Here is a 114,164-nt window from a genome sequence, read left to right on the forward strand (position 1 = left end):
TCCACCCGGCAACGGTCCCAAAACCGGTCGCCGACACCGACGACGCAGGCCTCCATCAGGGCCCTGCGGGAGACGGCGGCACGGATCCCGGACTCACCGGGAGCCGGAAGGTGACGCCCTCCGCACGGGGGTCTCTCCACCGGCCGGAGCGCCCCCGGTGTCCTCCCCTGTCAGTTCCCGGGCCAGCAGCGTCGCCCCCGCCACCGCCCCCGGCATCAGGAACACGGCGGCGAACGGCACCAGGAAGGCGAGCCCGAGGGGCGTGCCGAAGCCCCAGACGAGGGTCTTGCGGGAGCGGAGCAGGGCGAGCCGGTCGCACAGTTCGACGCCCCGGCGCTGCAGGGCCACCGCGGTCAGTTCCTCGGTGAGGAAGAAGCCGGTGACGAAGAAGCCGACCACGGGGACCACGGTCTGGCCGACGAGGGGCAGCAGGCCCAGGCCGAACAGCAGCACGCCCCACAGGCCGGCCCGCACCAGCACGCGCAGGCTGTCGCGGGCCGATGTCCACAGCTCGCGCCAGAGGGGCAGCTCCGAGCGCGGGGCGGTGCCGTCGGGTGAGACGTCGGCGTCGACCCGTTCCGACAGGCTCTCGTAGAAGGGCTGGCCGACCAGCAGGGTGACGGCCGTGAAGGTGAGCACGGCCAACAGCAGGCCGAGGGCGAACAGGACGGCGGTCAGCAAGCCGCGGAACAGGCCCTGCCAGGGGTCGGCCCAGCCGTCCGCGAACGGCGTCGCCCAGGTGACCGCGTCCTCGCCCCACACGGCGAGCGCGACCAGCGCCGCCCCGTACAGCACCAGGGTGATCAGTGCGGGCAGCAGCCCGAAGCCGTACTGCCTGCCGTGCCGGCTCACCCAGCGCTGGCCCTTCAGCAGATGACCGAACCCCACCCCGAGATCACGCATGGCGAAGACCTTACCGACGGCCGACCGGCCGATGCTCAGCCGGCCAGCATGCTGCGCAGCAGATCGCGCAGCGCCCGGCGTTCGTCCGCCGAGAGGCCGGCGAGGGGTTCGCGGGCGAAGTGGAGGCCCTCGCGCAGGTCACGGGCGACGCGCAGGCCGTCCTCGGTGGCGGCGGCCACCTTCACCCTGCGGTCGTCCGGGTCGGGGCGCCGCTCGACCAGCCCCCGGGACTCCAGCCGGTCCACGATCCCGGTCACGTTGGACGGCTCGCACTTCAGCTTCTGCGCGAGCTTGCGCATCGGCAGCGGCTCCACCGAGAGCAGGCTGAGGAGCCGGGCCTGGGGTCCGGTCAGGGCGTGCTCCCCCGCCGCCTTCTCGTAGTCCGCGTAGAAGCGGGCCACGACGTCCCCGATGAGTTCGACGACCTCCATCGTGAGGGCATCGGGGCGGTGGGTCTTCGGTGGTGTGGCCATACACGCCAGGATACCCCTTTACTTGACATACTGAAATATTCAGGCGCATGGTTGTTTCAGGTACTGAAGTAAAAGCGGAAAGGCCCTGTCATGATCAACCGCGAGTGGCACCTGCTCAGCCGTCCCGTCGGATGGCCCAAGCCCGAGGACTTCGCCCTGGTCGAGACCGAGGTCCCGACCCCCGGCGAGGGCCAGGTACTGGTGCGGAACAAGTACCTCTCGGTGGACCCGTACATGCGGGGCCGGATGAGTGCCGCCAAGTCCTACGCCGCCCCCTTCGAGCTGGGCAAGGTCATGCAGGGCGGCGCGGTCGGCGAGGTGATCGAGTCGCACGCCGAGGGCATCGAGGCCGGCGACCACGTCCTGCACTTCTTCGGCTGGCGCGAGTACGCGGTGGTGGACGCGAAGAACGCGGTCAAGGTCGGCCCGGCGGCCGTCCCGGCCGTCAAGGTCGACGACACGGCCCACCAGGTGCCGCTGTCGGCGTACCTCGGCGTGCTCGGCATGACCGGCCTGACCGCCTACGCCGGCCTGCTGCGCACCGCCGCCTTCAAGGAGGGCGACATCGTCTTCGTCTCCGGCGCCGCGGGAGCCGTGGGCAGCGAGGTCGGCCAGCTCGCCAAGCTGCTGGGCGCCTCGCGGGTCATCGGCTCGGCCGGCTCCGACGAGAAGGTCAAGCTGCTGGTCGAGGAGTACGGCTTCGACGCCGCGTTCAACTACAGGAACGGCCCGGTGGGCGAGCAGCTGCGCGAGGCGGCGCCCGACGGCATCGACGTGTACTTCGACAACGTCGGCGGGGACCACCTGGAGGCCGCCATCGGCTCGCTGCGCCAGGGCGGGCGCATCGCCGTCTGCGGCATGATCTCGGTCTACAACAACACCGAGCCCGCGCCCGGCCCGAAGAACCTCGCCCGGCTGATCCAGACCCGCGGCCGCATCGAGGGCTTCCTGGTCGGCGACCACTACGACCTCCAGCCGGAGTTCGTCCAGAAGGTCGGGCCGTGGGTGGCCTCGGGCGCGCTGAAGTACCGCGAGACGGTCGTCGAGGGCATCGAGAACAACCTGGAGGCGTTCCTCGGGGTCCTGCGCGGCGACAACATCGGCAAGATGATCGTCAAGCTCTGAGGTTCCGGCCAGCCCTTCCCCGGCGTTTCCGGCATGCGGTAACTTCATTCCGAAATCCGTCGTCGATCGTGGGCGCGAGTCGCGGCGGACCGAGGAGGAAGACAACCGCATGCCCATCACGCAGTCCGACGTCCTGTACACCGCCGTCGCCACCGCCGAGAACGGCCGTGACGGCCGGGTCGCCACGGACGACGGCCGACTCGACGTCGTCGTCAACCCGCCGAAGGAGATGGGCGGCAACGGCGCCGGCACCAATCCGGAGCAGCTGTTCGCCGCCGGTTACAGCGCCTGCTTCCAGGGCGCGCTCGGCGTCGTGGCCCGGCAGGAGGGCGCCGACGTCTCCGGCTCGACCGTCACCGCGAAGGTCGGCATCGGAAAGAACGACGAGGGGTTCGGGATCATCGTGGAGATCTCGGCGAACATCCCGAACGTGTCCGCCGAGGAGGCCCGGGCACTGGTCGAGAAGGCGCACCAGGTGTGTCCGTACTCGAAGGCGACGCGCGGGAACATCACCGTGACGCTCGTCTGACCACCGTCGTTCTCCCGGTGGCAGCCGCATCCTTGGACGTGGGGTGCGGCTGTCCCGGTCCGGCCTCAGCAGGCCAGCGCCGCCCGGTGCACGGCGCGCACCAGCGCCTCGTTCTCCGGTGCCGCCCCGCCCGGGAACACCATTCTGCGGCGCGCGTACCCGTACGCCAGCCCGCTGCGCGGGTCCGCGAAGGCCTGCGAGCCGCCCGCGCCGCTGTGGCCGAAGGCGCCCGCGCCCAGGACCGGGTGCCACATGTCCGCCGTGGCCTGGAAGCCGAGGCCGTACGACTTGTGCGCGCGGGCCACCAGGTCGTAGCCGACGGAGTGGATCTGGCCCACTTCGGCGACCGTGTCCGGCTTCAGCAGCGGCGGGCGGTCCCCCAGCTCGCTGATGGCCGCCGCGTACATCGTCGCGAGCCCGCGCGCGGAGGCGACCCCGCCCGCCGACGCCGGCCCCTTGGCGCGTACCAGGCGGGAGTTGACGTACTCCTCCAGCGTCTGCGGCCGCGGCACATGGCGGTTGAAGGCGATCGCGGTCAGCGTGTGCGGGCCGACCGGCTCGGCGTCGATCAGTGCCTGCTGCTGCGGGGTCGGCAGCATCGGCTGCACCGTGCGGTAGCGGGGCTCCTCGGAGGCGGGCAGGCCCAGGAAGAAGTCCGTGCCGTACGGGGCGCGCACCCGCTCCTCGTACACCTCCTGGAGCGTGTGCCCCGTGGCCCGGCGCACCACCTCGCCGGTGAGCGCGCCGATCACCAGCGCGTGGTAGCCGAAGGCCGTGCCCGGGCGCCAGAACGGCTTCTGGTCCGCGAGCCGTTCGGCGATCGCCCGGTCGTCCGCCATCTCCTCGACCGAGAACCCGGCGTCGATCCCGACCAGCCCCGCCCGGTGCGCCATCAGCTCCCGGAGCGTCAGCGCGCCCTTGCCCTCGGCGCCGAACTCGGGCCAGTAGTACGTCACTTTGCGGTCCAGCTCCAGCGTGCCCTCCTGCACCAGGAGCGCCACCACCAGGTGCGCCGCGCCCTTGGTGGACGAGAACACGCCGTACAGGGAGTCGGCCTCGCCGCCCGCCCACAGGTCGACGACCCGCCTTCCGTGCACGTACGCGCACAACTGACCCTCGTAGTCGTCCCGTTCCCCGGCGACGAACGCGGTGAACTCCTCGCGCACCGCCTCGAAGCCCTCGGCGACGGTGCCGTGGACGGTGATCTCCTGTCGCATCCGCTCTCCTCCTGAGCCGCTCTCGCTGCCCCTCGCACAACGCCCGTTCCCGCTCCGGACGTTCCCGAGACCGGTACGGGGAGATGTACCCGTTCGACTCAACCGCCGCAGGCGCCCGTGGGTGTCTTCGATGCCCCGGATGGCGGATGGCAGGGGTGGCGCGCGCGGGCGCGACTGGGCTCAGGTGCTCAGGCGCACCACCACAGGAAGCGGTTGCAGGTGTTGCTCGGCGACGGCGCCGGGGTCGGGTGGGACTTCGTCGGGGCGCCGGTCGGGGTGGTCGGGGCGTGCGAGGTGGCCGTGGGCGCCGGTGCGGTGGGGCTCGGGCCGGGACCCGTCGCGCCCGACGGGACCGCGGCGCCGGTGTCCTCGGCCTTCGGGGACGTGGAGGCCTTGCCCTTCGGCGGCTTGCTCGCGTGCGAGGCCGAGGCGCCCCGGGAGGCGGCGCCGCCCGCGCCGGGTGTGGCCCCGGAGGTGCCGCTCGCCGGATCGGCCGTGCCGCCGGGCGACGCGGAGGCCGTACCGCCCTCCGCCGCGGTGTCCCCGGAGGCGGCCGGGGTGCCGCCCGAGAACGGCGAGAAGGGCGCGTCCGTGCCCAGTTCGGCGAGGCTGAGGCCGCCCGCGGCGATGACGAAACCCGCGGCGACGAGCAGCGTACGGCGCCGTCGGCGCCGGTGGACGGCGGCCTTGCGATCGCGCCGGCTGGCGTCCGGCCCGGCCGGACCGCCACCCTTGCGCCGGGCGGCCCGCCCCCCGGCACCGGCCGCCGGCTCGTCTTCGCCGCCCTGCCGGGACTCTGCTTCGGGGTCACGCCCGGAACCGGCCTCGGGTTCGCCCCCGGGACCGGCTTCGGGGTCCACACCGGGCTCGCCCGCGGGGCCGTGTCCGGACTCGCCTGCGGGGTTGTGTCCGGGCATCGCGCCGGGCCGGAGTGAGGAGTCGGCCTTCGGGTCGTGCCCGCGCACGGTGCCGGGGTTGTGTCCGGACGCGGCGCCCGTGTTGCTTCCGGGCATGGCGCCGGGACCATACCCGGACTCGGCATCCGGGCTACGCCCGGGCAACCCGCCCGGACCATACCCGGACTCGGCATCCGGACTGCGCCCGGGCAACCCGCCCGGACCGTACCCGGACTCGGCGCCCGGGCTGTGCCCGGGCACGGTGCCGGGGAGGTATCCGGACGCGGCCCCGGATCCATGCCCGGGCCCCGCTTCGAGGTCGTGCCCGCGCCCGGCTCCGGAGCCATGCCCAAGCCCGCCTTCCGGGTGGTACCCACGCCCGGCTCCTGGGCCATGCCCAAGCCCGCCTTCCGGGTAGTGCCCGCGCCCGGCTGCGGGGCCGTGCCCAGGCCCCGGCGCGGACGCAGCGCGCGCTGTGGGCTGGGGCTCGGGAAACGGCCCCGGCCCCGGTCCCGCCGGCTCCCCCGCCCCGGCAGCCGGGTACGCCGAGGATCCGCCGTACCCGTACTCCTCCGGCACACCGCCCGCGTACCCCTGCGGTACGCCGTGGGTGTGTTCCTGGGGTGCCCCGTGTCCCTGTGCCGGGACCCGGGCGGCGTACTCCGCGCCGGGGGTGGCCGGGGGGCGACCACCGCCGTGCCCCGGTGTCTCCCCCGCGCCCGCGTACGCGTAGGCGGCGGCGTGCGCCGGTGTTCCGCACCCGGGGCAGGCCAGGGCGCCGTTGAGGTGCCGTTGGCACGGGTAGCAGTAGTCCATGACGCGGGAAGACTAGATTCCCCGCCGGTGACGTTCCTAGGGGTGCCTGTGAAGGTTTCGTAGATCAGCGAAAGAATTCTCGAAAGCCTTGCCGAAACCGTTACCTGTTCGACCCATTGACACCTCCGCCGCCCCGTCCTTACTGTCACGCCAGCATTTCGAACGTGTGACGAAATCTCGAACAGCTGAGGGGCAACTGCCGTGCGCATCACCGGAATCAGCACGCACGTGGTCGGCACGCCGTGGCGCAACCTGACCTACGTCCAGGTGCACACCGACGAGGGGATCACGGGAGTCGGCGAGACCCGGATGCTCGGTCACACCGACGCGCTGATCGGCTATCTACGCGAGGCCGAGGCCAATCACATTCTCGGCTCGGATCCGTTCGCCGTCGAGGACCTGGTACGCCGGATGAAGTACGGCGACTACGGGCGGGCCGGCGAGATCGTGATGTCCGGCATCGCCGTGATCGAGATGGCGTGCTGGGACATCAAGGGCAAGGCGCTGGGCGTGCCGGTGTGGCAGCTGCTCGGCGGCAAGGTGACCGACAAGGTCAAGGCGTACGCCAACGGGTGGTACACGACCGAGCGAACGCCGGAGGCGTACCACAAGGCCGCCCAGGGGGTGATGGAGCGCGGGTACAAGGCGCTGAAGATCGACCCCTTCGGCACCGGCCACTTCGAGCTGGACCACGAGCAGACCCTGTACGCGGTCTCGCTCATCGAGGCCGTGCGGGACGCGATCGGGCCCGACGCCGAGCTGATGCTGGAGATGCACGGCCGCTTCTCCCCCGCGACCGCCGTCCGGCTGGCGAAGGAGATGGCGCCGTACCGGCCGGCCTGGCTGGAGGAGCCGGTGCCGCCGGAGAACCTGAAGGCGCTTCAGAAGGTGGCCGACAAGGTGGACGTCCCGGTGGCCACCGGTGAGCGGATCCACGACCGCATCGAGTTCCGGGAGCTGTTCGACAGCCAGGCCGTGGACATCATCCAGCCGGACGTCGGCCACATCGGCGGCATCTGGGAGACCCGCAAGCTCGCCGCCACCGCCGAGACGCACTACATGCTCGTCGCGCCGCACAACGTCGGCGGGTCGGTGCTCACCGCCGCCTCCCTGCAGGTCGGCTTCACCGCGCCGAACTTCAAGATCCTTGAGCACTTCAACGACTTCGCGGACGCGGAGATCAAGAAGGTGGTCAAGGGCGCGCCGCAGGTCGTGGACGGGTACTTCCACCTCTCCGACGCGCCCGGGCTCGGGGTCGAGCTGGACGTCGACGCCGCGGCCGAGTTCCCGCAGCAGCGCGCCCACTTCGACCTGTGGGCCGAGGGCTGGGAGAAGCGCAGCCCGAAGGACGACCAGTGAGTTCGCAGGTCGTCGTCGAGGCGCCGGGCACCCACCGGGTCGAGGAGCACACGCCCCGCGAGCCCGGCCCCGGCGAGGCCCTGGTCGCCGTGCACGCCGTCGGGATCTGCGGCAGCGACCGGGAGGTGTACCAGGGCAACCGGCCCGAGGGGTATGTCCGTTACCCCCTGACGCCGGGGCACGAGTGGTCGGGGACGGTGGCGAGGGTGGGGCCGGGAGTGCCCGGCTCGCTCACCGGCCGCAAGGTCGTCGGTGAAGGCTTTCGCAACTGCCAGGTGTGCGACCGCTGCCACGCGGGCGAGACCACGCTGTGCACCGACGGCTACGAGGAGACCGGCTTCACCCAGCCGGGCGCCATGGCCGCGACGCTCACCCTGCCCGCCCGGCTGCTGCACGCCCTGCCGGACGACGCCGACCTCACCGCCGCCGCGCTGCTGGAGCCGGCCGCCTGCATCGCGGCGGCCGCGCTCAAGGCGGCGGCCCAGCCCGGTGAGCGGGTCGCGGTGGTCGGCACCGGGACGCTCGGGATGTTCGCCGTGCAGTTCCTGAAGGCGGTCTCGCCGGCCGAGCTGCTCGTCGTCGGCACCCGCGACGACCGCGAGGAGCTGTCCCGCCGGTTCGGGGCGAGCGACTTCCGCACCCGGGACCAGGCCCTCCCCGACGACTTCGACGTCGTGATCGAGACGGCCGGGTCCGCGTCCGCCGCGCGCACCGCCGCCGCGCTGCTGCGGCGCGGCGGGCGCCTGGTCCTGACCGGGATCCCGGCGCCGGGCGCGGACGGGCTCGACCCGACCGACCTGGTCGTACGGCAGCTGGAGGTGCACACCGTCTTCGGGGCACCCCCGGACGCCTGGGCGCACACCGTGCGCGTCTTCGGTGCCGGGCTGCTGGACCCGCTGCCGCTGGTCACGCACCAGCTGCCGCTGACCGAGTTCGCCCAGGCCATCGATCTCGTGGGCGCCGGCGACCCCAAGGTGGGCAAGGTGCTGCTCCGCCCCTGATGACGTACGCCGGCCGGGGCGTGACCTGACGGCGCCCTGGCCGGCGTACCCCATGAAGGCCGCGATCCAGGCCTTCTCCTACCCAGAGCCGCGGACCTTGTCCGATATCTCGAACGTCTCGACCGCGAAGGAACAGCTCGTGACCGACGCTTCCGCCCCGGCAGCCCGCAGGCCCGGCGAGCAGATGCTCGCCGCTCTCGGCCTGGGCGCGCCCGCACTCGACCCCGCCGACGCCTCGCCCCACACCTTCCCGGGCGGCGGCCGCTGGCGCACCGAGATCCCCTCGTGCGAGGGGCCGGAGGCGCTCGCGGTCGTGCTCAAGGAGGCCTCCCGCCTGGACGTGCCGATCCACCGGATCAGCCAGGGCAGCGGTGTGTGGATGCTCACCGACGCCGAGATCACCGAGATGGTCGAGGCGACCGCCGAACGCGACATCGAACTCTGCCTGTTCACCGGCCCGCGCGGCACCTGGGACACCGGCGCCTCGGTGCGCTCCGACTCGCGGGGGGCCGGACTGCGCGCACGCGGCCACGACGCCGTCGCCGGATGCGTCGAAGACGCCGTCCGGGCCACGGAGCTGGGCGTCAAGTGCCTGCTCGTCGCCGACGAGGGCGTGCTGTGGACCCTGCACCGGGCCCGCGAGGCCGGCCTCGTCCCGGCCGACACGACGCTGAAGGTCTCGGCGCTCATCGGCCCCGTGAACCCGGCCTCGTACGCCGTCTACGAGCGGCTCGGCGCCGACTCCGTCAACGTGCCCAGCGACCTGACGCTGGATCACCTCACCGAGATCCGCCGGGTGTCGGCGGCTCCCATGGACATGTACATCGAGGCCCCCGACGACCTCGGCGGCTATGTGCGGATGTACGAGGTCGCCGAGCTGATCCGGCGCGGCGCACCGCTCTACCTGAAGTTCGGGCTGTCCAAGAGCCCCGGCATCTACCCGTACGGACACCAGCTGCGGGACCTCACGCTCGCCACCGCCCGGGAACGGGTGCGGCGCGGCCGACTGGCCCTGGACCTGCTCGCGCGGCACGGAGCCGACGGCGACATGGCGCCCCTCGGTTCACGGCTGCCCGGGACGCTCGAGCGGTTCGACATCTCCGCATAACGTTCCGGACAATCCGCTTCACAAAAGAAGACGCAGTCAAACACAATCCCACACATCTCTCGGTCTCCCGCACCGCCTCGGAGCGTCCTTCCGCACGCCAGGCCGAGCCCCGCACCGCCCCACACACATCAAGGATGATGACCATGCGCAACCGCAGAACGGCACTCGCCGCGATAGCCGGAGCCGCCTCGCTCGCCCTCACCCTGACCGCCTGTGGCCAGAGCGGTTCGGGCGGCAGCAAGGAGAAGACGGGCGACGTCAAGGGCGCCACGATCGGCATCGCGATGCCGACGAAGTCCTCCGAGCGGTGGATCAACGACGGCAACGACATGGTCAAGAACCTCCAGGCCAAGGGGTACAAGACCAAGCTGGTCTACGGCGAGGACGACCCGAGCACCCAGGTCTCGCAGATCGAGAACATGATCACGCAGGGCGTCAAGGGCCTGATCATCGCGGCCATCGACAACAAGTCCCTGAACAACGTGCTCCAGGAGGCCAAGCAGGCCAACATCCCGGTCATCGCCTACGACCGGCTCATCCTCGGCACCAAGAACGTCGACTACTACGCCTCGTTCGACAACGAGAAGGTCGGCACCCTCCAGGGCACCTACATCGTGCACAAGCTCGGCCTGGACGCCGGCAAGAAGGGCCCGTTCAACATCGAGCTGTTCGCCGGTTCGAACGACGACAACAACACCCAGTACTTCTTCGACGGCGCGATGAAGGTGTTCCAGCCGTACATCGACAAGAAGGAACTGGTCGTCAAGTCCGGGCAGACCAAGCTCAACCAGGTCACCACGCTGCGCTGGGACGGCGCCACCGCGCAGAAGCGCATGGAGGACATCCTCACCTCCACCTACTCGAGCGCCAAGGTCGACGCGGTGCTCTCGCCGTACGACGGCATCTCGATCGGCATCATCGCCGCGCTGAAGTCGGACGGTTACGGCTCCGCGAGCAAGCCGCTGCCGGTCATCACCGGCCAGGACGCCGAGCTGGCCTCGGTGAAGTCGATCATCGCGGGCCAGCAGACCCAGACCGTCTTCAAGGACAGCCGCAAGGAGACCTCCGTCGCGGTGTCCATGGTCGACGACGTCCTGCACGGCAAGAAGCCGCAGGTCAACGACACCACGACCTACACCAACGGCGCCAAGGTCGTCCCCGCCTTCCTGCTCCAGCCGGTGAGCGTGGACAAGACCAACTACGAGAGCGTCCTGGTCGGGGGCGGCTACTACACCGACTCCCAGCTCAAGTGATCCCGCCCATCTGCCCTGGGCCGAACTGACCCCACATTGATTGGAAGGCACGACCATGGCGGGACCCGTCCTGGAAATGCGCTCGATCGTCAAGACCTTTCCCGGTGTCAAAGCGCTGTCGGACGTCACTCTGACCGTCCGCCAGGGCGAGGTCCACGCCATCTGCGGGGAGAACGGCGCCGGGAAGTCGACCCTGATGAAGGTGCTCTCCGGTGTCCATCCGCACGGCACCTACGAGGGCGAGATCCTCTTCGAGTCAGAGGTCTGCCGGTTCAAGGACATCCGGGCGAGCGAGCAGCACGGCATCGTCATCATCCACCAAGAGCTGGCGCTGGTGCCGTACCTCTCCATCGCGGAGAACATCTTCCTCGGCAACGAGCACGCCACGCGCGGGCTGATCAACTGGCGCGAGACCCTGCGCCACGCCAGCGAGCTGCTGCGCCGGGTCGGTCTCGACGAGCACCCGGAGACCCGCGTCGCCGACATCGGCGTGGGCAAGCAGCAGCTCGTGGAGATCGCCAAGGCGCTGTCGAAGGAGGTGAAGCTGCTCATCCTCGACGAGCCGACGGCGGCGCTGAACGACGAGGACAGCGGCAAGCTCCTCGATCTCATCCTGGAGTTGAAGAACCAGGGCATCACCTCGATCATCATCTCCCACAAGCTCAACGAGATCCGCAAGGTCGCCGACTCGGTGACGATCATCCGGGACGGCCGGTCGATCGAGACGCTGGACGTCAAGGCGCCGGAGACGACCGAGGACCGGATCATCAGCGGCATGGTGGGCCGCGACCTCGACAACCGCTTCCCCGAGCGCACCCCGCACCAGCCGGAGGAGGGGGCGGCCCCGGCGCTGGAGATCCGCAACTGGACCGTCCACCACCCCATCGACCAGCAGCGCAAGGTCGTGGACGACGTGTCGCTGAGCGTCCGCCGGGGCGAGATCGTCGGCATCGCGGGCCTGATGGGCGCCGGCCGCACCGAACTCGCGATGAGCGTCTTCGGCCGCACCTACGGCCGTTACGCGGGCGGTACGGTCCTGAAGGACGGCGTCGAGATCCGTACGAAGAGCGTCGCGGAGGCGGTGGAGCACGGCATCGCGTACGTCACCGAGGACCGCAAGCACTACGGCCTGAACCTCATCGACACCATCAACCGCAACATCTCGCTGACCGCCCTGAAGAAGGTCGCCAGGCGGGGCGTGGTGGACGAGCAGGCGGAGCGGCAGGTCTCCGAGGGCTTCCGCAAGTCGATGAACATCAAGGCGCCGACCGTCTTCGAGCCGGTGGGCAAGCTGTCCGGCGGCAACCAGCAGAAGGTCGTCCTCAGCAAGTGGATCTTCGCCGGTCCGGACGTGCTGATCCTGGACGAGCCCACGCGCGGCATCGACGTGGGCGCCAAGTACGAGATCTACACGGTCATCGACCAGCTGGCCGCCCAGGGCAAGGCGGTCGTCTTCATCTCCTCCGAACTGCCGGAACTGCTCGGCATGTGCGACCGCATCTACACGATGGCCGCCGGGCGGCTGACCGGTGAGGTGCCACGGTCCGAGGCCACGCAGGAAGTACTGATGCGCCAGATGACGAAAGACAAGGCGCCGACTGACAACGCGAAGGACGAAGAGGTAACGCGATGAGCACGGACGTCACCGACAAGACCCCGGCGGCCGCGCCGCCGGGCAAGGGCGGATCGGCCGCCGGCGAGGGTCTGTTGCAGCTGGTGCTCGGCGGCCTGCGCCGCAACATGCGCCAGTACGGCATGCTGATCGCGCTCGGTCTGATCGTCGTCCTCTTCCAGATCTGGACCGGCGGCGACCTGCTGCTGCCGCGCAACGTCTCCAACCTGGTGCTGCAGAACAGCTACATCCTGATCCTCGCGATCGGCATGATGCTGGTGATCATCGCCGGGCACATCGACCTGTCGGTCGGCTCGATCACGGCGTTCGTGGGCGCCTTCGCGGCCGTGCTGACCGTGCAGCACCACATGGCCTGGCCCCTCGCCCTGGTGCTGTGCCTGCTGGTGGGCGCGGTGGCGGGCTCCGTACAGGGCTTCCTGATCGCGTACTTCGGCATACCGTCGTTCATCGTCACCCTCGCCGGGATGCTGCTCTTCCGCGGCCTGACGGAGATCCTCCTCAAGGGCCAGACCCTCGGCCCCTTCCCGAACGGCCTGCAGAAGATCGGCAACGGCTTCCTGCCCGAGGTCGGCCCGAACACCAACTACCACAACCTCACCCTGCTCCTCGGCATCGTCCTGATCGCCAGCGTGGTGTGGCAGGAGATGCGCGACCGGCGCCGCCAGCAGGAGTTCTCGCTCGACGTGGTGCCGGTGAAGCTGTTCCTGCTCAAGCTCGTCGCGCTGGTCGCCGCGATCCTCGCCCTCACCATGCTGCTCGCCAGCTACGACGGCGCGCCGATCATCCTGATCATCCTCGGCGTCCTGGTGGGCGGCTACGGATACGTCATGCGCAACTCGGTCTTCGGCCGCCACATCTACGCCATCGGCGGCAACCTGCCGGCGGCGAAGCTGTCCGGTGTGAAGGACAAGCGCATCACCTTCCAGGTGTTCCTGAACATGGGCGTGCTCGCGGCCCTGGCGGGTCTGGTGGTCGCCGCCCGCCTGAACGCGGCCTCGCCGAAGGCGGGCGACGGCTTCGAACTGGAGGCCATCGCCTCCTCGTTCATCGGCGGCGCCTCCATGAGCGGCGGTGTCGGCACCGTCCTCGGCGCCATCATCGGCGGTCTCGTCCTCGGCGTGCTGAACAACGGCATGAACCTCCTCAGCGTCGGCACCGACTGGCAGCAGGTCATCAAGGGCCTGGCCCTGTTGGCGGCGGTCGGCTTCGACGTGTGGAACAAGCGCAAGTCCGGTTCGTAAGTCAGACCGGGCCCCGCCGGAGAGCCGGCGGGGCCCCTCCTTTGTGCAGGAGCCGCACATGGAACTGAACAGACGCACGGTCATCGCGGGAGCAGCGGCGGCGGGCATCACCGCCACCACCCTCGGCGCGACGGCGACATCAGCCGCCGCCGCGCCGGGGGCACAGCAGGCGCGGGAGGGCGGGAAGCCGGTGAAGGAGTACTTCGGCACGCTCGCCGACGGCACGAAGGTCCACCGCTGGTCGCTGGCGAACGGCGGCACCCGGCTGAAGGTGCTGTCGTACGGCGGCATCATCCAGTCCCTGGAGATACCGGACCGCCACGGCCGGTACGCGAACGTCTCGCTCGGCTACGACAACCTCGACGCCTATGTGAAGGGCACCACCTTCTTCGGCGCCACCATCGGCCGCTACGGCAACCGCATCGCCAAGGGCCGGTTCACGCTCGACGGCAAGAAGTACCAGCTGTCCGTCAACGACGGCGTGAACAGCCTGCACGGCGGCGCCAAGGGCTTCAACACCAAGGTGTGGGACATCGAGCCCTTCGTCTCCGGCTCCGATGTCGGCCTGCACCTGCACTACACGAGCGTCGACGGCGAGATGGGCTACCCCGGCACGCTGAAGACGAAGGTCACCTTCACCCTCACCCGGCACGGCGACTGGCGGATCGACTACGAGGCGACCACCGACAAGCCGACGGTCGTGAACCTCACCAACCACACCTACTACAACCTCGCGGGCGAGGGCAGCGGCAGCATCTACGACCACGAACTCTGGCTCGCCGCAGGCCGGTTCACCCCGACCGACTCGGGCCTGATCCCGACCGGCGAGCTGGCCAAGGTCAAGGGCACCCCCTTCGACTTCACCCACCCCAAGCCGATCGGCCGGGACATCCGCGTCGGCCACCCGCAGCTGGTCACCGCCAAGGGCTACGACCACAACTTCGTGCTCGACAAGGGCGTGACCGCGCGTCCCGAGCACGTGGTGACGCTGCGCGACCCGGAGTCCGGTCGCACCCTGAAGATCTTCACCGACCAGCCCGGAGTGCAGTTCTACTCGGGCAACTTCCTCGACGGCACCCTCGTCGGCCCCTCCGGCCACACCTACCGGCAGGGCGACGGCCTGGCCCTGGAGACCCAGCACTTCCCGGACTCCCCGAACGAGCCGAAGTTCCCGTCCACGGTGCTGCGGCCCGGCCAGACCTACCGGACGACGACGATCCACAAGTTCAGCGCCTGAAACCACCTGATCCTCGGGTGAGTTGAACACCGGGACCGCCGTCTGCGTACTCATGGGCGGCCCGTGCTCCCCCGCACGGGCCGCCTTGAACGGAGGTCCCCTTGGCCGGCAACGTCACCTCGCTGTTCCGCGGCACCGCCGCGCACAGCCCCTCGATGGCGGCGCTGACCCGGGAGGGCGGGGACGGGACGGGCCCGGTGGACTTCTGCGTCCCGTGCAACCCGTACTTCCCCACCGCGGCCATGTTCGACGAGCTGGCAGCCCGGCTGCGCGAGATCGTCACGTACTACCCGAGCGGTGCCGACACCATCACCGGTGAGCTGTGCTCCCTGCTGCAACTGCCGCCCCAGTGCGTGGCGATGGGCAACGGCTCGACGGAGCTGATCTCCTGGATCGACCACCTGCTGGTCCGCGCGTCGCTGGCGGTGCCGGTGCCCACCTTCGGCCGCTGGACCGACCAGCCGATGGAGACCGGCAAGCGGGTCGACATGTTTCCGCTGCAGGAGGCGAGCGGCTTCGCGCTGGACCTCGCCCAGTACGCGGACTTCATCCGGGCCCGCGGCACGCGCGTCGCGGTCGTCTGCAACCCGAACAACCCCGACGGCGGCTACCTGCGCAAGCAGCAGGTGGTGCAGTTCATGGACGCGATGGCGGACCTGGACCTGGTCGTCGTGGACGAGTCGTTCCTGGAGTTCGCCGACGCCGAGACGGACCCGAGCGTCGTGCAGGAGGCGATCCTGCGCCCGAACGTCATCGTCCTGCGCAGCCTCGGCAAGAACTTCGGCCTGCACGGCGTCCGCTTCGGCTATCTGGTGGCGAACCCGGCCCTCGCGGCCAGGGTCCGCTCGATGCTGCCGAAGTGGAACCTCAACTCCTTCGCCGAGCACGTGGTGTTCATGCTGCGCGACCACGGGCCCGAGTACGCGCAGAGCCTCACGCAGATCCGCCGCGACCGCCTGGAGATGGCCAGCCATCTGTCGGCGCTGCCGGGACTGACGGTGTACCCCTCGCAGGGGAACTTCCTCTTCGTACGACTGCCTGTCGGAGCCGAGGGCACGGTGGTCCGGGACCGGATGCTCGACCAGCACCGGATCCTGGTCCGCGAGTGCGGCAACAAGATCGGCTCCTCCAGCCGCTTCCTGAGACTCGTGGTGCGCCCCCAGGTCGACGTGCGTCGCCTGGTGTCCGGCCTGGAGCAGGTGCTCTACGGGTCCGGGAGGGGTGCCGCCGTACCCGAGCTGGGCACCGGGACCAGCTACAGCTCGGGTACGGCGGCCGTGGACCGGCTGGTCAGCGAGACCAACGGAGGCGGCGTACGGGGCCTGGCCGCGCAGGCCCAGGCCATGGCCGCCGGTGCGGCGTCCGCCGCGCGAGCCGGTGCCGTCCCTTCGCCCGCCCCCGCTCCGGCCGCCGGCACCGGCATGCCGCTCCCCGCCGCCGTACCCCCGCCCGGCGCCGGGATGCCGATGCCGGCGGCGCCCCAGCCACTGCCGATGCCCGCGGCGCCCCAGCCGGCCCCGATGCCCCTGCCGACCGCACCGCAGCAGCCCCCCGCACCGGTCGCACCCGCTCCCACCCCGATGCCGGCGCCGGTACCGGTAGCGCCACCGGCGCAGCCGCCCCTGGCCCCCGTGCAGCAGCCGATGGCCCCGATGCCCGCGGCCGCCGTCGCCCCCACCCCGCCCGGCGTCCCGGCGCGCGGCGGCCTCACGGCGGCCCAGGTACGCGGCATGACGGCCCCGCCGGCCGGCCTGACCCCGGCGCCGGCGACGGGGTGGCCGAACGCGCAGAGCTGGCCGAACGCGGCGGGGGCCTGACCGCACCGTCCGCCGGGGCCGGTCATGCCGGGCACCGGAGACAGGCGCGGACCTCCCGGCCGCTGCGCGTCTGGCGGATCTCGGTCGACTGCGCGAGGTACCTGACGATGCCCGTGCCGCGGCCGTGTTCGTCCGGGGCGACATCGTGCGCACCGCGCTCCACCGCGGTTCCCGAGTCACTGACCACGATGTACAGGGCGCCATGGTCGAGGACGAGGACCAGCGTCATGCTCGCGCGGCCGTACTGGGCGGCGTTGGCAGTGAGTTCGTCGACGATGAGAACGGCGGAGTCACGCTCGCGCTCGGGAACGCTCCAGCAGTCCAGCAGGTCCGCCGTGAAGTGACGCGCGGCGGACACATGGGCCTCCTGCGCGGGCAGGGTCAGCGTCGCCCGATGGAAGCAGGGCCGTGAGCTGATGCACTCGGAATCGGTCACAAACATGGTCTTCTGGCTCTTCTGTGTGGGTGCGGAACCTGCGTGTGAGCGCTCATCTGGTACTACGAACGGCGAGTGGCATATGGTTCGAGTTATTCGTACCTTTTTGCCGGGTTGACGACTTTCGGTGGATCTCACGCCCGGATCGTGACCAGCTTCCGGCCGTTCGCCGCGTCGATGATCTCGAAGCGCTCGACGGCTCCCGGACGCATGGGGATCGCCCCTGGGACCTTCGTACCGGTCGGGTACGCCCCGGCCCGCCAGGTAGCCGCGTCCGCCCTGGTCCCACCGGGACCGACGGCCCGCAGTCGGCAGACCATACCGGCCGGCGCACCATGGGCCGAGACCTCCAGGACACTGCCCCAGGCCGAGGGGAAGACCTTCACGGAGGCGGTGACGCCGGTGGTGGAGTCGGTTCCGGAGAAGGTGCGCGACGGAGTCGGCGCGGCAGGTCCGGGCTGCTTGCCCGCACTGGTCACGGAGGTGCCGATCGCCAGCAGGGTTCCGCCGACCGCCCCCGCGGCGACCAGCATCACGGAGGCGGCCGCGCCGGCCAGTTGCCACCGCCAGGTCCTGCGGCGCCTGGCCGCGGCCTGCTGGAGCATCCTCTCCACCAGCCCCGCCCCGGGAGCCCGAGGCGTCGCGGACATGCCGGACGGTGCCCGCGCGGCGCCCTGCGCGCTCTCGGCCGCCCGCCGCACCAGGCCGTCGGCCAGCTCGTCGTTGCCGGCGGGTACCGTCCGACCTGCCGCTTCGGCCGCTGTGACCATCGCGAGCAGCGCCGGCAGTCCGGCCAGCTGCTCGTGCTCCGCCCGGCATGCGTCGCATGTCTCCAGGTGAGCGCGCACCTGTTCCGTCTCGGCCGGGGACAGCGCGCCGAGGACGTACGCCCCCAGCGCCATCCGCAGGGCGTCATGGTCCGTGTTCATGGCCGGCACCTCCTCCGCGCCTCGGTCATGGCTCGATGCCTCGCTCCTGCAGGGCGAGCCGGAGGGCGTGCAGGGCGTAGTACGTCCGCGACTTGACCGTGCCCAGCGGGATGCCCAGCTCGCCCGCGGCCTGCGCCATGGTGCGGCCCCGGTAGTACGTCTCGATCAGCACGGCGCGGTGGTCCGGGGACAGCGTCCGCAGGGCGTCGGCCACGGCCCAGCTCTGCAGCGCCTGCTCGATCTGGTCCTCGCCCACCGCGTGCTCGGCGGCCCGCTCCAGGGCCTCGCCGCCGGTCTCCGCCGGCCTGGCCAGCCGGGCCCGGTGGGCGTCGATGACCAGGTGCCGGGCGACCGTGAACAGCCACGCCCTGGCGGGACCGCGTCGGGGCTCGAACGCGGTCGGGTGCTGCCACGCCCGCAGCAGCGTCTCCTGTACGACATCCTCGGCCCACTGCCGGTCTCCTGACGTCAGACGCAGCACGTAGTGGAACAGGGGGCCCGCGTGCTCGGCGTACAGGGCGCGGATCAGCTCCTCGTCCGTGGCCGACACGGTCCCCTCACCAGAGACACGGCGCGCGGAGCGATCCGTATCGGCTGTTTGGCCACGTTTACGGGCACTCCATGGCATAAGACGATCATTACCCATGAACGCGCTTTTGTCGTATCCGTCGATATGCCGAGAAAAAGGGTGTATCCGCCGAACCGGACGGCAGCGTCGCCCGTGGAGTCGGGCAAGAGCTTCGACACACGAGGAACGAACACCATGTACCCGAACCTTGGTCACGCCGGCCGGCGATCACGCGTCGCGGCCGGGCTCACAGCCACGACGGCAGCCGCCCTGGGGTTCCTGAGCGCGTGCGGCCAGTCCCCGCACTCCCCCACGGCCGGTGCCATCACAGCCGGCCCCGGCCAGCACCAGGTGGCCGGAATGCCCGGCGCCTCGCGGATGCCGGGCATGAACATGTCCCCGAGCTCGCCGAAGCCGGGCGCAGCCGATGCGCCGGTGGCCGCAGAAGCCGTGGCGATCAAGAACTTCGCCTTCTCCCCGGAAACGCTGAAGGTCACCGCGGGCACGACGGTGACCTGGACCAACCAGGACACCGACGCCCACACCGTCACCAGCGCCGGACCGGGCGGACCGCTGCACTCGCCCGCCCTGGCCACCCACGCCACCTACAGCTACCGGTTCACCACGCCGGGCACCTACGCCTACCTCTGCACCATCCATCCCTTCATGACGGCCAAGGTGGTGGTGACCCGATGACCGGGGAACACGACATGACGCGACGCCAACTGCTGCGGCACGCCGGGTGGTTCGGCGGGGCCGTCGTACTGACCGTGGCGGGCGGGGAGGTGACCAGCCACATCGCCGGCCCCCGGGGCACCGTCGCCGAGGCCGCCGCCGCGGGAGCCAGCGGCGCCCTGCGGTTCGTGCAGGTCTCCGACAGCCACATCGGCTTCCACGGGCCGGCGAACCTGGACGTGGCCGGCTCGTTCACCGAAGCGATCGGCCAGGTCAACTCGCTCGGCTTCCGGCCGGACTTCGTCATGCACAGCGGCGACCTGACGCACCTGTCCACGGCGGCCCAGTTCGACCAGGTCAGACAGATGATGACCAGGCTGCAGACGGACCGCGTCTTCACCGTGCCCGGCGAGCACGACGCCATCGGCGACGCGGGCCGCGCCTACCGGCAGATCTTCGGCCGGGGCACGCTCGGCGACGGCTGGTACAGCTTCGACACCCACGGCGTGCACTTCCTCGCCCTGGTCAACACCCTGCACCTGGAGAAGCTGGGCCACCTCGGCACCGAGCAGATCGACTTCGTACGCAAGGACCTGGCGGGACTGTCGGCGGACACCCCGATCGTGGTCTTCAGCCACATCCCGCTGTTCGCCATGTACCCCCGGTGGGGCTGGAGCACGGACGACGCGTTGAAGGTGATCGCGCTCCTGCGCCGGTTCTCCTCGGTGACCTGCCTCAACGGACACGTCCACCAGCTGTTCACCAAGACGGAGGGCAACATCACCTTCCACTCCGCCACCACCACGGCCTACCCACTGCCGAAGCCGGGACGGGCCCCCGCCCCCACTCCCCAGGTCGTGCCCGCCCGGCAGCTCAAGTCCGCGCTGGGCATCCGCACCGTGGACTACCGGCAGGGCGACCGGGAGCTGGCGGTCAAGGACACGAGGCTGGCATGAGCGAGGGGCCCCATGGGCGGCGGGGGCTCAACAGGCGACGGGCCAACCGGTCGACCGGTTCAGCAGGTTGACGCCGAGCTTCGGGGTGCCGTTGTCGCTGCCGTCGTAGTAGTGGTACACGATCAGGTCACCGTCGGTGTCGTGCATGACGGACTGCCCGCCGGAGCCGGTGACGCTGCCGTGCGACTCCAGCACCGGGGTGCCGCCGCTGTTCGTCATCGCGACGCCGCTCTTGTCGTAGTACGGCCCGGTGACGGAGGTGGCGTGCGGATCATCGTCGGATCGTGGACGACGACGTCCCCGGTGACCGTGCCGGGGTTGGGGTACGCGGACGCGGTGCCCGGGACGAGGGCGGGCAGGATCGCGGCGGGTACGGCGAGAAGTGCGGTGCGGGTGCGCTTCGTTGCAGCTCCGTTCGACACAACGAACATCGATCGCCGACTCGAACGGACCGTGGAATCGAATGGTTTGCGAGTCAACGGTTCCCACAGCAACTCGTACGCCTCACATCGTCGGGCCGGCTGGCACGGGCGCCGTGAGCGAGGGGCGCAGCCGGCCCGACGCCGGTCAGCTAGCCGGGCACTGCTTCCACGCCAGGTGGTACACCGTGCTGATGTCGCCGTCCGTCGAGTCCATGGTCATGAAGCTGACCTTGTCCGGGTTCTGGGTGCCGGCGCTCACCCTCAGCTCGGTGTTGATGTTGAAGTTGCGCAGCACTCCGCAGGGCGCCCAGACCAGCTGGGCCCAGTCCGTGCTGTCGGTGGCCTGCCAGTCGTCGTTGTAGGCGCCGGTGAAGGGGTGGGTCCTCGGGACGGTCTGGGAGGAGCCCTGGAAGTAGTACGAGGCTTTCTGGGTGGCCGTCGCGCCGGGCTGGAGGGAGAGGAAGCCCCGGTAGTCCGCGCTGGCTACGGCGTAGGTGAAGCCCTGCGGGACGTGGACGATCAGGTTGAGCTGGCAGTTCTTGCGGAAGGCCGTGGGGTCGGAGGTGCCGCCGGCCTGGGCGAGGTAGGAGCTGTAGGTGACCGTGAAGGCCGTGTTGTCCGGCGAGACGGCGACGGCGGCCGTGCCTTCCGGGCAACCGGAGCCGTTCACCGTCGCCACGTCGATGACGATCTTGTCGGGGGGCGGGTTGTCCAGCACGCCCGAGGCGGGTGTGCTGGCGGGCAGTGCGGTGGTGAGCAGAGCGGCTACGGCGCCGCTCAGGAGGAGTGCACCAGCCATGGTTTCTCCTTGAAGAAACTGTGGGTGCCCTGTGAAGGGCGGGAGGCGTGGGCATCGTAGGGACGGACCGCACCGGCCCGGGAGGGTGAACTCCGGCCATTCACTTCCGGTCTTTCACGCGTCGTCCGGGACCCCGCTCAGCCCACTGCGTGCCCCACCCGCTCGTCCACCAGCTCCCGCAGCCCCCGCAGCAACGCCGCCGCCTCGGCCCGGTCCGCCCCGACGCACACCGCGCCGAACTTCCCGGACCCGGCGGCGGCGCTCATCATGTGCAGCACCACGCCCGTCGCGCGCCCGGGGTCGTAGCCGAGGGGGGAGCCGGCGACCGCGCGGATCAGCTGGGCCGGCCGCAGGCCCACGTAGCGCGGGTCCACGATGCTGTCGGAGGCCTCGTAGACGCGCTCGGGGCCGCCGGGCCCGCCGGCGACCAGGCGGCCGTCCGGCGTCGCCCGCGTGCCCAGGAGCGCCGAGACGATGCCGAAGGCGTGCTTGGTCCCGGTGCCCCGCAGATTGATCTCGCACCCGAGGACCTGCCAGCCCCCGGCGGCGGGCCGGGCGAGGAAGTCGACCCCGTAGTCACCCCGGTCCACCCCTCGCTCCCGCAACGCCCTGCCGACCCGCAGCCCGTAGTCGATGAGCGTGTGCCGGTACGCGGCGTCCGCCGGGAACCGGCAGCCGACGTAGCTCTGGCGGTGGCCGGCGAGCACCTGGTCATGGGTGGAGACCGCCTCGACCGCGCCGCCGTCGGTGATCCTGCCCTGGAAGCTGGGGCTGCGCAGCGCGTCGTCCTTGATCCACTCTTCCACGAGGGCACCGGACCTCTCCATCGTCCGGACGTAGTCGTCCCAGGTGATCCCGGGGTCCACCAGAGTGGCGCGGGGCAACGCGGCGAGCACGCGGTCGGTCAGCGCGCCGTCGTCCGTCCCCGGTGTCGGTCCCAGGCCGCCGAGGTCCAGCAGCGCGTTGCCGAGCCCGGCCCCGGAGGCTGCGTCGTCGAGCTTGACGACCACCGCGCGGTGCCCCGACCGCGCCATCCGCGCCACGTCCGCGGCGAGGCCGGCGAGGGTGTGGCGCAGTTCCGCGGAGCCTTCGGGGACCGGGATGCCCGCCTCGGCGAACAGCCGGCGGCCGGCGTGCTTGGTGCCCAGCGGGATGCAGGACGAGGGCGGCTGGTTGCCGGGCACCCCCAGTTCGCGGGCGAAGCGCTCCAGCGGGGCGGACGGTTCGAAGTAGTCCAGCCGGACGTCGGCGCCGGCCCGCCGCTGGTCGTCCACGAAGGCGCGGACGGCCGCACGGACCCGCGCGGCCCCCGGGTCGTCCGGATCGAGGACCTTCTCGCTCAGCCAGCGGGCACCGGCGTCGTCCACGCCCGCGAGGCGCACCCGGTCCCGCGCGTCCTCGTACCCGGCGCCCAGCAGCCCGAGGTAGTAGTCGACCTGCTCGTCGGCGTCCAGCGGCGGTGGGGCGGTGACGTACAGCAGGCGGCCGCCGGCCCGGCACACCGTGTCGACGATCGCCCAGCCGAGCAGCCGTTCCGGGAAGAACGTCGCGCCGGCGAACCGCGCCAGGATCTCCCGGTCGCACTCCCGGCTCTGGATGTGGACCTGGGCCGGGCGCAGGGTCTCCACCGGTTACCTCCTCCTCGGGCGCCCGCATCCAGCGGGACAACAACGGATGAAAGCGGCTAAACGTGCGCAACCGAAGGTATCCGGTACCGTGCGGCGCGGCCACCGTCACGCTGCCCGCGCTACGGGTTCTCCCAGGCCGCCGGCTCCGCCGCCAGCGCGCGCACCGCTTCCGGCAGCGCGTCCTCGGCGAGGTCGGCGACCGTCACGCCCTCCAGGATGCGGCGGACGCCCGCACGCAGGGCGATCCAGAGAGGGAGCAGCGGCTGGGCCGTGCCGGTGTAGGACAGGCCGGTCGGGCGTTCGCCGCGTACGGAGACGATCGGGCCGTCGACCGCCCGGATGACGTCGGCCACGGTGATCGCCGCCGCGTCCCCGGCGAGCCGGTAGCCACCGCCTCCGCCCCGCCTGCTCTCCACGATCCCGGCACGCCGGCAGTCGCCCAGAATGCCCTCCAGGAACTTGTGGGGGATGTCCTGGACGGCGGCGATTTCCTCTGCTTTCACAGGGCCGTTACCCTGCCGTACGGCCAGTTCCAGAACCGCACGTACCGCGTAGTCCGCCCGCGCCGAGATCCTCATGGGTCCATTGTGGGGCGTCGCTCCGGTGAGAACGGCCGGACCCGCGCCCCGTAAGATCGCCGCCCGGGAGGATCCACCTTGGGCTTCAGCAGACGTACTTTCAGTGCCCTGGCCGGCTCGGCCGCGCTCGGGCTCGCCCTGGGCGGCAGCGGCGGCTCCGGGGCGCCCTCGGCGTTCGCGGCGCGCGGCGACGGCAGCCTGCCCACCGGGCCCGCGCCGCTGCCGCCGCGCGTGGACGGCGCGCAGCACACCATCGGCTACGACCGGTACTCGCTGCTCGTGGACGGCAGGCGGGTGGTCGTCTGGTCCGGGGAGTTCCACCCCTTCCGGCTGCCGAGTCCGGCACTGTGGCGGGACGTCCTGCAGAAGATGCGGGCGCACGGGTACAACGCGGTCAGCATCTACGTCGCCTGGAACTACCACTCCCCGGCACCGGGCACGTACGACTTCACCGGCGTGCGGGACCTCGGCCTGTTCCTGCGCATGGCCGCCGAGACCGGGCTGTACGTCATCCTGCGTCCGGGGCCGTACATCAACGCCGAGGTCGACGGCGGCGGCTTCCCCGGCTGGCTGACCGTGACCGAGGGCACCGCGCGGACCGACGACCCCGGCTACCTCGCGCACGCCGACGAGTGGCTGACGCGGGTCAACGGCATCGCCCGCGAGCACCTCTACACGCAGGGCAGGGGCACGGTCCTGCTGTACCAGATCGAGAACGAGTACGACGCCCACGCCGGGGACGCGACCGGCCGCCGGTACATGTCCCACCTGTACAAGAAGGTGCGGGCCGACGGCATCGACGTACCGCTGTTCCACAACGACAAGGGCAGGAACGGGTACTGGGTGCCCGGGTCGTTCGACACCGGCGGTGAGGAGGGCGGCTGGCTCTACGGGTTCGACGGGTACCCGTCGCCGTCCAGCACCCCGCCGGACTGGGGGCGGTACGGGCCCGGCGGCGCGAAGGGCGGGGCCAGTGCCTCGCCGTCAACGCCCGGCTTCATGCCGGAGTTCGGGGGCGGCTGGTTCGATCCGTGGGGCGGGGCCACGTTCGGCGGCAAGGGCTACGCCGAGGCGCGGCGGACGCGGGACGCCGCCTACGAGCGCCGGTTCCACCTCACCAACCTCGCCAACGGGCTCACCCTCCACAACGTGTACATGACCTTCGGCGGGACCTCGTGGGGCTGGCTGCCCGCGCCCGTCGTCTACACGTCGTACGACTACGGGGCGGCGATCGACGAGGCCCGCAACGTCACGGCGAAGATCGCGCCGATGCACCAGCTGGGCCATCTCTTCCAGCGCGTGCCCGACTTCGCGAAGCTGGACCGGGCGGAGGCGGTCGAGGCCAGGGGGCTGAAGGTCTACCACCTGGCCAATCCGGACACCGGCGCCCACGTCTACGTCGCCCGCAACGACGGCACCGCGCCGGTGACCACCTACCTGCCCACCGACGCCGGCGAGCTGCGCGTCACCGTGCCCGCCGAGGACGCCCGGCTGCTAGTGACCGGGCTGCGGCTCGGTGAGCGGACGCTGAAGTACGCCACCGCCCAGCCGGTCTTCCTCGTGACGGCCGGGCGGCAGGACGTCGTCCTGTTCACGGGGCGCACGAACGACATGGCCGAGCTGGTGCTCACGTCACCGGAGGAGCCGTCGGTGATGCGCCTGGACCCGGAGGCCGCCTGGGTCTACGACGACGCCGACGAGCTGCGCGTGACCAGTCCCCTCGGCGAGGGCGGGCTGACCCGCGTGCTGGTGCAGAAGGGCGGCAGTGACACCCCGCTGGTGCTGCTCTTCGGCGACGACGCCACCGCCACGCGCCTGTTCCCCTACGACACCCCGTCCGGGACCGTGCTCGTCTACGGTCCGGCACTGCTGCGCCACGCGGAGGTGCGCGGCTCGGCCGTCCATCTGACCGGTGACGTCACCGACACCACGGCCATGGAGGTCTGGGCTCCGCGCGGGGTCGACACCGTGGTGTGGAACGGGCGCGAGCTGCCCACCCGGGTGACCCTGTCCGGCAGCCTGATGAGCAGCGGCATGCTACCGGGCGTGCCCGAGGTGCGGCTGCCGGTCCTGGACGGCTGGCGGATGCGCCGGGAGAACCCGGAGGCGGGGCCGAGCTTCGACGACTCCGGGTGGCGGACCGCCGACAGGAAGACGTCCCGTTCGACGACGCCGGTCCCCGCCGGGCAGCCGGTGCTGTTCGCCGACGACTACGGCTTCCACTACGGGGACGTCTGGTACCGGGGCACCTTCTCCGACTCGAGCGGCCTTCAGGAGCTGTCCCTCGACTACGCCGCCGGCACCCAGGGGCTGCTGATGGCCTGGCTGGACGGGGAGCCGCTGGGCACCCACCGGATGCCCGTGCCGGACGTCTCCTCCGTGCGGCGGGGAAGTTGGCAGGCGACGGCCGTCCTCCCGGTGCGCCAGGCGCTGCGCTCGCCCGGCCGGCACGTGCTGTCCGTGCTCGTGCGCCGGATGCAGCACGACCAGGACGGCGCGGCGCGCGACACGCACAAGGCGGCCAGGGGGCTGACGGCCGCCCGCTTCGGCGGCGCCTCCCCGGAGGTGACGTGGCGGATCCAGGGCGAGGCGGCCCCGGACCCGGTGCGCGGGCCGATGAACAACGGCGGCCTGTACGGCGAGCGGCACGGCTGGCATCTGCCGGACTTCCGGGAGGACCACGACTGGGAGCCGGTGGCCTTCCCCCGGACCGCCCGGTACCAGGGCGTGACCTGGTACCGGACCGCCTTCCGGCTGTCCGTGCCGGCCGACGTCGACGCGTCGGTGGGCCTGACCCTGGAGGACGACCCGTACCGCGCCTACCGCGCGCAGATCTTCCTCAACGGCTGGAACCTGGGCCAGTACATCAACGACGTCGGCCCCCAGCACACCTTCGTCCTGCCGAACGGCGTCCTGCGCACCCGGGGCACCAACACCCTCGCGCTGGCGGTCCTCTCGGAGTTCACCACGCTGTCGGGCCCCGGGTCCGTACGCCTCACCCTGCTCGGCAGCGCGCAGGGGGGCCTGCCGGTCACGCCAGTCTGATCACGTTCCAGGACAGCGGTTCCAGTACGGCGGTGAGGGTGCCGTCCGTGACGGCGGTGCCCTCGACCGGGTGCGGGGCGACCCGCTCGGGGTCGTCCAGGGTGTTGCGGGCGTCGGGGTCGGCGTCCGCGAGGGCGCTGTGCTCGGTGACGGCTCTCAACTCCAGCCCGTTGAGGGCGACTTCGAGGGGCAGGGCGTCCGTGCGGCTGCGGTTGACGGCGAACACCGTGACCGTGCCGTCGGCGGCGCGGACCGCCGTGGCGTGCAGCAGGTCGGCCTCGCCGTACTTCTTCGTCTCGTACGTCGGGGAGTCCACGCGCACGTCGAGCACCTCGCCGCGGCCGTACTTCGAGGCCTGCGCGAAGGGGAAGAAGGTCGTCTGCCGCCAGGCCGGGCCGCCCGGCTCGGTCATGATCGGCGCGATCACGTTGACCAGCTGGGCCAGGCAGGCGACCGTGACGCGGTCGGCGTGGCGCAGCAGCGCGATGAGGAGCGAGCCGAGGACGACGGCGTCGGTGACGCTGTAGTTGTCCTCCAGCAGGCGGGGCGCCTGGGGCCAGTCGGACTGGTCGATGGTCCGCGCGTGCTCCTCCCAGCGGGAGAGGTACCAGACGTTCCACTCGTCGAAGGAGAGGTTGATCCTCTTCTTCGACTTCAGCCGCGCGCCCACGTGGTCGGCCGTCGCGACCACGTTCTCGATGAAGGACTCCATGTCCACGGCCGAGGCCAGGAAGGAGTCGATGTCGCCGTCCACGGGCTCGTAGTAGGCGTGCAGGGAGATGTAGTCGACCAGGTCGTACGCCTCCTGCAGGACGGTCGCCTCCCACTCGGCGAAGGTGGGCATGGCCTGGCTGGAGGAGCCGCAGGCGACCAGTTCGACGGCGGGGTCCTGCTGGCGCATGGCCCGTGCGGTCTCGGCGGCGAGCCGGCCGTACTCGGCGGCCGTCTTGTGCCCGGTCTGCCAGGGGCCGTCCATCTCGTTGCCCAGGCACCACAGGCGGATGCCGAAGGGATCCTTGTCGCCGTGGGCCGCGCGCAGGTCGGACAGGGCGGTGCCGGAGGGGTGGTTGGCGTACTCCTGGAGTTCGAGGGCCTCGGCCACGCCTCGGGTGCCGAGGTTCACGGCCATCATGGGCTCGGCCTGGGGGCCGACCTTCTTCAGGAAGGCGATGTATTCGGACAGGCCGAAGCGGTTGGTCTCGGTGGAGTGCCAGGCGAGGTCCAGTCGGCGGGGGCGGTCCTCGGCCGGTCCGACGCTGTCCTCCCACTTGTAGCCGGAGACGAAGTTGCCGCCGGGGTAGCGGATCGCCGTCGCGCCGAGTTCGCGGACCAGCTCCAGGACGTCGGTGCGCAGTCCGGCCTCGTCGGCCAAGGGGTGTTCCGGCTCGTAGATGCCGGTGTAGACGCAGCGGCCGAGGTGTTCGACGAAGGAGCCGAAGAGACGGGGGCTGACCTCGCCGACGGTGAAGGCGGGGTCGAGGGTGAAGCGGGCGGTGGTGCTCTTGCTCATGAGGTCCTTCCGGGTCACTTCAGAACAGGCCATCCGGCACGCCAGCCCAGCTCGTTCAGGCCCAGCTTCGGGGTGCCGTTGTCGTTCGCGTCGTAGTAGTGGTAGGCCAGCCAGGTCGTGCCGTGGGTGCGGAACGTCGACTCGCCGCCGGGGCCGGTGTACCGGCCGTGGGAGGCCAGGAAGAGGTCGCCGCCGCCGTCCAGCATCGGTGTGCCCGTGCTGTCGGTGTACGGGCCGGTCACCGAGGTCGAGCGGCCGACACGGATCTTGTAGGTGGAGTTCACGCCCTGGCAGCAGGCGTCGTAGGAGGCGAAGAGGTAGTAGTACCGGCCGTGGTGGAGGATCGAGGCGCCCTCGACCGCGTAGGGGGCGTCGGGGCGGGTGGCCAGGTGGCGGACCTCGGCGCCCGGGACGGCCTTGCCGGTCCTCGGGTCCAGTTCGACCATGCGGATGCCGGTCCAGTAGGAGCCGAACGCCATCCACAGCCTGCCGTCGGCGCGGATGACGGCCGGGTCGATGGCGTTCCAGGCGTCGGACTTCTGCGAGGTGAACGCCGGGCCGTGGTCCGTCCAGGTGCCGGGCAGGCCGGACGGGGAGGTGGCGACCCCGATCGCGGAGTGGTTGGTGCCCCAGGAGGAGACGGCGTAGTACAGCCAGTACTGTCAATGTTGTAGCCGTCGCCGCCGCTGAAGAGGTTCCAGTAGCGCACCCGGGTGCGCACGGTGGAGGCGAGCGCGTCGGCTCCGGTGCCGAGCGCGGCGAAGCCGAAGCTCGCGGCCACCGCCAACCCGCCGGCGGCTCCCAGCAGTTGTCTGCGATTCAGGCCAGGTTGTCCCATACCTTGCCCCCACCGTCCCCTGTCGTTCGGCATATCGAATAATGCTCGTAACTTCGAACGGGACCGTAGATTCCCGGCGCTTCCGCCGTCAATGGGTGGGGCGCAAGCTCATCGCCGGTTTTCTCGTCGCCCCTGACGGGGACACAACCAGACGCGTACGCTCTGTCCAGCGGAAGGGAGAGCCGATGGTCATGGCGGGCGCGCGAGAGCGGCTGGCACGCCTGGCCGGACGACTGCGACCCTCCCGACGTCTCTCATCCCGCCCGGGGGCGACGATGCGCGTGCTGGCCCGCGACCTCGCGGACGCCGTTCGCGCCCGCCCCCGAACGCCGGACGGGGTAAGGGAGTTGTGCCGGGCGTTGTGCGAGGAGATGAGCGCGCGGCGCGGCGGGCGGCCCGTGGACTTGCGCTTCGAGCGCTTCCCCGACGAACTCGCCGTCACCGGGCTGTGCGTGGAGTTCGCCGACTTCGACCTGGTGATCGTGGAGGACCGGGCCGCGCCCGTGCAGCAACTGGTGATCCTGGGCCATGAGCTGTGGCATCTGCACGCCGGGCACCGGCACCACCACCTGAGCGGTGACGTGGCGGCGCGCGCGTTCGCCGAGGCGCCGGGCGGGCTGCGGGACGCGCTCACGGTGGCCGCCCGCAACGGTTCACGGGAGGCCGACGAGGCCGAGGCGGACGACTTCGGGCACCGGCTGGCCACCCTCTTCCGCGACGGTCTGCACGGCGGCCCGCGCCCCGCCCCGCCCGACGCGGTCCAGCGGGTCCTCGGCTTCACCGGACGGGGCGGAGCCGCCCGGTGAGACAGCTGGCGCTGGACCCCCCGGAGTTCCTCGGCCGGTTCTACATCTCCTTCTGGGTCCCCACGGCCCTGCTCACCGCCGCGCTGGTGCTCAAACTGCCCGCCATCGTCCGGCTGTGGCGGGACCCGCTGCTGCGCGCGGTCGGCGGCCTGCTGCTGCTCGCCTGCGCGGTGTTCGTGTTCTGCTCCCCGTCCATGATCCACCGGGTCAACCGGCTGACGGGGGTGCCCAACCTCGCGGCGCCCTGGTGCTATTCGCTCATCACCGCGATGTCCGCCTCCGGCCTGCTGCTCATCGTGACCTGGCGCGACGGCCTGTCCGGCCGCCCGGTGGCGACCCGGCGCACGGTGCGCCGGGTGGTCTCGGCGTACTCCGGGGTGATCGTCGCGCTGTGGGCGCTGTACCTGTGGGCGGACGCGCCCCTGGAGCGCGTGCAGGACCTCGACACCTACTACGCGAACACGCCGTTCATGCGCGAGGAGATCCTGCTGTACCTCGGCGCGCACGCCGTGGCCTGTACGGTCGCCTCCTGGCTCATCCGGAACTGGGCGCACACCGAGGGGCTGGACGCCTGGCTGCGCTGGGGGCTGAGGCTGCTGGGCGCCGGGTACGCGCTCAACCTGGTATTCGACGCGGCCAAGCTGACGGCCGTGGGCGCGCGGTGGTCCGGGCACGATCTGGACTGGCTCAGCACGAACCTCGCACCGCCGGTCGCCTCGCTCTCCGCGATCCTGGTCGCGGCCGGCTTCATCCTCCCGCACGCCGGCCAGTACCTCCACGACCGCTGGCGGATCCACCTCGCCCACCATGAACTGGGGCCGCTGTACCGGCTGATGCGCACGGTGAGCGGCGAGGGCGTGCCGTTCACGCTCCGCGCCACACCCGAACTGCGCCTCATCCGCCGGGAGACCTTCGTCCGGGACGTCCTGCTGCCGCTGACCCGCCGCCTCGACACCGACCTGGCGGCCCGCTCGTACGACGCCGCGCTCGCCCTCGGCCACCCGGCCGACCGCGCCCGCGCGCTGGCGGCGGCCGTCGCCGTCCTGGACGCGATCGAGCACCGGCACCGCACACCGGCACCGGCCGGCCCCGACCCGGCGAGCCTGCTCAGCGACATCGCCCCGGTCTCCCGCGCCCTGCGCGGGTGGCAGGAGATCGAGGCGGTACGGGCCCGGGCGGCGGCGAGGGTGCCGGTGCCGGAGTGAGGGCCGGCGCGGCCCGGCCCCTCGGCGGTGTCAGCCCTGGAACGCCGGCTGCGCCAGCCCCTCCCCCGCTCCGGGAATCACCAGCAGCGAACCCGCCAGCGGATCCGGCGGCTCCAGCCCGACCCGCGCAGTCGTGACGTACAGGTCCCTCAGCCCCGCACCACCGAACGCACAGGCCGTCGTCCGCGCCGTCGGCAGCCCGATCACGCGGTCCAGCCGGCCGTCCGGCGTGTAGCGCCGCACCGCTCCGCCGTCCCACAGGGCCACCCACACACAGCCCTCCGCGTCGACCGTCAGGCCGTCCGGGAAGCCGGCGCCCTCCTCGATCTCCACCAGCGGGCGGCGGCCGGTCACCCGCTCGCCGTCGTGGTCGAAGACGTCCACCCGGCGGGTCGGGCTGTCGACGTAGTACATCAGGCGGCCGTCCGGGCTCCAGCCCGTGCCGTTGCTGACCGCGACGTCGGGCAGGACCGTCTGCGTCGTACCGTCGCCCGTCAGCCGGGTCAGCGTGCCGCCGCCCGGCGCCTCGTCGTAGCGCATCGTGCCCGCCCACAGGGACCCGTCGGGCGCCACGGCGGCGTCGTTCGCGCGGCGCCCCGGCACCGGCTCGTGGTGCAGCCAGCGGAAGCCGCCGTCGGGGTCCAGCAGGCCCACGCCGTCGCGGAGGTTGAGCACCAGGCCGCCGCCGGCGCGGGGCTTGGCCGCGCCCACGTGCTGCTCCGTCGTGCGCACCGTGCGCCGGCCCGTCGCCGGGTCGTACGTGTGCAGGCGCATGCCCAGGATGTCCAGCCAGAGCAGCCGCCCCGCCGCCGGATCCCACGTCGGGCCCTCGCCGAGGGTCGCCTCCGCCCGCACCGCGACCTCATGCGCCACCGTCCCGCGCCCGCTCACTCCGCGCTCCGGTGGCCGAGCCGCTCGGACAGGTCCGCCGCGCCCTTCACGGCCAGCTGCTCCAGCTCCGTGCGGCGCTCGTCGCTCCAGCGGATCATCGGCACCGAGATGGACAGGGCCGCGACCACCTGGCCGGTGCGGTCACGGACCGGCGCGGCCACACAGCTCACGTCCGGGTTGGACTCGCGGCTCTCCACCGCGATCCCCCGCTGCCGGATCTCCGCGAGCGCCTCGCGCAGCGCGGCCGGTTCGGTGATGCTGTTCGGCGTCATCGCGGCCAGTTCGGCGTCGTCCGGGACGCGCGCCGTCAGCTCCTGCTGCGGCAGCGAGGCCAGCAGCATCTTGCCGACGGAGGTGCAGTGGGCCGGGAGCCGGCGCCCGGCGGCCGAGACCATGCGCACCGCGTGCGTGGAGTCGACCTTGGCGATGTAGATGACGTCGGTGCCCTCCAGGATCGCCACGTGCACCGTCTCGTCACAGGTCTCCGCGACCGAGCGGGCCACCTGCTGCCCCTCGGCGGCGAGGTCGAGCTGCTCGGCGTAGCGGCTGCCGAGCTGGTACGGGCGCACCCCGAGCCGGTAACGTCCGGGCTGTCCCGGAACGGGCACGATGTACGACCGTGCGGCGAGCGTGGTGACCAGCTCGTGCACGGTGGTGCGCGGCAGTTGCAGCTTGCGCACGATGTCGGGGGCGGAGAGCGTCCCGTCCCCGTCGAGGAACAGCTCAAGAATGTCGAGAGCCCGGGTCACGGCAGGCACGAGGCGTCCCACGTCGGCCCCCTCCCTTGGGTCTGGCGCCCGTTCGACAGCTCGCCGCAGGACGTTCGAGATATCAACAGGCGATCGGCATGACGAACACAGGCTAATCACGGGGAGGGGTACGGGCAATGGGCGGGAGCACCCCGGACGCCGGGAAGGGCGCGCCGGGCACCATGAAGGGCATGGACGTCGACTTCCAGCTGGTGCTTCTGCGGCGCATGGCCGACCACAACCCGGGCCTGGTCGAGGACGCCCGGCGCTCCCTGGGCGCGTCGGTCGCGGACATGCGGGAGGCGAACAAGCGGTGGCAGGCGATGGTCCGCTCACCCCGCTCCCGCTCCGCCGCCGCCCGGTACCGCTCGGTCCTCGGCCCGCCCGAGTCGGTCCTGCCCCGCCGCCTCGGCGACGTCGGCTGCGAGGCCCGCCGCTGGGCCCTGCCCCTCTGGCCCGACCTGCGCTTCGAGGCGCTGGTCGGGCCGGACGGGGCGGTGTGGAACGAGTGGCTGGTGCGCGCGCCCGGGGCCCCGGCACCGCGGCTGGAGACCCTGGAGGACCTGGCCCCCTGGTCCTGCACGGTGGAGGAGGCCGCCCGCGCCTTCGCCCCGGCCCGCCCCCTGGAGGGCACCGCACCGACCCGGTGGGGCCTCGCTTTCACGGCGCCGGACCGGGCGGGCGTACGGCACGAGGTGGTCGCCGAGTTCACCTGGGGGCTGCTGCAGCGGACGGCCGTCGTCGGCGGCTGAGCGCTGCGCCCCGCGCGGTCACGGCATCGGTCGGGCGCGGGAAGGCGTGCGGGGGCGGTGGTGCTCGCCTGCTGGAAGATGACCGAGGTGCGGAAGCAGGTGATCTCACCGCGCTTGCGGAGCCGGTCGGTCAGGAAGGCGCGCAGGTGGTCGAGGTCCAGCACGACGGCGTGCAGGAGGAAGTCGTCGCCGCCGGAGAGCACGTGGACACCAGCCGCAGCCTGCCCGACGAACTCGTCGCGCACGCCCGGGGTGCCGGCGTGGTGCGGCCGGTGCACGGCGGCATCCGGGCCGTGCTGCCCGAGGCAGCCGGGCCGGGCACGGTCGCGGCCGTCGTCCGCATGGGCGACACCCTTGCCCACCTGCCGTCCAAGGCGGACGTCCCCGTGCTGCCCGGCCGCATCGCCCGTTCCCTCGCCCCGGGCGGCCACCTCGTCGTGACCTGCCGCGACCTCACAGCGGAGCTGCGTGGCACCGACCGCTTCATCCCCGTACGCGGCAGCGACGACCGGCTCCTCACCTGCTTCCTGGAATACCGCGACGAGGACACCGTGATCGTCCACGGCCTGCTCCACACGCGGACGGACGGCTCGCGGAACCAACAGGCGGGCAGCTACCCCGAGTTGCGGATCCCGTCCCCCTGGCCGGTCGAGCAGTGCCGGGCGGCGGGCCTGGAGGTGCGCCGCGACCGCGCGGACTTAAAGGGGGATGCGGATCGTGCGCGCCGTGCCGCCGTGAGGAGCACCGGCTCAGACGTCCAAGCCCGTCGCCCGGGTCCGCTTCTCCCAGGCCAGGACGTCCTCGCGGGTCCGGTCGAGGTGGGCGAGGACCGCGCTCACCCCGTCGTCGCCGAGCGGCAGCCGCAGCGGGGTGTGCTCGGCGTCCAGCGCGGCCAGGATGAGGGCGGCCGCCTTGGCGGGATCGCCGGGCTGGCCGCCGTGGCCGCCGGCGACGGCACCGCGGGTCTCGCCGACCCGCGCGTACACCCCGCTGTCGGAGCTGACGCCGGCCCGGTCAGCCTCGAACAGCGAGGTCCTGAACGCGCCCGGCTCCACGATCAGCACCTTGATCCCGAACTCGGCGACCTCGTCCGCGAGCGCCTCGGAGATGCCCTCCAGCGCGAACTTCGTCCCGCTGTACGCGCCGAAGCCCGCGAAGGACATCTGCCCGCCCATGCTGCTCATCTGCACGATCGCTCCCGAGCGCCGCTCCCGCAGGTGCGGCAGCACCGCCCGCACGAGCGCCGTGGGTCCGAAGACATGCAGGTCGAACAGGTCCCGCAGCTCCTGCTCGGTCGTCTCCTCGACGGCACCGACGTGCGTGCGGCCCGCGTTGTTGACCAGCACGTCGATCCGCCCGTGCCGGGCCAGGACGTCCCGCACTGCCGTCTCGATCGCGGCGGTGTCGGTGACGTCCAGCCGCACCGCGTGAACCGCGCCGGGATGGGCGGCCACCAGATCGTCCAGGGCCTCAGGGCGCCGGACCGCGCCGACCACCGTGTCGCCGGCGGCGACGGCCGCCTCGGTGATCGCCCGCCCGAACCCGCTGCTCGCCCCGGTGACCAGCCACACCTTGTTCATCTCGACTCCCCGCTGTTCCCTGTCCGTTGTCGGGCACCAGGCTGCCGTGCCAAGCCCTTCCCGGTCCAATACCCGGGTCGATGGCCGACGGCCGGACCGCGGCGCAGGCACGCGGCTCGCGGCCGGCCCGAGCACGGTGGTGGTGAGCAGGCCCGTGGGGTAGGAAGGGTGCCGACGGTCCAGCGAAGTAGCAGCGGTTACGGTCTACGGCAGTGCCGGCGGTGCCGGCAGTAAGGAGTGCGCCGCGTGTCCTCCCTCTTTCCCGCTCTGGCGGACGACCCGGGCGAGCGCAGCGAGCTGGGGGTCCCCCCGGGCGACGTGCGGGGGAAGGTCGCCCTGCGGTTCGGTGAGCGGTCCCTGACCTACGGCGAGCTGGCGGCGGCCGCGGGTGCGCTCGCCGGGCGGCTGCGCGGGGCCGGCCGGGTCGCCGTGTGGGCCACCCCGGAGCTGGAGACCGCCGTCGCCGTGACGGGCGTACTGCTCGCCGGCGCGGCCGCCGTACCGCTGAACCCCAAGTCGGGCGACAAGGAACTCGCGCACATCGTCTCCGACAGCGCGCCCACCCTGCTGCTGGCCGCACCGGGCGCCCGACTCCCGTCCGCGCTCGGCGATCTGACGCGGCTGGACGTCGACGCGACCGCCACCGGGCCCGTCGGCGTCCGCGACGGCGACGTCCGCGACGGCGACGTCGGTGACGCGGCCCCCGCGCTCGTCGTCTACACCTCCGGCACCACCGGCCCGCCCAAGGGGGCCGTCCTGCCCCGCCGCGCCCTCGCCACCACCCTCGACGCCCTCGCCGACGCCTGGCAGTGGACCGGCGACGACGTGCTCGTGCACGGGCTGCCCCTGTTCCACGTGCACGGGCTCGTGCTCGGCGTCCTCGGCCCGCTGCGGCGCGGCGGCAGCGTCCGGCACCTGGGGCGGTTCAGCACCGAGGGCGTCGCGCGGGAGCTGTCCGCCGGCGCGACCATGCTGTTCGGGGTGCCGACGATGTACCACCGCATCGCCGAGGCCCTGCCGGACGACCCGGAGCTGGCCGAGGCACTCGGCCGGGCCCGGCTGCTGGTGTCGGGTTCGGCCGCGCTGCCCGTGCACGACCACGAGCGGATCGCGGCGGCCACCGGGCGCCGGGTCATCGAGCGCTACGGCATGACCGAGACCCTGATGAACACGAGCGTCCGGGCCGACGGCGAGGCCCGGCCCGGAACCGTCGGGGTGCCGCTGCCGGGCGTGGAGCTGCGGCTGGTGGAGGAGGACGGCACCGAGATCGACGCGTACGACGGGGAGAGCGTCGGCGAGATCCAGGTGCGCGGGGCGAACCTGTTCAGCGAGTACCTCAACCGTCCCGACGCCACGGCCGCCGCCTTCACCGCCGACGGCTGGTTCCGCACCGGGGACATGGCGGTGCGCGAGCCGGACGGGTACGTCCGGATCGTGGGGCGCAAGGCCACCGACCTGATCAAGAGCGGCGGCTACAAGATCGGGGCGGGCGAGATCGAGAACGCGTTGCTGGAGCACCCGGGGGTGCGCGAGGCGGCCGTCACCGGCGAGCCGGACGCGGACCTGGGCGAGCGGATCGTGGCCTGGATCGTCCCGGCGGACGCGCAGAGACCGCCCGGCGCCGAGGAGTTGGCCGATCACGTGGCCCGGCGGCTCGCCCCGCACAAGCGGCCCCGCGTCGTCCACCACCTGGCCGCCCTGCCCCGCAACGACATGGGCAAGATCATGAAGCGCGCGCTGGTGGCCGATGCCTGAGCGCCACCGCGCCCGGGAGTTCCTGACCCTGGTCACGGACCCCGGCAGCTTCACCGAACTCCCCGGCCCCGCACGGTGGTCGAAGCCGGACGGCCCCCTCGGCTGGCAGGGCTACGACGCCTCGCGCGCCCGCGCCCGGGAGCGGACCGGCGAGGAGGAGTCGGTCGTCTGCGGCACCGGCCGTGTGGACGGCACCCCGGCCGTGCTGGTCGCCTTCGAGTTCGGCTTCCTCGGCGGCTCGCTCGGCGAGCGCACCGGGGACCGGCTGGAGGTGGCGTACGGCCACGCCCGTGCGCACCGACTGCCGGTCGTGCCGCTGGTGGCGACCGGGGGCAGCCGGATGCAGGAGGGCATGCTCGCGCTCACCCAACTCCAGCGCGTGGCACGGCAGTCGGTGCTCACCCGCGAGGCGGGTCTGCCGCAGGTCGCGGTGCTGCGGGACCCGACGACCGGCGGCGGCTGGGCCACCCTCGGCGCGGGCGCGGACGTCGTCCTGGCCCTGCCCGGCGTCCAGGTGGGCTTCGCCGGCTCGCGGGTACGGCCGGCGGACGCCGACCCGGCCGCGTACACGGCGGAGTCCCAGCTGGCGACGGGCGCGGTCGACGCGGTCGTGGCGACGGCGGAGCTGAAGCGGACCCTGGGGCTGTGGCTGCGCCTGCTCACCAGCCCGGCCGCGCGGGCCGAGGTGCCCCCGGCGCTGGGGCGGGCGGACCTGCCCGGCACCGGGTGGGACGCCGTCCGCCGCGCCCGCTCCCCCCAGCGCCCGCGCGCCCAGGCCTATCTGGACGAGTACTTCACCCGCCGGGTCGCGCTCGGCGGCGACCGGTGCGGCGGTGCGGACCCCGACGGCGTGCTCTGCGGGTTCGGCGAGCGGGACGGCCGGACCGTGGCCTACGCGGCGCAGACCGGGACGGCGACCCGGCCCGCGGGCTACCGCACCGCCGCCCGGCTGATCCGGCTCGCGGACCGGCTGGGCATCCCGGCGCTGACGCTGGTGGACACCCCGGGCGCCGCGAACGACGCGGAGGCCGAGCGGCAGGGGGCCGGGCCGGCGATCGCGGAGGTGTTCGGCGCCGTGGCCGCCGCCCGCGTCCCCCTGACCACCCTGGTGATCGGCGAGGGCGGCTCCGGCGGCGCCCTCGCCCTGGCCGCGCCCGGCAACACCTGGGCCACCCCGGACAGTTACTTCTCGGTGATCGCCCCGGAACTCGCGGCGGCCATCCTCAAACGCCCGCCGGAGGAGGTCGAGGCGACCGCCGGGCACCTGCGGATCAGACCGCAGGACCTGGTGGACCTGGGCGTGGTCCGGGGAATCACGTACCCGGCCTCCCGGTCCTGACCACCTCGACGGGCCCCGGTCGCCGGGCGCCTCGCCGACCGCGAGGACAGCGTCGGGCGCGGCCCGGGGTGGCCGGGGACGCGGCTGCCGGCGGAAAGAAACGGGACGGGCGGGAGGAGGGCGCGCTGGACCGTACGGCCCGCTCCTTCGGGGGCGCCCTGGACGGCGTGCGCGCCGCCGCCCGGTCGGCGCTGCGGGTCTTCCGCGACGGCGCCCCGCGTCCCGGCACGGTCGAGCCGGAGTTCGACGTGAAGCTGACCGCCGAGGCCGGGGGCGTCATCGCCAAGGGCCGGGTCGAGGGGCAGCTGGTGGTGCGGCTGGGATGGACGGCACGCACTCCCGGCGGGTGCGCCGCGTGGGGAACCGAGTGGGGAGTTGAGTGGGAGATCGGGCCCGCCGTCCACCACCGAGCGGTGAGCCGCGCCCGAAACCCCCCATTCAGCGGCACCCCACCCGGCCCCCTCCAGGAGGCGACCGCCCCCGCGCTCCGCGCAGGATGCAGTCAGAAGCGATGAGGCCCGCCGACCGGACGGGCGCCCCAAGGCCCGTGCACCCGGGAGGAACGCCGTGACCGTCAGTCTGGAGCAGTTGCGCCGCTGCCATTTCGCCGTCGACCTGGGCGCGGCCCGCACCCGGGTGTATGTGAAGGGCGCCGGTCTCGTCGTGGACCAGCCCTCCGCGGCCGCCGTCAACAGCCGTACCGGCGCGCTGATCGCCGTCGGGGAGTTCGCGGAGCAGATGACGGGACGGACGCCGGACTACATCCGGGTCGTCCGGCCCATCTCCGGCGGCACGGTGGTGGACATCGAGATGGCCCAGCGCATGCTGCGCCAGCTCCTCGGCGACAAGATGCGCCGCGCCCTGCGCCGCAACCTGCGGCTGCGCGCGGCGGCCTGCACCCCGCACGACGCCGATCCGCTGGCCCAGCGGGCGACCATCGAGACGCTGGTCGGGCTGGGGGCGCGCCGGGTCGAGCTGGTGGACACGCTGATCGCCGCCGCCGTGGGGTGCGGGCTGCCGGTCGAACGCCCCGAGGCCACCATGATCATGGTGTGCGGGGCGGCGGCGACCCAGGTGGCCGTCCTCTCCCTCGGCTCCATCGTGACCGCCGAGCGGATCCCGGTGGGCGGCGAGGCCGTGGACCACGCGATCGTGCAGCACCTGCGGCACGCGCACGAGCTGATACTGCCCAGCCAGTCGGTACGGCCGCTGCAACTGGCCCTGTCCGGCAACGGCCTCACCCCCGAGGGCCCGGCGCAGACCGAGATCCACGGGCGGGACGTGGCGACCGGGCTCGCACGCAGCGTGCGGGTCGACACCGCCGCCGTACGGGACGCGATCCAGACCCCGCTGACCGCCGTCCTGGACGGCATCGGCCAGGTGCTGCGGGACTGCCCGCCGGACCTGGTGGCCGACCTCGCCGACCGGGGGATCACGATGGTGGGCGGTTCGGCCCTGCTGCCGGGCTTCGACACGATGCTGCGGGAGGCCACCGGCATGCCGGTGCACATCGCCGAGCGGCCGGACATCTGCGCGGCCCAGGGCCTCGGCGAGATGCTGGAGGGCCGCATCGAGCCGCTGGTGCTGAACCCGCTCGCCGCCTGAACCGCGCGCACCGGCCCCCAACCGGAGCCGCCCACCACGCTCCACCGCGCCCCGGACGAAACCACCTGAGCTGACCGACGCCATCACCGGAATCCGCACGGCGACACACCCGCTCGCCGCCTGAACCGCGCGCACCGGCCCCCAACCGGAGCCGCCCACCACGCTCCACCGCGCCCCGGACGAAACCACCTGAGCTGACCGACGCCCCGTACCCGGCGCCCACCACCACCGCCCCCACCCCGGAACACGTCACCGGAACCCGCACGGCGGCGCGCTCGCGCCGGCCCCGGCCGCGCCGGTGGCCTGGACGTGCCGGGCTTGGTCGGCGACGGCCTCCGCGGCCTGCCGCGCCTGGTGGACGAGCGCGGCGGCGGCCCGTTCACCGCCCGGGGACGACCGGATGACCCCGCACGCGCCGCCGTGACGCGCGCGGGCTCAGTCACCGGTACGCGCCACCCACAGCACGGCGGCCACCCCGACCCCGGCCAGCAGACACCCGGCCCCGCCGAGCGACCCCAGCGTCCCGAGCACCGCGACCCCGAGCGCCGAGCCCGCCTGCCGTATGCCGTTGAGCGCACCCTGGCTCGTCGCGGCGTACTCGGCGGGCGCCGCGACGGCCACCGCCGCGGCGGCACCGGGGATGGACAGCGTGCCGGCGGCGGCGAGCGCCAGCTCGGCGGCGAGGACCAGCGCCAGCGGCGGACGGTGGCCGCCCGCGCAGGCCAGCAAGGCGCCGGCGACGGCGGTGGCCGTCATTCCGGTCAGCAGCACGGGACGGGGGCCGTAGCGGGCCACGAGCCGCCCGGTGAAGAACGGCATCACGCACACCGGGAACGCCATCGGCAGCGAGGCCAGTCCGGCGCGCAGGGGGCTCAGGTGGTAGGTGTGCTGGAGCCACACGGAGAGCAGGTACATCCCGCCGAAGTAGGCGAAGCAGGACACCGCGGCGGCGACCATCGCCGCCCGCACCCGGGGCAGGGCGAGCAGCGCGGGCGGCAGCACCGGGGCGGCGGCCCGGCGCTCCACGACGGCGACGGCGGCGAAGCAGCCGAGCGCCGCGGCGAGCGGCAGCAGGGCGCGGGCCGCGCCCCAGCCCTCGATCCCGGCCTCGACCAGCCCGAAGGTGAGCAGTCCGAGCCCGGCGGTGGACAGCGCCAGTCCCGGCCGGTCCAGGGCGCGGGCGGCCCGTACGGGTGGCGCGGGCAGCCGGCGGGCGAGGAGGAGCGCGGCGAGGGCGAGCGGCGGGTTGACGAGGAACACCAGCCGCCAGCCGCCGAGTTCGACCAGGGCGCCGCCGAGCACGGGTCCGGCGGCCGCGCCGAGCCCGCTGAGCGCGGCCCAGGCGCCGATGGCGCGGGTCCGGCGGCCGGGGTCGGGGTACAGGTGGACGAGCAGGGCCAGGGAGGCGGGCACCAGCCCGGCCCCGGCGGCCCCGAGCAGCGCCCGCCCGGCGATCAGCGCGGCCGCCCCGGGCGCGAGGGCGCAGGCCGCGGACAGCGCGGCGAACAGCCCGAGGGCCACGGCGTAGACCCGGCGGGCGCCCCAGCGGTCGGCGAAGACACCGCCGGCCGGCAGGAGTCCGGCGAAGACGACGGTGTAGGCGTCGACGGTCCAGGGCAGCGCGGCGGCACCCGGCCGCAGCGAGGCCTGGATGTCGGGTACGGCGACATTGAGGATGGTGGTGTCGAGCAGGACGAGCAGGTTCCCGGTGGCGATCCCGGCGAAGGCGAGCCGGGAGGTGCGGCGGGGGGCGGGGTCGGTCCGTGCGGCGGCGGGTCTGGCGGTCGGTTCGGCTGTGGTCATGCGTGCAGCGTGGCGCGGCGGCGGGCGGGCCCGCGACGCCGTGATTCCGATGGGTCCATCGGACAGTCCGATGGGCCGCTCCGCCCGTGACGCCGCTTACCCTTCCCTGCGTGGACACCCGCTATCTCCGCGCCTTCGTCGCCGTCGCCGACAACGGCGGCATCTCCGCCGCCGCGCACGCCCTGGGGTACGCCCAGTCCAGCGTGAGTGCCCAACTCAAGCGCCTGGAGGCGGACGTGGGGGTGAGCGTGCTGGTGCGGGCGGGCACGGGGGCGGTGCTCACCGAGGCCGGTGCGCGGCTGCTGCCCTACGCGCGCGAGGCGTTGGAGCTGGAGGAGCGGATGCGCCGCGCGGCCCGCGGCGAGCGGACCCGGCTCCGGATAGGGGCGCAGGAGTCACTGGCCCACGCGTGGATGCCCGAGGTGCTGGCCGCGTTGCAGTACGGCGCGGGCGGCACGGACAGCGGCGCGGACGTCACCTTGACGGTGGCGCCCCGCGAGGCGCTGGAACGGGCCTTCGGCGCGGGCGAGTTGGACCTGGTCTTCGAGTACGACAACGGCGTCCGCTCGGTCCGCCCGCACGCGGTCGTGGGGCACGACCGTACGCTCCTGGTGGCGGCGGCGCACCATCCGCTGGCCCGGCAGGAGGCGGTGACGCCGGACCAGCTGCTGGGCTGCGACTTCCTGGTGTCCGAACCGGGCTGCACCTCGGAGATGCTGGTGGACCGCTTCGGCAGGGATCTGCTGGCCGGTGCCCAGCAGACCCTGCTGCAGGGCTCGATGGCGGCTCTGCTGCGCCTTCTCGGCCATGGGCGCGGTGTCACGCTGCTGCCGGAGCTGACGGTGGCGCGGGAACTGCGCGAGGGCGAGCTGGTCGCGCTGCGGCTGAGCGAGCCGCCCCGTCCGGTCAGCATCATCGCCCAGTGGCACCCCCGCCTGGGCCCCGCCGAGCGCACCGTGCACACCCTGCTCGACCTGGCGCGCCGCGCGGACCCCCTGCCCGAGGTGACACGGACGGCCCGCGCCTCCTGAGCCGCCGCCGGGCCGGCGCGGTCAGTACGGCAGGATCCGCCCGGACGGGGTCCTGCGGTCGATCTCCTGCTCGCGACGCGGGGCGGCGGGACGCCGGCTGACACGCACCCGGATACGACGGTCCATGGCGCCCTCCTCGGTTCACACGACACGGCAGCGGATGCCGGTACGAGGTGCGTGCCCATGTCACAGCCGTTTCAAGCGCGAACCGGCCGACTACCTCGCTGCCGCGGGTTTCCGCGGCGGCCTGTCAGTTCGGGCGGGCCAGGAGATGGGCCGGTGTGACGTGGTGAAGGTGGAAGAGGAGGTCGTAGAACGCTGTCGGGGCGATGTCGTGGCGGCGTTCCGGGTAGGACGTGCCGATGCTGCGGGTGGGGCGGGGGGGGTGGTCGGCCAGGCGCGGGCCGCGGCCGGGGAAGTGCGCAGGTCCAGGAAGAAGTCGCCGGGGCTGACCCGGTCGAGGAAGCGCTCGGTGCTGTCGCGCGGTGAGGCCCCCACGGTGTGGACGCGGGCCGTGCCGTCGGGGTCCGTCGCGTTGAAGGATCCGGCACCGAAGGTCACGGCGACGCTCACGTAGTCCGCACCCAGCCGTTCCCGCAGGAACGCGCCCTGCATCCGGGGGGTAGCGCGGGTCGGAGGTGCGGTAGGAGACATGGCTGTCGTGCGCGGACAGCAGCACCTTGCGGCCCGTCCGGGCCACCCACCAGGCGACGTTGTCCGCCATGACGTGGTCGCGATAGCCCATGGACGCCCTGAGCTGCTTCGGGTCGTCGAAGTCGAAGGCGTAGCCGCGCGCGGTCTGCGCCAGGGCCCGTGCGTGCTGCAGGGCCCAGGCGTGGGCGTCATTCGTCGCGCCGGCGGGAACCGGCTGCCGGGCGAGCAGGGTCAGCGCCGCCTGCGCGCGGGCGGCCATCGCCTTGCGCTCGGCCAGGGGCCGGGTCAGGTACGCCTTCATGTAGGGGCCTGTCGCCGTGGTGGGCCGCAGCCCCCGGTACAGCGCGGTCAGGCGCGGCAGCAGGTCCGGCAGGTACCGGCCCGCGTACCGGAGCACCCTGTCGTACGGTTCCGGCCCCGCGTACGCGAAGTCGTCGCCCATGAAGCGCACCGGGTCCCCCGGGTGCCTGGCGTCGTAGGCGCGCATCCACTCGACGAGGGACAGGTACTCCTCGGTGTTCCACCACGCGTAGGTGTCCTGGAACTCCTCCCGCATGATGCGCCGCGGGTCGCCCTTGCCGGTCCGCACGTACGCGTCCAGCCGCAGCCCGCTGCTCCAGCTCGTCTCCAGCGCGAAGGTGCGAGAGCCCTTGTGTTCCACGAGGTAGCGCAGGACCCGGTGCTTCAGGGTGAAGAATTCGTGGGAGCTGTGCGTCGCCTCGCCGAGCCCCACCACCTTCGCGCCGCCCACCATGCGGCCCAGGGGCCGCAGGTCGCCCGGGTCGCCGTACGGTCCGGTGGTGCGCAGGGGGTGGGCGGCGTGTCGCGCGGCCCGCAGGGCGCGGGTCTCGGGTGGCGGGAGCGTGCCGGAGCCGACGATGGCCGCGCCGAGCAGCAGAACCAGGATCAGGACGAGGACGGACCGGTTTCGCGTCATACGACAAGGCTCCGGTCCGGGCGCCCCGGCGGACATCCGGCGCGCCCCCGGCTTCCCCGCGGGCGATCCCGAGGACGGGCATGCCGCTAAACCGGAAGAGTCCCTGCCGGTTGCAGGGCGATGCGGGCCACCCGCTCGGTCGCCGGCACCAGGTGGAAGTGGTCGCCCGGCAGCACGGTGAGGGTGAAGGAGCCCGAGGTCAGCGCGCCCCACCCCGCCGCCGCCTCGGGGGGAGCCTGCGGGTCGCGGTCGCCCGTCAGGGCGTGGACGTCGGCGCGCAGCGCGGGTGCGCGTCCACTTGAGGGAACAGGCGGCGGCGAGTACCAGCCCGGCGGCCACCGGCCGCCGCCGCGCCGCATGGACCAGGGCGAGGAACAGCAGTCCCGTCAGCGGCAGGTCCACGCCGCTGACGCACAGCGGCAGCGCCACGACCGGCGAGGCGACGAACGCCCCGGCGGCGTCCCGGCTCACAGCGCTGCCGAAGGCCGCCGGCGGACGGCCGCCCCCGCGCCGGGCAGCGCCCCGCGCCGCCCACAGACAGCCGAGGAACGCCGCAGCGCACCACAGCCGGGCGTCGCCCAGCAGCCTGGGCAGCGGGCCGCTGTCGCCCAGCAGCGCACGCGGCAGCCCGAAGACGGCCAGGCCCGGCAGGTACGGGGTCACCTCCGCCACCGTGCGGGGGTCCGCCAGGTACGGCGTGGCCTGCCGCAGCGTCAGCAGGCCGGCGCGCTCGACCACGCCGACCTCGCTTTGCGCCGTACCGGTCAGCAGGAACATCGTGAGGGGAACGACAACGGCACCGCCGATGGCCAACCAGACCGGCAGCGCACGGCCGTACGGCCGCGACGACAGCGCGGCGACCGCCGCGCAGAGGTAGCCCAGGCAGGCACTCATGCCCCACAGACGGTGTGGCTCGGGCGCCGTGATCAGCGGAAAGACGCCCGCCCACACAGCGGCCACGAGCCAGCCGCCGCACCACAGTTTCCGGCTGTTCAAACGGAGTTGGGCCTGTCGAGTCAGCACTCGTCCATTGCAGCGGGAGCGACGCGGCAGGTCATGACAGCCAAGTCGAGACCTGAAGGTCGGGTTTCCCCGACCACCACCCACCCGGCACGGGCGGCCAAGGACTGGTCCAGCGGGCAGACACCCCGGTGCGCAAAGGCCCTCGCGGCGGCCGGACACCGGCAGGAACGCGCCGACTCGGAAGGCGCCGCACTCCGCGCGCGAAGGTCCGGGGCCGACGCTCCCGAAGGCACGGCGCCGAGCCCCGTGCTGCCTGCGCGATCCGGCCTCTGATCGTGGCCGTCCGGCTCAGCGGCCGGCCGGCCCGGGGTGACCGCTTGGGGGAAGGTGAACAGCTGCCCCGGACCAACGGCGGCCTCGACGCGCTGCATCCTGGGGTAGTTCTCGCCGTGGTGAGCCGCTGCCCAGTCGGCGAGTTCGGGGTCCATGCCGTTGGTGTAGCCGCCGGTCCCCAGGTGGGGCTGCATGGTGGCGTGGACGTCGCGTAGCCAGGTGAGTCGGCGGTCGATGTGCGTGCGGTCGGTGAACTGGTGCCAGTAGGAGTGGTACTGCACGACGCCGACGGCCGATCGGTGCGGGAAGGCGGTGGCATGGGAGGGCCGGTCGTCGACCGCGCCACCGAGGGCGTCGATGAGCAGGCCACCGGCCCCGCCCCCGCCGGTGAACCGGTGCAGTTGCTCAAGAGCTGCGGCCATCTCGGTCGCTGATGCCGGGCTGAGCGGTTCGCGCACGATGTGTGACTGGGCCGCGAAGGCGACCCGGGGTCCCCAGGTGCCGCCGCCCCAGCGGTCCCCTTCGCAGGCGGCCCGTGCGTAGTCGCAGGGGACGATCACCCGGTCGGTCTCGGGCCGGCCCACCGCCGCGGCCAGCCGGTCCACTACCGGCCCGAGGTCGGCGGGTGTGCCGATGAACGTCCCGGTCACGGTGGGCAGCGAGGGCATGCCGGAGTCGCTGAGCTGCTCGAAGGCGCTGCACACCGCACGCGGTGTCGTCGGGTCGGCGTTGAAGACCGTCCAGCCATGGATCACGGCCGCGGTCGCGGCGGCGGGCCAGGTGACCAGGAACCTGGTGTAGCCGAGGTCGCAGATGTCCTCGGTGGCGAACCGAAGTGCGGTGACCGCGCCGAAGTTGCCGCCGCCTCCCCCGCACAGTGCCCGGATCAGGTCGTCGTCCGGGGGCGGCGAGTCGGGGCGCACGCGGCGGATGCGGCCGTCGGCGGTGACGATCTCGATTTCGCGCAGGTGGTCGCAGGCCGGCCCCCACGCCCTGGTGAACGCGCTCAGTCCGCCGCCGAGGGTGACTCCGGCCAGACCGATGGTGGGGCACCGGCCGAGCGGCAGCCCGGCACCAGCCGCGGCCAGCGCCAGGTGGGCCTGCCCGCCCGTGACGCCGGCCCCGAACAGCGCCCGCCCGCCGCCCACATCGGTGGAGTTGAGGGAGCTGACGTCGAGCACGAGTCCGGGGCCGGTGGAGTATCCGGCGTAGCTGTGCCCGCCGGAGCGCAGCGCCAGCGGGACCGGCACGAACAGCCGAGGTGAAGGACCGGCCGTTCACCTTTGGCCAAGGGGCGGACGGCGGTTTCCTCGATGCCGGCGATGCCGCCGGTGGCGGTGCGCAGGGCGACGGCGATGGGGGCCGGGCGCCGCCCGCGTCGAGAGCGGCCGGACCGTGTGATGGACTCGCGAGAACGGTGGGGAGATTCACCCCGACGGGATGTTCCGGTGCGTCAAGCGGCTCGTTGAGCTGTCCGCTCTGCCGCGGGTACGCCTCGACGATCTGCGCCGCCGACGATCTGGAGCCGGCCCGGGTCGAGGACTTCGACGACCGCTACGCGGAGCAGCAGCGGGCCGCGTTCTCGCTCACCCGGTTCACGATCGCCCGTTCCGAGTCCGCGGGCCTGGACGGCTGGGCGCCGCCGACGGGGTCGCCGACCGCAACGGACCGGCCCGCCCACCCTTCATCGAACAGGCGCCGGAAGGCGGCATGAGGCCCCTCTGCCGACTCGGTCGTCCTCGCGTCCCCTACGCGTCCACTGGATCTTGGTCTGAGCGAGTGAAGGAGGGTGGCCACGCCCAGCGCGGCGGCCCTCCCTCTTCGCCGCCGCAGGTAGAAACGGTTCTGCACCTACGGGTGCTGGTGGGGCGGGTGGGACTCGAACCCACGGCCGACGGATTATGAGTCCGCTGCTCTAACCGGCTGAGCTACCGCCCCATAGCGGCGTGTCGCGTACAAGTGTGCGCGTCGTCTGCCGCAGCATAGCCGCTCATACGATCTCCCGCTTCGGATGGTCGGCTTCTGCGCTGCTCACGACCGTGAGGACACCGCCGTGGCCGCGGCGGTTCCCGCGAGCATGAAAAAGGACCCCGGAGGGGTCCTCGTTCCACGCGCTCCCCCGACTGGACTCGAACCAGTAACCTGCCGGTTAACAGCCGGCTGCTCTGCCAATTGAGCTACGGAGGACCGAAGCTCCCCCGACTGGACTCGAACCAGTAACCTGCCGGTTAACAGCCGGCTGCTCTGCCAATTGAGCTACGGAGGATCGCCTCGATTGCATCGAACGTACCTCCCTGGGTATTCGCCAGGGGGCGGGCGCTCGCTGCGACACATACATTAGCGCAAGCAGGGGGGTGCTCCGCCAATCGGTACCCCCGGCGCCCACGTCGCACCAGCAGAGCAGGCAAGGGAAGGGTGGCAGCCATGCGCTACCGGCTCACGTTCGTCGCCGGACTGGCCCTCGGTTACGTACTCGGCACGAGGGCCGGACGCGAGCGCTACGAACAGCTGAAGAAGTGCGCCGAGCGGATCGCTCGGAACCCGGCCGTGCGGAACACCGCCGAGACGGCCGCCCAGCAGGGCCGCCAGTACGCGGGCAAGGCGTTCCACACGGTCAGCGACAAGGTCGGCGACCGGGTGCCGGAAACGGTGGCCCAGCGGGTGCGGTCCCTGCGGGAGCGGAACGTGGACGGCACGCCCGAGGACGACTGGGGCACGAGCAACACGTAGGGGCGCCTGCGCGCGACCCGCCGCCCTCCGCCGCGTCCCACCCCTTTGGGCGCCCTCGGTCCGAGTACCCGCGGGAATGCTGCAAAATTCGGTGCATGGGGATAGTCGCCGGCTTGGACAGCTCACCGGACTTCACACGCATCGTGGTCTGCGACACGGACACCGGTGCCGTGCTCAGGCAGGGGTACGCCCCGCACCCGGTGGAGGGCCGCCCCAGCGACATAGATCCGCAGGCGTGGCTGCTCTCCCTCGGCGAGGCCGCCGGCGGCGGTCTGCTGGAGGGCGTGCAGGCCATCGGGGTCTCGGCCCAGCAGAACTCGCTCGTCCCGCTGGACGCCCAGGGCAACACCGTGCGCCCGGCCCTGGTCGGCGGTGACAAGCGGGCGCAGGTCGCGGCGGCCGATCTCATCGACGCGCTCGGCGGGCGGGGGGCCTGGGCCCAGGCGGTGGGATGCGTGCCGTCGGCCGGCCAGCCCGTCACCAAGCTGCGCTGGCTGGCGAAGAACGAGCCCGAGAACGCCCGCCGGACGGCGGTGCTGCTGCAGGCGCACGACTGGCTGGTGTGGCAGTTGCTGGGGCGTCCGGTGCGCAGGACCACCGACCGCGGCGGGGCCTCCTCGACCGGGTACTGGTCGGCCGCCACCGGCGCCTACCGGCCCGATCTGGTCGAGCTGGCGCTCGGGCACCAGGCGATGCTGCCGGAGGTGATCGGCCCGTCCGACGCGGCCGGTACGACCCCGGAGGGGCTGCTGATCTCGGCGGGGACCGGGGAGACCATGGCCGCCGCGTTCGGGCTCGGGATCGGAGTCGGGGACGCGGTCGTCTCGCTGGGCGCGTCCGGGTCCGTGATGGCCGTGCACCCCGAGGCGCTCGCCGACCAGTCCGGGATGATCACCTCCCTCGCCGACGCCACCGGCATGCATCTGCCGGTCGTCACCACCCTGAACGCCGTACGGACCCTGCGCGGTGCCGCCGAGCTGCTCGGGCTGCCGGATCTGGAGAGCCTGTCCGAGCTGGCGACGAAGTCGACGCCGGGGGCACACGGGCTGGTGCTGCTGCCCTATCTGGAGGGTGAGCGGACGCCGAACCTGCCGCACACCGCCGGGACGCTCGCCGGGCTGCGGCGCGAGTCGATGAAGCCCGAGCACCTGGCGCGGGCGGCGTTCGAGGGCATGCTGTGCGGGCTCGGCGACGCGCTGGACGTGCTGCGCGGGCGGGGCGTGGAGGTCCGGCGGATCTTCCTGCTCGGCGCGGCGGCGGAGCTGCCCGCGGTGCAGGCCTCGGCGCCCCCGCTGTTCGGCGCGCAGGTCGTCGTACCGCAGCCCGCCGACTATGCGGCGATCGGCGCGGCCCGGCAGGCCGCGTGGGCGCTCGGCGTGTCGCAGGGGACGCTCGACCCGCGGACCCCGCCGGCCTGGCAGGGCGCGGCGGCCCAGGTGCTGGAGCCGGGCGACGAACTGGCCGTCGGGCAGGCGGTGCGGCAGCAGTTCACGGCCGTGCGGGAGCAGACCCACCCCGGCGCATTCCAGTCATAAACCTCGCAACCCCGCAAATCCCTATGGTCGTACGAGCTTCCGCACGCGTGGCCGAACGCACGTGTCCGCCCGGGTTAATCGCTTGAGGTAACGCGGGTGGAGTGTCGGACGATAGGGGCCAAGGGCAACCGACCAGCCCCGTCGCCGACTCCGAGAGACGTAGCGTGCTCATACGACTTCTACGGACCTATCTCAGGCCCTACAAAAAACCCATCACCCTGCTGGTGCTCTTCCAGTTCCTGCAGACCTGCGCCACCCTCTACCTGCCGACCCTGAACGCGCACATCATCGACAACGGTGTCGTGAAGGGTGACACGGGTTACATCCTGTCCTTCGGTGCCCTGATGATCGCCATCTCGCTGGCGCAGGTCGTCTGCAACGTCGGCGCCGTGTACTTCGGCGCCCGCACCGCCTCCGCGCTCGGCCGGGACGTGCGCGGTGCCGTCTTCGACCGGGTGCAGTCCTTCTCGGCGCGCGAGGTGGGCCACTTCGGCGCACCCTCGCTCATCACCCGTACGACGAACGACGTACAGCAGGTCCAGATGCTGGTCCTGATGACGTTCACGCTGATGGTGTCGGCGCCCATCATGTGCGTCGGTGGCATCGTCATGGCCCTCGGGCTGGACGTGCCGCTGTCCGGGGTACTGGTGGCCGTGGTGCCGGTGCTCGCGATCTGCGTCACCCTCATCGTGCGCCGGCTGCGGCCGCTGTTCCGGTCGATGCAGGTGCGCCTCGACACGGTGAACCGGGTGCTGCGCGAGCAGATCAGCGGCAACCGCGTCATCCGCGCCTTCGTACGGGACCAGTACGAGCAGGAGCGGTTCGGGAAGGCGAACTCCGACCTCACCGACATGCAGCTGGCCACCGGCCGGATGCTCGCCCTGATGTTCCCGATCGTCATGACCGTGGTGAACGTGTCGTCGATAGCGGTCGTGTGGTTCGGCGCGCACCGCATCGACAGCGGCGGCATGCGCATCGGCGACCTGACCGCGTTCCTCGCCTATCTGATGCAGATCGTCATGTCCGTGATGATGGCCACCTTCATGTTCATGATGGTGCCGCGCGCGGAGGTCTGCGCCGAGCGCATCGAGGAGGTCCTCGGCACCGACTCCAGCGTGGTGCCGCCGAAGGCGCCCGTCACCGAGCTGCGCACGCACGGGAGTCTGGAGATCCGGGCGGCCGGCTTCCGCTATCCGGGGGCCGAGGAGCCGGTGCTGAAGTCCGTCGACCTGGTGGCCCGGCCGGGCGAGACGACGGCCGTGATCGGCTCGACCGGCAGCGGCAAGTCCACGCTGCTCGGACTCGTCCCGCGGCTCTTCGACGCCACCGAGGGCGAGGTCCTGGTCAACGGCGTGGACGTCCAGCAGGTCGAGCCGAGGCTGCTGGCGAGGACGGTCGGCCTGGTGCCGCAGAAGCCGTACCTGTTCGCGGGCACGGTCGCCACCAACCTGCGCTACGGCAACCCGGACGCCACCGACGAGGAGCTGTGGCACGCGCTGGAGGTGGCGCAGGCCAAGGACTTCGTGAGCAAGCTGGAGGGCGGGCTCGACGCGCCCATCGCACAGGGCGGTACGAACGTCTCCGGCGGCCAGCGCCAGCGGCTCGCCATCGCCCGTACGCTCGTGCAGCGCCCGGAGATCTACCTCTTCGACGACTCCTTCTCCGCGCTCGACTACGCCACCGACGCGGCGCTGCGCGCGGCGCTCGGCCGGGAGACGGCCGAGGCGACCGTCGTCATCGTCGCCCAGCGGGTGGCGACCATCCGGGACGCCGACCGGATCATCGTGCTGGACGAGGGCCGGGTGGTCGGCACCGGCCGGCACCAGGAGCTGATGGCGGCCAACGAGACCTACCGGGAGATCGTGCTCTCCCAGCTGACGGAAGCGGAGGCTGCCTGATGGCGGGCGCCATGCGCATGATGGCCGGGCGCGATCCCAACCAGCGCTCGATGGACTTCAAGGGGTCGGGCAAACGGCTCGTCGCCCAGTTCCGGCCCGAACGGGCCACGATCTACGGCCTGTTGCTGTGCGTGGTCGGCAGCGTCAGCCTCAACGTGGTCGGCCCGAAGATCCTCGGCAAGGCGACCGACCTGGTCTTCTCCGGCATCATCGGCCGGCAGATGCCCGCCGGCGCCACCAAGCAGCAGGTCCTCGACCAGATGCGGGCCCATGGCCAGGGCACGGTCGCGGACATGCTCAGGAGCACCGACTTCACCCCCGGCAAGGGCATCGACTTCGGCGCCGTCGGCGACGTCCTGCTGCTCGCGCTCGCCACGTTCATGGTCGCCGGCCTGCTGAGCGCGGTGGCGAGCCGGCTGGTCAACCGGTCCGTGAACCGCACCATGTACCGGCTGCGCGAGCAGGTGCAGGGCAAGCTGGCGCGGCTGCCGCTGTCGTACTTCGACAAGCGTCAGCGCGGTGAGGTGCTCTCGCGCGCGACCAACGACATCGACAACATCGGCCAGACGCTCCAGCAGTCGATGGGCCAGCTGATCAACTCCCTGCTGACCATCATCGGCGTACTGGCGATGATGTTCTGGGTCTCCTGGATCCTGGCCCTGGTCGCCCTCGTCACCGTGCCGCTGTCGGCGCTGGTGGCGACGCGGGTCGGCAAGCGGTCCCAGCCGCAGTTCGTGCAGCAGTGGCGCTCCACCGGCAAGCTGAACGCCCACATCGAGGAGATGTACACCGGGCACACCCTGGTGAAGGTGTTCGGCCGGCAGGAGGAGTCGGCGCGCGCGTTCGCCGAGCAGAACCAGGCGCTGTACGAGGCGGGGTTCAGGGCGCAGTTCAACAGCGGGGTGATGCAGCCGCTGATGATGTTCGTCTCCAACCTGAACTACGTGCTGGTGGCGGTGGTCGGCGGCCTGCGGGTGGCGTCCGGCGCCCTGTCCATCGGTGACGTCCAGGCCTTCGTCCAGTACTCGCGGCAGTTCTCGATGCCGCTGACGCAGGTCGCCTCGATGGCGAACCTGGTGCAGTCCGGCGTCGCCTCGGCCGAGCGGGTCTTCGAACTCCTCGACGCCGAGGAGCAGTCGGCCGACCCGGTGCCGGGCGAGCGCCCGGCCGAACTGCGCGGGCGGGTGCGCCTGGAGCGCGTGTCCTTCCGGTACGACCCGGAGAAGCCGCTGATCGAGGACCTCTCGCTCACGGTGGAGCCCGGTCACACGGTCGCGATCGTCGGCCCGACCGGCGCGGGCAAGACCACGCTGGTCAACCTGCTGATGCGGTTCTACGACGTGTCGGGCGGCCGGATCACCCTGGACGGGGTCGACATCCAGCGGATGAGCCGGGACGAACTGCGCGCCGGGATCGGCATGGTGCTGCAGGACACCTGGCTGTTCGGCGGCACGATCGCGGAGAACATCGCGTACGGCGCGGCCAGGGAGGTCACGCGCGGGGAGATCGAGGAGGCGGCGCGGGCGGCCCACGCCGACCGCTTCATCCGTACGCTCCCCGACGGCTACGACACGGTGATCGATGACGAGGGCACGGGGGTCAGCGCGGGTGAGAAGCAGCTCATCACCATCGCGCGGGCGTTCCTGTCCGACCCGGTGATCCTGGTGCTGGACGAGGCGACGAGTTCGGTCGACACCCGCACCGAGGTCCTGATCCAGAAGGCGATGGCCAAACTGGCGCACGGCCGCACGTCGTTCGTCATCGCCCACCGGCTCTCCACGATCCGGGACGCCGACACCATCCTCGTGATGGAGAACGGCTCGATCGTGGAACAGGGCGCGCACGCCGAGCTGCTGGCGGCGGACGGGGCGTACGCGCGGCTGTACAAGGCGCAGTTCGCGCAGGCGGTGGCCGAGGTCGACTGACGGCGCGGGGGCCGCCCACCCGGGCGGCCCCTGCTTCGGGTCTCCTGCTCCAGGTTCCCTGCCTCAGTCCAGATAGCCCCGGAGCTGGTCCGCGAACGCGTGGTCGCGGAGCTTGTTGAGGGTCTTGGACTCGATCTGCCGTATCCGCTCCCTGGTGACGCCGAAGATGCGCCCTATCTCCTCCAGGGTGCGGGGCCGGCCGTCGGCGAGGCCGTAGCGGAGCTGGACGACCTTGCGCTCCCGCTCCCCCAGGGTGGACAGGACGGCCTCCAGATGCTCCTTGAGCAGCAGGAACGCGGCGGACTCCACGGGGCTCGCGGCGTCGCCGTCCTCGATGAGGTCACCGAGGGCCACGTCCTCCTCCTCGCCGACCGGGGCGTGCAGGGAGACCGGCTCCTGGGCGAGCCGCAGCACCTCGCTGACCCGCTCGGGCGGCAGGTCGAGGTGCGCGGCCACCTCGTCCGGTGTCGGCTCGTACCCCCGCTCCTGCAGCATGCGGCGCTGGACGCGCACGACGCGGTTGATCAGCTCGACCACGTGGACCGGGACGCGGATGGTGCGGGCCTGGTCGGCGAGGGCGCGGGACATGGCCTGGCGGATCCACCAGGTGGCGTACGTCGAGAACTTGTAGCCGCGGGCGTAGTCGAACTTCTCCACCGCGCGGATCAGCCCGAGGTTGCCCTCCTGGACCAGGTCGAGCATGGTCAGCCCGCGCCCGACGTACCGCTTGGCGACCGACACGACGAGCCGCAGGTTGGCCTCGATGAGCCGCCGCTTGGCCACCCGGCCCATGACGACGAGCCGGTCCAGGTCGAGCGCCAGCTCGCTGTCCAGGTCGGGGGTGCTGCCCAGCTTCTCCTCGGCGAACAGGCCGGCCTCGACCCGGCGGGCGAGTTCGACCTCCTCGGCGGCGGTGAGCAGCGGGATGCGCCCGATCTCGCGCAGGTACTGGCGGAACAGGTCGGCGGAGGGCCCGCCGGTGTCGGCCCGGGCGGCGACCGCGCCGCCGGCGGGTTCGTCGGGCTCCTCGGGTTCCCCGGCCTCGGGCTCGTCCGTGAGCGCGTCCGCCGGCGGTTCGGGAGGTTCGGCGGGCGTGCCCTCCGGGTGCAGGGCGCCGCGGCTCTGCGGGGGCACGGCCACGAGGATGTCCGGCTCCGCGTCCGGGTCGTCCGCCGTGAGGCCGGTGGTCGCGCCGGCGGTGCGGGGGGCGCTGGTGGCACGGGTGGCGCTGTCGGTCTGGGTGAGGGTCTGGGTCTGCACGGGGGCGACCTCCAGGATGATCGCTGCCGTCGCCTGCGGCAGCGGTACTTCGGGAGCGGAGAGTCGACGGCCTGCGCTCCGCGGACTCGGGCACCGCACCCAGTGTGGGGTACGACGCAACCTCGCCACGAGGGGCGTGCGGTGACTTTTTGCGTTCGGCTCGTGACGGAAGGGTGACCCGGCCCCCCCGGGGCGCTCCCGGCCGGCCCGCGCCCCGTGCCGTGCGGCGCCTCAGGCCGGGTCCGTCACCTGGCGCCGGGTGGCGAGCACCACCAGAGCGCCGATGACCGCCAGTCCCAGCAGGGCGGCGCCGAAGACGGTGGCGCCGTTGGTCAGGCCCACCGCGTCGCCGAGGTAGCCGGCGGAGACGGGCAGGACGCCGGTGACCGTGCTCGGCGCGCTCAGCGACCCGCTCCGGCTGACGATCGTCCGAAAACTCCTGCTGGAGTCCCAGGACTTCGACCACACGTGCGGCTGGTTCGGGCTCGACCGGCCCAGGTCGTCACTGACGCACCACTTCAAGGCGCTGCGCGAGGCGGGCATCACCCGACAGCGCCGGTACGGGCTGGAACGCCGCAGCCATGTCCGCGTCGCTGACCTCAACGCCCGGTTCCCCGGCCTTCTCGACCTGGTGGCGGCCTGGACGCGCGGCCGGGCCGACACCCCTAGGGGGTGCCGTTCGGATCAGGCCGGCCGGGCCGACACCCCCCCCCGGCCGGACCGCCGGCGGCCGGCCCGGTCCAGCCGCCGGGACCGCTCAGAGCGCCTCGGCGCCCCGGGTCTTCAGGGACTGGTCGTACTGCTGGAGGACCCACAACTCGTTGTGTACGGCGGCCAGTTGGGCCGGGTCGCCGCCGGCCTCCAGGCGGCGGGCGGTCATCTGCAGCTCCTGGACGCGGCGGGCCACGGCGCGGCGGCGGACGGTGACGAGCTGCTCGCCCGCGTACGCCTCGTCCACCGTGCGGCGCATGATCGCCTCCACGGCCAGCTCCGTGACCATGGCGCGGACCGTGTCGTCGGGTGCGGCCTCGCGCACCCGGACCAGGTACTCCTGCGGGTCCTGCGCGCCGAACTCGGCGCCGCCCGCGTCCATGACGGCCTGGCGTACGGCGGCGTAGGGGGCGGCCGTGAACTCGTCCACGCCGTAGGCGTCGAAGGCCGGGGAGACCAGTTCCGGGCGCTGGAGGGCGAGCTTGAGCAGTTCGCGCTCGGTGGCGTAGATCGGGTTGCGCAGTTGCAGGGCGGGGCCCTGGGTCGCGGGCCGGGCGGCGGCCTCGTACGGACGCGGGCCCGCCGGGGCCGGGGCCTTGCCGCCGCGCTCGCGCGCCCAGCGGGCCAGCTGGGCCACCCGCTTGACCACGAACTGGGTGTCGAGGATGCCGAGCATTCCGGCCAGTTCGACCGCGACCTCGTGCTGCGCGCCGCTGTTCTTGATCCGGGCGACGATCGGCGCCGCCTCGTCCAGCGCCCCCGCGCGGCCCGCCGGGGTGTCCAGGTCGTAGCGGCTGACGATCTGGCGCAGCGCGAACTCGAAGAGCGGGGTGCGCGGTTCGACCAGGTCGGCGACCGCCTCGTCGCCCTTGGCCAGGCGCAGTTCGCAGGGGTCCATGCCGTCCGGCGCGATCGCGATGTACGTCTCGGCGGCGAACTTCTGGTCGTCCTCGAAGGCGCGCAGGGCGGCCTTCTGGCCCGCCGCGTCACCGTCGAACGTGAAGATCACGCGGGCTGATCCGTTGTCCATCAGCAGCCGGCGCAGGATCTTGATGTGTTCGCCGCCGAAGGCGGTGCCGCAGGTCGCGATGGCGGTCGTCACCCCGGCCAGATGGCAGGCCATGACGTCCGTGTAGCCCTCGACCACGACGGCGCGGCTCGACTTCGCGATCTCCTTCTTCGCCAGGTCGATGCCGTACAGCACCTGGCTCTTGCGGTAGATCGCCGTCTCGGGCGTGTTCAGGTACTTCGGGCCGTTGTCCGCCTCGTACAGCTTGCGGGCGCCGAAGCCGACGACCTCGCCGCCGATGTCGCGGATGGGCCACATCAGCCGGCCACGGAAGCGGTCGATGGGCCCGCGGCGGCCCTCCTGGGAGAGGCCGGAGAGGACCAGCTCCTTGTCGGTGAAGCCCTTGCCGCGCAGATAGCGGGTGAGGTGGTCCCAGCCCTGGGGGCTGTAACCGACGCCGAAGTGGACGGCGGCGGCCTGGTCGAAGCCGCGCTCGGCGAGGAAGAGCCGGCCGGTCTCGGCCTCGGGGCTGGTGGCCAGCTGCTCGGCGTACCACTGCGCGGCGACCTTGTGCGCCTCGACCAGGCGGATCCGCTCGCCACGCTGGTGGGCCGGGTTGTACCCGCCCTCCTCGTAGCGCAGCGTGATGCCCGCCTGGGCGGCCAGGCGCTCCACCGCCTCGGAGAAGGAGAGGTGGTCCACCTTCATCACGAAGGTGATGGTGTCGCCGCCCTCCTGGCAGCCGAAGCAGTGGAAGAGCCCCTTGCTCGGGCTCACCTGGAAGGAGGGCGACTTCTCGTCATGGAACGGGCACAGGCCCTTGAGGTTGCCGCCGCCCGCGTTACGCAGCTGGAGGTACTCGGAGACCACGGCGTCGATCGGGACCGCGTCCCGTACCGCCTTCACGTCCTCGTCGTTGATCCGTCCTGCCACGGGTGAATTCTACGGGGCGGCAGCGACACCTCCGGGGCGCGCCGACGGCCCCCGGGGTCAGGGGGCGAGGCGCTCCAGCGGTACGTGCGGATCGGCCAGGGCCTCCGGATCCACCGGCGCGCCGGCCCGGATCAGCTTCTGGATCTGCTCTGTGACATCCCACACGTTCACGTTCATCCCGGCCAGGACGCGGCCCTCCTTCACCCAGAACGCGATGAACTCCCGCTTGCCGGCGTCGCCCCGGATCACCACCTCGTCGTACGACCCCGGCGGCGCCCAGCCGCTGTACTCCATCCCCAGGTCGTACTGGTCGGTGAAGAAGTACGGCACCCGGTCGTACACGACCTCCTGGCCCAGCATCGCGCGCGCGGCGGCCGGTCCGCCGTTCAGGGCGTTCGCCCAGTGCTCGACCCGCAGCCGCGTGCCGAAGAGGCCGAGCGGGAAGGCGGCGACGTCACCGGCCGCGTGGATGTCGGGGTCGGAGGTGCGCAGCCGTTCGTCCACCACGACCCCGCCTCCCTGGGCGCGGTCGGCCAGCTCCAGCCCCGCCGCCTCGGCCAGGCCCGTGCGGGGCGAGGCGCCGATCGCCGCGAGGACGTCGTGCGCCGGGTGTTCCTCGCCGTCGTCGGTGCGGACCGCGAGGACCATGCCGTCCTGGCCGACGATCTCGGTGAGCCGGCGACCGAAGTGGAAGCGGACGCCGTGCTCGCGGTGCAGCTCGGCGAAGACGCCGCCCAGCTCGGGGCCGAGGACGCCGTGCAGCGGGGTCGGCGACGACTCGATCACCGTGACCTCCGCCCCGTACTCGCGGGCCGCCGCCGCGACCTCCAGGCCGATCCATCCGGCGCCCGCGATCACCAGGTGCCCGTTGTCGCGGCCGAGGGAGGCCAGCACGCCCTTGAGCCGCTCGGCGTGCGCGAGCCGGCGCAGATGGTGCACGCCGGCGAGGTCCGTGCCGGGGATGTCGAGGCGGCGCGGCTCGGCGCCGGTGGCCAGCAGCAGCTTGTCGTAGCCGACGACGGTGCCGTCGTCGCCGAAGCGGACCGTCTTCGCCGTGCGGTCGACGCGGTCGACGAACTGGCCGAGGTGCAGCTCGATGTCGCTGCGCGCGTACCAGGCGGGCTCGTGCACGAAGACGCTGTCGCGCTCCTCCTTGCCGAGCAGGTAGCCCTTGGACAGCGGCGGGCGCTCGTAGGGGTGGTCGCGCTCGTCACTGATCAGTATCACCCGGCCGCTGAAGCCCTCGGCCCGGAGCGTCTCGGCCGCCTTCGCGCCGGCGAGACCGCCCCCGACGATGACGAATGTCTGATCCGCGTCGACCACTTGTTGCCTCCTCGTAAGGGTGCCGCCATAGGGGAGCCTCCCGCACGCGGCGGGCTGCGGGAAGAGGGGGTGGCCCGATCAGGCCACGACGGGGCACGTTCCTCCCACATATGCCCGGTCGGATCATGTCTGCCCGGTCAGTCTCGCGTGCAGGGACAGCGCGGAGGCGTCCGTGAGGGAGGCGATCTGGTCGACGATCACCCGCTTGCGCGCATGGTCGTCGCCTGCCCTGTCGAACAGGGCCCGAAACTGCGGATCGAGACCGTCCGGCGCGCGGGCCGTGAGCGCCTGCGCCAGCTCCGCCACGATCACCCGCTGGTCCGCGCGCAGCCGCTCCTGCTCGGCGCGCTGCATCACATAGCGGTCCGCGACCGCCTTGAGCACCGCGCACTCGTCGCGGGTCTCGCGGGGTACGACGAGTTCGGCGCCGTAGCGGGTGAGCCTGCCGGAGCCGTACGCGGCGCGCGTGGCGCCCTCCGCGGCCAGACAGAACCGGCCGATGAGCTGGCTGGTGGCGTCCTTCAGCCGGGCCTGGGCGACCGCCGTGCCGTCGTAGCCGTGCGGCCACCACTCCTCGTCCTGGAGGCGGTCGAGGGCGGCGGAGAGTTCGGCGGGGTCGGTGCCGGCGGGGACGTACCGGCCGATGGCGACCTCGAACACCGCCTGCCGCTCGGGTTCGGCGTGCAGGCAGTTCGGGTCGATGTGCCCGGCGTGCAGGCCGTCCTCGACGTCGTGCACCGAGTACGCCACGTCGTCCGACCAGTCCATGACCTGCGCCTCGAAGCAGGTGCGGGTGCCGGGGGCCGGGGCCCTGGCCCAGTCGAACACCGGGCGGTCGTCCTCGTACACGCCGAACTTCCTCGACGCCGGGTCGGTGGGGTGGGCACCGCGCGGCCAGGGGTACTTGGTGGCGGCGTCGAGGGTGGCGCGGGTGAGGTTGAGGCCGACGGAGCCCTCGGGGGTGAACCGCTTGGGCTCGATGCGGGTGAGCAGCCTCAGGGACTGGGCGTTGCCCTCGAAGCCGCCGCAGTCGTCCGCGAAGTCGTTCAGCGCCTGTTCGCCGTTGTGGCCGAAGGGCGGGTGGCCGAGGTCGTGGGCCAGGCAGGCGGCTTCCACGAGGTCGGGGTCGCAGCCGAGGGCGGCGCCCAGCTCGCGGCCGACCTGGGCGCATTCGAGGGAGTGGGTGAGGCGGGTGCGGGGGCTGGCGTCCCACGCCCGGCTGCGGGTCCCCGGGGTGACGACCTGGGTCTTGCCGGCGAGGCGGCGCAGGGCGGCGGAGTGGAGGATGCGGGCGCGGTCGCGCTGGAAGGCGGTGCGGCCGGGGCGTTTGTCGGGTTCGGGGGCGTAGCGTTCCGTCGCGGTGGAGTCGTAGGTGCCGTTCGGTGCGGTGCCTTCCATGGGTCGACAGTAAGCCCACGCCTACGGCCCCGCGCCGCTCGGACGACCCGCGCCCACCGTGTCACCGCGCCCTGCCCCCACCGGCACGGGACCGGACACGCCACCGCCGGACGGATCCCCGACGACCCCGCACTCCTCAAGCCACCCGCGCCCACGGTGTCGCCATGCTCTGCTCGTACCGGTGCAGGACCAGGCGTGCCATGGCCGGGTGGTCCCCCAGCGGGGCCGCGGCGATCCACGGTGCCGCCTGGGCGCACTGGGTGGCGAAGCGGCCCGGCGCGGCGAAGTACGACGCGATCGCCACCCGGTGCCGGCCGCGTGCCGCCAGTGCCCGCACGGCCGTCGGGATCGTCGGGGCCGCCGCCGAGGCGTAGGCGGGGAGGACGGGGACGCCCAGGCGGGCGGCGAGGAGGCGGGCGGTGCGGCGGGTGTCCGCGGCCGAGTCGGGGTCGCGGGAGCCCGCCGCGGCCAGGACCACCGCGCTCCCCCGGCGCACGGACCCGTCCGGCGCCGCCGGCCAGCCGGCCTCCAGCAGACGGTCGTACAGCGCCTCCGCCAGCAGGGGGTGCGGGCCCAGCGGGGCTGCCACGCGTGCGCGCACCCCGGCCTCCGCCGCCATCCCGGGGATGTCGTGCTTGACGTGGTAGCCCCGGCCGAACAGGAGCGGGACGAGGACGGCGGGGGCGTCACCGAGGGCCGCGAGGGTGTCCGGGAGCAGGGGCTCGTTGAGTTCGACGTGGCCCAGGCGGACGCGCAGGCCGGGGCGCAGCTCGCGTATGCGCTCCAGGAGCAGGGTCACGGTGGCGAGGGCGCGCGGGTCCCGGCTGCCGTGGGCGACCAGGACGAGGGCGGGCCGGTCCGGACGCCGGCTGGGCGGCGGGAGCAGCCGGAGCCGGTCCGACTCGGAGCGGGGAGGGAGGGACGCCGTCATGGAAGGATCCTGACGGGGCCACGTTGCGTGGCCGTTGCCTGGCCGTCACGGGTATTTTCCGCGGCTTCACCTCGTACAGGCGCATCGTGTGAGGCGAAACCGGATCCGGGCCGCCGGCGTCCTCCATGATCGGAACCGATCACTGGGGGGCGTGAGGCGTCATGAGGATCCGTCGACCGCGGTGGCCGCGCACCCGCGGGGGGCAGCGGCGGCTGGTGCAGGCCGTGATGGCCGTGTGCGTGCTGGCCCTGCTGCCGGTGACCTGGCTGTACGTGTCCACGGCGGACCGGCTGCGGACGGTGGCGGACGCGCCGTCGGCGAAGGTCGCCGTGGTGTTCGGCGCCGGGCTGTGGAACGGCAGGCCCTCGCCGTACCTCGCGAACCGGCTGGACGCGGCGGCGGCGCTGTACCGGGCGGGCCGGGTGAAGGTCGTCCTGGTCACGGGTGACAACAGCCGCGAGGACTACGACGAACCCGACGCCATGCGCACCTACCTGAGCGGGCACGGCGTACCGGCCGACCGGATCGTGCGTGACTACGCCGGGTTCGACACCTGGGACTCCTGCGTGCGGGCCCGGCGGATCTTCGGCGTGGACCGGGCCGTCCTGATCAGCCAGGGCTTCCACATCCGGCGCGCGGTGGCCCTGTGCGAGGCGGCGGGGGTGGACGCCTACGGGGTAGGGGTCGACGAGAAACACGACGTGACCTGGTACTACGGCGGCACGCGCGAGGTCTTCGCGGCCGGCAAGGCGGTGCTGGACACGGTCTTCCACCCGGACCCCGGGTTCCTGGGCCCCAAGGAGTCGGGCGTCACCCGGGCCCTGGCCGCCGGACACTGACCGCGCGCCGGGCGACGCACGGGGGTCACCTGGCCCCGCGGCCCCCAGCGGTCCGCGGGCCCCGCTCCGCGCCTCACGGTGGGCCGGGCGGCGTGGGGAGGCGGCCGTGTCGGGGGTGTAACCGGCGGTGGACCCGGGCCGTAACACGTTCGACGCACGCTGGCGCCATGCAGACGATCGCCTCGACGCCCACCCACTGCCCGTACTGCGCCCTGCAGTGCGGGATGAGTCTGGTCCCCGCAGGGGAGGGCCGCGTCGAGGTGGCCGAGCGGGCGGACTTCCCCGTCAACCGGGGCGCCCTGTGCGGCAAGGGGCGTACGGCGGCCGAGGTGCTGGCGCCGGGCGTGCGGCTGACCTCGCCGCTGATCCGCAGGGACGGCGAGCTGGCCGAGGCCGGCTGGGACGAGGCGCTCGACCTGGTCGCCGAGCGGCTCGGGGGCGTACGGGCGCGGTACGGCGCCGACGCGCTGGGCGTCTTCGGCGGGGGCGGACTGACGAACGAGAAGGCGTACGCGCTCGGCAAGTTCGCGCGCGTGGTGCTCGGCACCTCGCAGATCGACTACAACGGCCGCTTCTGCATGTCGTCGGCCGCGGCGGCCGGTACGAGGGCGTTCGGGCTGGACCGGGGACTGCCGTTCCCGCTCGCGGACATCCCGCGGACCGGGTGCGTGATCCTGGTCGGCTCCAATCTCGCCGAGACCATGCCGCCGTCGCTGCGCTTCTTCCGCGAACTGCGCGAGAACGGCGGCACGTTGATCGTCGTCGACCCGCGCCGCACCCGCACCGCCGAGCAGGCCGACCTGCACCTGGCACCCCGTCCGGGCACCGATCTCGCCCTGGCCCTCGGCCTGCTGCACCTGGTGGTGGCCGAGGGGCGGACGGACGAGGCGTACATACGGGAGCGGACCACCGGCTGGCCCGAGGCGCGGGCGGCGGCGATGGCGCACTGGCCGGAGTACGTGGAGCGGATCACCGGGGTGCCCGTGCCGCAACTCCGCGAGGCGGTACGGCTGTTCTGCGAGCCTGAGGCGGCGATGGTGCTCACCGCGCGCGGGCCCGAGCAGCAGTCCAAGGGGACCGACACGGTCGGCGCCTGGATCAACCTGTGCCTGGCGACCGGGCGGGCGGGGCGGCCGCTGTCCGGGTACGGCTGTCTGACCGGGCAGGGCAACGGGCAGGGCGGGCGCGAACACGGCCAGAAGGCCGATCAGCTGCCCGGCTATCGCAAGCTGGACGACCCGGCGGCCCGGCGGCACGTGGCCGAGGTGTGGGGCGTCGACCCGGACAGCCTGCCGGGGCCCGGCCGCAGCGCGTACGAGCTGCTGGACGCGCTCGGCACGGACATCAGGGCGCTGCTGCTGATGGGCTCCAACCCGGTGGTGTCGGCGCCGCGCGCGGCGCACATCGAGGCCCGCGTCAGGTCCCTGGACTTCCTCGCCGTGTGCGATGTGGTGCTGTCGGAGACGGCCGCGCTGGCGGACGTCGTCCTGCCGGTGACGCAGTGGGCGGAGGAGACGGGGACGACGACCAGCCTGGAGGGCCGGGTGCTGCTGCGCCGGAAGGCGGTCGCCGCGCCGCCCGGCGTCCGCAGCGACCTGCACGTCCTGCACGAGCTGGCCGCGCGGCTCGGCGTGGAGAAGGGCTTCCCGGCCGACCCCGAGGAGGTCTTCGCCGAACTGCGCCGGGCCGCCGCGGGCGGACCCGCGGACTACTCGGGGATCACCTACGAGCGGCTCGCGGCCGAGAACGGGGTGTTCTGGCCGTGCCCGGAGACCGGGGAGTCCGGTACCGGCGCGCCCCATCCCGGTACTCCCCGGCTCTTCCTCGACCGGTTCGCCACCGAGGACGGCCGCGCCCGGTTCGCGCCCGTGACCCACCGCCCCACTGCGGAGGAGCCGGACGCCGAGTACCCGCTGCTGCTGACCACCGGCCGGGTGGTCGCGCAGTACCAGTCGGGCGCCCAGACCCGGCGCGTCGCCGAGCTGAACGCCGCCGCACCGGGCCCGTTCGTGGAACTGCACCCCCGGCTCGCGGCGCGGATCGGCGCGGCCGAGGGCGACCCGGTGACCGTGGTCTCCCGCCGGGGCCGCGCCACCGCGCCCGCCCGGATCACCTCCGCCATCCGCCCGGACACCGTGTTCATGCCCTTCCACTGGCCGGGCGAGGGCCGCGCCAACACCCTGACCAACCCGGCGCTCGACCCGACGTCCCGGATGCCGGAGTTCAAGTCGTGCGCGGTGCGGGTCACCCGGGCGGGCTGACGTAGATTGCCGGTATGGCTGACATCGAGCGGTTCGACCTCGACGCCTACCTCGGGCGGATCGGGTGGCGGGGCGGCCGGCGGCCCGATGCGCGGACGCTGCGGGGTGTGCATCTGGCCCACGCGCTGTCCCTGCCGTTCGAGAACCTGGACCCGCTGAGCGGCCGTGCGCCCTCGCTGGAGCCCGGTGATCTCATGGCCAAGATGATCCACGGGTCGCGCGGCGGTTACTGCTACGAGCACAACACACTGCTGTGGCTCGCCCTGGAGGCGCTCGGCTTCGAGGTGGGCGGGCTGGCCGCGCGGGTGGTGCTGGGCGCCCCGACGCCGTGGAGCCGGCCGCGCTCGCACATGATGCTGCGGGTGGCCGTGCCGGGGGAACCGGAGCCGTATCTGGCGGACGTGGGCTTCGGTGCCGCCGGTGCGCTGCTGGCGCCGCTCCCGCTGGTCGCCGGCGTCGAGCACGAGGGCGGCGGCCGTCGGCACCGGCTGGCGGCGCTGCCGTCCGAAGGGCCGCTGGAGCAGCTGGAGTTGCAGGTGTACGACGGCCGGAGCCGGGAGTGGGCCGGGCAGTACGCCTTCACGCGGGAGCCCTTCGCCGCCCCCGACTACGCGATGTTCAACTGGTACGTCGGGACCAGCCCCCGCTCCCCCTTCACCCGGCGCCCGTACCTCCAGCGGACCACCGCCGGACGCCACCTGGCCCTGGACGGCGACCGGTTGACCGAGACCCTCGCCGACGGCACGGTCACCGAGCGCAAGCTCGCGGGCGAGGCGGAGGCACGGCGCGTGATCGCCGAGGAGTTCGGGATCGCCGTGCCCGAGGGGCTGACCCTGCCGGGCTGACTCAGCGGCGGGACCGCCAGTCGCCGCCCTCGATGCGGGCGCCGGTGGCACGCAGCCGGGCGGCGACGGGCGGGGCGGCGAGGTAGACCCAGGCGCGGACGGCGGTGCCGTCGGCCCGTACGACGTACCGGGCGACGCGTTCGTAGAGGTTGCGGGGATCACCCGGCCGGAACTCCTCCAGCCGGTCCAGGGCGGCGAGCAGGTCCGCGTACGACCGCGGCAGCGCGGTGATCAACTCGCCGTGTATCGCGGTGCCTTGCCGCTCGACGGCGTAGGGGTGTCCGGGGCCGTCGTAGAGGGCGGCGCCCGGGAGGCGGGCCGGTTCCTCGGCGGCGGTCCGGCCGCGCAGGAAGAGGTCGTGGTTGACCTCGCCGGGGCGCAGGGTGCCGTAGACGAAGAAGGGCAGCGGGGCGCCCGGTTCCGGAGGGATCACGGAGACGATTGTGGACCCCGGGCACACCGGCGTGCGGGGCGTGACCGTGGACGTCGGTCGAGCGCGCCGGCGGCCATGACGTGCCGTCACCCGTTCAAACGGCACGCGTCGCTCCATTCGTGTTCTCTTCGCGTCGATGTCTCGCGTGCGCCCCCGCACGTCTGTGACCTGCCGGAACCCGCTGCGGGTTAGGCCGTGTGGGGGCCGGGGGGCGACACCCGTTCACCGCATTTCTGACAGGACATCAGGAGGCGGGAGTCCCGGACTGCGACTTACCTCGAAAGGGCAGGGGCCAGCCCCTGACGAAGCCGAGAAGCCAAGCTCTGGGGAGCACCATGCGCCGTATCGCCCGTCTGCTGACCGGTGTCGCGCTCGTCGGGGCGGGCGCGGCCCCCGCCTTCGCCGGTGCCAGCGGCAGCCTGGACGTCTACCCCCGCACCGTGGTGCCTGGCACCCACGTCACGGTGAACACCGCCGCCTGCGCGGACCAGGGCAGGGCCGCGACCGGGGACGCGGGCGCGGTCGGCGGCGGCACCTTCATGCTGGCGCCCAGCGCGCACGAGGGCGACGCGGTCGGCCGGTTCGAGGTGCCGGAGAGCGCGCAGCCCGGGACGTACGAGATCCTCGCGAAGTGCGCCGAGGGCGGTCGGCAGGTCACGGGCGACCTCGTGGTGGCCCTGAGCGCGGCGCACGAACAGCTGCAGCCGCGGGGAAGTCTCAAGACGGGGGTCGGCGGCTCACCAGGCGCCGGCCCCGCGCAGACCGCGGCGGGTGTGGCGGCGCTGGCCGTCGCCGCCGCGGGCGGTACCTGGCTCCTGCATCGCCGGGCGAGAGGCGACAGGATCTGACGGACACCCTCCGCTGTCCGTCCGCCGGTACCGCTCACCCCGCCCCCTCCGGGTCCGATGCCCCTCGCGGCCCGGAGGGGGAGGAGGTCCGGCCCGGGAAACACCCAGCCCGCCCTCGGGACGTACGGGGGCCCGCCTCCGGAAGAGGGGTTCGCATGCGCGGGAACAGCAGGACCACCAGGCACGCCGGGGGCGGCGGGCGCGGCCGGGCCGCCCGGCTCGGCGACACCGCGATAGCCGCGGCCACCGTCGTGGCCCTCGGTTCCGGGGTGTGGCTGCTCGACGGCACCGGCCCGCACACCCCGCCGCAGCCGGCCGCCGCGGAAGGGCGCCCGGACCCGGGCGGCGAGCGGCCCGCGGTCCCCGCCCTGGCCCCGTCCCCGCCCACCCGCATCCGCATCCCCGCGATCCGCGTGGACGCCCCGCTGATGGGGCTGGCCCTGACCGCCTCGGGCAGCCTGGCCGTGCCGCCGCCGCAGGACAGGAACCTGGCCGGCTACTACGAGGCCGGCACGCTGCCCGGCGAGACGGGCACCGCGATCGTCGCCGGGCACGTCGACAACGCCGAGGGCCCGGCCGTCTTCTACGGCCTCGGCGCGCTCAGGCGGGGCGCCCGTGTCGAGGTGGACCGCCGGGACGGCTCCGTCGCCGTGTTCACCGTGGACGCGGTGGAGGTGTACGCGGCGCGCGACTTCCCCGACGAGAAGGTCTACGGCGCCGCCCGCCGCCCCGAGCTGCGCGTCATCACCTGCGGGGGCGGCTACTCGCGGACGACCGGGTACCAGGGCAACGTGGTGGTGTTCGCCCATCTGACGGACAGCCGCTGAGCCGGGACGTCTTCGGGGAGCCGGCTCGCCGAAACGGTACGGGCGTTCGGCGAGCGCTCCGGGGACGGGCACCTTCCGCCAGCCGCCGACGACGTCCGTCGCCGCGTCGATCCCGCAGACGTACGCCCCGGGCCGCCGACCCACCGGCATGCCTGGGCCGAGCGGCGCGGCGCGCGCCTGCTGGACGGCGGCATCATGGCCGCACCGCCGGTGATCGCCGCGCCCGGCGCCCTCGTCTTCCGCAGCGGCCGCCCGGAACTGTGCGAGGAGCACCGGGCCACCCTCGCCGTACCGGCCCGCCGCCTAGGCGAACCACTGCTCGTAGGCCAGATCCGCCACGAGCGCGAGGACCACCGTCAGCAGCACCACGCGCACGAAGCCGGTGCCCTGTTTGAGGGCGGTGCGGGCGCCGAGCGTGCCGCCCGCGAGGTTGAAGACGGCCAGCAGGGCCGCCAGTGCCCACAGGACCGTGCCCTGCCAGGCGAACATGGCGAGGGCGCCCGCGTTGGTGCAGCAGTTGACGATCTTCGCGGTGGCGGAGGCGGTGACGAGGTCCAGGCGCAGCAGGGCGGTCAGCGCGAGGACCAGGAAGGTGCCGGTGCCGGGGCCGACGAGGCCGTCGTAGAACCCGATGCCCAGGCCGGCCAGACCGATCGCGGCGAGCTTCTGGCGCCGGGTGGCCGGGCCGGCCGCCGGGGCCCTGCCGAAGGCCGGGCGCAGGATCACGAACGCGGCGACACCGAGCAGCACCACCATGATCACCGGCTTGAGGACGGCCGTGCTCATCCCGGCCGCGAAGAAGGCGCCCGCCGAGGACCCGGCGAGCGCGGCGAGTCCGATCCGTACGGCAGTCCCGACGTCCACCGGCGCCTTGCGGGCGTAGGTCACCGCCGCGCCCGTGGTGCCAACGATGGCGGTCGCCTTGTTGGTACCGAGAGCCCATGCGGCCGGTGTCGACGACGGCAGCCCCAGCAGCAGGGCGGGCAGGAGCAGCAGACCGCCCCCGCCGACCACGGCGTCGATCCAGCCGGCCGCGAGCGAGGCCGTGCACAGCAGGACTACGGTCGTCATGGGTATGTCGGGCATGATCGCGACCTTAGCCCGAGCGCGCCCGCCCAGGCCCCCGGATCTCACACGCCGAGGCGCCGCAGGCTGAGGTGAGCGTTCCGCGCGGGAAACAGACGTGATGCGGCCGGGTAACGTCCGCGCCGCACGCTCAGGGGCATGACCTCGAATACGCGTGTGGTGGTGATCGGCGCCGGCCTCGCGGGCGTACGGCTCGCCCGGCGGCTCGGCGAGCTGGGCGTGCCCGCGCTGCTCGTCGGCGAGGAGGAGCACCCGCCGTACAACCGGGTCCTGCTCGCGGAGGTCCTGGCCGGCCGGTACGCCCCGGAGGTGATCACGCTTCCGGCGCCGGAGCGCCTGCTGCGCACCCGGATCACCGGTATCGACCGCGCCGCCCGGACGGTCGGCCGTGCCGACGGGCCGCCGATCGGCTACGACACGCTCGTGCTGGCCACCGGCGCCAATCCCGTCCTGCCGCCGCTGCGCGCGCTGTTCACCCCCGATCACCGGCTCCCGCAGGGCGTGCACGCGTTCCGCACCATGGACGACTGCCTGGCGCTGTCCGGGGCCGTGCGGCCGGGGGTGCGCGCGGTGGTCGTCGGCGGCGGGCTGCTCGGGGTCTCCGCCGCGCGGGCGCTCGCCGTGCGCGGTGCGCGCGTGGTCCTCGCCCAGCAGGCGGAGCGGCTCATGGAGCGCCGGCTCGACCCTGACGCCTCCGACCTGGTGCGCCGGCACCTGACCGGCCTGGGCGTGGAGGTGCACACCGAGTGCCGGGTGCGGGACATGCGGTGCGTCGACGGCGCGGTCCGCTCGGTGGAACTGGCCGACGGCTACGTCCTCGACGCCGATCTCGTCGTCCTCGCCTGCGGGGTGCGCCCACGCACCGGTCTGGCCGAGGAGGCCGGGCTCGCGGTGCGCGACGGCGTCCTGGTCGACGACGAACTGCGCACCTCCGACCCGCGCATCCGTGCCGTCGGCGACTGCGCCCGGCACGACGGGACCGTCTACGGACTGGCCGCTCCGGCCCTCGAACAGGCCGACCTCCTCGCCGAGTCGCTCGCGGGCGACGGCAACGCCCGCTACACCGGCACCCGTTCGCTGACCCGGCTGACCCTGACCGGTCCCGACTCGCCCTTCGGCCCCTTCGACCTGGCCGCGTTCGGCGAGACCGAGGCACTGCCCGGCGACGACGTCGTACGCCTCGCCGACGCCACGCGCGGCACGTACCGCAAGGTCGTCGTCCGCGACGACCGGCTGGTCGGCGGGGTCCTCGTCGGCGAACTCGGCACCGTCGGCGCGCTCGCCCGCGCCTGGGAGGGAGCAGAGCCGCTCCCCTCCGACGGCGGCCCCCTGCTCCACCTGCTCACCAACGATGGAGGCTCCTGATGACCACCGCCCTGGGGGCCACCCCCACGATCGTGCTCGTCGGCCACGGCATGGTCGGCCAGCGCTTCCTGGAGGCGCTCGCCGAGCGCGGTCTGACCGCCACGCACCGCGTGGTCGTGCTGTGCGAGGAGCCGCGTCCGGCGTACGACCGCGTCGCCCTCACCTCGTACTTCTCGGGCAGGACGCCCGAGGAACTCTCCGTGACCGACATGGAGTTCATCGCCACACACGGCATCGAGCTGTACGTCGGCGACCCGGCCGAGACGATCGACCGCGGCGCGCGGAAGGTGACGGCCCGGTCCGGGCAGGTCTTCGGGTACGACACCCTGGTCCTCGCCACCGGTTCCTACCCCTTCGTGCCGCCCGTGCCGAACAAGGACGCCGAGGGCTGCTTCGTCTACCGCACGATCGAGGACCTGCTCGCGATCGAGGAGTACGCGAAGGGCGCCCGGGTCGGTGCCGTGGTCGGCGGCGGGCTGCTCGGTCTGGAGGCGGCCGGCGCGCTCAAGGGCCTCGGACTCGACACGCACATCGTGGAGTTCGCGCCGCGCCTGATGCCGGTACAGGTCGACGACGGCGGCGGCGCGGCGCTGCTGCGCACCATCGAGGACATGGGTCTGACCGTGCACACGGGCGTGGGCACGCAGGAGATCGTCACCGGTGCCGAGGGCGCCGTCAGCGGCATGAAGCTGTCCGACGGCTCCGAACTGGGCGTCGACATGGTGGTGTTCAGCGCCGGTGTCCGCCCCCGCGACCAGCTGGCCCGGGCCTGCGGCCTCGCGGTCGGCGAGCGCGGCGGCATCACCGTGGACGAGCAGTGCCGTACGGTCGGCGACCCGCACGTGTTCGCGATCGGCGAGTGCGCGCTGGCCGCGGACGGCCGGGTGTACGGCCTGGTCGCGCCGGGCTACGAGCAGGCGGAGACGGCCGCCGCCACCATCGCCGCCGACGAGGCGTCCTTCACGGGCGCCGACCTGTCAACCAAGCTGAAGCTGCTCGGCGTGGACGTGGCCTCCTTCGGCGACGCGCACGGCACCACCGAGGACTGCCTGGACGTCGTCTACTCCGACTCCCGCGCGGGTCTGTACAAGAAGCTGGTCATCGGCCGGGACGGGACGCTGCTCGGCGGCATCCTGGTCGGCGACGCGGAGGCGTACGGCACCCTGCGCGCGCTGACCGGTTCGGTGCCGCCCGTCTCCCCCGAGTCCCTCGTCCTGCCCGCCGGAGCGGACCCGGGGGCCTCGCTCGGCCCGGCGGCCCTGCCGGACGAGGCGATCATCTGCTCCTGCAACAACGTCACCAAGGGCACGATCCGCGGCGCGGTCACCGAGCACCGCTGCACCACCGTGCCCGAGGTCAAGAAGTGCACCAAGGCCGGTACGACGTGCGGGAGCTGCGTCAAGGTGCTCGGCCAGCTGGTGGACGCCGAGCTGGAGGCGTCCGGGATCGAGGTCGACAAGGGGCTGTGCGGCTGCTTCGCGCAGAGCCGCGAGGAGCTGTACGAGATCGTCCGGACCCTGCGCATCACGTCGTACCGGGAGCTGCTGGACCGCTTCGGCCGGGAGGGCGCCCGCGGCGGCGAGGGCTGTGAGACCTGCAAGCCGGCGGTGGCCTCGGTCATCGCCTCCCTCGCCCCGGCGATCGGCGCGAGCGGCTACGTCCTCGACGGTGAGCAGGCGGCCCTGCAGGACACCAACGACCACCACCTGGCCAACCTGCAGAAGAACGGCTCGTACTCGGTCGTGCCGCGCATCCCCGGCGGCGAGATCGCGCCCGAGAAGCTGATCGTGATCGGTGAGATCGCCCGGGACTTCGGCCTCTACACGAAGATCACCGGCGGTCAGCGGATCGACATGTTCGGCGCGCGGGCCGAGCAACTTCCGCTCATCTGGGCGCGGTTGGTGGACGCGGGCTTCGAGTCCGGGCACGCCTACGGCAAGGCGCTGCGGACCGTGAAGTCCTGTGTGGGCTCGACCTGGTGCCGCTACGGCGTGCAGGACTCGGTCCGCATGGCGATCGACCTGGAGCTGCGCTACCGGGGCCTGCGCTCCCCGCACAAGCTCAAGTCGGCGGTCTCCGGCTGCGCCCGGGAGTGCGCCGAGGCCCAGTCGAAGGACTTCGGCGTGATCGCCACCGCGGGCGGCTGGAACCTGTACGTCGGCGGCAACGGCGGTGCCACCCCGCGCCACGCCGACCTGCTGGCCCAGGACCTGTCCGACGCGGAACTGGTCCGGCTGATCGACCGGTTCCTGATGTTCTACATCCGCACCGCCGACCGGCTGGAGCGCACGTCGGTGTGGCTGGAGCGGATCCCGGGCGGCCTGGACCACGTCCGCGACGTGGTGGTGCACGACAAGCTCGGCATCTGCGACGAGCTGGAGGCACTGATGCGGGCGCACGTCGCGAACTACCGCGACGAGTGGGCCGAGACCATCAACGACCCCGAGAAGCTCTCCCGCTTCGTGTCCTTCGTGAACGCCCCCGACACCCCCGACCCGGTCGTCGCCTTCGTCCCCGAGCGCGACCAGATCAAGCCCGACCTGCCGCTGCTGAACATCGGCCTGCGGCCCGCCGACGACGTCCTGGAAGGAAGCACCCAGCGATGACCCTGGCTGTCGAGACCACGACCCTGAAGGTTCAACTGCAGCTCGGCGACGGCTGGTTCACGGCCTGCGACCTGCACGCGCTGCTGCCGGGCCGCGGGGCCGCCGCCCTGCTGCCGGACGGCCGCCAGGTGGCCCTGTTCCGCGACCGCGCCGACCGCCTCTACGCCATCGACAACCGCGACCCCTTCACCGGCGCGGCCGTCCTCTCCCGCGGCCTGACCGGCACCCACGAGGGGCGCCCCTTCGTCGCCTCCCCCCTGTTGAAGCAGCGCTTCGACCTGGTCAGCGGCCAGTGCCTGGACGACGAGACGGTCCGGGTGCGGGCGTACGAGGTCCGGGCGGCCTGACCTTTCTTGACCGCTCGTTCCCGAAAAGCCTAGGCTGCCTCCCGTGGCCAGGACCAAGGAATTCGACCCGGACGCCGCGCTGCAGGCAGCCCTGGAGCTGTTCTGGTGGCGCGGCTACGAGGCGACGTCGATGGCCGACCTGGTCGAGCGCCTCGGGATCGGCCGGGCCAGCCTGTACGCGACGTTCGGCAGCAAGCGCGAGCTGTACCTGAGGGCGCTGGAGCGCTACGAGCAGGCCGGCATGGCGCGGATCGTGCGCGAACTGTCCCAGCCGGGCCCCGCCCTGCCGGCCGTGCGGGCGGTCGTACGGCGCTATGCGACGGAGGCGGCCGACGACCGGCTGCGGCTGCCCGGCTGCCTGATCACGAACACGGCCGCCGAACTGGCGCCGCACGACGCGGACGCCGCCCGGCGCGTCGAGCGCAACTGGGACCACCTGGAGACGCTGCTGCACTCCGCGCTCGTCCGCGCCCGGGGCCAGGGCGAGCTGCCGGACGGCCGCGACCCGCTCACCCTGGCCCGCACCCTGCTGGTGCTGCTGCAGGGCCTGCGGGTGGTCGGCAAGGCGTCGGCGGACCCGGCGCGCGTCCGGGACGCGGCGGAGCAGGCCCTGGCGCTGCTCGACTGAGACAGGCACTCGGTCGGCAGCGCCTTCTTTTCGCACCTCATACTGAACCGATCGGTCCAAAAACGGCCGGTCAAGAAAACGGGAGACCTCATGACGCACCGCTTCTCCGGCCGCACGGCCCTCGTCACCGGCGCCGGCTCCGGCATCGGACGGGCCGTGGCCCTCGCCCTGGCCGCCGAGGGCGCCCGGGTCGTCGCCGCCGGACGCCGGCCCGGGCCCCTTCAGGAGACGGTCCGCCTGATCGAGGAGCAGGGCGGCAAGGCGGTGGCGGTGAGCGCCGACGTCTCCCGCGCGGCCGACGCCGAGGCCCTGGTCCGCGCCGCCGTCGACACCTTCGGCTCGCTCGACGTGGCGGTCAACAACGCCGGTGTCTTCCGCGGCGGGCAGCCCCTCGCCGACCTGGCGGAGGAGGACTGGCACGCCCAGCTGGCGACCAACGTCACCGGCCTCTTCCTCGCCCTGCGCGCCCAGGTGCGCCGGATGCGCGACCAGCCGGCGGGCGGCGCGATCGTGAACATCTCCTCCACCTTCGGCGTGCACGCCGCCTCCGCGGGGGCCGCCGCCTACTCCGCGAGCAAGGCCGCCGTGACCGCGCTCAGCCGGAACGCCGCCCTGGACCACGTCCGGGACGGCGTCCGGATCAACGTCGTGAGCCCCGGCGCCACGGAGACCTCCATGTCCCTGCGCCCCGGCGAGACGGAGGCGGACCGCACGGCACGCGCCCGCGCCACCCTCCCCCTCGGCCGGATCGCCACCACCCGGGAGGTCGCCGCCGCCGTCCTCTACCTGGCCTCGGACGACGCGGCCTCGGTCGTCGGCACCGACCTCGTCGTGGACAGCGGCGCCACGCTCTGAGGGCGCTCAGTCGATCCCCGACCGCTCCACCCCCGCCACGATCCACCGCTGGAAGCACAGGAACACCAGCAGCAGCGGCAGGACGGAGACCACGGCGGCGACGAACAGCTCGTGCAGCCGGACGACCTGGGACGTGGTGAACGACGACAACGCGACCTGCACCGTCCAGGCGCTCTGGTCCTGCCCGATGACCAGCGGCCACAGGAAGGAGTTCCACGCGCCGAGGAACACGATCGTCCCGACGGCGGCGAACACCGGCCGCGCGTTCGGTACCACCACCCGCCAGTACGTACGCCAGTAGCCGAGCCCGTCGACCTGCGCCGCGTCCTCCAGCTCCCGGGGGAAGCCCAGGAAGTACTGCCGGAAGACGAAGCAGGCGAACGCCGAGAACAGGGTGGGGACGATCAGCCCGCGCAGCGTGGAGATCCAGCCCAGCGACGACACCAGCACGAAGCTCGGCACGAAGGTCACGGCGGCCGGGACCAGGAGGGTGCCGAGGATGCCGTAGAAGACCTTGTTCGCGTGCCGGTAGGGGATGCGGGCGAGGCCGTACCCGGCGAGGGAGGCCAGGACGAGCGTGCCCGCGGTGGTGGCGAGGGCGATGAGCGCGGAGTTGAGCAGCGACCGGGCGAAGGGAACGGACGGGTCGTCGAACAGCTCCCGGACGTTCCCCCACCTCAACTCGCCCGGAAAGAACGTCCACCGGGGCGAGGTGATGTCCTGCTCGCTGGACAGCCCGTTGCGCACCAGCAGGTAGAAGGGGATGAGGAAGAGCAGGGCGAGCGCGATCAGCAGCACCAGCCGCAGCGCCCGCCCGGCCCGCACCAGGGCGTCATCCATCGGCGTCCGTCCTTCCCAGCCGCAGCCACCGCGCCTGCCCCACCGTGACGACCGCGATGATCAGCGCGAGGATCACCGCGCCCGCGCTGCCGAGCCCGAGGTTCTGCCCCTGCCCGAGCGCGGTGTAGTAGAGGTAGACGAGCGGCGGCCGGGCGTACGGCGGATAACCCCGCGCGTCCGACAGCAGGTTGTAGAACTCGTCGAAGGCCTGGAAGGCGTTGATGACGAGCAGCAGCACCACCGCGACCGAGGTGGCGCGCAGCTGCGGCAGGGTGATGTGCCGCAGCACCGTCCAGCCGGGCCGGGCCCCGTCCACGGCGGCCGCCTCGTAGAGCACCGGATCGATCCGCTGCAGCCCGGCCAGGAAGAGGATCATGTAGAAGCCGGCCTGGAGCCACAGCCGTACGGTGACGATGACCAGCCAGTACCAGGGCGGATCGGTGGTCGACAGCCAGGCCACCGTTTCGCCCCCGAACCACCCGAGCACGGTGTTGGCGAGCCCGAACCGCACCCCGTTGAAGATCGACATCTTCCAGACCAGGGCCGCGACGACGTAACTGCACGCGGCCGGCAGGAAGAACACGGACCGGAAGAACGCGCGCGCCCGGCGCACCCGGTTGACCATGAGGGCGAGGGAGAGGGACAGCAGGTAGGTGACGGGCACGATGAAGGCGGTGAAGACGAGGAAGGTCCGCAGGCTGCCGACGAACGCGTCGTCCTTCAGCATCGCCGTGTAGTTGTCCAGGCCGACGAAGCGGGTGGGCGTGACGGTGTTGTGCGCGTCGAAGAAGCTCAGTCCCACGCTCCACAGCAGCGGGACGTAGGTGAAGAGCGCGAGCCCGGCGGCGAACGGCCCGACGAACACCCAGAACCAGAGGACCCGGCGCCGCCTCACGACTTCTTCTTCACACGCTGCAGCTCACCGGACACCTTCCGCACGACGTCCCGCAGTTCGCTGTCCGCGCTGGCCCCGCTCTTGATGATCCGGCTGAGCGCGTCCTGGTAGGCGGTCTGCGCGGCCGGCGTCCACAGCAGCGGCTGGGCGTATCCGTACTCGGTGGCGAAGCGCACGGCGTCGGCGGCCGGCCCGCTCTTCAGCTTTTCGGCCTTCCGGGCGAGCGAGATCCGGGCCGGGATGTGGAAGCCGTACGACAGCGCGAAGTCCTCCTGGTAATCGGTCCGTTCGACCCAGAGCCACTTGACGTACTCCTTCGCGGCCTCCTTGTGCCTGCCGCGCGCGCTGACGGCGGCCCCGTACGCCCCGACGGGCACGGTGGGCCTGCCCCGCTGTCCGTCCGCGGGGAACGGCAACACCCCGAAGTCGTCGCCGAGTTGCTGCTTGATCTGGGGCAGGGCCCACAGCCCCGACCACTGCATGGCGGTCAGCCCCTGGACGAAGGCGGACGGGTCCGACCAGTCGGCGGGCGCGCCGAGGAGGAGGGACTTGTCGGTGTAGAGCCGGCGCAGTTTGCCGAGGGTGCGGGCGGCGGCGGGATCGTCGAAGCCCGCCTTGCCGTCGTCGGTGACGAGCTGGAGTCCGGCGGCGTAGAGGGGGGTTCCGCCGAGCACCCCGGCTCCGCCGTCATTGCCGAGGAAGAGCCCCTTGACCTTGCTGTCGGTGAGCTTGCGGGCGGCGTCCACGAGGGCGTCGAGCGTGCCGGGCGGCTCGACCCCGGCGTCCTTCAGCAGGCTCTTGCGGTAGTAGAGCATCTGCATGTCGATGACCTGCGGGACGCCGTAGATCCTCCCCTCGTACGTCTTCGGGGTGAGTACGGCGGGGTTGAAGTCGTCCTTGACGCCGTCGAGGAGGTCGGTGAGGTCGGCGACCTGCCCGCCCTGGATCTGGTCGAGCGTGGGCCCGTTGACCTCGAACACGTCCGGCCCGGAGTCGGTCAGCAGCGCGGCGGCGGTCTGCTGGTCGTAGTTCCCCGGCCGCCACTGCACCGTGACGTGCGCCTTGCGGTAGGCGGCGGCGTACCGCTGCACCGCCTGCTGGGTGCCGGTCTCACCGTACTGGTGGTACCACTGCGACAGTGCCGTCCCCGACCCTCCGCTGCCCCGCCCGGTGTTGGACCCGCACGCGGCGAGCAACCCCGCTCCGACTCCGGCTCCGGCCCCCGCGGCCAGCAGCGCCCTGCGGCTCATCGTCATGTCTGTGCCCCCTGACGTATCGGTGTCGGCCATCGATGCACGGCCCAACGATCAACCCTGCGCGATGATTACGAAAGGGGGATTGCGGCAGTGTGTCACCGCGCGGGGGCACGCCGTCACGGCGATGAGGCCGATTTCTTACGCTCCTCCCGAAAACGACCGCGCCGACGCACAACTTTTCCGGGGCACGGCGCATCCAACCAAGTGACCTTCATCCACCGATTCGCCCGATGGAGGCGGATACGCCATGCTTCGTCATCCGAATTCCCCGCGACTCCCCCGGACCTCCCCGAGGCGAGGCGCGGCCGCGCTGCTGGCCGCGGCGCTGGTGGGCCTGCCGGCGGCGGGCGCGGCCTGGGGCGCGCCCGCGACGGGCCTGCGCACCTGCACGGTGAAGGACCTCCACCTCTCCATGGGCCGCAAGGAGGGGGCGGCCGGTTCGCTGTACTGGCCGGTACGGTTCACGAACACCGGCACCACCGGCTGCGCCCTGCGGGGCTACCCGGGCGTCAGCGTCCTGGACGCCGCCCACCACCAGCTCGGTCCGGCGGCCACCCGCAGCGGCAGCCCCTACAGCACCGTCACCCTCATCCCGGGCCACTCGGCCTCGGCGGTGCTGCGCACCACCAACGGCCCGGTGGGCGGCGCCTGCCTGCGCACCGGCGCCTACCTGCGGACCTACCCGCCGGCCTCCCGGACCGCAGTCCTCATACCGGCGCCCTGGAAGATCTGCTCGGGGCTGTTCGAGGTGGGGCCGGTGAACACGGAGGAGACGATCTGAGGGGCTCCGGAGGAACACGGCGACGCCAGGCGCCCCCTCCCGCCGCGTTCGCTCAGTCGCGCCGGATGGGTTCCGGGTCGACACGCCGCCCGACGAGCGGCAGCGACCCCGGCGCGGCCACGCCCACGACACCCGGGCCTCCGAGCAGCAGGACCGGAAGACCGGCACCGTCCCAGAAGACGGTGCCGCCCCCCGTGTGACCCGATCCGGACACCGGCCGGAACACGCCGGAGAGGCGACACCCCCGCACAGGGTGTCGCCTCTCCTCTTTCGTGCGCCGGGGCCGCCGCCGATCGGTGAGGGTCGGGGACCGGCGGCGGCTCCGGGGTCTGCCGGGCCGTGCGGCCTAGCGGTGGTCGCTGCCCGTCGACTGCGTCGCCGCCCGGCCCGCCTCCAGGCGGGCGACGGGGATGCGGAAGGGGGAGCAGGAGACGTAGTCCAGGCCGGCCTCGTGGAAGAAGTGGACCGACTCCGGGTCACCGCCGTGCTCGCCGCAGACGCCGAGCTTGAGGTCGGGGCGGGTGCGGCGGCCGGCTTCCGCCGCCGCCTTGACCAGGGAACCCACGCCGTCCTTGTCGATCGTCTCGAACGGGGAGACGCCGAAGATGCCCTTCTCCAGGTAGGCCGTGAAGAACGAAGCCTCGACGTCGTCGCGGCTGAAGCCCCAGACCGTCTGCGTCAGGTCGTTCGTGCCGAAGGAGAAGAACTCGGCCGCCTCCGCGATCTGGCCCGCCGTCAGGGCGGCCCGCGGCAGCTCGATCATCGTGCCGATCGCCAGCTTGAGCGACGTACCGGTCGCCGTCTCGACCTCCGCGACGACCCTGTCGGCCTCCTCGCGGACGATCTCCAGCTCCTGGACCGTGCCGACCAGCGGGATCATGATCTCCGCGCGCGGGTCGGCCTTCGCCGCCTTGCGCTCGGCCGCCGCCTCGGCGATGGCGCGGACCTGCATGGTGAACAGGCCGGGGATGACCAGGCCGAGGCGCACACCGCGCAGACCGAGCATCGGGTTCTGCTCGTGCAGGCGGTGGACCGCCTGCAGGAGGCGCAGCTCGTTCTCGTGCGGCTCCTGGCGGGACTCGGCCAGGGCGACCCGGACGGAGAGCTCCGTGATGTCGGGGAGGAACTCGTGCAGCGGGGGGTCGAGGAGGCGGATGGTGACGGGGAGGCCGTCCATGGCCTCGAAGAGTTCGACGAAGTCCTTCTTCTGGAGGGGGAGAAGGGCCTTGAGGGCCTCCTCGCGTTCCGTCTCCGTGTCGGCGAGGATCAGGCGCTCGACCAGTTCGCGGCGGTCGCCGAGGAACATGTGCTCCGTGCGGCACAGGCCGATGCCCTGGGCGCCGAAGCGGCGTGCGCGCAGGGCGTCCTCGGCGTTGTCGGCGTTGGCGCGCACCCGCAGCCGGCGCTTGCGGTCGGCGAAGGCCATCATGCGGTGCACGGCCTCGACCAGTTCGTCGGCGTCGTCCGCGCCGGGGTGCATCCGGCCCTCGAAGTACTCCACGACCGGGGAGGGGACGACGGGGACCTCGCCCAGGTAGACCTTGCCGGAGGAGCCGTCGATGGAGATCAGGTCGCCTTCCTCGACGACGTGTCCGCCGGGGACCGTCATGCGGCGGCGCTTGGTGTCGACCTCCAGCTCCTCCGCGCCGCACACGCAGGTCTTGCCCATGCCCCGGGCGACCACGGCGGCGTGGGAGGTCTTGCCGCCGCGCGAGGTCAGGATGCCCTCGGCCGCGATCATGCCGTCCAGGTCGTCCGGGTTCGTCTCACGGCGGACCAGGATGACCTTCTCGCCGGAGCGCGACCACTTCACGGCGGTGTACGAGTCGAAGACCGCCTTGCCGACCGCCGCGCCCGGGGACGCCGCGATGCCGCGCGCCACCTGGTCGACCTTGGCCTGCTCGTCGAAGCGGGGGAACATCAGCTGGGCCAGCTGCGCGCCGGTGACCCGCTGGAGCGCCTCGGTCTCGTCGATCAGGCCCTGGTCGACAAGCTGGGTGGCGATGCGGAAGGCGGCGCCGGCGGTGCGCTTGCCCACGCGCGTCTGGAGCATCCACAGCTGACCGCGCTCGATCGTGAACTCGATGTCGCAGAGGTCCTTGTAGTGGTTCTCCAGAGTCTCCATGATCTGCATGAGCTGGTCGTACGACTTCTTGTCGATCGACTCCAGCTCCGCGAGCGGGACCGTGTTGCGGATGCCCGCGACGACGTCCTCGCCCTGGGCGTTCTGCAGGTAGTCGCCGTAGACGCCCTGGTGGCCGGAGGCGGGGTCGCGGGTGAAGGCGACGCCGGTGCCGGAGTCGGGGCCGAGGTTGCCGAAGACCATGGAGCAGACGTTGACGGCGGTGCCGAGGTCGTGCGGGATGCGCTCCTGGCGCCGGTAGAGCTTGGCCCGGTCGCCGTTCCAGGAGTCGAAGACCGCCTTGATGGCGAGGTCCATCTGCTCGCGCGGCTCCTGCGGGAAGTCGCGGCCGGCTTCCGCCTTGACGATCTTCTTGAACCTGGTGACCAGCTTCTTCAGGTCGGCCGCGTCCAGTTCCGTGTCGACCGTGACCTTCTTGGCGGCCTTGGCCGCGTCGAGGGCCTCCTCGAAGAGGTCGCCGTCGACGCCGAGGACGGTCTTGCCGAACATCTGGATCAGTCGCCGGTAGGAGTCCCAGGCGAACCGGTCGTCACCGGCCTGCTTGGCCAGGCCCTGCACGGACTTGTCGGAGAGGCCGATGTTCAGGACCGTGTCCATCATGCCGGGCATGGAGAACTTGGCGCCGGAGCGGACGGAGACGAGCAGGGGGTTGTCGGGCTGGCCGAGCTTCTTGCCCATGCGGGACTCGAGGGCGTCGAGGTGCGCACTCACCTCGTCACGCAGTGCCGCGGGCTCCTCGCCGCTCTCCAGGTAGACCTTGCAGGCCTCCGTGGTGATGGTGAAGCCGGGAGGGACCGGCAGACCGAGGTTGGTCATCTCGGCGAGGTTGGCACCCTTGCCGCCGAGGAGGTCCTTGAGGTCCTTGTTGCCCTCGGTGAAGTCGTAAACGAACTTCGCTACGTGGGGTTCTTTGTTTTCCGACACGGGTCTCGACTCCTTGAGGCCACGGTGGCTGCCCTGACGGCGAGGAACATACCCAGATCGAAGGCGCATGGGTACGTCTACTTGCGCGTCATGCGCCCGTAACCACTCGTCCGCCACTGGATCGAAAGTCAAGGCTTGGCAAGCTCACGGGGCCGAATGTCTTCACTTCTTGAACTCAAGCACCACCAGAAGTGCGGTTTTCCGCTCAGATGAGCGAGCCTCCCGCACCTCTGTTTTCGATCGATGAACGATCAAGGGGTGGCACCCAGTGCCACCCCTTGGAGAAGTGCAGTCGCCCTTGATCCGCTCATTTGAGCGCAACCCTTATCAAGGGTGGCGAGAATCACGCTGCCACAGCCCGCCGGATTTCACCATGCGGACCCCCGGGCCGGCCCCGGAAACACCCACGTCACACACCCAGCGCGAGCAGCCGCTCCTCCACCCGCTCCGGCGCGTAGAGGTGGTCCACGACCAGCGCCCCCGCTCCGATGAGCGCGGCCCGCTCGCCCAGCCGGGAGGTGACGACGTCCAGGTGGGCCGTGGAGCGGGGCAGCGCCCGCTGGTAGAGCAGTTCGCGCACGCCGGTGAGGAAGGGGGTTCCGGCCAGATCGCCCGCGACCATCAGCACGCCGGGGTTCAGCAGGGTCACCACCGTGGCCAGGACGTCGCCGACCCGGCGTCCCGCCTCCCGGGCCAGCGCCGCCGCCTGCGGATGCCCGGCGGCCAGCAGGTCCCGTACGTCCGAGCCGGAGGCGGCCGGGACGCCGGACTCCGCCAGCCGCCGGGCCACGGCGCCGCCGCTGGCGACGGCGGCGAGACAGCCGTAGGAGCCGCACCGGCACAGCGCGTCCGCGCCGACCCGGATGTGCCCGATGTCCCCCGCGCCCCCGTCCACGCCCCGGTAGATCGAGCCGTCCACGACCACCCCGGCGCCGATCCCGGTCGACACCTTCACCAGGACGAACGCCCGGCAGTCGGGGTGTCCGGCGCGCTGTTCGCCGTACGCCATGAGGTTCGCGTCGTTGTCGACCAGGACGGGCACGGCGGCCCGGCCCCCGGCGTGTTCGGCGAAGGCGCGCGCGAGACGGCCCGTCGTGTCGTAGCCGTCCCAGCCCGGCATCATCGGCGGCTGCACGACCCGGCCGGTCTCGCTGTCCACCGGGCCGGGCACCGCGACCCCGATGCCGCACACCTCCGCCGCCGTGTGCCCGGCCTTGTCCAGCAACGCGGCGAACCAGCGGCCGAGTTCGGGCAGGACTGCCTCCGGGCCGTCCTCGACCACCAGGGTGCCCGCGTGCTCGGCGAGCAGTTCGCCGGTCAGGGTGAGGACGGCCGCGCGGGCGTGCCGGGTGTCCAGGTCGGCGGTGAGGACGACGGCGTGGGAGCCGTCGAACTCCAGCGTGACGGACGGTCGGCCGCCGAGCGGCGAGCCGACCGGGCCGCCCGCGCCCTCGCGCAGCCAGCCGGCCCGGAACAGCCGGTCCAGTCGCTGGCCGACCGTGGCCCGGGACAGCCCGGTGACCTGTTGCAGCGCGCCGCGCGTCACCGCCCGGCCACTGCGCACCAGTTCGAGCAGGTCCCCGGCGCCCGCCTGGCCGCCGCCGCTTCTGACGGCTCTTCCCGGACGTCCGGTCATGCGCACCCCCTTGTGTTCCCCAACTCTGCATTACATAGTGGGTTTTGCGTGTTAAATAGACGTAACTCCACGGCAGCCACAACGGAACCGGTCGTCCTTCGTCTTCGGGGAGCCCCGAGTGGATCGCACTTCATCGGACGTCAGGGCGGCCCGGGTGCTGGCGGCGAACTGGACGGGAAGCTCGACGGTCCCCTCCCGCGGCCTGTATCCGCACCAGTGGTCCTGGGACTCGGCGTTCATCGCGATCGGCCTGCGGCACGTCTCGCCGCCGCGGGCCCAGACCGAGCTGGAGACGCTGCTGGCCGCCCAGTGGGGCGACGGACGGGTGCCGCACATCGTCTTCAACCCCTCCGTCCCGCTCGACGCCTACTTCCCCAGCCCCGACTTCTGGCGCTCCTCCACCGCCGGGCGCGCCACGGGCGCCCCGCGCACCGTACAGACGTCGGGCATCGTGCAGCCACCGGTGCACGCGCTCGCGGCCTGGCTGGTGCACCGTGCCGACCCGGCGCTGTCACGCTCGCGCGGCTTCCTGGCCCGGGTCTACCCGCGCCTGGCCGCCTGGCACCGCTACCTGCTGCACCGGCGCGACCTGGGCGGCGCGGGGCTCGTGTCGGTCGTCCACCCCTGGGAGCAGGGCATGGACAACAGCCCGTGCTGGGACGCCCCGCTGGCCCGGGTCGTCCCGGCCCCGGCCCGCTCCTTCCGCCGCGCCGACCTCGACCACGGCGCGCCCGAGGACCGGCCGACGGATCTGGACTACGGGCGGTACGTGCGGCTGGCCGCCGACTACCGGGACGGCGGATACGCCGACGGGCAGGGCGGGTTCGCGGTCGAGGACCCCGCCTTCAACGCCCTGCTCATCGCCTCCGAGCACGCGCTCGCGCGGATCGCCGAGGAGCTGGGGGCGGCCGGCACCGCCCGCCGCGCGCGTGCGGAACGGCTGACGGCGACGCTGGTGGAGCGGCTGTGGGACCCGGCGGCCGGGATGTTCCTGTGCCGGGACCTGCGCGGTGACCAGGGACTGCTCCCCGAGCGAGGGGTGTCCGGGCTGATCCCGCTGCTGCTGCCCGGGCTGCCCCGCGAGATCGCCGCGGCCCTCGTACGGACGGTGCGCGGGCCGCACTTCGGGCTCGGCGCGCGCACCCGGCTCGTGCCCAGCTACGACCTGCTCGGCGAGGCCTTCGACCCGCACCGGTACTGGCGCGGGCCCGCCTGGTTCAACACGAACTGGCTGCTGGAGCGGGGCCTGCGCGCCCACGGGGAGCTGTCCCTGGCCGACGCCCTGCGCGCGTCCTTCCTGCACCTCGCCGACGCCACCGGCTTCGCGGAGTACGTCGACCCGTACACGGGCGCGGCCTGCGGCGCGACCGGCTTCGGCTGGACCGCCGCGCTCGCGCTCGACCTGCGTCACCGGGCGCGCCCCAAGGCACCTGACGCTCCGCACCAAGAGCTTGTCAAGGGCGCCCGCGAGGGCGTGTCCACTCCGGCCACCGGCACGTTCGACACGAGTGACAAAGGAGGAGAGCGGCGATGACGGACCGGCATCATCTGCTCGTGCACGGGGCGACGTTCGCCGCCGTGGGCGACCGGGGCGACATCAGCGGGGTACGGGGCAGCGGCGCCCCGGACGGCCTGTTCGTCCGGGACGCCCGGCACCTCAGCCGCTGGCAGCTCACCGTCGACGGCGCCGTGCCGGAGGTGCTGACCCCGGTCGGCGACGGTGACGCGGCCCGCTGCGTCCTGGTCCCGCGCGGCGGCCGGCAGGAGCCCCCGGCGCACACGGTCTTCCGTCACCAGGCCGTCGGCGACAGCTCCTTCGTGGAGTCGCTGCGGGTGACCAGCAACCGCCCGGTACCCGTCACGGTCCGGCTCGCCATCACCGCCGACGCCGACTTCACCGACCAGTTCGAACTCCGCTGCGACCACCGCACCTACGTCAAGCCCGGCGCCGTACGCTCCCGCGAGGTCCTCGACGACGGCATCGAGTTCGCCTACCGGCGGGCCGAATGGCGGTCCTGTACGACGATCACGGCGGACCCGGCGCCCGACGCCGTCGAGGAGACCGGCACCGGCGCCCGCCGCCTGGTGTGGACCCTCGACCTGCCGGCGCACGGCACGACCGAGCTGGTGCTGCGGGTCATCGCCCGCCCGCACGGCGAGAGGCGGGCCGTGCGGGTGCCGCGCGACCCGGCCGCCGTGCACGAGCAGCGCAGCGCGCTGGAAGCGGAGTTCATGGAGGGCGTGGCCTTCCCGACCGGCTGGCCGGAGCTGGCGGAGGCGTGCGCGCGCGGCCTCGCCGACCTCGCCGCGCTCCAGGTGCCGGCCACCGGACCGGACGGCGAGGAGCTGCGCGTCCCCGCCGCCGGCGCCCCCTGGTACCTCACGCTGATCGGCCGGGACGCCCTGCTCACCTCCCTGTTCGCGCTGCCGTACCGGCCCCGGCTCGCCGCCGCCACGCTCCCGGCGCTCGCCGCGACCCAGGCGACCGGCTCCGGCGCCCCCTCGCGGGTCGCCCAGCCCGGCAAGATCGTGCACGAGGTACGGCACGGCGAGCTGGCGCACTTCGGGCAGGTGCCGTTCGGGCGGTACTACGGCTCGGTCGACGCGACCCCGCTGTTCCTGGTCCTGCTCGGCGCGTACACCGAGGGGACCGGGGACACGGGCCTGGCCCGCCGCCTGGAGCGGCACGCCCGGGCCGCCGTCGGCTGGATGCTGGACCACGGCGGCCTGACCTCCCGCGGCTACCTCGTCTACCGCGCCGACGAGGGCGGCCTCGCCAACCAGAACTGGAAGGACTCCCCCGGCGCGATCTGCTGCGCCGACGGCACCCGGCCCACCGGCGCGGTGATGGCGGCGGGCGCGCAGGGGTACGCGTACGACGCGCTGCGCCGCACGGCGTGGGTGGCGCGGGCGGTGTGGGGCGACGAGACGTACGCGGCGCTGCTGGAGCAGGCGGCGGCGGATCTGCGGGACCGGTTCCAGCGGGACTTCTGGATGCCGGAGCACTCCTTCCCGGCGCTGGCCCTCGACGGCGGGGGCCGGCGCGTCGACGCGCTGGCCTCCGACGCGGGGCACCTGCTGTGGTCGGGGCTGCTGGACAAGGAGTACGGCGAGGTGGTGGGCCGGCGGCTGCTGGAGCCGGACTTCTTCTCCGGGTGGGGCGTGCGGACGGTGGCCGCGGGACAGGCGGCGTACCACCCGCTGTCGTACCACCGGGGTTCGGTGTGGCCGCACGACAACGCGCTGATCGCGCTGGGGCTGGCGCGGTACGGGCTGCACGACGAGGCGCGGGCGGTGGCGCACGCGCTGGTCGACGCGGCGGCGCTGGGCGGGCACCGGCTGCCGGAGGTGCTGGCGGGGTACGGCAGGGACACGCATCCGGAGCCGGTGCCGTATCCGCACGCGTGCGTGCGCGAGTCGCGGTCGGCCGCGGTGCCGCTGGCCCTGCTGACGGCGGTGGGCGGGGTCTGAGCAGGGCGCTGTGTTTGCCCGGTGTTTGCCCGGTGCTCTGAACAGGGGTCCTCGGCGGGCCGTACGAGACGGCGTCACAGGTCTCGCACGGAAGGACCTTCGGGTTGTCTCAGGACATGAGTACGCGGCAGGCAGCGAGCACGGTCGAGGGTGCCGACGAGGAGAGCCCCGCGCCCGTGCTCGCGTCCCGGTCCTTCCCCCGGCCCTGGGTCGCGGTGCCGGCGTGGGCACGGCGGTGGCGGTCGGCGCATCCGGAGGCCGCCCAGGCGCTCTCCGTCACCGTCACCGTGCTGGCCGCCGTGCTCGTCGTCGTCGCGCTGGTGATGCCCAACTCCGTGGATCGGCTGGACACTTCGGACTTCCTGCGGATACCCGCGGAGGCGGTGATCGGGGCGGCCGTGCTGATCGCGCTGCCGCGCCGGCCGCGGATGGCACTGGCCGCCGTGTCCGGGGTGGCGCTCGCCGCGATGACCGTGCTGAACGTGCTCGACATGGGCTTCAACCAGTATCTCGGCCGTGGCTTCAACGTCGTGCTCGACTGGAGCCTGTTCGGCGACGCGGAGTCGTATCTGGAGGACTCCTACGGCCGTACGGCCACCCTCGCCGCCGTGGCCGGTGTGATCGTCCTCGTGCTGCTGCTCTTCGCGCTGCTGGCGCTGTCGGTGATCCGGCTGGGCAATCTGCTCGCCCGGCACCCCGAGACCGCGACCCGGGGCACGCTGGCCGCCGGGGTCGTCTGGATCACCTGCTCCTCGCTGGGCCTGCAGATGTCCGGCGTGCCGCTCGCCGCCTACAGCGCCGCGAACGCCCTGAAGGACCAGGCCCACCGGATCTCGGACACGCTCAGGGACGAGGCGGACTTCCGGAAGGTGGCGAGGGTCGACGCCTTCGGCAACACCCCGGGCAGCCAGCTGGTCCCCGCGCTGCGCGGCAAGGACATGGTCTTCACCTTCATCGAGAGCTACGGCCGCAGCGCCGTCGAGGACCCGGTCATGGCCCCCGGTGTCGACGCGACCCTCGACGCCCGCACCAAGGCGCTGGCCGCGGCGGGCTTCCACGCGAAGAGCGGCTGGCTGACGTCGGCGACGTACGGCGGCAGCAGCTGGCTCGGCCACTCCACCACCATGTCGGGCCTGTGGATCAGCAACCAGCAGCGCTACCGCACGGTCATGGCGAGCGACCACCTGAGCCTGACGGAGGCGTTCAGGAAGACCGGCGACTTCGACACGGTCGGGGTGATGCCGGGCGTGCAGAAGGCGTGGCCGGAGCAGAAGTGGTACGGCCTCGACAAGGTCTACAACGCCTTCGAACTCGGCTACAAGGGGCCCAGCTTCAGCTGGTCGACCATGCCGGACCAGTACACGCTCCAGCAGTTCCAGAACCGGGTGCACAGCAAGAAGCCCGCCGACGGCAAGTCGCGGATGTCGTTGCTCATCCTGACCTCCAGCCACACGCCCTGGGCGCCGATCCCCACGATGGTCCCGTGGGACCGGCTGGGCGACGGCTCCGTCTTCGACTCCATCGAGAAGGCGGGCCACCCCTCCTCCTACACGCTCACCGACGACACGCACACCAAGGAGGAGTACGGCAAGTCCGTGCAGTACACGGTGACGGCCCTGACGCAGTGGCTGGAGCGGTACGGCACGAAGGACACCGTGCTGGTCTTCCTCGGCGACCACCAGCCGAACGCCCACGCCAGCGGCAACCACGCCAGCCGTGACGTGCCGGTCTCGATCGTCGCCAAGGACCCGAAGGTGCTGGACGCGGTCGCGAGCTGGGGCTGGACGGACGGTCTGCGCCCCGCGCACACCGCTCCGGTGTGGAAGATGAGCGCCTTCCGCGACCGCTTCCTGACGGCGTTCGGCTCGACGCCGCACCCGAAGGAGAACTGACGGCTCCCGCCGGGTTCAGCCCCCGGAGGTGTCGAGTTCGGCGTCCTCGCCCACGCCCGCGCAGTCGTACGGGTCCTTCAGCCACCCGTCCGGCAGCACCACCCGGTTGTTGCCGGACGTACGGCCGCGGGGCCCGTCCGCTCCCGCGGGCCACGGCTGGGCGAGGTCCAACTCGTCCAGTCCGGCCCGCAGTTCGGCCAGCGACGAGGTGATCGCGAGCCGCTTTCGCATCTCGGAGCCGACCGCGAAGCCCTTCAGGTACCAGGCGACGTGCTTGCGGAAGTCGACCACGCCCTTGGACTCGTCACCGAGCCACTCCCCGAGCAGGCTGGCGTGACGCACCATGACGTCGGCCACCTCGCGCAGTGTCGGCCGCGCGAAGGACGTACGCCCCTCGAACGCCGCCACCAGGTCCGCGAACAGCCACGGCCGGCCCAGGCAGCCGCGGCCGACCACGACACCATCGCAGCCGGTCTCGCGGACCATCCGCAGCGCGTCCTCGGCGGACCAGATGTCGCCGTTGCCGAGGACGGGGATCTCCGGCACGTGCTCCTTGAGGCGGGCGATGGCCTCCCAGTCCGCGGTGCCGCCGTAGTGCTGGGCGGCGGTGCGGCCGTGCAGGGCGATCGCCGTCACGCCCTCCTCGACGGCGATGCGGCCGGCGTCGAGGTAGGTGATGTGGTCGTCGTCGATGCCCTTGCGCATCTTCATCGTCACGGGCAGGTCGCCGGCCCCGCTGACGGCCTCCCGCAGGATCGCCCGCAGCAGGTTCCGCTTGTAGGGCAGGGCCGAGCCGCCGCCCTTGCGGGTCACCTTGGGGACCGGGCAGCCGAAGTTCAGGTCGATGTGGTCGGCCAGGTCCTCCTCCGCGATCATGCGGACGGCCTTGCCGACGGTGGCCGGGTCGACGCCGTACAGCTGGATCGAGCGCGGCTGCTCGCTCGCGTCGAACCGGATCAGCTGCATGGTCTTCTCGTTGCGCTCGACCAGCGCCCGGGTCGTGATCATCTCGCTGACGAAGAGCCCCTTGCCGCCGCTGAACTCTCGGCACAGCGTGCGGAAGGGCGCGTTGGTGATCCCGGCCATGGGTGCGAGCACGACGGGCGGTGTCACGGCGTGCGGGCCGATGGACAGCGGGTGGGACATCAGACGGCTCCGGGGCGGACGGACGGCGGATACGGCGGTGGGGGCGACGGACAAGGATCCATTGTCCCTCACCGCGCCCGTTCCCCGTCCGGCAGCTCCGCCAGCCGCTGGAGCCGCTCCTCGCTCTCCTCGTCGGCGGGGACGTACGCGACCACCCGCTGGGCCGGTGCCTGCGGGGCCAGCCACATGTTGCGGTGCTCCAGCCGGATCAGGCCGACCACCGGGTGCCGGTAGCGCTTGACGTGCGGGGACATCGGCGCGACCTCGTGCCGCTCCCACAGTTCGCGGAACTCCCCGGACACCGCCAGCAGCCGTTCCAGCCGCTCCTTCCACGCCGGCTCGGCCACGTGCTCGGCCATGGCCGCCCGGTACTTCGCGATCAGGTCGCGCAGCATCTCGTCGCGGTCGAGGAAGTCCCGCTTCCAGCGCTCGCTGGTGGTCAGCAGCCACAGGCAGTTGCGGTCGGCGCGCGGCAGTTCGGCGGGGTCGCCGAAGACCTGGGCGAAGGGGCGGTTGGCGTGGAGGATGTCGTAGCGGGCGTTCTGCAGGGCGGCCGGGTAGGGCGCGAGCCGCTCGACGACCTTGATCGCCGAGGCGGCGGCGACCGTGCACTCGGCCTCGGTGCGCGGGTCGGCGGTGCCGGCGAGGGCGAAGAGGTGGGCGCGCTCGGTGGGGTCCATGAGCAGCGCGCGGGCGACGGCGTCCAGCACCTGGGCGGAGACGTGGGCGGCGCGGCCCTGCTCGATCCAGGTGTACCAGGTCACACCGACCGCGGAGAGCTGGGCGACCTCCTCGCGGCGCAGGCCGGGGGTGCGGCGGCGCGGGCCGCGCGGCAGGCCGACCTGCTCCGGGGTGATGCGCTCGCGGCGGCTGCGCAGGAAGGCGGCCAGTTCCCGGCGCCGTACGTGCTGTTCCCTCGGCCGCTGCTCCCTGACGTCGTGTTCCGGCGCTGCGATGGTCATGCGTACCAGGGTGCCGTGCGCGCCCAGCCCGGTGCCAGGTGGTGCCGGTACCTGGATGAGCACCGCCTGGTACCCCGCTGGGCGCCGGGCGCACAGTCGGGGCGTGACCACGACGACGACCTCTTCGCCCGTGACGGCGGCGCCCCGCGCGCTCACGCCCCTGGGCCTGTTCACCCTGCTGCTCGGGACCGCGCTGCCGATGATCGACTTCTTCATCGTGAACGTCGCCCTGCCGACGATCGAGCACGATCTGCACGCTCCCCCGGCCACGCTGGAGATGGTGGTGGCCGGCTACGCGGTGGCGTACGCGGTGCTGCTGGTGCTCGGCGGCCGGCTCGGGGACGCCTTCGGCCGGCGGCGGATGTTCCTGTGGGGGGTGACCGGGTTCGGGCTGACCTCGCTGGCCTGCGGGCTCGCGCCGGGCGCCTGGTGGCTGGTGGCGGCACGGGTGGCACAGGGTGCCGCGTCGGCCGCGCTGCTGCCGCAGGTGCTGGCCACGCTGCACGCGACGACGTCCGGCGAGCGGCGGGCCCGCGCGGTCGCCCTGTACGGCTCGGTCGGCGGGGTGTCCGTCGTGCTCGGGCAGGTGCTGGGCGGGGTGCTGGTGGCGGCCGACCTGGCGGGCACCGGCTGGCGTGCGGTGTTCCTGGTGAACGTGCCGGTGGCCGCAGCGGCGCTGGTCTGCGCGGTGCGGGCGGTGCCGGACAGCCGGGCGGAGCGCGCGGCGCGCGCGGACCTCGCGGGCACGGCGCTGCTGGCGGCCACGCTGACCGCGCTGCTGCTGCCGCTGACCGAGGGCCGGGCGACGGGCTGGCCGCTGTGGTCGGTCCTGCTGCTGGTCGCCGTGCCGCTGCCGGCGGCCGCCTTCCGCGCCGTGGAGCGCCGGGCCGAGCGGGACGGCGGGAGCCCCCTGCTGCCGCCGTCCCTCCTGGCCTCCCCCGAGGTGCGGCGGGGTCTGCTGCTGGGCATGCCGGTGTTCGTGGGCTTCGCGGGCTGGATGTTCGTGATCGCGGTGACCCTGCAGCAGGGCCTGGGGTACGGGGCGTTGACGGCGGGGCTGACGCTGGTGCCGATGGGTGTGGCGCAGTTCGCGGCGTCGATGCTGGCACCGCGCGCGGTGCGGCGGTTGGGCGGGCGGGCGGTGGCCCTCGCGGCCGTCGTGCACATCGCGGGACTGGCGACCGTGACGGCGACCGCGCTGCTGGGCCCCTGGCCGCGTCTGAGCCCGCTGCTGCTCGGCCCCGGCCTGGCCCTGTGCGGCATCGGCCAGGGTCTTCAGCTCCCGCTCTACTACCGGATCCTGCTGGCGGCGGTCCCGGCGCGGCTGGCGGGCGCGGGCAGCGGCCTCGCGGCCACGCTCCAGCAGTCGTGCCTGGCCGTGGGGGTGGCGACGCTCGGCTCGCTGTTCCTGTCCCTCGTGCCGGGACTCGGGATGCGCCGGGCACTGGCGGTGGTGCTGGCGGTGCAGGCGGCGGGGCTGCTGGGGCTCGGGTGGCTCGGTCTGCGGCTGCCGCGGGCGGAGATCATGTAACAGTCATTAGTTAGACGCACTATCGAAACAGGCGTACGATGGAACCCATGCCCGAGCTGAGCCCTCGCCGACGTCTGCTCGTGCTCGCGATCTGCTGCATGAGCCTGCTCATCGTGAGTCTCGACAACACCGTGCTGAACGTGGCACTGCCCGCCATGCAGCGCGACCTGAACGCCTCGACCTCCGGTCTGCAGTGGACCATCGACGCCTACACGCTGGTACTCGCCGCCCTGCTGATGCTCGCGGGCTCGACGGCCGACCGCATCGGCCGCAAGAAGGTCTTCATGGTCGGCCTGACCGTGTTCACCCTCGGCTCCGTGCTCTGCTCGGTGGCGCCGAACCTCTCGCTGCTGATCGTGTTCCGCATGGTGCAGGCCGTCGGCGGCTCCATGCTCAACCCGGTCGCCATGTCGATCATCACCAACACCTTCACCGACGCCCGTGAGCGCGCCCGCGCGATCGGCGTGTGGGGCGCGGTGGTCGGCATCTCCATGGCCGCCGGCCCGCTGGTCGGCGGCCTGCTGGTGCAGTCGGTGAGCTGGCGCGCGATCTTCTGGATCAACCTCCCGGTCGGTCTCGCCGCCCTGCTGCTCACCCTCCGCTTCGTCCCCGAGTCCCGCGCGCCGAAGGCCCGCCGCCCCGACCCGGTCGGCCAGGTCCTCGTCATCGCCCTGTTCGGTGCGCTGACGTACGCCATCATCGAGGCGCCGGACGCCGGCGCGGCCGTGGTGGCCCCCTTCGCGGCCGTCGCCGTCGTGGCCCTGCTGGCCCTCCTGTGGTACGAACCGCGCCGCGACGAACCCCTCATCGACCTGCGCTTCTTCCGCTCGGCCCCGTTCAGCGGGGCCACGGTGATCGCGATCAGCGCGTTCGCGTCGCTCGGCGGCTTCCTGTTCCTGTCGACGCTGTACCTGCAGAACGTGCGCGGCCTGGACGCCCTGCACGCGGGCCTGTGGATGCTGCCGATGGCGGCGCCCACCTTCCTGTGCGCGCCGCTCTCCGGCCGCCTGGTCGGCAGCCGCGGCCCCCGGCTGCCGCTGCTGATCGCCGGTACGGCGATGACGGCGAGCGGCGTCCTTTTCGCCACCTTCGACGCGGAGACCTCGAACGCCACCCGCCTGCTCTGCTACGCCCTGTTCGGCATCGGCTTCGGTTTCGTCAACGCGCCGATCACCAACACGGCCGTGTCCGGTATGCCGCGCGCCCAGGCCGGAGTCGCCGCCGCGGTCGCCTCCACGAGCAGGCAGCTGGGCCAGACGCTCGGCGTCGCGGTGGTCGGCTCCGTCCTGGCCTCCGGCATCGGCACGTCCTCGTACCACCAGGCCTTCGTCCCGGCGGCCCGCCCCGGCTGGTGGATCCTCACGGCCTGCGGCCTGGCCGTCCTCGTCCTCGGCCTGCTGACCAGCGGCCGCTGGGCCCACGCGACGGCGGCCCGCACGGCGAAGGCCCTGCGGTCACCGGAGATCCGCCAGCCGGTGAACGCCTCCTAGGGGCGGCGTTCGGATCATCCCGGCGCCGCGGGGCCTGGCACGCCCATCTGCGGCGTTGTCGTCACCGGGCGACCGTCGCCCGCCGCCCGATCCGGTCCCGCACGGCGCCGGTGATCAGACGGTCACGAGCCGGGACGCATCGGGAACGACGTCGATGAAGGCGCCGCACCGGTCCAGGTCGAGGACGCGCTCCACGTCGCGCGCCAGAGCCCCGTGGTCGGCGTTGGCCAGGACGACCCGGCCGTACGACGTGATCAGGTCGATGGTCCGCTCGATGCGGTCGCCCGGAGCCTGATCGCAGGTGTCGAAGAGGTAGCTGTCGAGCTTCCGGCTCATCTCGCGGACCCGGTTCGCCGTGAGCGTGCCGGTCTGCGGCGCGGAGAGGAAGCACTCCACGATCCCCTGCCGCAGCGACGGCCGCACCCCGGTCCGGCGCCGGTAGTCGTCCGGCGCGATCCGGGACGCCAGGGTCAGGTCGATCAGCGAGTGCGTGGACGACTCCTCCACCAGCCGCGGGCCCAGTCCGCCGTGCATACGGGCGCCGGTCTCGATGAGAACCGGTCCGTCCTCGGCGAGGATCAGCTCGGTGTGGGCCGGCCCGTTGTCGATGCCGAGCGCGGACAGGGCCCGTTCCACGTAGGCCACGATGTCGGGGTGGTCGCCGATGTCGACCGCCGACATCGAGCGGTACATCGGGTTGCCGTCGACGGTCTCCTTGCTGTAGCGGAACATGTCGACGACGAAGTGCGACCCGTCGAGGGAGACGGAATCGACCACGAACTCCGGGCCGTGGACGCGCTCCTGTACCAGGACTTCCGTGATGACGTGTCCGGCGAGGTCGGTCCGTCCGAACAACCGCTCGCAGGCCGCGCGCACCTCGTCCAGGTCGGAGCAGAAGAACACCCCGTCGGTGGCGAAGGACTTCAGCGGCTTCACGACGTAGCCGGCCAGTCCGCTGCCGGCACACCACCGCACGACGGATTCGGTGTCGGACGCCTTGTGGTGCGGGATGTACCGGACACCGGCGTCACGCAGGCGCCCCTGCATCAGGAACTTGTCCCGGCGCGCCTCGGGAGCCCCGGAGTTCCCCCGCATGCCCCAGTGCGCGACGAGGGCGTCGAACTCCTCCACCCCCGGCTCGGAACCGCAGATGACGAAGGCCGGCCGGCCGCCGCAGAGGCGCTCGATCCGCCGGGCCGTCTCCGCCGCGGTGGAGAAGCGCACTTCGCCGATGTAGTCGTCCGGCGAGTAGGCCGTGTTGAGCGGGGCCAGCGGTGCCATGTCCGGTGTCAGCACGGCCACGGAGTCCAGGCCGTACAACTCCTTGGCGCGGCGCGCGAAGACCAGGCCGCTGGAGAACGGAGCCACGACGACGAGCGTCTGTGCCATCAGGTCGCCTTTCTCGATACCGCTGTCGTTCGTGCGGCTGTCGTTCGTGCCGCTGTCGTTGCCGAGCGTGGGGTCAGGCATCTTCCAGCACCTTCTCCTCGACGGTGTGCTGCCGGCGGGTGTCCGCCGTGCGCACGAGGGTCATCGCCAGCGCCCCGACGACGGCGCAGGCCGCCGAGACCCACAGGGCCGCCTGCCAGTGCCCTCCGTTGAGCAGCTCGCCGTAGACGGCGGCCGAGACGGCTCCGCCCAGGTAGAAGGAGGACTGGCGCAGGCTGATCGAGACCAGCTGCCGCGACGAGGCGAAGCCGGTCATGGCGATGGTGTCCAGCAGCGGCATCAGGCAGTAGTTGAACAGCAGTCGCAGCAGGTAGAGGGCGACGAAGACGACGAGCGGGACGGTCAGCGACTGCACGACGAGGCCGACGAACACCAGGGTGCCGAACACGACGATGCTGGGGCGCAGGGAGAAGCGCCGGACCACGAGGGGGGCGAAGATCGCGCCGAAGATGCTGACGATCTTGTCGCTGCCCAGGATCAGCGAGATGTCGGACACGGGCAGGCGGTAGGCCTGCGAGAAGAGGACGTTGGCGAAGCGGAACACCAGTGCCACCGACGCGCCGAGGAAGCCCGACGCCACGAAGAGGGCGGCGAAGTTGCGCTTCTCCCCGACGCTGATCTCCTCCTTGGCCGAGACCGCCGCGGCCTCGGTCGTGGTCCGCCGTGCCGACGGGATACGCAGGCAGAACATGACGCAGGCCGCCAGGAAGGACAGCAGCAGCAGGAAGCGGTACTTCTGCAGGTCGCTGGTGTGGAGCGAGCCGCTGACCGCGGACACCAGCGCGGAGCCGGCCGCACCGGCGCCCAGGTAGCAGATGAAGAACGTGCTGAACAGGCGTGTACGGGAACTCTCCGGCACCTGGGAGCCGGCGATCGAGTTGCCCACCGAGAGCAGGCCGAGCATGCCGGACAGGATCAGGCTCAGCACGATGGACGCGGTGACGACGGAAGCCACGAACGGCAGCGCGGCGAACGGCAGGGCGTAGACCGCGGACGCGCCGATGAGGAGGGCGCGCTGGGAGACCTTGCGCCGCAGGAGGAGCAGGGGGACCACCGCGACGGCCATCGCCCCGGTCGCGATCGCGTAGATGACACCCGCGGCGGCCTCGTCGATGCCGCGCTGCGCGAGGTAGAAGTTGAACACCACGTCGAAGATGGCGTTGGCCAGCCCCATGAAGAACGAGGCGGCGAGATAGTAGTAAACGGGCCGCGGCACCGCCGAGAGCCTACTGCGCATGGGTTTCGAATCCTTTTTTATGTGCGAGGACGGTCGCGGAGTGCCGCTCGATCAATGTGGTCGCGTAGTCCCACGTGCCGAAACCGTCCGCCGTGGCGAAGTGCCCGCCCCCCGGGATCACCTCGACGCCGGCGCCCCACCGCTCGGCCAGCGTCAGGCCCCGGTCGAGAGGGAGAAACGGGTCGTTGTCGGAGATCACCACGTGGGTCCTGGTGCCCAGCCGGACCGCGGGAAGCGGCGCCTGGGCCCGGATGGCGGGTGGCGCGCTGTCGGCCTCGACGTCGGCCGGCGCGACCAGCAGCGCTCCGACGACCCGGTGGTCGTGGCGGGTGGCGGCGGCCCATTGGGCGATCGTCACCGATCCGCAGCTGTGCCCGATGAGGAAGACCTCTTCGCGGGCACCGCGTACGGCCTCGTCGAGCCTGGCGACCCACCGGTCGCGTTCGACGTTGTCCCAGTCGTCCTGGACGACCCGGAGAAAACCCTCGTAGGTCTCTTCGAGACGCGTCTGCCAGTGGCCCGGGCCGGAACTGGTCCAGCCCGGGACCGTGATGTAGAGCATGGGCCTACCTCTCCGGTTGGAATCCGATGTCCGCCCGGGGGACGGCGAGGCCGAAGTGCCGTTCCAGCGCTTCCTGCAGCGTCGCGCCGTCCTCGATGGCCGACGTGGAGCTGTCTCCGTCCGCCACGATCGTCAGGTGTCCGTCGCGCACGCTGACTCTGCCGGTCGGCGTCGGGATGCTCGCCACCTTGTGCCGGTTGAGGGCGCTGTTCGGCGACCCGGTCGTGTAGAAGTGCGCCATGTCCAGGTCAAGGTCCTGGACCGGGGCGTCGACGAAGCTGTAGATCTCCTGCCAGTCGGTCGCGCCGACGGCATGCTCCTTGATCGACACGGTCCAGATCAGGGCGCCCGGCCGGCGGTCGAGGGCGATCCTGGAGGAGAGCGCGGGGTGGGGCGCTTCCGCCCCGTCCGCCAGCGGTATCAGCCCTCGGGGGCCGCGGGCGCCGTACCCGATGTCGAAGAGCCAGCGCTGCGAGTCGACGGTCACCACGAAGATCTGGTGGGTCGCCGGTGTCCGGTGGGTGCCGACGACGCTGGCCAGGTGGATGTCGTAGTCGAATCCGCACGCGTCGAGGAGCCGCTGCATCAACCGCCCCGTCTCGAAGCAGATGCCGCCTCGGCGACGGTCCACGATCGCCTCGCGCAGGACGTCCTCGGAGAGGCCGCGTTCCGCGTTGCGGTGCATGCTGAAGTTCTCGAAGGGGACGTTGTACAGGTGGGCCTCGTGCAGGTGCCTCAGGCACTCGACGGTCGGCTGGTAGGGACCGGGGAATCCGATCCGGCCGGCATAGCCGGCAACGAGTTCGTTCACGAAAAGACCTTCGGAAGTCAGTCGGGTCGACGGCCCGTCAGGGGCCGTCAGGAGCGTTCTGCGGGTCAGACGTTGAGGGTGAGCCGCCTGCCGACCGACTTGCTGACGCACGGGAGCATGTACGCGGACTCGGCCTTCTCCTCGTCCGTGAGCACCTCGTCGCGGTGCTCGATGTCGCCGGAGCGGACCTCGATCTCGCACGTTCCGCAGATGCCCTGCCGGCAGGAGGACGGCACGGCGATGCCGTTCCGGTTCAGCTCGTCGAGCAGCGACCGTTCTTGATCGGCCTGGAAGGTCACCCCGGAGGAGACGCATTCCACCTCGACGACCTCGGGCAGGTCCTGGCCGCTTCCCGACGCGGCCCCGTCGACGACGAGGTGCAGGGCCGCGGGCGCCCGGTCCACCGCGGCGCTCACCTCGCGGACCATCGCGGCCGGTCCGCACAGGCCGATGACGCTTCCGTCCGGTATCCGCGTGACGAGGTCGTCCCAGTCCGGGCGTGCCTGTGCCGCGGTGTCGACCGTGACGACGGTGCCGTCCTGTTCCCGCGCCAGGTCGTGGAGCCGCCGCAGGAACGGGAACTCCTGCTCGCCGCGGTCCACGTAGGTCAGGTGCCAGCCGCGCAGGCGCCCGGCGGCCAGTACCGCCAGGACCGGATTGATCCCGACGCCACCGGCCACGAAGTGGGTGAAGTCCGCCGTGTGCGCGCCGGTGAAGTGGCCACCGGGCCCGGTGACGGTGACCGACGCCCCCACGAACAGCAGAGGTGAGAGCAGATCGCCCCGGCGCCCCCGGTTGCGGTTGCGTATGGCCAGTTCGTAGCCCTGGTCGTCGGCGGCCACGACGGTGTACGTCTTGGTCCGCGCGCCCGCGTACAACGTGACGTGCTGGCCGGGCACGGCGGGCGGCAGGCGGGGGCCGTCGGCCGGGCCGGTGAGCCAGTACTGGGTGACGGTCGGGGTCAGTGCCCGCGCGGCACACACGATCGCCTGGTTCATGCGATCAGCCCCGATGCCTGGAAGGCCTCGAACGTGGCGCTGTGCTCAAGGGCGCCCGCTTCGAGGAAGTACTGCAGGGTGGGAGCGGCGCCGCGGCGCACGTAGTCGACGACCGTCTCGCGGTCGTAGACGTCGCTGATGACCTGTTCCACCTCGTGACCGGCCAGGCCCGCGGCCCTCAGCCCCAGTGCCGCGCTCGCGTAGTCCGGTTCGAGGAAGGCGAAGATGAGACGCGGTATGAAGGGACCCGCCAGCTCCCGTTCCCTCCGGGTCATCGCCGGCCACAGATGGCGGAGCAGCGTGGAGAAGTAGGTGTGGTGCTTGGCCTCGTCGAGTGCGTGGTCCTCGACCATCAGACGGACGCCCTCGGGGAGCCGCTTGTCACTCGGCAGTTCGTCCAGAATGGAGGAGATGAGGGTCTCGCTCACAATGGCGAACAGCATCTCGTCCAGGCCTCGGATCTCACTCGGAAGTTCTTCGTGGATCTTTTCCAGTACTCCCATGAAGGTGGGCGCGTCCGGAAGCGCGGGGGCGATCTGTGTGCGGTCGTGGACGTCGCGCAGGATCTCGTAGGTGAACTGCGCGTGCCACGCCTCGTCCGTCACGATCCGGAAAGCGTCCCGGCGCATGCCCTCGGGCAGATCGAGCCCGGACATACCCCTGCTGATGTGCCCGGTGACGGGGATGACGGCGCTCTGTTCGAGGTCGATCGTGAATTTCAGGTACTCGTAGAGCCGATGTACCAGGACGGCCTCACGGACGTGCGGCTCGGCCTGTTCGAGGAGCGGGTGGGTCAGTACGGGAACGAGTTCGGGGGTAAAGAACAGTTCGCCGTCTTCTCCCAGGTCCCTTGTCGGGCTGTTCCGGACCGTGGATATAAGTTCCCAGTTACGGAACCGACTGCGGTAGTTTGCTTCGACGATCGCCTGATCGAGGCGATTCTGGTGATGACGGGCGAGAATTGTGTGATTCGCCGTGCCCGCCAGTTGCAGTGCCATGTTCGTTTTTACTTTCGCTTATATCCCCGCGCCTCGGCACGGGAATCCCCCGGTTATTACTGGATGATCATAAAGCTCATGGTGAAGGCATTCCACGGCCCTTCAGAAGGTTTTTGGTAAAAGCGCTCAGCGCGCGCGGGCGTGCTCGACGGCGGCCTCGGCCAGGCCGGTGATCAGCGGATGGGCGCGCGTGCCGTCGCCGTCCAGTTCGGGCTGGAAGAGGGTGGCCAGGAAGAAGGGGTGACCGGGCAGTTCGACGATGCGGGCCTCGCCCGACTCGTCGGTGCCGGTGAAGGACAGCCCGTGCGCGCCCAGGACGCCGGCGTACGCCGGATTGGGCGCGTAGTTGCAGTGGTAGCGCGCCTGGGCGCGGTCGGCCCCGATCAGGGCGCCGGCCCGCGAGTCGGGGCTGACCCGGACGATGCCCTCATGGCCGACGAGCGAGCAGGCCAGCCTGACGATCACGGCGTCCTGGTCCGCGGCCGCCGGGTCGTTCTCGGCGTGAGCCGCACGGGTCAGCCCGCAGACGTTGCGCGCGAACTCCAGCAGGGCGTGCTGGAAGCCGCCGCAGGTGCCCAGGAAGGGGATCCCACCCTCGCGCGCCGCACGGATCGCGGCCAGGGCTCCCGCCTCACTGCGGTAGGGACTGCCCGGCAGGACCCAGATGGCGTCGAAGCCCTCCATGTCCTGGACGGCGTCCGGCGTACCGACCCAGTAGGCGTCCAGATCCAGGCCGTCCCGGACGCGCAGGGCCTCCAGCAGACCGGGGACGCGGGCGTGCGAGCGAATGGCCTCGGAGCGGTCGCCGACCAGGGCGATGCGTGCCGTGTGGTTCATGCGGCTGATCATGCCAACCAGCGTGCATCAGGTCCAATGATGATCCATGGAGTATGGATAAGAAATACTGATGCACATGAACCCGCATCTGCTGCGCACCTTCGTGACGGTCCTGGAGCACCGCTCCTTCTCCCAGGCCGCCGCCGTCCTGGGCTACACGCAGTCCGCCGTCTCCCAGCACATCGCGGCGCTCGAAGCCGATCTGGGCACCCCGCTCGTCGGCCGCCGGCCCGTCGAGCCCACCGTGGCCGGCGCGCGGCTCATGGAGCACGCCCCCGCGCTGCTGCTGCGCCTGGATGCCGCCCGTGCCGACCTCGCACGCCTGCACCAGACGCACACCGCGCGGCTGACCCTGGCCTGTTCGCCGGCCGCCCTCACCACCACCGTCACCGAGGTGCTGGCCCGGCTGCACGGCGACTACCGCGACATGCGGCTGGACGTCCGCGTGCTGAGCCGGGAATCGGTGATCGAGGACGTCCTCACGGCCCATGCCGACGTCGGCCTCGTCGACGGGGTGGCCGCGCCCAGCGACCCGTTGCCGCTGCCCGAGCTGGGCCCGGCGACGGCGCACCCGGTGGCCGAGCAACCGCTGGCGGTACTCTTCCCCGACGGCCATCCGCTGGCGCGGCGCCGCTCGGTACGGCTGACCGACCTCACGCAGGCGCAGTGGATCGACGCCCCCGACGCCGCCATCCCCCTCGACCGACTGCGCGCCGTCTGCCGTACCGACGGCTTCCGTCCCCGGGTCCACCACCGCGGCACCGACCTGCACGGCCTCGCCGCCCTCGCCGCCGCAGGCCACGGGCTCACCGCCCTGCCGCTGTCCCTGGGCGCCACCTGCGCCGGCACCGTCGCGATCGCCGTCGAGGAACCCCGTGTCATCCACCGCACGGAACTCGTGCACGTGGCCCAACCCACCGAAACGGCACGGCGGTTCGCCCGCCTCCTCGCCACCAGCCGTATCGCTGCTCCCACTCGCGCGCAGACACGTCACCCTGCGTGACGCACCCTCGCGGAGCGAAGTTCCGAACGGTAAAAAACAGGTAACGTCGGCGCACTCGGAAACGCCCTTCCACCTGCGGATTCGCCGGAATCGATCGACCTTTCAACAGCTCTCCGTGGTCGTTCGACATGCCGCCGTGCCGCACTCGGGCCAGCCTGGATGTCGCGAGCAGGCCCCCAGGCTCGCTCGTGGCCAGGGGGGAACTCCCACGAAACAGGAGACCCACATGAGCTTCACCCGGAGTCGCTGCGTCCGAGCGCTCGCCGCCGGCACCCTGTCCGTCGCCCTGCTGTCGGCCGGTACGGCCGGAGCGTTCGCCGCGAACGAGAAGCCGAGCCCCAAGCCCTCGCCGTCCCTGTCGGGCAAGCCCATGCCGACGACCAGCCCCAGCATGACCAAGGCCTCGCTCACCATCACGGCCAGGCCGACCACGGTCAAGGCCGGGCACACCGTGGTCTTCACCGGCCGCACCACGGGCCTGAAGGTCAGCTCCCCGCTGGTGCTCCAGCAGGAGAAGAACGGCAAGTGGGTTGCCGTCCACGCCACCGGCAAGGTGAAGAGGGGCAGCTCGTACGCGATCAGCTACAAGCCCCCCACCAAGGGCACGGACACGTTCCGCGTCGCGAGCGCGAACATGGCCGGCAAGGCCTTCTCGCCGGCCGTCACGGTCACCGTGAACTGACCCCCTCACCCGGAACACCGCACGGAGCCTCGCCCGCTGACCTCACAGCGGGACCTGGCTGACGACGCGGGCAGACGGCGGCCGGGTCGGACATCCCCAGGATGCCCGGCCCGGCCACTGGCGTTCGCCACGGTGTCCGGTGCCGCGGCCGGCGACGCCCCGGCCCGCTCAGCCGCTGCGCAGGCCGCGCAGCAGCAGGTCGACCACCGCCGTGAACTCCTCGTCGATGCCGGGGCGGGTCCATTCCCGGGCGTAACAGGGGTCGTGGAAGCGGCCGGTGGCGTGGAAGACGGCGCGGGCGGCGGCGGCCGGGTCGGGTACCGGGAAGGTGCCCGAACCGGCGCCCGCCGCGATGATCCGGGTCAACTGGCCGGTCAGGTCGGCGATGTGCTCGGCGACCGCCGTGACGTTCTCGCCGGCCAGCACCGTGTAGGTGGCGAACAGCTCCGGGTCGTCGCCCGCCTTGTGCCGCTTGGCGTCGAACAGCGCGGCGAGCCAGGCCCGCAGGCGCTCCTCGGGACCGTCCTCGCAGTCCACGATCCCGGCGAGCCGCAGCGACGTGCGGTCCAGCCAGCGCTTGGTGACCGCCTCGCGCAGGGCCGCCTTGGTGCGGAAGTGGCGGTAGACACTGCCGTGGCTGACCCCGAGCGCGCGGGCCACGTCGACGACGGTGGCCTTGGCGGGGCCGTGCCGGCGCAGCACCTCCTCGGTGGCTTCGAGGATGCGTTCGGCGGTCAGGGTCTCGGTGGGCGGTGCCATGCCCTAGACCGTACCCGGCGCCGTGGTCAGCGCTCGCTGTCGAGGTGTGCCATCTGTGCCGACGGGTAGCGGTCGCCGGCCGCCGCGTCCGCCGGTACGGCCTCCTCGATCGCCGCCAGGTCGGCCGCGTCCAGCGTGACGTCCAGCGCGCCGAGGGACTCGCCCAGCCGCTCGCGGGTGCGGGCGCCGATCAGCGGCACGATGTCGTCGCCCTGGGCGAGCACCCAGGCGATGGCGGTCTGGGCGACCGTCGCGCCCTTCTGCTCGGCGATCGTGCGCAGGGCCTCGACCAGGCCCAGGTTGTGCCGGAGGTTCTCGCCCTGGAAGCGGGGCGAGTGGGCGCGGAAGTCGGTCGGGGCCAGCTGCCGGTCCCGGGAGAAGTGGCCGGAGATCAGGCCGCGGGAGAGGACGCCGTACGCCGTGATCGCGATGCCCAGCTCGCGGGTGGTCGGCAGGATGTCCCGCTCGATGCCCCGGCTGATCAGCGAGTACTCGATCTGGAGGTCGGCGATCGGGGCGGTGGCGGCGGCCCGGCGGACGGTCTCGGCGCCGACCTCGCTCAGGCCGACGTGCCGGACGTACCCCTTCTCGATCAGTTCCGCGATGGCGCCCACGGTCTCCTCGATCGGCACGTCCGGGTCGAGGCGGGCGATCCGGTAGACGTCGATGTGGTCGACGCCGAGGCGCTGCAGGGAGTAGGCGGCGAAGTTCCTCACGGCGGCGGGGCGGCCGTCGTAGCCGGACCAGTTGCCCTCCGGGTCGCGCAACGCGCCGAACTTCACGCTGGTCAGGGCCTTCTCGCGGGAGGAGGCCGGGGCGGTGCGCAGAGCCTCGCCGATCAGCATCTCGTTGTGCCCCATGGCGTAGAAGTCGCCGGTGTCGAGCAGGGTGACGCCCGCCTCCAGGGCGGCGTGGATGGTCGCGACGGACTCCGCGCGGTCGGCGTCGCCATAGAGCGCGGACATGCCCATGCAGCCGAGGCCGACCGCGGAGACGGCGGGACCGGTGGTGCCGAGGTTTCGGGTTCGCATCGTCATGCCCCCACCTTCGCATGACAGCTGACAGATTTCAATATCTGTCATTCCATAGCTGTCAGAGGCGTCGCCGCAGGGATGCGGACATGCGAAAGCCGGGCGGCCCGATGTGATCGGTCCGCCCGGCTTGGGCTACGGGTCGACGACTAGGCGCCGATGAGGCGCTGCGCGAGGTAGCCCTCGATCTGGTCCAGCGACACGCGCTCCTGCTTCATGGAGTCGCGCTCACGCACGGTCACGGCGTTGTCGTCGAGCGTGTCGAAGTCGACGGTGACGCAGTACGGCGTGCCGATCTCGTCCTGGCGGCGGTAGCGGCGGCCGATGGCGCCGGCGTCGTCGAACTCGATGTTCCAGTTCTGCCGCAGCGCCTGGGCGAGGCCCTTGGCCTTCGGGGACAGCTCGGGGTTGCGGGACAGCGGGAGGACGGCCACCTTCACCGGGGCGAGGCGGTGGTCCAGCCGCAGCACGGTCCGCTTCTCCATCTTGCCCTTGGCGTTCGGCGCCTCGTCCTCGACGTAGGCGTCGAGCAGGAAGGCCAGCATGGTGCGTCCGACACCGGCCGCCGGCTCGATGACGTACGGCGTCCAGCGCTCGCCGGCCTCCTGGTCGAAGTAGGAGAGGTCCTGGCCGGAGGCCTTGGAGTGGGCGCCGAGGTCGTAGTCGGTGCGGTTGGCGACACCCTCCAGCTCGCCCCACTCGCTGCCGCCGAACTGGAAGCGGTACTCGATGTCGGCGGTGCGCTTGGAGTAGTGGGAGAGCTTCTCCTTCGGGTGCTCGTACCAGCGCATGTTCTCCTCACGCAGACCCAGGCCGGTGTACCAGTTCCAGCGCTGCTGCATCCAGTACTCCTGCCACTTCTCGTCCTCGCCCGGCTTGACGAAGAACTCCATCTCCATCTGCTCGAACTCGCGGGTGCGGAAGATGAAGTTGCCCGGCGTGATCTCGTTGCGGAACGACTTGCCCATCTGGGCGATGCCGAACGGCGGCTTGCGGCGCGAAGTGGTCTGCACCTGGGCGAAGTTGGTGAAGATGCCCTGGGCGGTCTCGGGGCGCAGGTACGCGACCGAGCCGGAGTCCTGGGTCGGGCCGAGGTGCGTCGACAGCAGACCCGAGAACTGCTTGGGCTCGGTGAACTGGCCCTTGTTGCCGCAGTTGGGGCAGTTGATGTCGGCGAGGCCGTTCGCCGGGGCGTGGCCCTTCTTCTCCTCGTACGCCTCTTCCAGGTGATCGGCGCGGAACCGCTTGTGACAGGCGGTGCACTCGGTCAGCGGGTCCGTGAAGGTGGCGACGTGACCGGAGGCGACCCAGACCTCGGAGGCCAGGATGACGGACGAGTCGATACCGACGACGTCCTCGCGCGACGTCACCATGTAGCGCCACCACTGGCGCTTGATGTTCTCCTTGAGCTCGACACCCAGCGGTCCGTAGTCCCAGGCGGCGCGCTGTCCGCCGTAGATCTCACTGCACGGGAAAACGAAGCCACGGCGCTTGCTCAGGCTGACGATGGTGTCGATCTTGTCGGCGGCCACGGTGCTCTCTTCATGACGATTACGACGACGGGCGTTGAAGCGAGAAGCTTCCAGCTTGCGAATGATTCAGCGTACCGGCGCAGCATCCCCCACGACCAAATCGGCCCCCTCCGGAAGAGCCCGCCGCAGGCCTCTGACCCGGCTTGTTGACAACGGTTTCCATATTTGTTGAAAATGACTGTCATGAACGTACGACGACGCCTCATACCCGCCGCCCTCACGGCGGTCACCGCCCTCGGGATCGGCACCCTCACCGCCTGTTCCGGCGACAACGCGGAGGCGGCGAGCACCGGCGGGCTGAACGTCGTCGCGTCCTTCTATCCCATGGCCTTCCTGGCCGAGCAGATCGGCGGCGGGCACGTCCACGTCACCAGTCTCACCTCCCCCGGCCAGGAGCCCCACGACCTGGAGATCAGCCCCAAGCAGATCGCGCTGCTCCAGGACTCCGACGCGGTCGTGTACCTGAAGAACCTCCAGCCCTCCGTCGACGACGCGGTGGCCCAGTCCCCGGTCAGGACGAAGATCGACGCGGCCTCCCTGACCTCGCTGGAGGAGCACGGCAACGAGGTCGGCGGGCACGCGGCCGCCCACGACACCCACCCCGGCGAGGGGTCCGGCGCCAAGGACCCGCACATCTGGCTCGACCCGGTGCGCTACGCCCAGGTCGCCGAGGGCGTCGGCAAGGCCTTCGAGAAGGCCGACCCCCGGCACGCCGCCGACTACGAGAAGAACACCGCCGCCCTCGTGCGGAGGCTGAACGACCTGGACAAGCAGTTCAAGGACGGCCTCGCGCACACGAGGACCAAGGCCTTCATCACCACCCACGCCGCATTCGGCTACCTCGCCGAGCGCTACGGCCTGACCGAGGAGGCCATCAACGGCCTCGACCCCGAGTCCGAGCCCAGCGCCGCCCGGGTCAGGGACCTGGAGAAGCTGGCCAGGGCCGACGGCGTGTCCACCGTCTTCTACGAGACGCTCGTCAGCGACAAGACCGCGAAGACCATCGCGGGCGACGCCGGTCTGAGGACCGACGTGCTGGACCCCATCGAGGGCATCACCGCCAAGTCCCGCGGCAAGGACTACTTCTCCGTCCAGGAGGCCAACCTCAAGGCCCTCCAGCAGGCGCTGGGCGCCAAGTGACCGGTACGGGAGACCAGATGACCAGTGAGCCCGTCATATCCCTGCGGGGGGTGAGCGCCGAACTCGGCGCGCGTCCCGTGCTGCGCGGCATCGACCTCACCGTCGGCCGCGGCGAGGTGGTCGCGCTGCTCGGCGCGAACGGCTCCGGCAAGTCCACCGCCATCCGCACGATCATCGGCCAGGTGCCGGCGAGCGGCGGCACGGTCGAACTGTTCGGCACCCCGCGCCGCTCCTTCCGCGACTGGGCGCGCGTGGGCTACGTACCGCAGCGCACGACGGCCGCCGGCGGCGTCCCGGCGACGGTGACCGAGATCGTCTCCTCCGGCCGGCTGTCCCGGACCCGCTTCGGCGTCTTCCGCAAGGCCGACCGGGAGGCCGTGCGGCGGGCCCTGGAGGCCGTCGGCATGGCCGACCGCGCCAAGGACTCGGTCAACGCCCTCTCCGGCGGCCAGCACCAGCGCGTGCTGATCGCCCGCGCCCTCGTCGCCGAGCCCGAGCTGCTGATCATGGACGAGCCGATGGCGGGCGTCGACCTGGCCAGCCAGGAAATCCTCGCCCGCACACTGCGGGAGCAGGTTCAGGCGGGGACGACGGTCCTGCTCGTCCTGCACGAACTGGGCCCACTGGAGCCCCTGATCGACCGGGCGGTCGTCCTCAGGGACGGCTGCGTCCTGCACGACGGCCCACCGCCGCAGGCCCTGGGCCAGCACGCGCTCCCCGGCCACGACCACGTACACCCGCACGCACCGGCGGGCGCCGAACCCCTGCGGACGGGACTGCTGAGCTGATGGACTTCCTGAACTACGCCTTCATGCAGCGGGCGCTGCTCGCCGCCGTCCTCGTCGGCGTCACCGCCCCCGCCGTCGGCATCTACCTGGTCCAGCGCCGCCAGGCCCTGATGGGCGACGGCATCGGACACGTGGCCATGACCGGCGTCGGCCTCGGCTTCCTGCTCTCCACCTCCCCGGTGTGGATGGCGACCGCCGTCTCCGTCCTCGGCGCGGTCCTGATGGAGTTGATCCGCTGGTACGGCAGGACGCGCGGCGACATCGCCCTCGCGATGCTCTTCTACGGCGGCATGGCCGGCGGCGTGATGTTCATCAACCTCGCGCCGGGCGGCTCCAACGCGAACCTGACGTCGTACCTGTTCGGCTCGTTGTCGACGGTGTCGCAGTCGGACGTCGTCTCGATCTGCCTGCTCGCCGCGTTCGTGGTGCTGGTCACCCTCGGCCTGCGGCGCCAGCTGTTCGCGGTCAGCCAGGACGAGGAGTTCGCGCGGGTCACGGGCCTGCCGGTGCGCGCGCTCAACCTGCTGACCGCCGTGACGGCGGCGGTGACGGTGACCGTCGCCATGCGCGTGGTCGGTCTGCTGCTGGTGTCCGCGCTGATGGTCGTGCCGGTGGCGGCGGCCCAGCAGCTCACCCGCAGCTTCACCGCCACGTTCGCGATCGCCGTCGCGCTCGGCATCGCCGTGACCGTCAGCGGCACGATCACCTCGTACTACCAGGACGTTCCGCCCGGCGCGACGATCGTCCTGCTGACCATCGCCGCGTTCGTCGCGCTGACCGCCCTGGCCACCCCGCTGGCTCGGCGACGCGCCCGCGCGGCGGCCCGGTCCGGGCCCGCCGGGGACCCGGCGCAGTGCACGGTTCCCGCCCCGGTTTCCGGCACGGTCCCGGGTACGAGAGGAGCCGGGGACGAGGTCGGCGTCTGACCTCCGGCAGTCCGGGCTGGCACAATGGCGCCCGGGCAGGAGCGAGACGTGAGGAGAAAACGGTGACGACCGCTGGACCGCCCGTGAAGGGCCGCGCGACCCGACAGCGTGCAGCCGTGGCGGCGGCCCTGGACGAGGTCGACGAGTTCCGCAGCGCGCAGGAACTGCACGACATGCTCAAGCACAAGGGCGACTCGGTCGGGCTCACGACGGTGTACCGCACGCTGCAGTCCCTCGCCGACGCCGGCGAGGTCGACGTCCTGCGCACCTCCGACGGCGAGTCGGTCTACCGCCGCTGCTCCACCGGTGAGCACCACCACCACCTCGTCTGCCGTGCCTGCGGCAAGGCCGTCGAGGTCGAGGGACCGGCGGTCGAGAAGTGGGCCGAGGCCGTCGCCGCCGAGCACGGCTTCGTGAACGTCGCCCATACGGTGGAGATCTTCGGCACGTGCGCGGAGTGCGCCGCCGGTTGAGCGGTGCCGGTCGGCGCCGTGGGGGTGCGGGGCGTTGCCGGGTTGCGGGTCCGTCATGGCTGGTCGCGGTCGCGCAGGTCCCCGCGCCCCTGTGGACGGCCTGGGCGGCAGCCATCGAGTCGGGGACCTGTCCTTCAGGCGCGGGTCGTGGGCCATGTAGTCGCGCTGCGCGGCGCCGCCCGCCGCCTTGTGGGGAGAGCAGGCGGCGCGCCCCTGCCCGTCAGGTGCGGGCGTCGATCTGCTCCCCGTCGGCCGTGATCTCCGCGAACGGCGAGGGCAGCCGCCGCTCCAGCCGCACGGCGTGTCCGCCGGCTCCCGCTTGCCGCGCCCGCTGACGGCGCCGTAGCCGGCCTTGGCCGTGGCGGCCTGGAGAGCCCGCACGCGCGGCCCGAACTGCGCGCCTCATGCGTGAGCCGGCCTGCCGCCGCCGCGTTGTCCCGCAGCGCGGGGACCAGGTCGCCGTCCGCGGCCGTGCGCGAGCCCTGGCGGGAGAGGTTCTCGGTGACGACGGGCTCGGGGCCGGTCGGGGGCTGCTGGCAGGTGCGCGGGGGCTGCCGCATGAGCCCGGCATCCCCGGCGGCCCGCGTGAACCGCCGGTGACCCGTGCCCCAACGGACGCTAGGAGGTGGCGTCGCCCTTCATCGCGGCCTCCATGGCCAGCAGTTCCTCGTTGGGGACGGCACCGCCGAAGCGGCGGTCGCGGGAGGCGAACTCGACGCAGGCCCGCCACAGGTCGCGGCGGTCGAAGTCCGGCCACAGCACGTCCTGGAAGACCATCTCGGCGTACGCGCTCTGCCAGAGCAGGTAGTTGGAGGTGCGCTGCTCACCGCTGGGGCGCAGGAACAGGTCCACGTCCGGCATGTCGGGGTAGTACAGGTACTTCTGGATGGTCTTCTCGCTGACCTTGGCCGGATCGAGCCGGCCCGCCTGCACGTCCTCGGCCAACGCCTTGGCGGCGTCGGCGAGTTCGGCGCGGCCGCCGTAGTTCATGCAGAAGTACAGGGTGAGCAGGTCGTTGTCCTTGGTCTGCTCCTGGGCGACCTGGAGTTCCTTGGCCACCGACTTCCACAGTTTGGGCATCCGGCCCACCCAGCGCACCCGGATGCCGAGGGCGTCGAGCTGGTCGCGGGTCTTGCGGATGAAGTCGCGGTTGAAGTTCATCAGGAAGCGGACCTCGTCGGGCGAGCGCTTCCAGTTCTCGGTCGAGAAGGCGTACAGGGAGATGTTGCGGACGCCGACCTCGATCGAGCCCTGCAGCACGTCGAGCACGCGCTCGGCGCCCACCTTGTGCCCCTCGGTGCGCGGCAGGCCCCGCTCCTTCGCCCAGCGCCCGTTGCCGTCCATGACGATGGCCACGTGGTTCGGGACCAGCTCGCCGGGGAGCTTCGGGGCGCGGGCACCGGACGGGTGCGGCTCCGGCTCCCTGTACTCGCGCCGCTGACGCCCGAGGAACCCGCGTACCACCATGTGTCTCTCGTCTCCCTACTGCCGCTCTAGGTCTTTTCCACGTACCGGAGCGAGCGCAGCCCGCGCTCCAGATGCCAGTGCAGGTAGGCGGACACCAGCCCGCTGCCCTCCCGGACGTACCGCGCCTCGCACGCGTCCGCCGTCTCCCAGTCTCCCGTAAGCAGGGCCCCCAGCAGAACCAGGGTCTGCGGCGAGGGTACGACGCTGCCGGGCACCCGGCAGTCCGCGCAGACGGATCCGCCGGAGGCCACGGAGAAGAACCGGTTCGGGCCGGGCATGCCGCACTTCGCGCAGTCGCCGAAGCTGGGGGCGTACCCGTTGACGGCCAGCGACCGCAGCAGGAAGGCGTCGAGGACGAGGTGCGGCGCGTGCTCGCCGCGCGCGAGCGTGCGCAGGGCGCCGACGAGCAGCAGATACTGCTGCACGGCGGGCTCGCCCTCGTGGTCGGTGAACCGCTCGGCGGTCTCCAGCATGGCCGTCCCGGCGGTGTACCGGGCGTAGTCGGTCACGATCCCGCCGCCGTACGCGGCGATGGTCTCGCTCTGCGTGCACAGCGGCAGCCCGCGCCCGACCAGCTCGCTGCCGCGTGCGAAGAACTGCACGTCGACGTGCGAGAACGGCTCCAGCCGGGCCCCGAACTTCGACTTGGTGCGCCGCACCCCGCGCGCCACGGCGCGGACGCGACCGTGACCGCGCGTGAGGATGGAGATGATCCGGTCCGCCTCACCCAGCTTCTGGGTGCGCAGCACGATGCCGTCGTCGCGGAACAGACTCATGGACACCATTCTCACCCAAGCGCTCCCCCGCACCGACCCTTGAACCCGGCGCCGAAGGCGGCTCTCCGCGCGATCGAGCGGGAGCGGGTGACGATCACCTCGGTCACACCGGGCACGGCCACCCTGTGGCTGGCCGCCCTGGCCGACGGCACCGAGGCCGACCTGGCCTCGCTCCGGGTGGTCCAGGTGGGCGGCCCGCACCTGGATCCCGGCCTGGCCGCCCGGATCGAGTCCGGCTTCGGCTGCCGGCTCCAGCGGGTGTTCGCCCTCGCGGAGGGTGTCGTCATCGCGACCCGCCCGGACGACCCGCGTGAGGTGGTCCTCGGCACCCTGGGGCGCCCCGTCTCACCGGGCGACGAGATCCGCGTCGACGCCGCCGGGGAGAGAGCGGCGACCTCCTCGTACGGGGCCCGCACACCGTGCGCGGCTACCACCGCTCCCCCGAGTCCGACGCCCGCGCCTTCACCCCCGACGGCTTCCTCCGCACGGGGCTCCGGGCCCGGCTGACGGCGGAGGGCAACCTGGTCCCCGTCTGGCGCACCCCGGCCCGGCTGCACTTGACCGCCCCTGTGAGCCCTCTTATGGTCACGCTGACCGAACTGGCAGCGGCAAGGAGCGGACACATGACCTTCCCCGCCCCGCTCACCGGTGTCGTCCCGCCCGTCTGCACGCCTCTGACGCCGGACCGCGAGGTGGACGTGGCCTCGCTGCTCCGGCTGGTGGACCATCTGGTGGCGGGCGGGGTGCACGGGCTGTTCCTGCTCGGGTCCACGTCCGAGGCGGCGTTCCTCACGGACCTCCAGCGGCGGCTGGTCGTGGAGGCGGTCGTCGGGCACCTGGGCGGCCAGGTGCCCGTGATCGCCGGGGCCATCGACATGACCACGCCCCGGGTCCTGGACCACGTCACGTCGGTGACGGCGGCGGGCGCGCAGGCCGTCGTCGTCACCGCCCCCTTCTACGCCCGCACCCATCGCGCCGAGATCGTCCACCACTACCGCCGGATCGCGGCCGCGAGCCCGGTGCCGGTCATCGCGTACGACATCCCGGTGGCCGTGCACACCAAGCTCCCCGCCGAGCTGGTGCTGGGGCTGGCCGGTGACGGGGTACTGGCGGGGCTGAAGGACTCCAGCGGGGACCTGGGCGCCTTCCGGGAGGTCGTCACCGGGGCCCGCGCGCACCCCGGGTTCAGCGTGCTGACCGGCTCGGAGCTGATCGTGGACGCGGCGCTGGCACTGGGCGCCGACGGGTGCGTGCCGGGGCTGGGCAACGTCGACCCGCACGGGTACGTGCGGCTGTACCGGCTGTCCCGGGCGGGCGACGGGGAGGGGGCGCGGGCCGAACAGGAGCGGCTGTGCGCGCTGTTCGGGATGGTCGGGGCCGGTGACCCGGCGCGGATGGGCGGGAGTTCGTCGGCGCTGGGCGCGTTCAAGGCGGCGCTGCATCTGCGCGGGATCATCGACTGCCCGGTGACGGCCGAGCCGCAGGTGCCGCTGTCCGGCGAGGAGGTCGAGAAGGTGGGCAAGTACCTGGCGGCGGCCGGGCTCCTCTAGTGCCCCGGCAGGCAACGTTTGCCCGTCAAGGAGCGGCGTCCGGTGCGTGCTGTCGGCGTGCCGGCCGGAAGTCCTCGTACTGGGCGTACCTGGGCTTTCGGCCGGTGCGGCGAGTGGGGGCGCCTCCCGCGCAGCGGGGTGGCGTGCCGGGCGTCGCGACGGGGCGAACGTTGCCTGCCCGGGCACTAGGTCAGGGTGAGTCTGCGGAACCGCAGTGTCTCGTAGCTGTGGTCGGCGCCCGTCTCGTACAGGACGCCGATCGTGGCGGGGCCCAGCTGGACGAGGTCGGAGTAGGCGGCCGGGCGGTCGGAGAGGGTGAGCCGCCTGGTGAAGGTGCGGCCGGCGTCCGTGCTGGACCACAGGGCGAGGGCGCGGCGGGCGGTCGGCACGGAGGGCGCCGAGAAGAGCAGCGGCGCGCCCGCGCCCCGGAGTTGGAGGACGCTGCCCTGGACCACGGGGACGTCGGCCAGGGTGGGCTGGGGGGCGTAGGGGCGGTCGAGGGACCGGCCGCCGTCCCCGGAGTAGGTGTCGAGGCGGTTGCCGGGGGCGCTGCCGTACTGGTCGCGGGCGTTGAAGTAGAGCCTGCCGTCCGGGAGTTGGGCGGCCGTCGTCTCGTTGACGTTGACCCCACCGCCGGAGGCGTCCGCGACGAAGCCCAGCTGCCAGGTGCGGCCGCCGTCGTCGCTGTAGAGGGCGTGACCGCCGTCGTGACGGGAGCCGGCGGAGTGGTTCGCGGGGACGAGGAGGCGGCCCCGGTGCGGGCCCCGGGTGAGGGCGACCGCGTGGCCGGGGCCGGTGGCGTACCAGCGCCAGCCGGGCCGCTTCACCCGCGCCGTGATGTCGGCCGGGGCGGAGAAGCGGCGGCCGTCGTCCCAGCTGCGCTGCACGTACACCCGGCGCTCCGCTTCCCCGCGCATGATCTGGCCCTGCGTCGCCGCTCCGCTGTTCCAGCAGGTCACGAGCACGACGGCGCCGGTGCGCGGGTCCACGACCGGGACCGGGTTGCCCCGGGTGTCCCCGCTCCCGGCCGTCACGACGGTCAGCGGGCCCCAGGTGCAGCCGCCGTCGGTGGAGCGGCGCAGGACGACGTCGATGGCGCCGGTGTCCCGCGCGCTGTCCCGGCGCCCCTCGGCGAAGGCCAGCACGGTGCCGTGCCGGGTGCGGACGACCGCCGGAATGCGGTACGTGTCGTAGCCGCCCGCGCCCGAGACGTAGGGGACGGAGGAGGCGCAGCCGGCGGCGGGACGGTCCGGCGCGGCCTCGGCGGGCAGGCGGGCGGTGAGGGAGGCGAGGAGGGCGAGGGCGGTGAGCAGGGTGCGGCGCTGGGCGGTCATCCGCTCATGGTCGCCGTCGCCCCTCGCTCCGGCGGGCAGGCCACGCCTTGTGCCGCTGCCGGACGGCGGCACCCGCGGGCGGCGTCCACCGCACGGAGGGCACGCCAAGCCGGGCGCCGGCTCCCGTACGGCCGCCGTCGCCGCCGTCACCGATCCGGGTCTCATCCGTCGCCGGGGTACGGCTGAGGTACGCAGGGACGACGGCGCCGGTTCAGGACGGGGTCGTCCTGGCCGCCGCCAGCAGCCGGGTGACGTCGTCGGCGCGGATGGTCAGCGCAGCGCCGACCGTGGTGAGGGCGTCGCGCTCGGCCGGGGTGTAGGGGCCGTCGGCGAGGGCGATGCGGGCGGCCTGCAGCAGCAGGGACTCGCGGCCGGCGGGGGCGAGGTGCGGGGCGAGCGGGTCCAGCGCCTCGTGCAGCTCTATCGTCAGGCTCGCGCCGTACGGCTGCTCGAAGACCCGGCCGGTGTCGGCGGCGAGCGCCTCGACCAGGGCGGCCAGCTGCTCCTCGGTGCAGGTGTCGAAGCCGGCGGCGCGGACGGCGGCGGCCGCGGTCTCCAGGACCGTACGGGAGCAGGTGCCGCCCGCGGCGAGCACGGCGAGGGCGACGGTGTGCACGGCGTCGCGGAGCATCGCGGAGAAGCGGCGGGTGGTGGGGTGGTCGAGGACGTCGGTGCCGTAGTGCTGCTCGCAGGCCGCGCACTCCACGACCGGTCCGGCCGTGCCGCGCGCCAGCAGCGGCAGCCCGAGCAGGGTGAGCCGGCGGCGGCCGGTGAGCCGCTGGTAGTTGCGGTCGCCCCCGCAGCCGGGGCAGTAGAACTCCCCGTCGCCCACGGGTGTCCATGCGGTGCGCGTGCC

General features: G+C 72.5%; 95 protein-coding genes, 3 tRNA genes and 6 pseudogenes (1 of these 104 running past the window's edge). 51 read left to right on the forward strand and 53 right to left on the reverse strand.

The window, feature by feature from the left end; genetic code table 11:
* Positions 1-93 precede the first annotated feature (93 nt).
* Positions 94-903, reverse strand: coding sequence for an EI24 domain-containing protein (locus ACZ60X_RS03170; protein ID WP_469592624.1), 810 nt, complete (start codon positions 901-903; stop codon positions 94-96).
* Between the two features lie 35 nt (positions 904-938).
* Positions 939-1,376 (reverse strand): MarR family winged helix-turn-helix transcriptional regulator, encoded by a 438-nt coding sequence (locus ACZ60X_RS03175; protein WP_469592626.1) that lies wholly within the window; start codon positions 1,374-1,376, stop codon positions 939-941.
* 90 nt (positions 1,377-1,466) lie between these two features.
* On the opposite strand from ACZ60X_RS03175, the gene ACZ60X_RS03180 reads away from it, so the two are divergent.
* Entirely contained in the window at positions 1,467-2,501 is a 1,035-nt protein-coding gene (locus ACZ60X_RS03180; RefSeq protein WP_469592628.1) for an NADP-dependent oxidoreductase, read from the forward strand.
* A 109-nt stretch (positions 2,502-2,610) separates the two neighbouring features.
* A complete protein-coding gene (locus ACZ60X_RS03185; protein WP_469592631.1) occupies positions 2,611-3,030 on the forward strand; it encodes an organic hydroperoxide resistance protein in 420 nt (139 codons plus the stop codon).
* A gap of 65 nt (positions 3,031-3,095) precedes the next feature.
* Here ACZ60X_RS03185 and ACZ60X_RS03190 read toward each other — a convergent pair whose 3' ends face one another.
* The 3 genes and pseudogenes from ACZ60X_RS03190 to ACZ60X_RS03200 form a co-directional block, all read right to left on the reverse strand.
* A complete protein-coding gene (locus ACZ60X_RS03190; RefSeq protein WP_469592633.1) occupies positions 3,096-4,247 on the reverse strand; it encodes a serine hydrolase domain-containing protein in 1,152 nt (383 codons plus the stop codon).
* Positions 4,248-4,435: 188 nt separating this feature from the next.
* The gene (locus ACZ60X_RS03195; RefSeq protein ID WP_469593010.1) at positions 4,436-5,260 is read right to left on the reverse strand and encodes an SCO2400 family protein; all 825 of its coding nucleotides are present in this window, start codon (positions 5,258-5,260) and stop codon (positions 4,436-4,438) included.
* A gap of 582 nt (positions 5,261-5,842) precedes the next feature.
* Positions 5,843-5,959: pseudogene (locus ACZ60X_RS03200) on the reverse strand (SCO2400 family protein); the annotation flags it as partial.
* 201 nt (positions 5,960-6,160) lie between these two features.
* On the opposite strand from ACZ60X_RS03200, the gene ACZ60X_RS03205 reads away from it, so the two are divergent.
* From ACZ60X_RS03205 to ACZ60X_RS03240, 8 genes are all read left to right on the forward strand, one after another.
* Positions 6,161-7,318 carry a mandelate racemase/muconate lactonizing enzyme family protein gene (locus tag ACZ60X_RS03205; RefSeq protein ID WP_469592635.1) on the forward strand — a complete coding sequence of 386 codons (1,158 nt, stop codon included), beginning with the start codon at positions 6,161-6,163 and terminating at the stop codon, positions 7,316-7,318.
* A complete protein-coding gene (locus tag ACZ60X_RS03210; protein WP_469592637.1) occupies positions 7,315-8,319 on the forward strand; it encodes a zinc-dependent alcohol dehydrogenase in 1,005 nt (334 codons plus the stop codon). Before ACZ60X_RS03205 ends, ACZ60X_RS03210 begins: the two co-directional genes overlap by 4 nt.
* Positions 8,320-8,458: 139 nt before the next feature.
* A complete protein-coding gene (locus tag ACZ60X_RS03215; protein ID WP_469592639.1) occupies positions 8,459-9,427 on the forward strand; it encodes a hypothetical protein in 969 nt (322 codons plus the stop codon).
* A gap of 143 nt (positions 9,428-9,570) precedes the next feature.
* Complete coding sequence (gene chvE / locus ACZ60X_RS03220) at positions 9,571-10,680, forward strand: multiple monosaccharide ABC transporter substrate-binding protein (protein WP_469592641.1); 1,110 nt, start codon at positions 9,571-9,573, stop codon at positions 10,678-10,680.
* A gap of 55 nt (positions 10,681-10,735) precedes the next feature.
* A complete protein-coding gene (mmsA, locus tag ACZ60X_RS03225; RefSeq protein ID WP_469592643.1) occupies positions 10,736-12,313 on the forward strand; it encodes a multiple monosaccharide ABC transporter ATP-binding protein in 1,578 nt (525 codons plus the stop codon).
* Positions 12,310-13,554: a multiple monosaccharide ABC transporter permease gene (gene mmsB, locus ACZ60X_RS03230; RefSeq protein WP_469592646.1), complete on the forward strand. Its 1,245-nt coding sequence runs from the start codon at positions 12,310-12,312 to the stop codon at positions 13,552-13,554. The genes mmsA and mmsB overlap by 4 nt, the downstream gene beginning before the upstream one ends.
* 58 nt (positions 13,555-13,612) lie before the next feature.
* Positions 13,613-14,791 carry an aldose epimerase family protein gene (locus ACZ60X_RS03235; RefSeq protein WP_469592648.1) on the forward strand — a complete coding sequence of 393 codons (1,179 nt, stop codon included), beginning with the start codon at positions 13,613-13,615 and terminating at the stop codon, positions 14,789-14,791.
* A gap of 101 nt (positions 14,792-14,892) precedes the next feature.
* Entirely contained in the window at positions 14,893-16,608 is a 1,716-nt protein-coding gene (locus ACZ60X_RS03240; RefSeq protein WP_469592650.1) for a pyridoxal phosphate-dependent aminotransferase, read from the forward strand.
* Between the two features lie 22 nt (positions 16,609-16,630).
* Here ACZ60X_RS03240 and ACZ60X_RS03245 read toward each other — a convergent pair whose 3' ends face one another.
* From ACZ60X_RS03245 to ACZ60X_RS03255, 3 genes are all read right to left on the reverse strand, one after another.
* Positions 16,631-17,044: an ATP-binding protein gene (locus ACZ60X_RS03245; protein ID WP_469592652.1), complete on the reverse strand. Its 414-nt coding sequence runs from the start codon at positions 17,042-17,044 to the stop codon at positions 16,631-16,633.
* A gap of 134 nt (positions 17,045-17,178) precedes the next feature.
* Positions 17,179-17,973, reverse strand: coding sequence for an anti-sigma factor family protein (locus ACZ60X_RS03250; RefSeq protein ID WP_469592654.1), 795 nt, complete (start codon positions 17,971-17,973; stop codon positions 17,179-17,181).
* 25 nt (positions 17,974-17,998) lie between these two features.
* On the reverse strand, positions 17,999-18,601 hold the full coding sequence (locus tag ACZ60X_RS03255) for a sigma-70 family RNA polymerase sigma factor (RefSeq protein WP_469592656.1): 603 nt from the start codon (positions 18,599-18,601) through the stop codon (positions 17,999-18,001).
* Between the two features lie 135 nt (positions 18,602-18,736).
* Here ACZ60X_RS03255 and ACZ60X_RS03260 point away from each other — a divergent pair, with 135 nt between their 5' ends.
* Both ACZ60X_RS03260 and ACZ60X_RS03265 read left to right on the forward strand, forming a co-directional pair.
* The gene (locus ACZ60X_RS03260) at positions 18,737-19,237 is read left to right on the forward strand and encodes a cupredoxin domain-containing protein (protein WP_469592658.1); all 501 of its coding nucleotides are present in this window, start codon (positions 18,737-18,739) and stop codon (positions 19,235-19,237) included.
* Positions 19,234-20,172, forward strand: a complete 939-nt coding sequence (locus ACZ60X_RS03265; RefSeq protein ID WP_469592660.1) for a metallophosphoesterase family protein — start codon at positions 19,234-19,236, stop codon at positions 20,170-20,172. Before ACZ60X_RS03260 ends, ACZ60X_RS03265 begins: the two co-directional genes overlap by 4 nt.
* A gap of 27 nt (positions 20,173-20,199) precedes the next feature.
* Here ACZ60X_RS03265 and ACZ60X_RS03270 read toward each other — a convergent pair.
* The 4 genes and pseudogenes from ACZ60X_RS03270 to ACZ60X_RS03285 form a co-directional block, all read right to left on the reverse strand.
* A pseudogene (locus ACZ60X_RS03270) lies at positions 20,200-20,436 on the reverse strand (arabinan endo-1,5-alpha-L-arabinosidase); the annotation flags it as partial.
* A gap of 303 nt (positions 20,437-20,739) precedes the next feature.
* Complete coding sequence (locus ACZ60X_RS03275; protein WP_469592663.1) at positions 20,740-21,393, reverse strand: DUF4360 domain-containing protein; 654 nt, start codon at positions 21,391-21,393, stop codon at positions 20,740-20,742.
* 137 nt (positions 21,394-21,530) lie between these two features.
* Positions 21,531-23,021, reverse strand: coding sequence for a peptide ligase PGM1-related protein (locus tag ACZ60X_RS03280; protein WP_469592665.1), 1,491 nt, complete (start codon positions 23,019-23,021; stop codon positions 21,531-21,533).
* A gap of 119 nt (positions 23,022-23,140) precedes the next feature.
* On the reverse strand, positions 23,141-23,599 hold the full coding sequence (locus ACZ60X_RS03285) for an RrF2 family transcriptional regulator (protein WP_469592668.1): 459 nt from the start codon (positions 23,597-23,599) through the stop codon (positions 23,141-23,143).
* A 78-nt stretch (positions 23,600-23,677) separates the two neighbouring features.
* On the opposite strand from ACZ60X_RS03285, the gene ACZ60X_RS03290 reads away from it, so the two are divergent.
* Positions 23,678-26,644: a glycoside hydrolase family 35 protein gene (locus ACZ60X_RS03290; protein WP_469592670.1), complete on the forward strand. Its 2,967-nt coding sequence runs from the start codon at positions 23,678-23,680 to the stop codon at positions 26,642-26,644.
* On the opposite strand, the gene arfA is transcribed toward ACZ60X_RS03290, so the two are convergent.
* The 3 genes and pseudogenes from arfA to ACZ60X_RS03305 all read right to left on the reverse strand — a co-directional run.
* Positions 26,631-28,154 carry an arabinosylfuranosidase ArfA gene (gene arfA, locus ACZ60X_RS03295; protein WP_469592672.1) on the reverse strand — a complete coding sequence of 508 codons (1,524 nt, stop codon included), beginning with the start codon at positions 28,152-28,154 and terminating at the stop codon, positions 26,631-26,633. The two genes, ACZ60X_RS03290 and arfA, sit on opposite strands and share 14 nt — an antisense overlap.
* A gap of 14 nt (positions 28,155-28,168) precedes the next feature.
* Positions 28,169-28,807: an arabinan endo-1,5-alpha-L-arabinosidase gene (locus tag ACZ60X_RS03300; protein WP_469593012.1), complete on the reverse strand. Its 639-nt coding sequence runs from the start codon at positions 28,805-28,807 to the stop codon at positions 28,169-28,171.
* Positions 28,808-28,818: 11 nt separating this feature from the next.
* A pseudogene (locus ACZ60X_RS03305) lies at positions 28,819-28,992 on the reverse strand (extracellular solute-binding protein); the annotation flags it as partial.
* A 185-nt stretch (positions 28,993-29,177) separates the two neighbouring features.
* Between ACZ60X_RS03305 and ACZ60X_RS03310 the strand changes: the two are divergent.
* Both ACZ60X_RS03310 and ACZ60X_RS03315 read left to right on the forward strand, forming a co-directional pair.
* A complete protein-coding gene (locus ACZ60X_RS03310) occupies positions 29,178-29,798 on the forward strand; it encodes a toxin-antitoxin system, toxin component family protein (RefSeq protein ID WP_469592674.1) in 621 nt (206 codons plus the stop codon).
* Entirely contained in the window at positions 29,795-31,003 is a 1,209-nt protein-coding gene (locus ACZ60X_RS03315) for a DUF6545 domain-containing protein (RefSeq protein ID WP_469592676.1), read from the forward strand. The genes ACZ60X_RS03310 and ACZ60X_RS03315 overlap by 4 nt, the downstream gene beginning before the upstream one ends.
* A gap of 30 nt (positions 31,004-31,033) precedes the next feature.
* Here the strand turns inward: ACZ60X_RS03315 and ACZ60X_RS03320 are convergent, their stop codons facing one another.
* Together ACZ60X_RS03320 and ACZ60X_RS03325 are read right to left on the reverse strand one after the other, a co-directional pair.
* A complete protein-coding gene (locus tag ACZ60X_RS03320; RefSeq protein ID WP_469592678.1) occupies positions 31,034-31,894 on the reverse strand; it encodes an SMP-30/gluconolactonase/LRE family protein in 861 nt (286 codons plus the stop codon).
* A complete protein-coding gene (locus tag ACZ60X_RS03325; protein ID WP_469592680.1) occupies positions 31,891-32,664 on the reverse strand; it encodes an IclR family transcriptional regulator in 774 nt (257 codons plus the stop codon). The genes ACZ60X_RS03320 and ACZ60X_RS03325 overlap by 4 nt, the downstream gene beginning before the upstream one ends.
* A 161-nt stretch (positions 32,665-32,825) precedes the next feature.
* Here ACZ60X_RS03325 and ACZ60X_RS03330 point away from each other — a divergent pair, with 161 nt between their 5' ends.
* The gene (locus tag ACZ60X_RS03330; protein WP_469593014.1) at positions 32,826-33,395 is read left to right on the forward strand and encodes a hypothetical protein; all 570 of its coding nucleotides are present in this window, start codon (positions 32,826-32,828) and stop codon (positions 33,393-33,395) included.
* Positions 33,396-33,526: 131 nt separating this feature from the next.
* Here ACZ60X_RS03330 and ACZ60X_RS03335 read toward each other — a convergent pair.
* Positions 33,527-33,970 (reverse strand): annotated as a pseudogene (locus ACZ60X_RS03335) (hypothetical protein); the annotation flags it as partial.
* A 174-nt stretch (positions 33,971-34,144) separates the two neighbouring features.
* The gene (locus tag ACZ60X_RS03340) at positions 34,145-34,975 is read right to left on the reverse strand and encodes an oxidoreductase (protein ID WP_469592682.1); all 831 of its coding nucleotides are present in this window, start codon (positions 34,973-34,975) and stop codon (positions 34,145-34,147) included.
* A 246-nt stretch (positions 34,976-35,221) separates the two neighbouring features.
* Here ACZ60X_RS03340 and ACZ60X_RS03345 point away from each other — a divergent pair, with 246 nt between their 5' ends.
* From ACZ60X_RS03345 to ACZ60X_RS03360, 4 genes are all read left to right on the forward strand, one after another.
* Entirely contained in the window at positions 35,222-36,730 is a 1,509-nt protein-coding gene (locus tag ACZ60X_RS03345; RefSeq protein ID WP_469592685.1) for an acyl-CoA synthetase, read from the forward strand.
* On the forward strand, positions 36,723-38,069 hold the full coding sequence (locus ACZ60X_RS03350) for a carboxyl transferase domain-containing protein (RefSeq protein ID WP_469592687.1): 1,347 nt from the start codon (positions 36,723-36,725) through the stop codon (positions 38,067-38,069). Before ACZ60X_RS03345 ends, ACZ60X_RS03350 begins: the two co-directional genes overlap by 8 nt.
* Positions 38,070-38,137: 68 nt before the next feature.
* Entirely contained in the window at positions 38,138-38,584 is a 447-nt protein-coding gene (locus ACZ60X_RS03355) for a CU044_2847 family protein (RefSeq protein ID WP_469592689.1), read from the forward strand.
* 52 nt (positions 38,585-38,636) lie between these two features.
* On the forward strand, positions 38,637-39,674 hold the full coding sequence (locus tag ACZ60X_RS03360) for a rod shape-determining protein (protein ID WP_469592691.1): 1,038 nt from the start codon (positions 38,637-38,639) through the stop codon (positions 39,672-39,674).
* Between the two features lie 435 nt (positions 39,675-40,109).
* Here ACZ60X_RS03360 and ACZ60X_RS03365 read toward each other — a convergent pair whose 3' ends face one another.
* Complete coding sequence (locus tag ACZ60X_RS03365) at positions 40,110-41,477, reverse strand: MFS transporter (RefSeq protein WP_469592693.1); 1,368 nt, start codon at positions 41,475-41,477, stop codon at positions 40,110-40,112.
* Between the two features lie 110 nt (positions 41,478-41,587).
* Here ACZ60X_RS03365 and ACZ60X_RS03370 point away from each other — a divergent pair, with 110 nt between their 5' ends.
* Entirely contained in the window at positions 41,588-42,508 is a 921-nt protein-coding gene (locus tag ACZ60X_RS03370) for a LysR family transcriptional regulator (RefSeq protein WP_469592695.1), read from the forward strand.
* 250 nt (positions 42,509-42,758) lie between these two features.
* On the opposite strand, the pseudogene ACZ60X_RS03375 reads toward ACZ60X_RS03370, so the two are convergent.
* Both ACZ60X_RS03375 and ACZ60X_RS03380 read right to left on the reverse strand, forming a co-directional pair.
* A pseudogene (locus tag ACZ60X_RS03375) lies at positions 42,759-44,099 on the reverse strand (erythromycin esterase family protein).
* Between the two features lie 1,016 nt (positions 44,100-45,115).
* Complete coding sequence (locus ACZ60X_RS03380) at positions 45,116-46,645, reverse strand: FAD-binding oxidoreductase (RefSeq protein ID WP_469592698.1); 1,530 nt, start codon at positions 46,643-46,645, stop codon at positions 45,116-45,118.
* 215 nt (positions 46,646-46,860) lie between these two features.
* On the opposite strand from ACZ60X_RS03380, the gene ACZ60X_RS03385 reads away from it, so the two are divergent.
* Entirely contained in the window at positions 46,861-47,109 is a 249-nt protein-coding gene (locus ACZ60X_RS03385; RefSeq protein ID WP_469592700.1) for a hypothetical protein, read from the forward strand.
* Between the two features lie 147 nt (positions 47,110-47,256).
* Here ACZ60X_RS03385 and ACZ60X_RS03390 read toward each other — a convergent pair.
* The 3 genes from ACZ60X_RS03390 to ACZ60X_RS03400 all read right to left on the reverse strand — a co-directional run bounded on the left by ACZ60X_RS03390 (position 47,257) and on the right by ACZ60X_RS03400 (position 47,661).
* Positions 47,257-47,333, reverse strand: a tRNA-Ile gene (locus ACZ60X_RS03390).
* Positions 47,334-47,509: 176 nt separating this feature from the next.
* Positions 47,510-47,582, reverse strand: a tRNA-Asn gene (locus ACZ60X_RS03395).
* A gap of 6 nt (positions 47,583-47,588) precedes the next feature.
* Positions 47,589-47,661 (reverse strand) — tRNA-Asn (locus tag ACZ60X_RS03400).
* 158 nt (positions 47,662-47,819) lie between these two features.
* On the opposite strand from ACZ60X_RS03400, the gene ACZ60X_RS03405 reads away from it, so the two are divergent.
* The 4 genes from ACZ60X_RS03405 (at position 47,820) to ACZ60X_RS03420 (ending at position 53,483) form a co-directional block, all read left to right on the forward strand.
* Positions 47,820-48,125 (forward strand): YtxH domain-containing protein, encoded by a 306-nt coding sequence (locus ACZ60X_RS03405; protein ID WP_469592702.1) that lies wholly within the window; start codon positions 47,820-47,822, stop codon positions 48,123-48,125.
* Positions 48,126-48,220: 95 nt separating this feature from the next.
* Complete coding sequence (locus ACZ60X_RS03410) at positions 48,221-49,660, forward strand: xylulokinase (RefSeq protein WP_469592704.1); 1,440 nt, start codon at positions 48,221-48,223, stop codon at positions 49,658-49,660.
* Positions 49,661-49,824: 164 nt separating this feature from the next.
* Positions 49,825-51,558 (forward strand): ABC transporter ATP-binding protein, encoded by a 1,734-nt coding sequence (locus ACZ60X_RS03415; protein ID WP_469592707.1) that lies wholly within the window; start codon positions 49,825-49,827, stop codon positions 51,556-51,558.
* A complete protein-coding gene (locus tag ACZ60X_RS03420) occupies positions 51,558-53,483 on the forward strand; it encodes an ABC transporter ATP-binding protein (RefSeq protein WP_469592709.1) in 1,926 nt (641 codons plus the stop codon). Before ACZ60X_RS03415 ends, ACZ60X_RS03420 begins: the two co-directional genes overlap by 1 nt.
* A 63-nt stretch (positions 53,484-53,546) precedes the next feature.
* On the opposite strand, the gene ACZ60X_RS03425 is transcribed toward ACZ60X_RS03420, so the two are convergent.
* Positions 53,547-54,842: an RNA polymerase sigma factor gene (locus tag ACZ60X_RS03425; RefSeq protein ID WP_469592711.1), complete on the reverse strand. Its 1,296-nt coding sequence runs from the start codon at positions 54,840-54,842 to the stop codon at positions 53,547-53,549.
* Between the two features lie 286 nt (positions 54,843-55,128).
* Between ACZ60X_RS03425 and ACZ60X_RS03430 the strand changes: the two are divergent.
* Positions 55,129-55,389, forward strand: a pseudogene (locus tag ACZ60X_RS03430) (ArsR/SmtB family transcription factor); the annotation flags it as partial.
* 111 nt (positions 55,390-55,500) lie between these two features.
* On the opposite strand, the gene dnaG reads toward ACZ60X_RS03430, so the two are convergent.
* From dnaG to ACZ60X_RS03450, 4 genes are all read right to left on the reverse strand, one after another.
* Positions 55,501-57,396, reverse strand: coding sequence for a DNA primase (dnaG, locus tag ACZ60X_RS03435; RefSeq protein ID WP_469592714.1), 1,896 nt, complete (start codon positions 57,394-57,396; stop codon positions 55,501-55,503).
* A 57-nt stretch (positions 57,397-57,453) separates the two neighbouring features.
* Positions 57,454-58,719 carry an NAD(P)/FAD-dependent oxidoreductase gene (locus ACZ60X_RS03440; RefSeq protein ID WP_469592716.1) on the reverse strand — a complete coding sequence of 422 codons (1,266 nt, stop codon included), beginning with the start codon at positions 58,717-58,719 and terminating at the stop codon, positions 57,454-57,456.
* A gap of 123 nt (positions 58,720-58,842) precedes the next feature.
* Positions 58,843-60,117: a deoxyguanosinetriphosphate triphosphohydrolase gene (locus tag ACZ60X_RS03445; RefSeq protein ID WP_469592718.1), complete on the reverse strand. Its 1,275-nt coding sequence runs from the start codon at positions 60,115-60,117 to the stop codon at positions 58,843-58,845.
* A 136-nt stretch (positions 60,118-60,253) separates the two neighbouring features.
* Positions 60,254-61,048, reverse strand: coding sequence for a sirohydrochlorin chelatase (locus ACZ60X_RS03450; protein ID WP_469592721.1), 795 nt, complete (start codon positions 61,046-61,048; stop codon positions 60,254-60,256).
* A gap of 161 nt (positions 61,049-61,209) precedes the next feature.
* Between ACZ60X_RS03450 and ACZ60X_RS03455 the strand changes: the two genes are divergently transcribed.
* The 3 genes from ACZ60X_RS03455 to ACZ60X_RS03465 all read left to right on the forward strand — a co-directional run bounded on the left by ACZ60X_RS03455 (position 61,210) and on the right by ACZ60X_RS03465 (position 64,993).
* On the forward strand, positions 61,210-61,887 hold the full coding sequence (locus ACZ60X_RS03455; RefSeq protein WP_469592723.1) for a SanA/YdcF family protein: 678 nt from the start codon (positions 61,210-61,212) through the stop codon (positions 61,885-61,887).
* Between the two features lie 167 nt (positions 61,888-62,054).
* Entirely contained in the window at positions 62,055-64,148 is a 2,094-nt protein-coding gene (locus ACZ60X_RS03460) for a molybdopterin oxidoreductase family protein (protein WP_469592725.1), read from the forward strand.
* Positions 64,149-64,162: 14 nt separating this feature from the next.
* A complete protein-coding gene (locus ACZ60X_RS03465; RefSeq protein WP_469592727.1) occupies positions 64,163-64,993 on the forward strand; it encodes an arylamine N-acetyltransferase family protein in 831 nt (276 codons plus the stop codon).
* A 1-nt stretch (position 64,994) separates the two neighbouring features.
* Here the strand turns inward: ACZ60X_RS03465 and ACZ60X_RS03470 are convergent, their stop codons facing one another.
* The gene (locus ACZ60X_RS03470) at positions 64,995-65,435 is read right to left on the reverse strand and encodes a gamma-glutamylcyclotransferase family protein (protein ID WP_469593016.1); all 441 of its coding nucleotides are present in this window, start codon (positions 65,433-65,435) and stop codon (positions 64,995-64,997) included.
* 326 nt (positions 65,436-65,761) lie between these two features.
* Between ACZ60X_RS03470 and ACZ60X_RS03475 the strand changes: the two genes are divergently transcribed.
* Both ACZ60X_RS03475 and ACZ60X_RS03480 read left to right on the forward strand, forming a co-directional pair.
* Complete coding sequence (locus ACZ60X_RS03475; protein ID WP_469592729.1) at positions 65,762-66,274, forward strand: hypothetical protein; 513 nt, start codon at positions 65,762-65,764, stop codon at positions 66,272-66,274.
* A gap of 155 nt (positions 66,275-66,429) precedes the next feature.
* Complete coding sequence (locus tag ACZ60X_RS03480; RefSeq protein ID WP_469592731.1) at positions 66,430-67,101, forward strand: class F sortase; 672 nt, start codon at positions 66,430-66,432, stop codon at positions 67,099-67,101.
* A gap of 303 nt (positions 67,102-67,404) precedes the next feature.
* Here the strand turns inward: ACZ60X_RS03480 and ACZ60X_RS03485 are convergent, their stop codons facing one another.
* The gene (locus ACZ60X_RS03485; protein ID WP_469592733.1) at positions 67,405-68,187 is read right to left on the reverse strand and encodes a sulfite exporter TauE/SafE family protein; all 783 of its coding nucleotides are present in this window, start codon (positions 68,185-68,187) and stop codon (positions 67,405-67,407) included.
* A 138-nt stretch (positions 68,188-68,325) separates the two neighbouring features.
* On the opposite strand from ACZ60X_RS03485, the gene ACZ60X_RS03490 reads away from it, so the two are divergent.
* The 5 genes from ACZ60X_RS03490 to ACZ60X_RS03510 all read left to right on the forward strand — a co-directional run bounded on the left by ACZ60X_RS03490 (position 68,326) and on the right by ACZ60X_RS03510 (position 73,988).
* Positions 68,326-69,552, forward strand: coding sequence for an NAD(P)/FAD-dependent oxidoreductase (locus tag ACZ60X_RS03490; RefSeq protein ID WP_469592735.1), 1,227 nt, complete (start codon positions 68,326-68,328; stop codon positions 69,550-69,552).
* A complete protein-coding gene (gene nirB / locus ACZ60X_RS03495; RefSeq protein WP_469592738.1) occupies positions 69,552-72,158 on the forward strand; it encodes a nitrite reductase large subunit NirB in 2,607 nt (868 codons plus the stop codon). Before ACZ60X_RS03490 ends, nirB begins: the two co-directional genes overlap by 1 nt.
* Entirely contained in the window at positions 72,155-72,505 is a 351-nt protein-coding gene (gene nirD, locus ACZ60X_RS03500) for a nitrite reductase small subunit NirD (RefSeq protein ID WP_469592740.1), read from the forward strand. The genes nirB and nirD overlap by 4 nt, the downstream gene beginning before the upstream one ends.
* 43 nt (positions 72,506-72,548) lie before the next feature.
* Positions 72,549-73,133: a TetR/AcrR family transcriptional regulator gene (locus tag ACZ60X_RS03505; protein WP_469592742.1), complete on the forward strand. Its 585-nt coding sequence runs from the start codon at positions 72,549-72,551 to the stop codon at positions 73,131-73,133.
* A gap of 90 nt (positions 73,134-73,223) precedes the next feature.
* The gene (locus tag ACZ60X_RS03510) at positions 73,224-73,988 is read left to right on the forward strand and encodes an SDR family NAD(P)-dependent oxidoreductase (protein ID WP_469592744.1); all 765 of its coding nucleotides are present in this window, start codon (positions 73,224-73,226) and stop codon (positions 73,986-73,988) included.
* 6 nt (positions 73,989-73,994) lie between these two features.
* Here the strand turns inward: ACZ60X_RS03510 and ACZ60X_RS03515 are convergent, their stop codons facing one another.
* Genes ACZ60X_RS03515 through ACZ60X_RS03525 form a run of 3 tightly spaced genes read right to left on the reverse strand, consistent with a single transcriptional unit; the run spans position 73,995 to position 76,979 of the window.
* Positions 73,995-74,828: a carbohydrate ABC transporter permease gene (locus ACZ60X_RS03515; protein ID WP_469592746.1), complete on the reverse strand. Its 834-nt coding sequence runs from the start codon at positions 74,826-74,828 to the stop codon at positions 73,995-73,997.
* Positions 74,821-75,723, reverse strand: coding sequence for a carbohydrate ABC transporter permease (locus tag ACZ60X_RS03520; RefSeq protein ID WP_469592748.1), 903 nt, complete (start codon positions 75,721-75,723; stop codon positions 74,821-74,823). The genes ACZ60X_RS03515 and ACZ60X_RS03520 overlap by 8 nt, the downstream gene beginning before the upstream one ends.
* Positions 75,720-76,979, reverse strand: coding sequence for an ABC transporter substrate-binding protein (locus ACZ60X_RS03525; protein WP_469592750.1), 1,260 nt, complete (start codon positions 76,977-76,979; stop codon positions 75,720-75,722). Before ACZ60X_RS03525 ends, ACZ60X_RS03520 begins: the two co-directional genes overlap by 4 nt.
* Before the next feature lie 247 nt (positions 76,980-77,226).
* Here ACZ60X_RS03525 and ACZ60X_RS03530 point away from each other — a divergent pair, with 247 nt between their 5' ends.
* Positions 77,227-77,760, forward strand: coding sequence for a DUF4232 domain-containing protein (locus tag ACZ60X_RS03530; RefSeq protein WP_469592752.1), 534 nt, complete (start codon positions 77,227-77,229; stop codon positions 77,758-77,760).
* A 346-nt stretch (positions 77,761-78,106) separates the two neighbouring features.
* Here the strand turns inward: ACZ60X_RS03530 and ppdK are convergent, their stop codons facing one another.
* Positions 78,107-80,827, reverse strand: coding sequence for a pyruvate, phosphate dikinase (gene ppdK / locus ACZ60X_RS03535; RefSeq protein ID WP_469592754.1), 2,721 nt, complete (start codon positions 80,825-80,827; stop codon positions 78,107-78,109).
* 409 nt (positions 80,828-81,236) lie between these two features.
* Positions 81,237-82,463, reverse strand: coding sequence for an ROK family protein (locus ACZ60X_RS03540; protein ID WP_469592756.1), 1,227 nt, complete (start codon positions 82,461-82,463; stop codon positions 81,237-81,239).
* Between the two features lie 118 nt (positions 82,464-82,581).
* Here ACZ60X_RS03540 and ACZ60X_RS03545 point away from each other — a divergent pair, with 118 nt between their 5' ends.
* The 3 genes from ACZ60X_RS03545 to ACZ60X_RS03555 all read left to right on the forward strand — a co-directional run bounded on the left by ACZ60X_RS03545 (position 82,582) and on the right by ACZ60X_RS03555 (position 87,826).
* Positions 82,582-83,997, forward strand: a complete 1,416-nt coding sequence (locus ACZ60X_RS03545) for an MGH1-like glycoside hydrolase domain-containing protein (RefSeq protein WP_469592758.1) — start codon at positions 82,582-82,584, stop codon at positions 83,995-83,997.
* A complete protein-coding gene (locus ACZ60X_RS03550) occupies positions 83,994-85,934 on the forward strand; it encodes an amylo-alpha-1,6-glucosidase (RefSeq protein WP_469592760.1) in 1,941 nt (646 codons plus the stop codon). The genes ACZ60X_RS03545 and ACZ60X_RS03550 overlap by 4 nt, the downstream gene beginning before the upstream one ends.
* Before the next feature lie 116 nt (positions 85,935-86,050).
* Entirely contained in the window at positions 86,051-87,826 is a 1,776-nt protein-coding gene (locus ACZ60X_RS03555; protein WP_469592762.1) for an alkaline phosphatase family protein, read from the forward strand.
* A 15-nt stretch (positions 87,827-87,841) separates the two neighbouring features.
* Here the strand turns inward: ACZ60X_RS03555 and dusB are convergent, their stop codons facing one another.
* Both dusB and ACZ60X_RS03565 read right to left on the reverse strand, forming a co-directional pair.
* Positions 87,842-88,972 (reverse strand): tRNA dihydrouridine synthase DusB, encoded by a 1,131-nt coding sequence (dusB, locus tag ACZ60X_RS03560; RefSeq protein ID WP_469592764.1) that lies wholly within the window; start codon positions 88,970-88,972, stop codon positions 87,842-87,844.
* Positions 88,973-89,040: 68 nt separating this feature from the next.
* Entirely contained in the window at positions 89,041-89,934 is an 894-nt protein-coding gene (locus tag ACZ60X_RS03565) for a helix-turn-helix transcriptional regulator (protein ID WP_469592766.1), read from the reverse strand.
* Positions 89,935-90,037: 103 nt separating this feature from the next.
* Here ACZ60X_RS03565 and ACZ60X_RS03570 point away from each other — a divergent pair, with 103 nt between their 5' ends.
* Positions 90,038-91,465 carry an MFS transporter gene (locus ACZ60X_RS03570; RefSeq protein ID WP_469592768.1) on the forward strand — a complete coding sequence of 476 codons (1,428 nt, stop codon included), beginning with the start codon at positions 90,038-90,040 and terminating at the stop codon, positions 91,463-91,465.
* A 47-nt stretch (positions 91,466-91,512) separates the two neighbouring features.
* On the forward strand, positions 91,513-92,955 hold the full coding sequence (locus tag ACZ60X_RS03575; protein WP_469592770.1) for an MFS transporter: 1,443 nt from the start codon (positions 91,513-91,515) through the stop codon (positions 92,953-92,955).
* Between the two features lie 114 nt (positions 92,956-93,069).
* Here ACZ60X_RS03575 and ACZ60X_RS03580 read toward each other — a convergent pair whose 3' ends face one another.
* The 7 genes from ACZ60X_RS03580 to ACZ60X_RS03610 all read right to left on the reverse strand — a co-directional run bounded on the left by ACZ60X_RS03580 (position 93,070) and on the right by ACZ60X_RS03610 (position 99,847).
* Positions 93,070-94,425 (reverse strand): ATP-grasp domain-containing protein, encoded by a 1,356-nt coding sequence (locus ACZ60X_RS03580; protein ID WP_469592772.1) that lies wholly within the window; start codon positions 94,423-94,425, stop codon positions 93,070-93,072.
* Positions 94,418-95,641 carry an MFS transporter gene (locus ACZ60X_RS03585; protein WP_469592774.1) on the reverse strand — a complete coding sequence of 408 codons (1,224 nt, stop codon included), beginning with the start codon at positions 95,639-95,641 and terminating at the stop codon, positions 94,418-94,420. The genes ACZ60X_RS03580 and ACZ60X_RS03585 overlap by 8 nt, the downstream gene beginning before the upstream one ends.
* Positions 95,631-96,203, reverse strand: a complete 573-nt coding sequence (locus ACZ60X_RS03590; RefSeq protein WP_469592777.1) for an RBBP9/YdeN family alpha/beta hydrolase — start codon at positions 96,201-96,203, stop codon at positions 95,631-95,633. Before ACZ60X_RS03590 ends, ACZ60X_RS03585 begins: the two co-directional genes overlap by 11 nt.
* A gap of 4 nt (positions 96,204-96,207) precedes the next feature.
* Positions 96,208-97,014, reverse strand: a complete 807-nt coding sequence (locus ACZ60X_RS03595; RefSeq protein ID WP_469592779.1) for an arylamine N-acetyltransferase family protein — start codon at positions 97,012-97,014, stop codon at positions 96,208-96,210.
* A 65-nt stretch (positions 97,015-97,079) separates the two neighbouring features.
* Positions 97,080-98,012 (reverse strand): 2Fe-2S iron-sulfur cluster-binding protein, encoded by a 933-nt coding sequence (locus tag ACZ60X_RS03600; protein WP_469592781.1) that lies wholly within the window; start codon positions 98,010-98,012, stop codon positions 97,080-97,082.
* Positions 98,009-99,010 (reverse strand): diiron oxygenase, encoded by a 1,002-nt coding sequence (locus ACZ60X_RS03605; RefSeq protein ID WP_469592783.1) that lies wholly within the window; start codon positions 99,008-99,010, stop codon positions 98,009-98,011. The genes ACZ60X_RS03600 and ACZ60X_RS03605 overlap by 4 nt, the downstream gene beginning before the upstream one ends.
* Before the next feature lie 126 nt (positions 99,011-99,136).
* Positions 99,137-99,847, reverse strand: a complete 711-nt coding sequence (locus ACZ60X_RS03610; protein WP_469592785.1) for a CTP synthase C-terminal region-related (seleno)protein — start codon at positions 99,845-99,847, stop codon at positions 99,137-99,139.
* A 76-nt stretch (positions 99,848-99,923) separates the two neighbouring features.
* Here ACZ60X_RS03610 and ACZ60X_RS03615 point away from each other — a divergent pair, with 76 nt between their 5' ends.
* Positions 99,924-100,850: a LysR family transcriptional regulator gene (locus ACZ60X_RS03615; protein ID WP_469592787.1), complete on the forward strand. Its 927-nt coding sequence runs from the start codon at positions 99,924-99,926 to the stop codon at positions 100,848-100,850.
* A gap of 226 nt (positions 100,851-101,076) precedes the next feature.
* The gene (locus tag ACZ60X_RS03620) at positions 101,077-101,532 is read left to right on the forward strand and encodes a hypothetical protein (RefSeq protein WP_469592789.1); all 456 of its coding nucleotides are present in this window, start codon (positions 101,077-101,079) and stop codon (positions 101,530-101,532) included.
* 168 nt (positions 101,533-101,700) lie between these two features.
* Here the strand turns inward: ACZ60X_RS03620 and ACZ60X_RS03625 are convergent, their stop codons facing one another.
* From ACZ60X_RS03625 to ACZ60X_RS03635, 3 genes are all read right to left on the reverse strand, one after another.
* A complete protein-coding gene (locus ACZ60X_RS03625; protein WP_469592792.1) occupies positions 101,701-102,291 on the reverse strand; it encodes a TetR/AcrR family transcriptional regulator in 591 nt (196 codons plus the stop codon).
* A gap of 26 nt (positions 102,292-102,317) precedes the next feature.
* Positions 102,318-103,328, reverse strand: coding sequence for an aldo/keto reductase (locus tag ACZ60X_RS03630; RefSeq protein WP_469592794.1), 1,011 nt, complete (start codon positions 103,326-103,328; stop codon positions 102,318-102,320).
* Positions 103,329-103,471: 143 nt separating this feature from the next.
* Positions 103,472-104,854, reverse strand: coding sequence for a glycine--tRNA ligase (locus ACZ60X_RS03635; protein ID WP_469592796.1), 1,383 nt, complete (start codon positions 104,852-104,854; stop codon positions 103,472-103,474).
* Positions 104,855-105,037: 183 nt separating this feature from the next.
* On the opposite strand from ACZ60X_RS03635, the gene ACZ60X_RS03640 reads away from it, so the two are divergent.
* From ACZ60X_RS03640 to ACZ60X_RS03655, 4 genes are all read left to right on the forward strand, one after another.
* Positions 105,038-105,994 (forward strand): metal ABC transporter substrate-binding protein, encoded by a 957-nt coding sequence (locus ACZ60X_RS03640; RefSeq protein ID WP_469592799.1) that lies wholly within the window; start codon positions 105,038-105,040, stop codon positions 105,992-105,994.
* Between the two features lie 17 nt (positions 105,995-106,011).
* A complete protein-coding gene (locus ACZ60X_RS03645; RefSeq protein ID WP_469592801.1) occupies positions 106,012-106,782 on the forward strand; it encodes a metal ABC transporter ATP-binding protein in 771 nt (256 codons plus the stop codon).
* Complete coding sequence (locus ACZ60X_RS03650; RefSeq protein WP_469592803.1) at positions 106,782-107,708, forward strand: metal ABC transporter permease; 927 nt, start codon at positions 106,782-106,784, stop codon at positions 107,706-107,708. Before ACZ60X_RS03645 ends, ACZ60X_RS03650 begins: the two co-directional genes overlap by 1 nt.
* A gap of 62 nt (positions 107,709-107,770) precedes the next feature.
* Positions 107,771-108,181, forward strand: coding sequence for a Fur family transcriptional regulator (locus tag ACZ60X_RS03655; protein ID WP_469592806.1), 411 nt, complete (start codon positions 107,771-107,773; stop codon positions 108,179-108,181).
* 618 nt (positions 108,182-108,799) lie between these two features.
* Here ACZ60X_RS03655 and ACZ60X_RS03660 read toward each other — a convergent pair.
* Positions 108,800-109,648, reverse strand: a complete 849-nt coding sequence (locus tag ACZ60X_RS03660) for an isoprenyl transferase (RefSeq protein ID WP_469592808.1) — start codon at positions 109,646-109,648, stop codon at positions 108,800-108,802.
* A 26-nt stretch (positions 109,649-109,674) separates the two neighbouring features.
* On the reverse strand, positions 109,675-110,424 hold the full coding sequence (gene recO, locus ACZ60X_RS03665) for a DNA repair protein RecO (RefSeq protein WP_469592810.1): 750 nt from the start codon (positions 110,422-110,424) through the stop codon (positions 109,675-109,677).
* A gap of 39 nt (positions 110,425-110,463) precedes the next feature.
* Between recO and ACZ60X_RS03670 the strand changes: the two genes are divergently transcribed.
* Together ACZ60X_RS03670 and ACZ60X_RS03675 are read left to right on the forward strand one after the other, a co-directional pair.
* Complete coding sequence (locus ACZ60X_RS03670) at positions 110,464-110,931, forward strand: AMP-binding protein (RefSeq protein ID WP_469592812.1); 468 nt, start codon at positions 110,464-110,466, stop codon at positions 110,929-110,931.
* Positions 110,932-111,047: 116 nt separating this feature from the next.
* Complete coding sequence (locus ACZ60X_RS03675) at positions 111,048-111,974, forward strand: dihydrodipicolinate synthase family protein (RefSeq protein WP_469593018.1); 927 nt, start codon at positions 111,048-111,050, stop codon at positions 111,972-111,974.
* A 185-nt stretch (positions 111,975-112,159) separates the two neighbouring features.
* Here ACZ60X_RS03675 and ACZ60X_RS03680 read toward each other — a convergent pair whose 3' ends face one another.
* Complete coding sequence (locus ACZ60X_RS03680) at positions 112,160-113,308, reverse strand: sialidase family protein (RefSeq protein ID WP_469592815.1); 1,149 nt, start codon at positions 113,306-113,308, stop codon at positions 112,160-112,162.
* Between the two features lie 211 nt (positions 113,309-113,519).
* Positions 113,520-114,164, reverse strand: partial view of a TerB family tellurite resistance protein gene (locus ACZ60X_RS03685; protein ID WP_469592817.1) — the 3' portion only. Its footprint extends 45 nt past the window's final position; the window shows 645 of its 690 coding nt (coding positions 46-690); its start codon lies beyond the right edge, outside the window; the stop codon is at positions 113,520-113,522.

Source organism: Streptomyces sp. NPDC104106 (assembly GCF_055584345.1).

Excerpts from the sequence above, each read along its gene's own strand:
- ACZ60X_RS03170 (WP_469592624.1), bottom strand. The coding sequence starts at position 903 with ATGCGTGATCTCGGGGTGGGGTTCGGTCATCTGCTGAAGGGCCAGCGC.
- ACZ60X_RS03175 (WP_469592626.1), bottom strand. The coding sequence starts at position 1,376 with ATGGCCACACCACCGAAGACCCACCGCCCCGATGCCCTCACGATGGAG.
- ACZ60X_RS03180 (WP_469592628.1), top strand. The coding sequence starts at position 1,467 with ATGATCAACCGCGAGTGGCACCTGCTCAGCCGTCCCGTCGGATGGCCC.
- ACZ60X_RS03185 (WP_469592631.1), top strand. The coding sequence starts at position 2,611 with ATGCCCATCACGCAGTCCGACGTCCTGTACACCGCCGTCGCCACCGCC.
- ACZ60X_RS03190 (WP_469592633.1), bottom strand. The coding sequence starts at position 4,247 with ATGCGACAGGAGATCACCGTCCACGGCACCGTCGCCGAGGGCTTCGAG.
- ACZ60X_RS03195 (WP_469593010.1), bottom strand. The coding sequence starts at position 5,260 with ATGCCCGGAAGCAACACGGGCGCCGCGTCCGGACACAACCCCGGCACC.
- chvE (WP_469592641.1), top strand. The coding sequence starts at position 9,571 with ATGCGCAACCGCAGAACGGCACTCGCCGCGATAGCCGGAGCCGCCTCG.
- mmsA (WP_469592643.1), top strand. The coding sequence starts at position 10,736 with ATGGCGGGACCCGTCCTGGAAATGCGCTCGATCGTCAAGACCTTTCCC.
- mmsB (WP_469592646.1), top strand. The coding sequence starts at position 12,310 with ATGAGCACGGACGTCACCGACAAGACCCCGGCGGCCGCGCCGCCGGGC.
- ACZ60X_RS03235 (WP_469592648.1), top strand. The coding sequence starts at position 13,613 with ATGGAACTGAACAGACGCACGGTCATCGCGGGAGCAGCGGCGGCGGGC.
- ACZ60X_RS03250 (WP_469592654.1), bottom strand. The coding sequence starts at position 17,973 with ATGAACACGGACCATGACGCCCTGCGGATGGCGCTGGGGGCGTACGTC.
- ACZ60X_RS03255 (WP_469592656.1), bottom strand. The coding sequence starts at position 18,601 with ATGCCATGGAGTGCCCGTAAACGTGGCCAAACAGCCGATACGGATCGC.
- ACZ60X_RS03260 (WP_469592658.1), top strand. The coding sequence starts at position 18,737 with ATGTACCCGAACCTTGGTCACGCCGGCCGGCGATCACGCGTCGCGGCC.
- ACZ60X_RS03265 (WP_469592660.1), top strand. The coding sequence starts at position 19,234 with ATGACCGGGGAACACGACATGACGCGACGCCAACTGCTGCGGCACGCC.
- ACZ60X_RS03275 (WP_469592663.1), bottom strand. The coding sequence starts at position 21,393 with ATGGCTGGTGCACTCCTCCTGAGCGGCGCCGTAGCCGCTCTGCTCACC.
- ACZ60X_RS03285 (WP_469592668.1), bottom strand. The coding sequence starts at position 23,599 with ATGAGGATCTCGGCGCGGGCGGACTACGCGGTACGTGCGGTTCTGGAA.
- arfA (WP_469592672.1), bottom strand. The coding sequence starts at position 28,154 with ATGAGCAAGAGCACCACCGCCCGCTTCACCCTCGACCCCGCCTTCACC.
- ACZ60X_RS03310 (WP_469592674.1), top strand. The coding sequence starts at position 29,178 with ATGGTCATGGCGGGCGCGCGAGAGCGGCTGGCACGCCTGGCCGGACGA.
- ACZ60X_RS03330 (WP_469593014.1), top strand. The coding sequence starts at position 32,826 with ATGAAGGGCATGGACGTCGACTTCCAGCTGGTGCTTCTGCGGCGCATG.
- ACZ60X_RS03340 (WP_469592682.1), bottom strand. The coding sequence starts at position 34,975 with ATGAACAAGGTGTGGCTGGTCACCGGGGCGAGCAGCGGGTTCGGGCGG.
- ACZ60X_RS03350 (WP_469592687.1), top strand. The coding sequence starts at position 36,723 with ATGCCTGAGCGCCACCGCGCCCGGGAGTTCCTGACCCTGGTCACGGAC.
- ACZ60X_RS03365 (WP_469592693.1), bottom strand. The coding sequence starts at position 41,477 with ATGACCACAGCCGAACCGACCGCCAGACCCGCCGCCGCACGGACCGAC.
- ACZ60X_RS03405 (WP_469592702.1), top strand. The coding sequence starts at position 47,820 with ATGCGCTACCGGCTCACGTTCGTCGCCGGACTGGCCCTCGGTTACGTA.
- ACZ60X_RS03410 (WP_469592704.1), top strand. The coding sequence starts at position 48,221 with ATGGGGATAGTCGCCGGCTTGGACAGCTCACCGGACTTCACACGCATC.
- ACZ60X_RS03420 (WP_469592709.1), top strand. The coding sequence starts at position 51,558 with ATGGCGGGCGCCATGCGCATGATGGCCGGGCGCGATCCCAACCAGCGC.
- ACZ60X_RS03445 (WP_469592718.1), bottom strand. The coding sequence starts at position 60,117 with ATGGAAGGCACCGCACCGAACGGCACCTACGACTCCACCGCGACGGAA.
- ACZ60X_RS03450 (WP_469592721.1), bottom strand. The coding sequence starts at position 61,048 with ATGACGGCGTCCCTCCCTCCCCGCTCCGAGTCGGACCGGCTCCGGCTG.
- ACZ60X_RS03455 (WP_469592723.1), top strand. The coding sequence starts at position 61,210 with ATGAGGATCCGTCGACCGCGGTGGCCGCGCACCCGCGGGGGGCAGCGG.
- ACZ60X_RS03460 (WP_469592725.1), top strand. The coding sequence starts at position 62,055 with ATGCAGACGATCGCCTCGACGCCCACCCACTGCCCGTACTGCGCCCTG.
- ACZ60X_RS03465 (WP_469592727.1), top strand. The coding sequence starts at position 64,163 with ATGGCTGACATCGAGCGGTTCGACCTCGACGCCTACCTCGGGCGGATC.
- ACZ60X_RS03475 (WP_469592729.1), top strand. The coding sequence starts at position 65,762 with ATGCGCCGTATCGCCCGTCTGCTGACCGGTGTCGCGCTCGTCGGGGCG.
- ACZ60X_RS03480 (WP_469592731.1), top strand. The coding sequence starts at position 66,430 with ATGCGCGGGAACAGCAGGACCACCAGGCACGCCGGGGGCGGCGGGCGC.
- ACZ60X_RS03485 (WP_469592733.1), bottom strand. The coding sequence starts at position 68,187 with ATGCCCGACATACCCATGACGACCGTAGTCCTGCTGTGCACGGCCTCG.
- ACZ60X_RS03490 (WP_469592735.1), top strand. The coding sequence starts at position 68,326 with ATGACCTCGAATACGCGTGTGGTGGTGATCGGCGCCGGCCTCGCGGGC.
- nirB (WP_469592738.1), top strand. The coding sequence starts at position 69,552 with ATGACCACCGCCCTGGGGGCCACCCCCACGATCGTGCTCGTCGGCCAC.
- nirD (WP_469592740.1), top strand. The coding sequence starts at position 72,155 with ATGACCCTGGCTGTCGAGACCACGACCCTGAAGGTTCAACTGCAGCTC.
- ACZ60X_RS03510 (WP_469592744.1), top strand. The coding sequence starts at position 73,224 with ATGACGCACCGCTTCTCCGGCCGCACGGCCCTCGTCACCGGCGCCGGC.
- ACZ60X_RS03515 (WP_469592746.1), bottom strand. The coding sequence starts at position 74,828 with ATGGATGACGCCCTGGTGCGGGCCGGGCGGGCGCTGCGGCTGGTGCTG.
- ACZ60X_RS03525 (WP_469592750.1), bottom strand. The coding sequence starts at position 76,979 with ATGACGATGAGCCGCAGGGCGCTGCTGGCCGCGGGGGCCGGAGCCGGA.
- ACZ60X_RS03530 (WP_469592752.1), top strand. The coding sequence starts at position 77,227 with ATGCTTCGTCATCCGAATTCCCCGCGACTCCCCCGGACCTCCCCGAGG.
- ACZ60X_RS03540 (WP_469592756.1), bottom strand. The coding sequence starts at position 82,463 with ATGACCGGACGTCCGGGAAGAGCCGTCAGAAGCGGCGGCGGCCAGGCG.
- ACZ60X_RS03550 (WP_469592760.1), top strand. The coding sequence starts at position 83,994 with ATGACGGACCGGCATCATCTGCTCGTGCACGGGGCGACGTTCGCCGCC.
- ACZ60X_RS03555 (WP_469592762.1), top strand. The coding sequence starts at position 86,051 with ATGAGTACGCGGCAGGCAGCGAGCACGGTCGAGGGTGCCGACGAGGAG.
- dusB (WP_469592764.1), bottom strand. The coding sequence starts at position 88,972 with ATGTCCCACCCGCTGTCCATCGGCCCGCACGCCGTGACACCGCCCGTC.
- ACZ60X_RS03565 (WP_469592766.1), bottom strand. The coding sequence starts at position 89,934 with ATGACCATCGCAGCGCCGGAACACGACGTCAGGGAGCAGCGGCCGAGG.
- ACZ60X_RS03575 (WP_469592770.1), top strand. The coding sequence starts at position 91,513 with ATGCCCGAGCTGAGCCCTCGCCGACGTCTGCTCGTGCTCGCGATCTGC.
- ACZ60X_RS03580 (WP_469592772.1), bottom strand. The coding sequence starts at position 94,425 with ATGCCTGACCCCACGCTCGGCAACGACAGCGGCACGAACGACAGCCGC.
- ACZ60X_RS03585 (WP_469592774.1), bottom strand. The coding sequence starts at position 95,641 with ATGCGCAGTAGGCTCTCGGCGGTGCCGCGGCCCGTTTACTACTATCTC.
- ACZ60X_RS03590 (WP_469592777.1), bottom strand. The coding sequence starts at position 96,203 with ATGCTCTACATCACGGTCCCGGGCTGGACCAGTTCCGGCCCGGGCCAC.
- ACZ60X_RS03600 (WP_469592781.1), bottom strand. The coding sequence starts at position 98,012 with ATGAACCAGGCGATCGTGTGTGCCGCGCGGGCACTGACCCCGACCGTC.
- ACZ60X_RS03605 (WP_469592783.1), bottom strand. The coding sequence starts at position 99,010 with ATGGCACTGCAACTGGCGGGCACGGCGAATCACACAATTCTCGCCCGT.
- ACZ60X_RS03610 (WP_469592785.1), bottom strand. The coding sequence starts at position 99,847 with ATGAACCACACGGCACGCATCGCCCTGGTCGGCGACCGCTCCGAGGCC.
- ACZ60X_RS03615 (WP_469592787.1), top strand. The coding sequence starts at position 99,924 with ATGAACCCGCATCTGCTGCGCACCTTCGTGACGGTCCTGGAGCACCGC.
- ACZ60X_RS03620 (WP_469592789.1), top strand. The coding sequence starts at position 101,077 with ATGAGCTTCACCCGGAGTCGCTGCGTCCGAGCGCTCGCCGCCGGCACC.
- ACZ60X_RS03625 (WP_469592792.1), bottom strand. The coding sequence starts at position 102,291 with ATGGCACCGCCCACCGAGACCCTGACCGCCGAACGCATCCTCGAAGCC.
- ACZ60X_RS03630 (WP_469592794.1), bottom strand. The coding sequence starts at position 103,328 with ATGACGATGCGAACCCGAAACCTCGGCACCACCGGTCCCGCCGTCTCC.
- ACZ60X_RS03640 (WP_469592799.1), top strand. The coding sequence starts at position 105,038 with ATGAACGTACGACGACGCCTCATACCCGCCGCCCTCACGGCGGTCACC.
- ACZ60X_RS03645 (WP_469592801.1), top strand. The coding sequence starts at position 106,012 with ATGACCAGTGAGCCCGTCATATCCCTGCGGGGGGTGAGCGCCGAACTC.
- ACZ60X_RS03650 (WP_469592803.1), top strand. The coding sequence starts at position 106,782 with ATGGACTTCCTGAACTACGCCTTCATGCAGCGGGCGCTGCTCGCCGCC.
- ACZ60X_RS03660 (WP_469592808.1), bottom strand. The coding sequence starts at position 109,648 with ATGGTGGTACGCGGGTTCCTCGGGCGTCAGCGGCGCGAGTACAGGGAG.
- recO (WP_469592810.1), bottom strand. The coding sequence starts at position 110,424 with ATGAGTCTGTTCCGCGACGACGGCATCGTGCTGCGCACCCAGAAGCTG.
- ACZ60X_RS03675 (WP_469593018.1), top strand. The coding sequence starts at position 111,048 with ATGACCTTCCCCGCCCCGCTCACCGGTGTCGTCCCGCCCGTCTGCACG.
- ACZ60X_RS03680 (WP_469592815.1), bottom strand. The coding sequence starts at position 113,308 with ATGACCGCCCAGCGCCGCACCCTGCTCACCGCCCTCGCCCTCCTCGCC.